The following is a 91146-nucleotide window of genomic DNA, read 5'->3' as shown; positions in this document are numbered from 1 at the left end:
TACATTCTGTTCAAACTCTAAAGAACAAAGAGACGGGAGGTTATATCTTTTACGCAGCATAGTTCTAGACTTGCTTAGGATGCCAACTCACTCTCCCACCTCTTCACTTATTTCTATAAATTTGATGATAAATTATTATTATTCAAACATAGGAGATTGTAATGGAATACTCGTCTCGATTTTGCTTCGGGAGCCCGACCCGAGCGCTTGCAAGAGTGTTGGGAAGGGGAACGCACAAATAATTTAAATAATTATTTTTATGAGCCTATTTTGCCACATTCCGCTATATAAAACAAGAAAGTCAATTGTTGGCAAAACCAAGATTGACTTTCTTACTAAATATGGAATGATTTCTTCTAAAAAAATTAGTCTTCAAATTTCCATCTAACAAATGCTTCCATGGCTTCGTATTCAGCAAGCCCCAATTCATCATATCCTTTCGCCGTTTCTCTATTGCGGTCTTCTGCGCGCTGCCAAAATTCTCTGGAATCATCTCCTGGAAAAACGGCTCTGTCTTTTTGACTTTGATGTTTGAAAATAGCATATTTCTTCCGCTCCAACTCTTTTGGACTTAACGGAACAGCCATTTCTATTTCGTACATATCAAACTCTAACCAAGCTCCCCTGTACAACCACAGCCAACAATTTTGTGCCCAGACCTCTGTTTTTCGAAGACGCGTCAAAGCGTCTAAAATAATATTAAAACAAACAATATGAGTTCCGTGCGGATCTTCGAAATCGCCAGCCGCAAATATTTGCTGCGGTTGGACTTTCTGCATTAATTCCATGGTAAGCTCTACATCTTTTAAAGTTGCAGGATGTTTTTGATTTTTACCCGTTTCGTAGAAAGGCAAAGCTTGAAAATGAATGTGATCGTCATCTAGACCACAATATCGAGCCCCAGCAATTGCCTCCCCTTTACGTATTAACCCTTTAACAGACTGTATTTCAGGGGTGTCTACTTGGTTTGGTTTTTTCTGCTGCATAAACGTGCGCATATTTTGGTAAATATGCGTGAGCTTTTGGTCATCCATGCCCATTTTAGCAGCAAAATCGACGTTAAACTCCACAAATCTCAACGCATCATCGTCCCAAACGGCTGTATTTCCAGAGGTTTGATACGCTACATGCACATTGTGCTTTTGGTCTACTAACCTAATAAAAGTCCCTCCCATAGAAATAACATCATCATCAGGGTGTGGAGAAAATATAAGAACATTTTTCTTCGCCGGCTCGGCACGCTCTGGGCGCTGCGAATCATCAGCATTTGGCTTGCCACCAGGCCAACCCGTTATGGTGTGTTGTAATTTATTAAAAATATGAATGTTGATGTTATACACAGGCCCTTTTTCGGTCGCAAGTTGAGCCATTCCGTTATTGTTATAGTCGTCTTCTGTAAGCTTTAAGATGGGCTTACCGAGTGTCTTTGCCAACCAGATAACAGCTTTACGAATCATTACCTCACTCCACACACAATCTTTTACCAACCAAGGTGTATCAAATCTGGTAAGCTGAGATGCAGCTGGTTCGTCTAGTATAAACTCAACATTTTCTGATAATTGTAAATAGGTTGCAGGAACATCTCCAGAAATCTCGCCTTCTACAGCTTTCTTAATAATTGGTGCCTTTTTACTGTTCCAAGCCATCAAAATAATTTCCCTGGCTTTGAATATGGTGCCGATGCCCATGGTTATGGCTTTAGTTGGCACAAAAGATTTTCCTCCAAAATCTCTGGCAGCATCTCTGCGGGTCAAATCATCTAAAGTGACCAAACGTGTACCAGAGTTTGGCGCAGAACCTGGCTCATTAAATCCGATGTGACCAGTACGACCAATTCCTAAAATTTGAATGTCCAAACCTCCGAGTTCCCCAATCATCTTTTCATACCCAATGCAGAAAAAAGGAATGTCTTCTAACGCTAGCGTGCCGTCTGGGATGTGAATATTTTCTTTTTTTATGTCTATGTGATTAAAAAGGTTTTCGTCCATAAACCGCACATAGCTTTGTGCCGCCCCCGGTTGCATAGGATAATATTCGTCCAAATTGAAAGTGATTACATTCCAAAAACTTAACCCTTCTTCCTTATGGAGTCTAACCAATTCGGCATAAACAGCAATTGGAGTAACCCCTGTTGCCAAGCCTAAAACTGCATTAAGTTTTTGCTCTTGCTTTTTTTGGATAAGCTCACCTATTCGCCGAGCAACGTCGACCGAAGCAGTTTTTTGGTTTTTAAATACGGTAACTGGAAGTTTCTCAAAACGCGTTTCCTCCAGTAGATTTAGTCTAGCCATGTTTTTTTTGATAAATGAGTACGGAGCAGTAAAGATAGAAATAATTAAGATATGCCTATTCGCTAAAGTTGTTTTTTACCGCTAGCTTTAAGGTTTTTAACGATTCATTTGATGAAGCCTACGACAATATGAATGCTCAGATAAAAAACCTGTGTCACCGAGCAGCAAAGGAAGAAAAATTGATTATTGGTTTAATGAGTGGCACCTCGATGGACGGCTTGGATATAGCACTTTGCGCGGTAAAGGGATCAGGTGTGAACACCAACATAAGAGTCATCAAATTTACCACAGAAGCTTATAGCAACAATTTTAGAAAGCAACTAAAAGCCATTTTCTCTAAAAAAAATGCAGATTTAGAATTGGTCTGTTTGATGAATGAACACGTTGCAAACATACATGCGAAATTAATAAATGGCGCGTTGTCAAATTGGGGTTTTAAAGCTGATGACATTGACTTTATTGCAAGCCATGGTCAAACCATTTTTCACGCGCCAAAATCCTTACATCATTTACCGGGTTATCCAAACGCAACCTTGCAAATTGGCGATGGCGACCACATTGCAGTCAAAACTGGCATCATCACCTTATCAGATTTTCGACAAAAGCATGTAGCGGCCGGCGGTGAGGGCGCTCCACTAGCTGTTTATGGCGACTACCTAATCTTTTCCAAAAGCGGTGAAAACAGGATAATGTTAAATATTGGGGGCATTTCAAACTTCACGTATTTGCCTGGCAGCTTGGAAGCGTCCGCGGTCATTTCGACCGATATTGGCCCTGGAAATACGCTAATGGACCAATACATGCAACAGCATTTCGGTAAATTTTACGATAAAGACGCCACAGTTGCGTCTGCAGGAAAGGCAAATCAGAAGCTGTTAAGTGCTTTGCTAAATCATGAATTTTTCACCTTAAATTTTCCAAAAACAACCGGGCCAGAGCGCTTTAATTTAGACTATCTGCTGCAAGCACAAAAGCAATCCTCAACAGAAACTTTAAGACAAGAAGACGTTATGGCAACGCTCTGTGATTTTTCTGCTGAGGCCATTGGAAACGCACTTAACAAATGTATGGATAGCGGCCAAACTGTGCGAATTTTTATAAGTGGAGGAGGGATGCACAACCCGTTGTTGGTAGATAAATTAAAAGAAAAAATTCCTAACACATTGTTCAATACAACGGCAGCACTTGGCATTCATCCCGACGCAAAAGAAGCTGTACTTTTTGCAATATTGGCCAACGAAACGCTTTCCGGAAAAAAGATTGACTTCGGCAATGACGTGCCATCTGTTTTTATGGGAAAGATAAGTTTACCGAAATAAATTAGCCTTAGAAGCGCTTAAATACAATTTATTTTTAGTTATTAGATTTTTTGTTTGTAAAATCGTCAAATCTTTTACGATACAATTTTCTAACGACCAATCGGTTTTATCTTATTATGCAATAAAATAACTTCACTATTTAAGCTCTAAATCCTAAACAAAGCCAATATTTAATTTCTATGAAATGTACAGCGCAGCACTCTTCGTTGATGCGGCAGGTTTTTCTTTCAATTGTATAATTCTCGATCGCAATCAATTGATCGCTCTTAAAAATTGACAGCGTTTGTGCACATTAAGCATAAATTTGGTTTGATTTATACAAATTACAAATGACAGACCTGCCTTGTTAAAACAGAATAACTACAATGCCGCCTTAACTAAAAAAGGCAAAATCTCTTTTTGAAAACTTACAAAGTTCTTTCTTACATCGGCATCGCTCACAGAGGTAAATGCAAAAGAAAACACAATGCTTTTACTTGCCTTTAACAAAAATGCAAGACCTTCTCTTCTAGATGGATTATTTTTAAAGTTGTCTAATTTTAGGTATGCGGCGAGTAAAAGCGCTTCGAGCTGATCTGATAGGTGTTTTAAAAATTCTTGTGAGTTTGCGTTCTCTCTTACAAAATCCCAACCTATAAATTCGTTACAAACCGTAAACGACAGGCGACTGGTGCGCATGACTAACGCTTTTAGGTGTTCTTCTTCGTTTTTATAGGTTACCTTTTGATGCAAAATCTCATTAAGATTTACATCTAGATAGTCCATTAAAATTTGATCCAGTACTTGTTCTTTGCTGTCGAAATATTTATAGATAGTGGCTTTTGCAATACGTGCTTTTTTGGCAATCTCGTTTACGCTGGTTTTATGGTAACCATATTTCCTAAACAGTTCTTTAGCTGCTTTTTTTACGGTTTCCTTAATTTTTTCAGCTTCCATTTTAATTTGTTACGTGTAACACTGTTCCCGATATAGAAACATAATATTGTTTTAAAGACCTAATAGCCGGCGCTTTTGCAGGAGATCCGTCTAATAACGAAAATTTAGCGCCAGAACAGGGATCTGTTACAGTAAATTCTCCTGATTCTAAAACCACTGCGCATTTCTTCTGAGGGTTTACGGTGCTGGTCCTATCGTAAGCTACAAATTCACCAAATGGCGTTTTGCTGATGATAATGCCAGAAATCCCATATCCATTGATAATTACGGCGCCGCCAACGGTATTTAAAGGACTTAACCGCGGATCTGTTAAGGGCGCAGTAAAGTTGACGGGTACATCTGGAATAAAGTCTTGCACTTTCCCGCATCCGAACAACAAAAACACACAAATCAAAAAACCGCAATAGCGCCGCATTATATCAAAGTAGATTTATATTGTTTCAAAAAACGAAGATCGTTTTCTGAAAATAATCGCAAATCTTTAATCTCGAACTTTAAATTTGCAATGCGCTCTACACCCATTCCAAAAGCAAAGCCACTATATTTTTTGGAATCGATGCCGCAATTTTCCAACACATTTGGGTCTACCATTCCGCATCCTAAAATTTCCACCCACCCACTGTATTTACACATTCCGCAACCCTCACCTTTACAAATGGTGCAGGAAATATCCATTTCGGCACTTGGTTCTGTAAATGGGAAGTAGGAAGGACGGAAACGAACTTCTGTCCCTTCGCCATACAATTCTTGGACAAAATAAAACAGGGTCTGCTTTAAATCGGCAAAGGAAACCTGTTCATCTACATACAATCCTTCTATCTGATGAAAGAAACAATGTGCCCTGGCAGAAATGGCTTCATTTCTATACACACGCCCGGGCATAATCGCCCGAAATGGCGGCTGGCCCTGTTCCATCATTCGAACTTGAACACTTGAAGTATGCGTGCGTAAGGCTATATCACCTTTTTCTCCACCTTTTTTTATGAAGAAAGTATCTTGCATATCTCTGGCTGGATGTTCCTCGGGGAAATTTAACGCAGAGAAATTGTGCCAATCATCTTCTATTTCCGGACCTTCGGCAACGGCGAAACCGAGTTTAGCAAAAATTTCTACAATTTCCCTTCTAACAAGTGCAAGTGGATGACGAGATCCAATATCGAAACCTTCGCCAGGTAAACTTAAATCTATGTGTTCAGCTATTACGGTATCTTTATCTGCAATCTCAGCGTCCTTTAAAGCTTGGTATTTATGCTCTGCGACTTGCTTAAAAGCATTTAAAACCTTTCCCAAAGATTTTTTTTCCTCAACGGATGCAGCTTTAAACTCCTCAAAAACCTCTTTAATGATTCCTTTAGAGCCTAAATACTTGATACGAAACTGTTCCAGCTCATCTGCCTTTTCGGTAACAAACTGATTTATTTCTTCTGTATATTTTTGAATTCTCTCCTGTAACATCGCTTCAAATATACAGCTATTTTGACTGTTATTTTTTATTGAGCGGGTTCAAAAACAAGTATTAGCCAATTTATTGCAAGAAAATGAACCGACACACCAGGTTTTACAACAAAGGTCAGAAGTAGCTATTCTACAGCCTCTGTAATTTTTGATCTTTGTCATTGGCAATTGAAATATTCAGACAAATTATTGCCGCTTTATCTTTGCGAGTTGTTCCTTGCTCCCATAGCTTTGCTCTAAATCACTCCCAAGTCTTTCCCAACCTTGGTAAATGCTTGTATCGCTTTATCTAGATGATGACGCTCATGCCCTGCAGAAATCTGCACTCTAATCCTAGCTTTATCTTTTGGCACCACAGGATAAAAGAAACCAACAACGTAAATGCCTTCGCCGAGCATTTTTTCAGCGAAAGTTTGGGCAATCTTTGCATCATACAGCATTACTGGAACAATTGGATGGAAGCCCGGCTTAATGTCGAAACCAGCAGCCGTCATTTTTTCTCTAAAATATTTGGTGTTCATTTCCAATTTATCTCGCAAATCCGTTGTCTCGCTAAGCATATCCAACACTGCAATTGATGCGCCGGCAATGGCAGGTGCCAACGTATTCGAAAATAAATAAGGCCTAGATCGCTGGCGTAACATGGCTACAATTTCTTTTTTCGCCGACGTAAAGCCTCCTGAAGCGCCACCCAACGCTTTGCCCAAAGTCCCGGTAATAATATCTACCCTGTCCATTACGCCAAAATGTTCGTGCGTTCCACGACCGGTTTTACCTATAAAACCACTGCAATGGCATTCATCAATCATAACCAAGGCATCATATTTATCGGCTAGGTCACAAATTTTGTCCAAAGGCGCAACCGAACCATCCATAGAAAAAGCACCATCAGTAACTATAATTCTGGTCCGACAATCTTTGGCCGCAATAAGTTGCTGCTCCAAATCTTCCATATCCGCATTTTTATAGCGAAAACGTTGCGCCTTGCAAAGCCTTACACCATCGATAATCGAAGCATGGTTCAATTCATCAGAAATAATGGCATCATCGGCACCGAATAATGGTTCGAAAACACCACCATTTGCATCAAAAGCTGCTGCATATAAAATGGTATCTTCCATACCTAAAAAGGCAGATAATTTTGCTTCCAGCGCTTTGTGTACATCTTGCGTTCCGCAGATAAATCGCACAGAAGACAGGCCGTAACCATGCTCATCTATAGCTCTTTTTGCTGCTTCTAGTACTTTGGGGTGAGAAGAAAGCCCCAGGTAATTGTTTGCACAAAAGTTGATCACATCACCACCACCTTTCACCTTGATGTCGGCCCCCTGTGGTGTTACAATGATGCGCTCCCTTTTATAAAGACCGGCATTTTCTATTTCCTCTAACTCTTTTTGAAGAATGGGCTGTAGCGATTTGTACATTTTAAACTAATTTGTGTGTAAATACTGGAATTGTTAAGGGCATCTCTCCCGACAAATATAAACGCTTTCTTTAAATCAACAAACCTATAAAAACAACACTTCTCGGTCGTTTTTATAGGTCAAAAAACACTAAGATTTAGTCTTGTGCCAAAAAGGGATAACGGTAATCTGTTGGCGAGTCGAATACCTCTTTAATTGTACGCGGAGATACCCAACGCAATAAATTTATCATAGATCCAGCCTTATCATTTGTACCAGAACCCCGAGCGCCACCAAATGGCTGCTGACCTACAACCGCGCCAGTGCACTTATCATTGATGTAAAAATTACCTGCAGCATTGCGTAGTGCATGGCTAGCTTTCTCAATTGCATATCTATCTTGCGCAATTACGGCACCAGTTAATGCATAAGGCGAAGTGGTATCAATCAGTTCCAAAACCGCATCAAAATCCTTATCCTCATAAACATAGACGGTTAATACCGGACCAAAGAGCTCCTCGCACATGGTCGTATATTTCGGGTCGTCTGCAACTAATACTGTTGGTTCTATAAAATAGCCTTTACTCTTATCGTAATTTCCACCGGCAATCACTTCTACCCCGTTATCTGCTTTGGCTGCATCAATGTATTTAGCCAGTTTGTCAAAAGACCGCTCGTCGATAACAGCGTTTATGAAATTGCTGAAATCTTCAGTCCCGCCCATTTTAAAGCTTGCCAAATCTGAAATCAATTTTTCCTTAATGGCGGGCCACAAGCTTTTGGCAATGTAAACCCTACTCGCAGCAGAGCATTTTTGTCCTTGGTATTCGAATGCTCCACGCACAATTGCCGTACTAGAAACGTCCACCTGCGCAGAAGGATGAATAAGGATAAAATCCTTTCCGCCGGTTTCGCCAACAATGCGTGGATACGATTTATATTTATGGATATTGGTTCCTATAGTCTTCCAAATTTCTTGAAATACCTTGGTAGAACCTGTAAAATGAATGCCAGCGAAATCTTTATGATTAAATATCACCTCGCCAGTTTCTGGTCCGTCTGCATAAACTAGGTTTATAACACCATCCGGAACGCCAGCTTCTATAAAGATTTCCATCAATAAGTTTGCGGCATATATTTGGGTATCTGCCGGTTTCCAAACCACCACATTGCCCATCATCGCTGCTGAAGCCGGTAGATTTGCAGCAATGGCCGTAAAATTAAACGGCGTAAGCGCAAATACAAAACCCTCTAAAGGGCGTTGTTCAACCCTATTCCAAACGCCACGTGGAGAAACCGGTGGCTGTTGTTTGTAAATTTCGGCCATATAGCCAACGTTGAACCGTAAAAAATCAATCAGTTCGCAAGCCGCATCGATTTCTGCCTGATAAGCATTTTTACTTTGTCCGAGCATCGTTGCTGCATTTAACTTATACCGATATTTCCCAGCAATTAAATCTGCTGCCTTCAAAAAAATTGACGCTCTATGTTCCCACGATAAATTTTCCCATGCTGTTTTTGCCCCTAGAGCAGCCTCAATGGCCTTATTGATGTGCGTTTTGTCGCCGATACTATAAGTCCCCAACACATGCTTATGATCGTGTGGTGGCGATAATGTTCCTTTTTTTTCTGTAAAAAACTTTTCCCCTCCAATGTACATTGGAATCTCCAACTCTTGGGCACGCGCCTCGGCAAGTGCACTTTTTAAGAGCTCACGTTCCTTACTGCCCGGCGCGTAATTTAAAATTGGTTCGTTTACAGGCTCCGGCACATTAAAAAATCCTTTTAGCATAATTTTATCTTGTTTTGTCTCGATACAAATATAAAAAAATTGACATAACGCTTTTCTATTGTTCTGTAAAGAATGTTTAGTTTGGGATAAGCAGCAGTTATTTCGATAAAAATTTGGGCGCTTTAACACGCCATCCACTGTATTTTTTAGGCAAAAAAAAAGCCCAAAAAGATGCCGTTTCTGTTGTTAGCGCGCTGAGCAGACGCCAAAAAACAAATGCCAAATTAGCGAAACGAACCGGAACACTTCAATTATTTATTTTTCCGTTCGATTGTATATTCCCTTACCCCCTAATCGGTCGCACAAATCCTATACATCCATATTTTCTATAAACATTCAATCCCTCCGAGTTTTTGTAAGCAAAAACACGCAGGGATGTAATCTGTAAGAGGCTAAATTTTGTGGCTTGTTGCACCTTGGTTAGCGATTGCAGAGGAAATCCTTTTTGTGAGGAACGAACAAAAAGATTGGAACGGAAAGCGCGACCCCTTTTCAGGGTAACGCCCAAAACATTGTAAACCCGTTGAGGAATCAAGGCTATTTCTTGTGACTATACAACCAAGGCAAAAATTTAGGTTCTGCAAAGGCGCTATCCCAACTGTTGTGGCCCGCATCTGGATAGATGGTTAATTTCACTTCATCGCCAAAGCCCTTCAACCGATTAGCTATGGCAATTGAAAACGCAGGATCTACCACATCGTCTTTTGCACCATGGAAAATCCAAAGCGGTACCTGTTTAAATTTTTTAACGTTGGCTAAATTATCTCCACCACAAATGGCAAAAGCCGCCGCAAATGTATGCCGCCTTCTCCTCAATATTTCATAAGTTCCCATACCACCCATGGATAAACCGCCAACGTATACTTGCTTTTTATCTACATAATCCTTAAGAAGAAAATCTTTCACCACAGCCAAAAGCGCATGCATGGACTTTGTGGGTTTCCCTGATTTTTTAAAATTGAAGGTTCGTTTTCCGTTCTCGGTCACGATACCAACGTCGGACCAAGAGTCTTTGGAAGGACATTGCGGAAAAATCACTATGGAAGGAAAAGCATTGCGGACACTATCTTTTAAAAACTGCGCACTTCCATGCACCAATTGACTTCTATTATCGTTGCCACGCTCTCCTGAACCATGCAGGAAGAATAGGATGGGATACTTTTTTGTAGCATCGAAATTCAATGGATAAAGGATGCGGAAAGAAAGTGTGTCTTCATTTTTGGCAAACACTACTTCTTTAAATGAAGTACTGTCTTGTGCAAAACTGTTGAGGCCCGCAGCGGTTAAAAAACATGAGAAAACGAAACCAACTAACTTAATCATTGTGCATTATAAGGATTTATTTGCTTAGTTTAAAATTTGCTTCTTTCACGTCGGCGGAATTGGTACCGATAAAAACTTTAAAATCTCCTGGTTCGGCTAAGTATTTAAGATCAGCATTGTAGAATTTTAAATCGTTCTCAGAAATGTTAAAACTTACTTCTTTCGTCTCACCGGGGTTTAAACTGATTTTCTGAAACCCTTTAAGCTCTTTTACAGGCCTAGTACTGCTACCAACTAAATCTTGGATGTACATTTGTACCACTTCTTTACCAGCCATTTTTCCAGAATTTGTAATGCTAATTGTTGCTGTAATTGGTTTTCCAGCACTTAAATTATTGGCATTTAATTTCACATCACCATAACTAAACGTAGTATAACTTAAACCAAAGCCAAATGGATAGAGCGGTTCGTTGCTTACATCGAGATAATTTGATTTGAACTTTGAAAACCACGCACCCGCAGGCAGTGGTCTGCCAGTATTTTTATGTGCATAATATAGAGGCACCTGACCAACGTTTTGAGGAAAAGTAGCAGGCAGCTTACCAGATGGATTTACATCTCCAAAAAGTACGTCACCTATGGCACTTGTTGCTTCTGTACCTCCAAACCACACATTTAAAATGGCGGGTACGGTTTCACTTTCTTCTTTTATGGCCAATGGTCTGCCAGAAAACAAGACCAACACCACGGGTTTTCCAGTTTTTAGCAATGCAGCCAACAATCTTTTTTGCACGTCTGGAACATCGATATTTGTTCTGCTCGATGCTTCGCCACTCATTTCTGAAGATTCTCCCAAGGCGGCTACAATTACATCTGCTTTGTTTGCCACTTTCAATGCATCCGCTATTACTTCCTGCTCTGGCCTGTTGTCTCGAGGAATGTCACGCCCAAACATAGTACTGTTTTTTTGCAGCACCGAATCAGCAGTTAAATTAGCGCCTAAGGCATAGGTCACTTTTACTTCTTTACCAGCTACGCGCTGAATGCCTTCTACTAAAGTTGAAACCACACTCAAATCGGCGTTTACACTCCAGGTGCCTACCATATTCGGTTTAGTATTTCCAAGTGGACCAATAACGGCTATAGAACCTGTTTTCTTTAATGGTAAAATGTTGTTTTCATTTTTTAGCAACACAAACGTTTCTGCTGCTGCGGCACGAGCCGCTTTCAAGTTTGCGGGTGTTAAAATTTCGGTTTTCGCACGTTCCTCACTGCAATATTTAAACGGGTCTGCGAACAGGCCGAGTTTGTATTTGGCTTCTAAGATTAACCGGCAGGCATTGTCTATTTGCGCCATGGTTACTTTACCTTCATTCAAAGACTTTTTAAGTGTAGTTAAGTAGCCTTCGCCAACCATATCCATATCAGTACCTGCGGTGAGAGATTTGGCGCTCACTTGTTGCAAATTACCTAGCCCATGTGCAGTAAGTTCGTTAACGCCGGTATAGTCTGAAACAACAAACCCTTTAAAACCCCATTCTTTGCGCAATACCTCAGTTAACAACCACTTATTAGCGGTAGCGGGAACGCCGTTGATGTCGTTAAATGAAGCCATTACGCTACCGGCGCCCGCATCAATTGCAGCTTTATACGGCGGGAAATAGTCGTTGTACATTCTGTCTTTGCTCATATCAACCGTATTATACTCTCTTCCGGCTTCCACTGCGCCGTATAAGGCAAAGTGTTTTACACAAGCCATAAGTGTATTGTTTTTAGATAGATCGTCGCCTTGATATCCCTTGACCATTACTTTTGCAATCTCGGAGCCCAAATAAGGATCTTCTCCGCTTCCCTCAGAAATGCGTCCCCAACGCGGATCGCGAGAAATGTCGACCATGGGCGAGAACGTCCAGTTTAATCCATCTGCGCTAGCCTCTTGTGCAGCAATTCTAGCCGTATTTTGAATCATTGGCAAATCCCAACTTGCCGCAAGTGCCAAAGGAATTGGGAAAACAGTTTTATAGCCATGAATAACATCTTGTCCAAAAATCATAGGAATTTTTAACCGACTTTTCAGCGCGGCTTCTTGGGTTCTTCTTATTTTTTCTGGGGTGGTCATGCTAAAAATACCACCCACTTGCCCAGCTGCAATTTTCTGCTCCACATCGGTACTTACTACAGATCCTGTGGTTGCCTCTCCGCCGGTTAATAAATTTAATTGACCAATTTTTTCTTCGACAGTCATTTTAGACATTAAAGATTTTACAAACTGATCCATCTGCGTGGATTTGGTAGCAGACTTTTTCTGTGCAAAAACACACATGTTTCCAATGAGGAGTAATATGGTGATGCATTTTATTGATTTCATTTTGAAGTTTTTTAGGAGTTTATTTTAATAAGAAAGGAGTAATTGCTTTAATCCAAATGTCATAGCCTTTTTGGTTCATGTGTAAATTGTCGTCTAAGAAAATATTAGGCATTGGTTTCCCATCCGCCATAAGCATATTGTTGTAAACGTTAATGAAATCTGTCTTGCTTTGCTTGGCTAAAAAAGTTTTTATTAATGCATTTGCATACAAAAACTCGGGCATAAACTTTTCTCTACTTGGGCTGGGTTTGATAGAAATAAATGCGATCGGAACTTTCGGCATTTTCTTCCTGATGATGTCAAAAAGAATTTCAAATCTATCTTCTGTAATCTCTGCACTTGCACCCTCAGCAATGTCGTTTTCGCCGCTGTATACAATGATTTGCTTAGCTTGATATGGAAAAATAATGTCATCAGCAAAATAAATGGCATTGAGTAAAGTCGAACCTCCAAAACCTCTGTTGATGGCATGGTAATCCGCATAAACTTTTTCTAAATCCGTCCATTTGCGCAGCGAAGAGCTCCCGATAAATAAAATTCCACCTTTAGAAGGCATAGACGATTTATCGGCTGCTTTAAAAGCATTTATCTCCGCCTGAAAAGGAGCGTTAGCTGTTTGCTGGGCATGCAGGCTAAAAGAAAAAAGCAAAGTAAAAATTGCAGTCGCTAATTTTTTCATATTAATTGATTTTAAATGGCTTCACGGCATTGGAAATCCCATTTTCGTTAAAACTTTCGATGGTAAAATAATACTCTTGATGGATGTTTAAACTTCTAAGATCTAGCTTATTCTCCTCATACACGAGCCAAGAGTTGTACAATTTATCCGGGGCAATACCCCATTTTACATTGTAACCTTGAGCTTCTTTAACTTTGTTCCAGGTAATGATTGCATCTCGTTGATCCGCATGTCTGTCAACCTTAAAATTTTTAACCATTTCTGGCTTTTTGCCAATCCCTATTCCGAACACTCGCAAACCCGAAATGGCTAAATTTGTTGTGGGCACATGGATATTTCTATACCTCACAAAGCGCACAGTCTGGGGAGTTTCGAGTTCCACATAATCATTTGGCACATCGCTAAAGCTATTTTTTCTATCTACAATGGTTATCCATTTTTTTGCGTCTAAAGAACCTTCTATAAAATAGCGGTGATGCATATTGGCTGGTCTGCCGTATAAATTAGACTGGTAATCATGGTAATTAATCTGAATGGAATAAACTTTTGAAGCACTGAGTAAATCTATCTGCACCCACTGCTTGTCGTCGTTAGCTTTCGCCAACCAAAAAGATTTAACATTTTCATCTGTTACGTTGCTCACCTTAAAAGTGTCTACTGAAGCGTTCGCTTGAGCCGGTTTTTTATACGACAATAACATCCAGTTGGCAAAGGCACCCTGTTTATCTGGAACAGATGGCGCATAATGCGGATAATCTCCAAAAGACGTGTTTCCATACATAAGACCGTCCTTATCAAACCATGTTGGGAAAACACATAACCTGCGCTCCCAATTTACGTTTACAGAAACAGCCATCGACGCATAATGCCAGTAATGGCCGCCGGGACCAACTACAGTACTTCCATGCCCTGCACCATTGATAAAGCCACCAGGCTTATAAAAAACAGGATTATTGGGTGCATAAGTATACGGCCCCAACGGCTTATCAGCTGTATAAACACCATCTCCATAAACGTTAAATTCTGTTCCGGGAGCAGCATACTGCATGTAATATTTGTTGTTGTGTTTACTAAGCCAAGCACCTTCTATGTACCCCTTTAAGGCAGAAATGTGATTTTCACCAAAACGCTCCCAACCGTGTTTTACTTCATCTAATTTGAAAAGTTCAGTAGGCTTTCCTATCGGGATAAAATTGTTATTTCTATCTAATTCGATTCCTCGGATAGGAAAAACATTGGATGAACCCCAAAACATATAGGCCTTTTCATCATCATCGATAAATAAATCTGGATCCTGTAAATCGGTTAAAATGGAAGGCGTCGCTTTCCAATCTCCTTTTTTTGGATTATCAGTATATAAGAGACTCATAGACCCAGATGGATCTCCTGTTACGTATAAAATAGAATCTTTATAATTATGGGCTGCGGGCGCATTAGAACCTTGAAAATACCATTTTTCTGGTGTGATGAAATCCCAATTGGTTAAATTTATAGAATGCCAATAACCCAAAGATCTGGTAACGAACATATAATATTCGCCTCTAAATTTTACCACGGCCGGATCGGCTCCAGAACGGTAAGAAAGGCCCTTATCAGCATTATAAATCATGTAGGTATAATCCAGATTTATAGGATTGCAATAGGTTTGCTGCTGCGCGTAGGAAACACCGGAGATAGTCAAAAATAGAATAAGCGATACAAATTCTCTAAAGTGCTTCATTTCTACCTCGTCAAGTTAGCACTTTCAAAACCCAATTTTTTTAATCCTTTACGTACATCTTCGCTTTTCATAAATAATTTCCAAAGCAATCCAGACCTATAATTTTCAATCATTACGACCATTGGCCCTTGATCAATTCCCAAATAACGTTTCGGATACCAGTTCGCCGTTTCGGAGAAAGCATCATAAAACCCGTATTTGCCCCAAACTTTGTCGCCTAAATCTTCATAAAGATGCCTGATCACTTTAATAGATTCTTTTGGAGTATAGGGAATGGAGGATATGGCAGCAGTGGGCGAAATTACGCCCAAATCGTTATTGATGGTATGTGCAGAATAGCCATTAACCGAATAACTGGCGGTTAAGCCCCAAGAATTTACCCCGTAACCTTTGTAGCCTTTTGGATTCGCCACGCAATAATCGTGGATGGCTAAAGTTTGATTTACATTGTTTTGCCAATAATTGGCATATCTATCTTTTAAGCCTTTGGGATTGAGACCCAAATAAGAATATTGAGCCCAAAATAATGGTCCAACGTTATTTTTTTCACCCTGATAATCCAAAGTAAAATGGCGTCCATAAACATCAAAACTTGTTCTTATGGCACCATTTCGAGCCCAACCTTCATGGTATACCTTAGCAGGAACGGTATGTGTAGGGGAAGAAGCGGCCAACACATACATAATCAAACATTCGTTATATCCTTTTACGGGGAAATTCATTTGCCAGTTATACTCTGGTGACCAATGCCAAAATAATACATTCTGACCTCCGTTTCTATACCAATCGAAGTCTATAGCTCTCCAAAGAATATCCGCAGTTTTTGCCAGAATTTGTTCTTTTTCCGATCCGTTTTTAAAATATTCGCTTATACAAATGAGCCCTTGTGCCAAGAATGAAGTTTCCACTAAATCTCCACCATTGTCTTTTTGTCCAAATGGAATTACTTTACCTGTTTCGCCATTGAGCCAATGTGGCCAGGCACCGTGAAATCGATCGGCTTTACCCAAGAAATCAAGCATTTTTGTCAGCCGATTTACGCCAACCTCTCGTTTTATATATTTACGATCGATGGCGCTGAGGATGGCCATCACCCCAAAACCGGTTGCGCCAGTTGTTACTGTGCTTTTATCGTTTTGCGGATAGACATTGTCTACATGATATCGCTCTCTGGCTGCACCAGAATTTGGTTCCGCACCATCCCAAAAATATTGAAAAGTTTGCTTTTGAACGACATCAAGAAGTTGCTCATCGGTAAGGTTTTTTTTTATGGAAGGAGCTGCTGAAATGGTTTCAAATTGCTGCGCCTTACATTGCAAAAAAAAACATGCAATGAAAAAAGAGGCAACTAAAACCAGTTTTTTGTTTTTCATAAATTTCCTAAATTATAGGTTAGGACTTGTAAAACCTAGTTTTTGCATGCCCACTTTTACTTCGGGAGCGCTCATAAACAAATTCCAGATGAGCTTGCTGCGATAGTTTTCAATCATAACTATCTGTGGGCCTTGATCTATCGCTAAATACGAATCTGCAAACCAAGGATCTGTAAGCGAAAAAGCATCTTTAAAACCATAATCTCCCCACATTTTGTCGCCAAGTTTATAATAAAAAAACCTGATGGCAGCCATAGACTCTGTTGGCGTGTACGCAATGGAGGAAACTGCGGCAGTTGGCGCAATATATCCTCGATCGTTATCTGGCGCACTTGCCGTGTAGCCGCCATTGATATCACTGGCGGTTAAGCCCCAACAATCTTTAGAATAGCCGACAAAATTCTTCGGATTGGCAACACAATAATTGTAATTGATTTTGGTATGAGCAACCGTTTGCACGCTATAATCTGCATATGCGTCCTTCAATCCGGAAGGATTAATGCATAGAAAGGAATAATGCTCAAAGAAAAGTGGCCCACCGTTTGGAGGTCCTAGTGGCAAAGAAACGCCATAAAATGTGTTTCCATTCTTAATTGCGCCATTTTCCGCCCAACCATTGTCGTACACAGACTTTGGAATGCCGTGCGTGGTCGACGAAGCGGCCAACACGTAAACCATTAATGCTTCATTCCAGCCTTTTACCTGTAAATTAATGTCCCAATTATAAGTTGGGCTCCAATGCCAAAAAAGCTTTTGTTGATCGCCTTGTCTAAACCAGTCCCATTCTACCCTACTGTTTAACGCATTAATATCTGTCCTTAATTGATTTTCTTGCGCACTATTTCCGGCGAAAAACTGTCTCGCAACAATCAAACCCTGCATCAAAAAAGAAGTTTCGACCAAATCTGCACCGTCGTCCTTTGCGCTAAAAGGAACTACCTTTCCGGTGTTTCCATTTAACCAATGCGGAAATGCACCATGAAACGTATCCGAAGTTTTAAGAAATCCCACTATTTTTTGGAGTCTGGCCAATCCATCAGCTCTGCTGATAAAATTTCGATCAATTCCAACTACTATAGACATGATCCCAAAGCCGGAGCCGCCTATCGTTACGACATCTCCAGACGTATTGCGCTCTCTTGCCAATCCACTAATTGGGTGTGCAAATTCCCAAAAATACTTAAAGGTTTGTTTTTGGATGAGGGTTAGCAAATCATCATCGGAGATTTTCGGAAATTTATCTTTGGAGTCCAAACCTGTCTGCAGTTGTATCTCTAGAGGGTTTGAGATTTTACCGCCCGCTTGGGTCATCAAATCGCCAGATACTACTACGAGATAATTTTCGAAAGACGCTAAATCAACGAGTGGGGAAAGCGTGAGTATTTTATTATCGTTGCTAAAACTAGATTGAAAAGAAACTTCTTGGCCTGCAATGGTTTTCCAATTAATTTTAGTTACTGAATTTGCATCTATTGGCTGCGAGAAGTTAATCGAAATTTTTGGCTTTACACTAACGCTTTTGTAGGATAGCGTTCCGTTGTATGTGCCATCAACAGTAAAAGACAGTTGAGCATCCTGCGGCTTTTCCGTAGCAGAACTTCCCTTTTTGCAGCCATTTAGATTACCTAAAATGATCAACACAAACAATGGAAGGCAAAATTTAAAATAACGCTGTAACATCTTAATGTTAATTTTTGAAAATTCGGGCTTAAGAAAGCTTAGCCTGAATTGGATGGTTTATTTCCCAGCTACTCCAAGGGTGTAAAGCGTTTTGATATACGCATCGGGCAGCACGGTGTTGAAAACTCTGATCTCATCAATAGAACCAGTCATAGGTGCAAAACTCGTGTCGGTATTAACAGATTTTCCAGGAATGACATTATAATTGCCACCAATTATGATTTCATTAGGTTCATAAGATTTAAACAGCGCATCACCTGTCCCTCTATCGGGATAATTGCCAATCTTCGCAGCGTTTCCCCAAATATTAAACGTTCCCGCACTTGCATCATAAGTAATAGTAATGTTTATCCACTTATTTGCCCCAATTGCTGGCGACACATTGGTTGCACCATAATTGTTTATATTATCCTGGGTACCGCCACCAACTGTAGAAAAAGTTGGATGGATTTGTAAATAAGTAATATTACTTGCTGGATTGGCCTGAGTTTCTAAGATAAAATTTACGCTTCCGTCAAACATACCAGGTCTCGCAATCTGAAACAGCATTGTCTTTTTGCTACCGTTGTTTAGTATTTGCACCCAAGCACTTATGGTAAAGCTTTGAAAGGTACTTGCCTTCAAGGCATCAAACTGTTTTCCGTAATAGACATATCCATTTGTTAAACTTAATGCCTGACCCTTAATACCTCCTGGTATGAAGGTATCGCCGGCAGAAGATGTAGGCGCAGCACTTGATTTCATTTCATTTTTGCTTCCGTCAAATGGCCAATAAGCAACAAGATTTTTAGAGTAGATTTCATCCGATGATGCAAAGCCATCAATTTTTCCGACATAATCTTGAGGATTTACGCTTGGCAGATTGTTTGGATTATCGCTCTTTTTGCAGGACGAAAAGGTTGCTAACGACATTACTAAACCCAAAAAATAAATTTTATTTTGATTTGAAAGTTTCATTTTCCTTAATTTAAAGATTAATAACCTAAATTTTGAGTGAGTACACCCTTACTTAAATCAATTTGAGTTTGAGGGATTGGCAACAAATTATCTCGAGAAGCAACAAAACCAGCCCTGCCACCGGCGGCCAATGCACTTTGTGATTGTCCCCAACGTACCAAATCAAAAAATCGGTCATATTCCATTGCCAATTCAATTCGTCTTTCATGCTGTATTGCAGTGCGTAATGCAACTTGGCTCGCAGCCGCAACATCTGGTAAAATAGCCAAATTGCCATTTCTTGCTCGAAGCCGTACGCTATTTAATGCGCTAGATGCCAAAGTAATGTTCGCTGCTCCTCCCAGCTCATTTGCCGCTTCTGCATACATTAACACGACGTCGGCATAACGAAGAATGCGAATATTCATCCAATAACCAGACATATCGTTGTAGAGTGATCTGAAAGCAGGATTTGTATAAACTTTTTGGTTATAAATGGGATTGTTCCAAGTGGTAGGAGTAGTTTCACCATAAACAGTTTGGTAAGTCGTTGTGGCAGTACTTCTTCTTAAAAAAGTTCTAGCTTCTCTGGGATCGTTTGGCTCATAAGCTGCTTCCAAATAAGATGTAGGGACGTTCCATCCAAAACCTAAATTCCACACTCCACCATCTCTGACTCCCTGAAACTGGTTAATCTGAACGCCATTAGCTGTTGGTACAGTTGCACTTGCTGTTGCTTGAACTTCAAAAACAGATTCTTTGCTATTTTCGCCAGATTCACCAAAAATCTTATCATATGGAGTTGACAAATCATATTGACCAGAGGTCATTACTGCGTTAGCTGAAGCCATTGCCATTGCCCATTTTTGTTGCGTTAAGTAAACTTTTGCCAAAATACCGTTTGCCATACCACTCGTTGCGCGGCCAACAAATTTCTTATCCCAACTTGCGGGCAAGTTTGCTGCTGCAAATTGTAAATCACTTTCAATAAAGGCATAAATTTGGGCGGGTGAACTCTGCGGAACATTCACGGCAGAAACCGTAAGTACCTTGTCAATTATAGGAACTCTACCAAAAAAGCGAACTAGGTTAAAGTAAGCATAGCCTCTCATAAAGCGCGCTTCTGCCTTTGATTGTATCTTAATTGGCTCGGCTGCAACAATTGCCGGATTGTTATCCACTTGATCTATAACGTTGTTACATTTGGCAATGAAACTCAAATAGCCCACCCACATGCCATTTACAATACCGTTGCTTGGAAGCACAGGGAAAGTATCAAAACTATTCGCGTCTGCGCCACCATCACCAGGAGTACTTCCTTTATCTGCATCATCACTTCTAACATTGGTCGCTAAAAAGAAACCGGTACAATGGACGTCATATGACCTCAAATCATTATATGCACCAAATAGAAACGTGTCATAAGGCCCGGCGCCTGAAGGATAAGGATAATTATCGGTCGTATATGTGCCTTGCTTTTCTGTATCTAAAAATTTTTTGCAGCCTGTTGCTGCGGATAAAATTATAATTGTGGTGACCACAATTCCAATTCGGAATTTAATATTTTTCATTTTCTATGAATTAAATGATTTGTTATAAAGTTACGTTCAAGCCTAGAGAATAAATTGCAGGTACCGGATAAACGCCATTGTCTGCACCACTAGATAAAACATTACCTATTTGTGCTTCGGGGCTATAACCAGTGACTCTACTCCAAGTTTTAACGTTTTGACCACTTACAAATACCCGTAGTTTTTGAATACCTACTTTGCCTAACATATTTTTCGAAAATGTGTAACCTAATTGTAGGTTACGCAAACGAAAGTATGAACCAGATTCTAAGTAATATGAACTAAATAGCAGGTTGTTACCCCGCGAATTATCCAAAATTGGCTCAACATTGGTTGAACCAGGAACAGTCCAAGCATTAAGTCGGTTGGTTTCGTAATTTAAAATTGCAAAGTTGCTAGTACGTCTTTGGGTGTAGATTTTGTTACCTGCAACACCTTGTCCTTCTACCACAGCGTCAAATCCTTTGTATCCCAGAGAAACGCTTAATCCATAGCTGTAAGGCGGAAAAGGAGTTCCTAGATATGTTCTATCTGCAGGGGTAATTACACCGTCTCCGTTAATGTCTTTGTAAGCAATATCTCCCGGCAAGGAATTAGACAAATGCGCTTGTTTATCCAAATCTGCGGTAGTTTGATATATGCCAGTTTGCTTATATCCATAAAAATAGCCGATAGAATTACCTGTTTCGGTAACATTTACACCTCCGTTACCCAACAACTGAAAGTTGGTAAGTCCAAGCGACTTGACGTTATTTTTCACATAGCTAAAATTACCATTAACCCCGTAGCTGAAATCAGATCCAATATTATCATTCCATCCTATACTAGCTTCTACACCTCTGTTAGAGATACTACCTAGGTTAGTAATATACCCTAAGTTTGTGCCTGGCAGAATAATGTTACTAATGATTTTACTTGTTGTTTTATCAAACACTCCTAAATCTAAGCTCAACCGATTATTTAATGCTCTAGCTTCCAAACCTAAGTCGAAGCCTTTCACAACTTCATATTGTAAGTTAGGATCTGCGGTATATGCAGGAGCTACGGCGGTATAAACATTATCGCCAAATACAGCGGTCGCACCGTTGTTTAATCCAACTTGATAAACATTATCTGTCAGTGAGTTTGCATTTCCAAGATATCCGTAAGAGGCTCTAAACTTCAAAAAGTTTATGCCCTTTAAGTTGTTTTCAAAAAAATCTTCATCGCTCGCTACCCAACCTAAACCAACGCTTCCAAAAGTTCCCCATCTGTTTGCAGGCGCAAATCTTGAGTTACCATCTCTCCTGATAGTTGCATTTAGCAAATACTTATTTTTGTAAGCGTAATTAATACGGCCAAATGCACCAAGGTTGGTTTCTGTAGAGCCACTGCCATCGTTAAAAGTCGGATTATTGGCGTTAATGGCACTAATATACCATAGATTGGAGTTAAACGGCACATTCAATGTAGTATCCCGACGAGATCCTTTTAGGTTAGTGATGTTGAAAGAATAAGAAGAAAAACCAACCAGAGCTGTCAATGTATGACCGCCATCAAAAACTTTATTGTAAGTTATAGTATGATCTTGTTGGTATTTTCGATTTTCATTTGCTTCTTGCTCAACTGTTGTTTTTGCGGTCGTGTCGAAATAGGTACTGGTTGCATTTGTGCCTTCACCAAGGTTGATAAAAGTATATGGAAGCGGCGTAAATCTTCTTGCGTTATTAAAACCTAAGTCTGTATTAAAGCTAGATCTTAACGTAAAATCCTTTAAGAACTTAATTTCAGCAAACACGCCCCCTGTAAACCTAAATCCTGCATCAACCGCTGTACCTGCGCCTCTATTTAACCGTGCAACAGGATTAATTACCTGTGCTCTTTGAAAAGAAGGTAAACTATAATAGGTATCGGCACCTGTTTGAATTGGAATAATTGGAGCCGCCCAAAGCGCATTATTTAAATCTGCAGCGGTCGGCGTATTGATGAAGTGATAGCCTGTTAAATCGCCACCCACTTTAATATTATCCGTTATCCTTATTTCCTCGCTTAATCGGGCAACAAATTTTTTGAAATTGTTACTTTTCAAAACTCCGTCTTGGTTGTTGTAGCCAATGTTTAGCAAGGTCGTACTTTTTTCACCACTATTTGAAATGCTTAATGAGTTCGTGTTAATTACCGCATCTCTAAAAATTTGGTTTTGCCAGTTTGTGTTGGCCGTGTAATTTGTGTAATCAAACGGAGCTGCGTTTAAATTTGCAAGCTGGGCAGAATATAATTTTTTAAACCCAGCGGCATCTACTACATCAATAACGTTATCTACATGCTGTATGCCGAATGTACTCTGAAAATTAACAGTAGTTTTCCCTTTAGCCGCGCGTTTTGTAGTAATGGCTATCACCCCGTTCGCACCTTTCAAACCAAAAATAGCAATAGAGGAAGCATCCCTTAACAAATCTATTGTTTCGATATCAGCGGGGTTTAGATAATCTATATTGGTTTGAAAAATACCATCTACAACGTATAGGGGGTCATTTGAAGCACCGGTGCTGTTTATACCGCGAATACGTACTGTCGGACTGGAGCCGGGATTACCGGCATTACTGATGGTTAATCCTGGCACTTTTCCTTGCAATGCCGCAACCGGATTGGTTACCGCAAATTTCTCAATTTCGGTTCCTTTCACGCTAGTAATTGATCCTGTAACATCCCTTTTCTTCTGCGTACCATATCCAATGACAACTACCTGCTGCAGCTCATTAGAGGTAGAAGCTAGTGAAACGTTAACAGTTGTTTGTCCCGCAACTGCAACTTCTTGAGTATTGTAGCCAATGTAAGTGAACACCAGTGTAGCCCCGGCAGGTGCTGCGATGCTGTAGGCTCCATTCGCATCAGTTTGCATGCCTGTCGTTGTTCCTTTTACCAAAACACTCACACTTGGTAGAGAGGTTTTGTCGCCTGCATCTCTCACGACACCCTTAACGGTAACATTTTGTGCAAATGATGCGCTGAATAAGAGTAAGAAAAATGGCGCAAGAACATAAACTTTAGTAAAGATTTTTTTCATGCCTTTTATATTTTAAATTGGTTGAATGGTATAAAACTGAACATAAAAAACACGTTGTGCAAGTAACTCTACCTCTACATTATTACGTCAGCGTTAGAAACTGGTATTTTGAGACACGACAAATTCATTAGAGAATAGTCAAAAAATTAACTTTTATCAATTCAGACCTGTTTTTTTAAGAGAATTACCTTTTGAGAAAGCGAAGCGCTTTGTGGGGTAATTTTTGAATTTTGTGTGGTGATGATGTAGCGCTAGATCTCCATTAAAAACTCAGAAAGATTTTTATCATGTGGCACTTCGAGCTTTTTTCTCAGTCGATAACGGCGTATTTCTACTCCTCGAAGGGAGATATTCAATAAAGAGGACATCTCTTTACTACTCATATTCATATGCAAGTATGCACATAATTTCAAATCATTTGGTACGAGAGCGGGGTGTAGCTTTTTTAGTTTGATAAAAAAACTCTCGTGAGCTTCATTAAAACTATGTTCGAAAAGATGCCAGTCGCGCTCGTCGTTCATCCCATCGTTAATTACCTTTTGGATTTTTCTTGTTTGATCTTCCGGCAATTGCTTGCCATGGCCATCTTTAAGTTTGATGATTTCTTCGCTTAATTTCTGCAACAATTCATTCTTGTAAACCAAGCTCATGGCAGAATTTGCAAGCTCTCTGCTTTTAGAGGATAGTTCTGCTTGCAACTTCTCCGTCTGCAGTTTATGGATGTTACGCTCGCTTGCTTCGGCTTTGTGCTTTATAATCTCTTCTTGCTCTTTTTTTAACTGCAAAGCTATCCGCTCGCTATCCTTACTTAATTTGAGTTCATAGATCTTTTTACCCATAATTAATAGCAAAACAAACAAAAACAAATACGCAACAATCGCCCATAATCTAAAATACCAAGCTTTCAATATGGAAAATCGATAACTTGTTATCTGACTCACCTCTGTGCCATTTACCCTTGCTCTGACTTTAAAAACGTAATTGCCGCTTTGCAAATTGGTAAAATCTTTTTGCGTGTAAGAATTCCACTCACTCCAATCATTAGAATAACCTTCCAAAAAGTATTGAAATTTTATTTTGGCTTGTCTATAATAAGGAAGGGAGAAAGAAATACGAATGTTGTTGCGGCTGTTTTTAAACGAAGCAACGGCGGTGCTGTCGGCATCCTCGGCAATGTTAATGTATTTATTGGTAATGTCGTCTATTCTTCGGATAAGAACCTTGGGCAACGGTGTTTGCCTTTGCTCCAGAGCACCGCCAGCACTATAAATCACAAACCCATCATCTACACTAATTAAATACCGCTGAGCGCCTATTCTACTAATGTTTTCATAAAACTGCACCATTCTGCCATCTAGCTGACTAAATTGGCTAGAATCTATCGTTATCTTTCCTACTTTCGAAAAATTGACCAGTGCTGTTTTTCCATGGTTTATAAACCAGTAAGATTTATTACCTGCGTCGATTATTTTATTTGAAGTGGCAAAAGTTCCTAAACTATTGTTTAGCACAGCATATTTAGAAAACTTATCGCTAAACTCATCATAGGTAAAAAACCCATTATTAGAGGAAAACACAATCTTGTTTTCTAAGTTGAAGATATTGATGTTGAAATTACTGGGAAGGCCATTCTTTTTATCAAAATAATCTATTTTGCTTACATGCCTATAGTCGCTACTCAAGGTAAGTTTATAAAGACCTTTATAAGCTTGGCTTACCCAGATATCACCTTTACTATCTTGCTGTATGTAACGAGAAGGCTCCACAAAACCCGATATTTTTGTAATAAATTTTAGCGGTTTACCCGAAGTTTTCGCAAATAGTGCCAAACCAGTATAAGTTCCTTGAATGAACAAACTTGGATTTGATGTTAAGCGCTGAAGCGTCCAACCACCGCTAACTGAAGATATTTTCTCCAGAGTCGCGTCCGAAATCTTAAAAGTGCCGTCGTTATGTCCGCATATCAGTTCGTCATCAACAACTGATAAATCCCAAACTTGCCCTTGAGATTTAGGGATGAAAGAAAAATTAAAATCTGCCGAATTGCTTTTCGGACTCCATTTGCTAAAAAACAATCCCTGATTGGTACCAAGGTAAATTTTGTCCCTAAAAATAATACTACTGTAAACGGTGCCGAATTGGCCGGTTTTATCGAAATAATAATATAATGGTGAATTTAACTCGATTCTATCTATCCCATTATCTAACCCCGCCCAAAGGTTTTGATTGTCATCTGCATAAATACTTAGCAACGTATTATTCTGTAATCCGCTGGATTTATTAATTTTTTGGACCACGTTCCCCAGAGAATCAATAATAATTAACCCATTTAAAATGGTGCCAAAGGCAAAATATTTATCGTTGAGGACTACGCCATTGTTGAGCTGAAAAGTTCTTAAAAAATTATTGGCAGGGGACGAAAAAGGCAAAAATTGCTTGCCATCATAAACGAAAAGTCCATTTTTACTCGTACCAACTAAGAATTTGTCTTTCTTAAATGGAAGAATACACAACACCCCGTCAATTCCCAACTGTTCGCTATTCGGCAAAAAAACAAGCTTATTTCCAACCAGTTCAAACAAGCCTTTATTTAGAACCTCTACCAAAAACCTGTTGCCTAACTGGTGCAAGAATAAAAACGAAGAGGGCGCTTTAATTACGCTTAATTTATTGTCTTGATAAATAATTATTTTAAAGAAAGATTGAAAAAGCACTCTATCTTTATCGATGTATATTTTCCAAATCTCATCATTAAGCGCCAATCCTTTTGGCAATAATCCAGTCAATGAATGATACGTAAATTTATTGCTTTTTAGTGCCCAATATCCAAATTCGCCAAAACTGCCTACGTAAATTTTCCCATTTTTCCCTGCAGCAACTGCTCGAACAATTTGTCTATTCGGCATCAAATATCGCTGCCAATATGTACCATCATAGGTAAGCAGGCCTTCGGCATTGCCAAAATACATAATCCCTTTGCTGTCTTTTGTTACGCTCCAGTTCTGATTGCCAGAACCGTATAATGATTTTGGAAAATTTTCTATAAAAGGTACGCCAATGCTTTTAATATCATAACCAAAAGCATTTCTTTGAAATAGACAAAGAAAAATGGCAAATATTAATAAACGTATTTTAGGACACATGGGCTGTAAGCTAGCGCTATTTTTACCAAAAATAATTAAATTTTAACGGTTAATCATAGACATCAAGAAGCGGACTATAGCTTGATAAGCGAATCAAAACAAAGTATGACAGATAAATATGCCAATTATATTCCAACAGTTTGCGGAACTTTCACATAATAACCGGTTCCATCGTATGGTCTTAATCTAGGGTTGGTTATGCACGCGGTAGAACAGCAGCCACTTAATTCTATGCCGCAAGCATTGCATTGTGTAATGTGAGCGTTGCATTCTGGATTCGCACAATTAATCATTTTTGGGGTAACCTCGCCGCAATTGTAACAGGTAGATACCACTGTCGGGTTAACATTATTCACATCTACCGAAAGTCTGTTATCAAACACATAACATCGTCCATCAAAATCTGCTCCACCTGTTTCCTTTCCGTACTTTATAATGCCGCCATGTAATTGATAAACGTTTTCAAAGCCATGGTGTAATAATAATGCAGAGGCTTTTTCGCATTTAATTCCACCAGTGCAATAAGTTAATATCTTCTTGTCCTTATACTGCGCCAATTGATTTATTTGCTCCGGAAAATCTCGAAAATTTTCTATGTCTAGCGTTATTGCATTTTTAAATCGCCCCAATTGGTGCTCGTAATTTGAACGCACATCTAAAATCACCACATCTTCCTCATCTTTCATTGCCAGGAAATCTTTGGGCTCTAAATGTTTGCCAGTTCTTTGTGCTGGATTGATGATGGAAGTATCTCTTAAACCAGAATGCACAATTTCTGATTTATACCTACAATGCATTTTAATAAATGTAGGTTGATGGACCTCGTCCACTTTAAATTCAGTTTTTGCAAAGCGTTCATCAGAATGGATGGCAACCATATATTCATTGCAGGCTTCCAAAGTGCCAGATACGGTACCGTTTAATCCTTCTTCGGCAACAATTATGCGCCCAACTAAGTTTAATGATTTACAGAAAGCCAAATGGTCGGCTGCAAATTGCGCTGCTTCTGTTATTGGAGCATAACAGTAATAAAGTAAGGTTAAATATTTTTTCATGTCTGCTGTTGATACCGTTGCAAACGGCGTTTAAAGCGATGCAAATTTAGGAAAAAACGATGAACGAAAAAATAATTGTAGCGATGAGCATTTTATTTCGAATCTGTGTGATGGTTTGGACGCTTTAACACGCCAACCGCTGTATTTTTTGGGCAGAAAAAACCCAAAAAGTTGCCGCTGCTGTCGTGAGTGCAAATGAGGAAAACTTAAAACCCACTTAAATCCGCTCATTCTAAAAAATTCCATATTCGGATGATAATCTCTTTGCGGATTAGTATGAACAGATTATTAATCGAAAGTTAGCAGAATTGGCTTCTTAAATTGTTAATATCTTAAATTTGCCACTATGTTCAAAGTATTTTTATTTCTTCTAATTGTCATCAACTTTGCTTCATCGGCGCAAAAGGTGGCAAAGACGCGCACTACTCTATTAATGGGCGGCCGATTCGACATTACTATTGTAGCCAACAATGCTCAAATTGCGGAAAACAATATTGATACGGTAATTTCAGAAATTAGCCGTATAGAAAATCTAATTTCCGACTGGAAAGCGCGCAGCCAAGTTTCTGCGGTGAATCGAAATGCCGGTATTGCGCCAGTTAAGGTTGATCGAGAATTGATCGCGCTTACGCAAAGAGCTATAAAACTCTCAGAAATTACTAACGGCGCATTCGACATCAGCTTTGCGGCGATGGATAAAATTTGGAAGTTTGATGGAAGCATGAACGAAATGCCAAGCGAAGAGGCAATAAAAAACTCGGTAGAAAAAGTAGGCTATAAGAATATTGTGGTAGACAGCATAAACAGCACTATTTTTTTAAAACGTACAGGAATGAAAATCGGTTTTGGTGCATTGGGCGAAGGATATGCGGCAGATCGATGTAGAGAAATGATGAAAAGAAAAGGTATTGGGGCGGGCATTGTAAATGCAAGCGGAGATATGAGCGTTTGGGGCAAACAACCAAATGGCAAACTTTGGCGCATTGGCATCGCAAATCCATTTAATGAAGACACCATTTTTGAGGTGTTAAAATTGCACCAACAGGCAGCTGTCACATCTGGCAGCTACCGAAAATTCGTTGTGCTAAACGGAAAGCGATATTCGCACATCATAAATCCATCTACAGGCTATCCTGCAACTGGGTTAATTAGTGTTACCGTTTTTGGGAACAGCACGGAAATAGCAAATGGTTTGAGCACTTCCGTTATGGTTTTAGGCTTAAATAAAGGGCTAAAATTGCTGGATGAATTTGTAGGATATTCTTACATCATTATTACCGATGCTGGTAAAGTGATTTCTTCAAAACGATTTAAAAACTTACCGAAAAACCTGCATCATGTAAAAATTTGACGATAAACGCTGATAAATCACCTTTAAAGACAGCTCAATAGCAGTCTGACAGGATTTGTTTGCGGGCTTGATAGTAAGCTAAATCTCTACCGACCGTTTGTTTAGCGGTCTCTTCCAAAGCCCTAAAAACGTCTTTCTGCATTGATAGCGAACCACAAATTAAAATTTTTCCACCTGTTGTAAGCGTTTCATGCAAAAACGCTGCATCCTTTTCTATCAAATCACTTACATACTGCTTGTTGCCTGCTCTAGAAAACGCAACATGTAAACGCATAAGTTTATTTTTTTCTAAATTTCCTTCTAATTGCTGCTTATATGGTTTGAATGAACTCCCATCTTTAAAACCACAATAAAGCCGACAATCAATGTTTTTCAAATTGTCATCTATCATTCCTAAAAATGGTGCAATGCCCGTTCCGTTGGAGATAAGTACGACGGATTTTGCTTGTTTAGGGAAATAAAAATGTGGGTTTTTAATAATTCGTCCGTTTAAAGTAGCACCTATTTTTAAAGCCGCTAAAAATCCCGAACCCAACCCATCGATGTGTAGCCTAACGCTTAGGTTTATCTTACCGTCGATTATTCCGATGGAATAAAGTCTCTCTCGATAATCGTTTGCCGGATAAATAGCAAGCAAATCACCCGATTTGATCTTCAGTTTTTTTAAAGGGCTAACTTTAAGTATAAAATGCTCGTCGACCATATTCGCTGTCCCGTCTTTCTCCAATACCGTAAAACGATGTAATTTATTTGGCATTGCAGTTGACGTTTGCGGCAATTCTTCAAAAGAAATCCCCTGTTTCGGCAACCAAGTTGTTGCCCAAAGGTTAAAATCTGCGCTAGATTTATCATTTACAGTATGAATGTCTAACAATGCTTTTGCCCATTCTTGCTTCACAAGCGCATTATTTACTTCAAAACCAAACTTGCAAAAATCGGGGTAAGCTTTCGATCCAAACCCTAAAACGCTATAAGATATTTCTGCACTTTGCGCAGTCGCCGTTAGTAATTCCAAGAATTTTGAGCCGTTTGCAGGCGGATCGCCTAAACCATAAGTAGATGTAAATACCACTAAGTTTTCGCAATTTGGTAATTTTCCGTAAGCGTCTAGCCCTGCTAAATGAGATTTTATCCCTTTTTTCAGAAGTAATTTGTGCACAGTTTTTCCGAAGCCGTAGGTACTTCCGTTTTCTGACCCAACTAAAATAACTGTTTTTGCGTCAGCTAACTTAAACCTGTTTCTCACCCGCCCAGAAAGTCGTTTATAGGCAATTGAAAACCCAGAAAAAATAAAGAAAACAATCCCCACAGAAGACAATCCTAATAATATAGAAAGTGGCGTACTTCCTCTGCCTGTATGCAGTTTTAACATTATGTCACTAAAAAATAGCTGCCATCGGAAAGCTGCTTTCTGCAAGCTTATCACCTGTAACTTGGTTTATGGCTACTTCTTTCTCATTAGTTTTGATGATGAAATAGTCTTCGACGTCTTCCGAAAAAGGAAATTCCACACTTTGAACATCTGCTAGTTTAGTAGATTTGAAAAATTCGAAATCTTTGCTCAACTTTGACGGAGTAGATTTAATCGCATCAAAATCTACTTTAGCGCTTTTTGTAGCATTATCTATCAGCCGTAAAGTACCCAAAGACAAGAAGGCCCCGGTAATTGCAATCAATAAAATTGGCAATAACAGAATCCTACCAAAAATTACATGCCAATATTTAGAAAAACCATCTTTGTTAATTTTTGCGAAAAATCGTTTAATACTCCTCTGCCGTTGGATGGTTAAGGCAATTCCCGAAACTGCGTAATAAAAAGAAAAAACCTGCCTAACTCATGTAAAAAAAGTGAACGATGGACGGCTGTAATCCATTCAAAAAACTCTTGCTGTTTTTTTACTTTTCCAAGAATTTTTCCTGTTGTAGGATTCACAAAAACGTGAATATTCTTTCCATCGGGGGCAGAAGCATTTATCTTTACAAAGTTATTGGCATCCACTTCCAACTTGCTTATATCAGGATATTGCGCTCTTAATTTTGGTAAAATATCGGAAAGCGTTAATTGGTCAAAATTAGGGACCTGATAGGGTTGCGACTGATTAACAATAGGTTCTACAGCGAGAATAATCCCCGTGAGGGATGAGATGAATAAAAAGAGTGAGGAAACGACAGCTAACGATAAATGGCTGTAACGCCAAAAGGATCTAAGCATAATAAAAAGCAAATGTTCTTTTAATTGGAACTAAAACGTACATACCTAATAAATCCTGTACCATCTGTTTTCGCTGAAAGTGCTTCGGTGGTGAGCGGAATTTCCACATCTTTAACAAAATAGTTTTTATCCTCTACCGCGCTTTCAAATCTTAGCTTAAAACCAGCATTAATCTTAGCAGATTCTATGGCGATATTAGCCACCGTTCGGTCGCCACCGGTTAAAGAAGCACCAGTTATCGCGCTTATATTCTCTTTATTCTTTACCTGGAATTTGTGCCATTCCTTTAAGCTGTTGTACCATTTTTTATTAGAGCCCAACACATATAATGTTTTTACGTATTGATTTTTAGCATCAATTAAAGAAACGATGATATAGGCTCCTTCGCCCATATAGTTCGTCATCTGCACCATACACCGGTATTTTGAAGTAGTTTGAGCAAAAGAATTACTCGGTTTAAAACTTGTAATTGCGAAAAGAAGACAAGCCGTTAGGATAAGTTTTTGCATGTTATTTTAAAAAATTTAGTTCAATATGATTCTTTGTTAACAACTCGTTTTCTTTAGCCAGATCATAGGCTGTTTCATCAAAACTAGTTTTCAAATCTTTTTTAGCTCCGATGGAAATCAAAAATTTCATCATCTCATCGTTGTGAGAAAGCATTGCCGCTCTATGAAGCGCCGTATATCCTTCCTCATTTTTGGCATCAATATCGATGTTAAATGACGGAAGAAATTTTAACAAAGATAAATTTCCCTTCATTACGGCAAAATGATACATGGTATTTCCATTTTTTGATTTCCCTGCTAAGTCAAAACCTTTCGCTTTCAACAAAGCCAATTTTAACTCGAAATTTGCTGCTGCAGATACTTTCCCAGAGTTCTCGCCTCTCTGCTGACGTCTGTAAGCCTCGACCAAATAATAAGTCAAATTGTTTCCTTCAGCATTTACTAACGCCACATCTGCGCTGTTGGCCAGAAGATAATCAACTATTTCCGCACTGTTATTTGCTACCGCTAGCATTAAAGCAGATTCGCCTTTTTTATTCTGCTGATTGATGTTTTGAACTTTTGATTGTAATGTTTTTAAAAGTTCGACGTCGCTATTTGCAGCAGCAGCATTTATAAAAACGGTATTTCCGTTTCCATCAAGTTGATTTACATCGATCCCTTTCTCAAGAAAATAATTGATGACTTCTGTTTGTTTCTGACGCTTCACTAAATTATGAAGGGCATTCGTTCCATCGGCCATTGCAGCTTTTGGGTTCAATTTTAAGCTTTCTAAATATTGATAAACATCTAAACCAGAATTAGCGCTTCTACCTTGGGTTGCAAGCACCATTGATCTAGCATCTGGCAAAACACCCATTTTTAACAAACCCTTCATGTTGGATAAACTTCCCCCTTTTGCTGCATAACCGAATGCATTAATGCCCTCTGCATCTTTGCTTTGGATGCTTAATCCTTTACTAATAAAGTAGTTTGTAAGCGCTAAATCCTTATCATTTGAAATCGCAAGCAGTAGTGCATTTGCACCTTCATCGTTCAAATCCGTTTTTATGTTTTCTCCCTTTGCCAAAAGCAAATCATACACTTTTGTTTCTTGTTGTCCGCTCGATGCAGCAAAATTGAAAGCACTCATCCCATGACTGTCTTTTAAATGGAGGTCTGCTCCTTTTTTTAGCAAAAGGGCAACCACATCAGTATTGCCTCTAACTGATGCCCAATGTAAATAAGTGCGGCCATCGTGGGTTAATTTAAGTGTGGAGTTTCCTGGTTTATCTAGAAGATAAATGATGAGATCAGTTGCTGCATTAGAATTAATGGCGAAAACCACCGGATCAAAACTACGATCATTTAGCGCAGTGGGATCCGCTCCCTTTACTATTTCAGCCTTCACTTGATCTATTGATGGATGCTCTTGCCAAAAGGTTTGCTGCAGTAAAATATTTGTTTGTGCGCTCACATGCAACATTAATCCAACACAGCACGACATTAACAAAAGAAACTTTTTCATATATACTTTTTAATGACTTAAACCAATTCGCTCCAAAGTTAATTAAAATCAGTCTAAATAAAAATAACAAATAGAAATGTTTCTATAACTACCTGTTTACTTTATGGAATTCAGGGCTTTTTAACATCAATACTACTAATTGTAAGCATAATGGGATTTATAAAAAAAAATAAAATGCATCATCGCCAAGTGTCTTTTCTTGCGTTTTTTACTCAATTTGTTAAAAAAAGTTAATCCGTTTTGGAAAACTAATGCATTAGTTTATATTTGAAAACCTGAAAACTAAATCCCGAATGAAGATCTTACTGCGCGCTCGTCCTCACACAATTTTAATTACTTTTGCCACAATATTTCTTTCTTCCTTACTAATGTGTTTGCACGCAAATGCGCAAATCCTACATATTCTTAAAGGAAAAACGATAGATACCACTTCTACCAGCATTTTAGCAGATGCCTCTGTGGCGATATTAAACGCTAAAGATTCTACATTGGTAAAATTTACGCGTGCGTTGCCTAACGGTAATTTTGAGATAGACGGACTTAAAAACGGAAAATTTATTTTATTAATTTCTTATCCAAAATATGCTGATTTTGTGGATCAGTTTACATTAGACTCTGCAAAACAGGTGCTAGATTATGGAAAAGTAAATTTAACTGGTCTCGCAAAATTATTAGCCGATGTCGTAATAACCGGCAATCGGACTGCAATAAAGATCAAGGGCGACACTACTATTTTTGATCCGAAGGCTTACAACATCGAGCCTAACTCTAAGGTAGAAGATTTAATAAAGCAGTTTCCAGGTTTCCAGGTTGATAAAGATGGGAAGATTACCGCACAAGGAAAAAGCGTACCAAAAGTATTGGTAGATGGAGAAGAATTTTTTGGAGATGATCCAACGCTAGTTACAAAAAATATACGTGCCGATATGGTAGAATCTGTACAGTTGTATGATAAGGCAAGTGACCAGGCTTCTTTTACTGGAATTGACGATGGAGAAAAAACCAAAACGCTAAACATCAAACTTAAAGAAGATAAGAAAAACGGGTATTTTGGAAAATTGCAGGGCGGTTATGGAACCGATAATTTTTACACTGGCCAAGCCATGTTTAATAAGTTTTGGGGCAAAAAGAAATTTTCTGCTTACGGCATTTTGGCCAATACCGGAACCGTGGGCCTCGGTTGGGATGATCGGGATAAATATAGTGGCTCGAGCATGACTGTTAGCGATGAAGGTTATTTTTATTACAGCAGTGGCGGAGACGATTTCGATAGTTATAACGGACAGTATAACGGCCAAGGAATTCCGATTGCTAGAACAGGCGGCCTACATTTTGATTCCAAATGGAATAAAGACAAAGAATCACTCAACACCAACTACAAAATTGGTTCATTTAGCGTAACCGGCGATCGGAATACCATCAGCCAGAACAACTTAAGTACGGGCGTTATCAATAATGTTTCTGACCAAACCAACGACAACAGTTTGTTTAGACAAAAAGTTGATGCAACCTACGAAATAAAAATAGATACCACGCTAACGTTAAAAGTAAGTGTAGACGGAACATTAAAGAACGGCAACACGCGCGACAACTTTACTTCATCAAGTAGAAATGGCAACAATGATTTATTGAATACAAGTACGCGCGCACTTACAAATAAAGTTGATGAGCAGCAACTAAATATGAATGCGTTGTTGACAAAGAAGATGAAGAAAAAAGGAAGAACTCTTTCCCTAAATGTACGCGAGTCGCTGAACACAAATAAAAGCAATGGGACTCTTAACAGCGACAATAAATTTTACGATACAGTAAACGGAATTAAGGATAGCCTGATCAATCAGCTGAAGCTAAACGACATTTCCAATTCTGCATTTGTGTCCAATCTGGCTTACACAGAGCCACTTTCTAAAACGGTTACAGTCATTGTAAATTATGGCCTAAGTTTAATGGATGGCCAGTCTGACAGAAAGTCTTTTAACAAAGTTCCGGGCGGGGATTATAGTATTTTAGACACAACATTCAGCAACAATTACCAGCTCAATCAGGTAATTAACGAAGGTGGCGCTATTTTTAACTATAAAAAGGGAAAAACAGTATTCAATTTTGGTTCCAAATTTAGTGGTGTAAACTTCAAACAAAAAGATGTGTATACTGACAAAACCTACGGTAGGAATTTTATAAACTATATGCCTCAAGCGTCTTATCAATATCGGTTTTCTCAGCAAAAATCACTCAGAATCAATTACAATGGGAACAGCAATCAGCCTAGTTTAGATCAACTTCAGCCGGTTAAAGTAAATACAGATCCGCTGAACATTTCAGAAGGAAATCCAGACCTTAAGCCTTCTTTTAGAAGCGGTGTGGGATTAAATTACAATTCTTATAAAGTGCTCACAAATCAATCTATTTATGTCGGTGTTTATGGCAGTTTAACTGCAAACCCCATTGTAAGCAATGTAAAAACAGACCCAACAACGGGAAAAAGCACTTTTAAATCTGTAAACATTCAAGACAAAACTCCGTCAAGTTTCTCTGCCTACAGTGGTTTTGGTAGAAAAATTCAGGCCATAGATCTTAATGTTTACTTCAATTTAAATGCCTCAACAAATTCGTCTTATAATTTTATAAATGACGTATTGAATAATACTCAAAACAATTCCATTTCTGGCTCGCTAAGCTTATCGCAGTATAAAAATAAAAAATACAGTTTTAATGTCTCTTTTGGACCTAGCTATAATGTTTCCAAAACAAGTGTTGGTACTTTTGGAAACAGCGAAGGATGGGGAACAAATGGTGATGCAAATGGAAGTGTACAACTTCCCGGTAAATTTGAGGTCTCTACTGACGCCAGCTATCTATATACTGGAAAAACCCAAACATTTGCCAAAAGTTTCGAAAGGTTTTTGTGGAATGCCGCTTTAACTAAAAAGTTTTTTAAATCTGAGAATTTAAAATTAGAAATGCGTGTAAACGATCTTTTAAATCAAAATGTTGGCTTTGATCGAAGTGCATATAATGGCAACATCACCCAAAGTAGTTATACGACAATCAAGCGTTACTTTCTTTTTTCCATAATGTGGGATTTTAGCAAAATGGGCGGCGGTCTTGAAGTAAAAAAATAAATCTATGAAAACCACCCTAATCTACCTAATCCTTGTTGCCTCTATTTTTGGTGGCAATCAGCTACGCGCTCAAAACATTCACTTTATTAAAAATGGGGTTATAGAGTTTGAAAGAAAGGCCAACATGTATGCGCTGATTAAAAAACAAATTAATGCCGACAACGAATCTTATGCAAATGCAGCTTTTGAGCAATACCAAAAAAACAATCCGCAATTTAAGGTTACAAAAAGCTATTTAAGCTTTACCAAAGACAAAAGTATATACAAGTGGCCGAGCACGGAGGAAACCCCTTCAAATAGCTTTTTTGACACGCCTTTGGCTAATCAAAAAAATATTGTGTTTACAAATTTCGATACCCATAAAAGCACAACAGAAAAGCATGTTTTCGAAGACAAATATATCGTTACAGACAGCGTGCGGAATGTTACGTGGAAAATTACAGACGAAACTAGAGACATTGCTGGTTATCAGTGCCGTAGGGCAAATGCCGTAATTATGGACTCTGTTTATGTGGTAGCTTTTTATACCGATCAAATTGCAGTTTCTGGAGGGCCAGAGTCTTTTACCGGTTTACCCGGCATGATTTTGGGGGTTGCCCTGCCGCACGAAAATGTGAGCTGGTTTGCAACCAAAGTTTCTGAGATAGCTGTGCCCGAAAAAGACTTAGTAGCGCCAAGTAAAGGAAAACCTGTTGACAATAAAGGGTTACTAGCTGTTTTAAAAGGCGCCATGAAAAACTGGGGAAACTACGCGCAATATTATTTACAAGCATTTTCGTTTTAACAAATTTCCCAAATATTTAATAAATTATTTTTTTAGGCACTGATTAGCCAATAATCTAGCTATTAAAATGATTTAGGCCATACAATATCTTTCTGTCTGATAAACGGTGTAACTTTTAGCGTCGTTATTTTACCGTTTTTATAAGTTAACTCTACGGTTGTATTTTTTGGTGCGTGCATTTTAAAATTTACATCCCAGTCTTTTGGCCAAGCTGGTAAAAGATATATTTTATCATCAGTCGTTTGCATCAGCATTTCTTGTAGGCCAATCATCCCAGAACCGCCCCAGTTATGGTCTGGAACCCAATCGTACCCGGGACCCCAAAACGTTGGGAAACGACGCTTGGAATTAGAAAGTTTTTTCAAAGTAATGTGTTTTGCTTCATCTGTTAGGCCCATTCTGGCGCAAAAAATAGCATCTTGGTGCCAGCCGATGTAATTTTTTTGATTTTCGTTATCCACGCCAAACTTCCACGTATTTATGGCTAGCTGCAGGTTAGGCTTGCCAACCCCAAATAATCCCCAAGGAAATACTGGATACAATTGAGGAATTTCTTGATTGATAATTTTATCCCATTGTTCTGCTGGAGCAATTGTTAGGACCCCTTGCATCATTCTTAAGGGTATTTTTGGCAAACGAGAAAGCATTAGCGCACAAAATTTCCTTTCCTCACTTGAAACATATTTCAACGGCAATTTTTGCATTCTTGTTGTAAGTACTGTTAAAGCGGCAATCACGTCAGCAGGATTTTTTACGTGGCCAGTATAAGTTTCCAATGCCATGCATGGATAGAGGTTGTATTTTCCGTCTGGCGTAAACTCGGTGCCAAAATTCTGTACGCTCAGCATCCTATAATGTTGATCGAAAAACTGAATTGCCGATTTAATAAAATGAATGTAAGGCTCAATGTCTATGTTCGAAAAGCGATGATACTCCAACATCATAAAGGAAAACTCGAGCTGGCTTGTAAAATAATATTCGTGATATGGCGTATTTTGAGTACCCATATCTAGCGTGGTTGGCCTAAGCCAGCCATATTCTCTCCCGCTGATAATGCCAGCTTGATTCATTTGATCTGTAAAATAAGCGCCTTTGTGTCCCCAATAAAATTCCGTTCTCAGCTCTGCATTTTTACAGGCCCTTCGATAAAAATCGAACTGTTGCTGCATCGTGGTAAAATCACCGGTTTTTAAAAGTGGCCAGTAAAGTAACCTTTGGTTTTGCGCAGTCATCACGCCTCCGCCCCACGCCCTAAAATCTGGATTATCTTTTCTAAATGCAGTATCTACCAACATAGGGTCCACGGTAAAAAGTCCTCCATTAAACTTGGTAGGATATTCTCCATGGCTGTTGCAAGCCATTTGATATCGAAAAATATTGTAATTTCTTCCTACTTGCCAAACAGAATCTGCACGATTTTTTTGTGAGCTATTCAGCACGATCCAACTCTTGTCCCAAAAGCTCTCCCACCATAGTTGATGCGCTGTAAATTTCTTTTTAAATTCTTCCTCCGTCGAATTTACATGATTCGTAAGCTGCTTTTCCCAAATCTTGGCTTCCTTTGAGTATCCTGAGCGAAGTGACAAATTTATTTGGAAGCTTTTTCTCGGCGTTTTGCTAATTAGGGCTATAGATTTAAATGGTGTATTTAAATAGGTGCCTGTATCTTTTTTAGCGGCGATCATGTGCGTCCCAGACAAGACCCCTCCAAAAATAAAATCTTTTAAAGGATTCCAAAGGGAATCTTTCAAACTAGACAAACCTTGCTGTACAATTTCCTTATCTATTACTAAATTATTGATGTTATTTTGATGGTAGAATACGATCTTATCGCCTGCTTTCTTTAAAGTGTCCGGAAACCAGTACACATCTTTTCCCGGATAATCTATGTACGATGGAACCACCCATCTACTGCTGATAGGCTTTTTTTCAGTTCGCCAATTTTGATACTCTGCCTTTACGCTAATGTTCGAATTTGAAACAACATCTAAGTGGATTTCCGGTGCATCTGGCTCAACCCATAAGCGCGACGTTACTTTTAAACTCCCATCAGTACCAATAATTTCTACATACCCAACTTTCAATTTTAACTCCTGACTAAATTTCTTAAATGGATTTGGAGTGAAGGTAATTTTGATTCTGCCTGACTTTAGTAACGCGTTGTTCTCATCAAAACTATTGCTTCTACCAACATAAAAATAAATGCTGTTCTTCTCCACCCAAACATTACAGCCAATATCGTTTCCACCAACAGGCATAGACTCCAAGGCATTTTTACTCTGGCTTGTCCACCTGACATTATAGCCGTTTAAATTCGGTTGTGCGGAAACTCCCAAGTTTAATACCAAAAAAAATAGTAGCAATGCCCCGTAGATTTTTGGTGTAGATTTTTCCTTCATAATCAAACTTACGAAAAAGAAAAAAGATAGAATCTAATAGAATACTTTATTGAACTTAACTCATCTATAGAATGACCTCTTATAAGTTATAAATTAACTAATTCATTAATAGCTACTTATACAATATAATTGGAAAACATTTCTTTATTACAAAATCATGTTATACTTTAGTGTATTATTTAACTAATACACTAAACAATGATCAAGATTGACGACTTAAGTTTTGAGTATAAAAAAGGTCGAAACTTATTTAATAATATGAGTTTGCAATTAAATGCAGGTCATATTTATGGCTTATTTGGAGAAAATGGCGCAGGCAAATCTACCTTACTCAAAAATATAGTCGGGCTGGTGTTTGCCCAAACTGGAACTATTGATGTGATGGGTTACAATCCAAAACAGCGAAAGCCTGCCTTTTTGCAAGAAATCTGTTTCATTCCAGAAGAGTTCGATTTACCCAACATTAGTATCGATGCTTATGTAAAAAGCATTGCCTGCTTTTATCCAAAATTCGATGAAAGAGAACTACAAAACTTAATAAGAGAATTCGATGTTCCGAAGGATCAGAAATTAAGTGAGATGAGTTATGGCCAAAAGAAAAAATTTATCATCGCGTTTGGTTTGGCTACCAAAGCCAAGCTCATTGTTATGGACGAACCCACTAACGGATTAGACATCCCTTCTAAAACCCAGTTTAGAAAAATTATGTCGTCGGTACTTACCGAAGAACGATGCATTATTATATCTACCCATCAAGTTAGAGATTTAGATAATTTGATCGATACAGTGATTGTATTAAACGAAAATAAGGTTGCATTAAATGCTTCTGTTGAAGAAATTACTCAAAAGCTGCTTTTTAAAAAAGTAAGAGAACTTGATGAAACAGCCATTTATGGCGAACCTTCTTTAATGGGTTATCAAGCCATTTTTAAAAATACTGCAAAACAGGATAGTAAACTAGATATAGAACTATTGTTTAATGCAATGTTGACTTCTAAAGAACAGCTTTATAAAATCTTCAACAAAACCTCTTAAACCATGAACAACACATTTGATATAAATAGATTTGGGCTTCTAATAAGAAAGCAGTGGTTAGAATATGGAAAACTATACCTCATTTCGCTTGGCATTGTGGCCGGTATCCTGATTTCAATTTATGGGCTCACGTATTGGCAGATTACAAACCTCCATGGAAACCCAGACATAAATGATGGCTTGGAATTGAATTTTAGACAGCCTCTTTTCGTCTTTTTGGGTATCTTATTCTTTACACTTGTTGCAAACCATTACTTCGCGCCACTTAGCCAGAAACCGAAAGCAACGTTAGATTTAACATTGCCGGTATCTTCGTTAGAAAAATTCTCAAGTGGAATTCTTTTCTGCACTGTGTTACCAATATTGAGTTACTTGATAATATTCTATTTAATAGATATCGCCTATATCACCAAACTAAAAAGCTTGTTTCCTACGGCTGTTGCGCCTGATTATGACCAAATTTCAGGAATATCAACTAGTCATCAAATCCCAGTAAATTTTTTCGAAAGAGTTGGAGGAATGCCAGATCAGCTATTCGCAGCGGTTGCGGGCGCCACTTTCCTTACCAGTGTATTTCTATTGGGGTCTTTATTTTATAAAAAGTTTCAATACATAAAGACAACTATAACCACTATGGTTTTTCTAGGTTTTTGGATAGTCTCCACTTCCTATTTGGGTAAGTACATCTTTGAGGATAAAATAGCGATAGATATTGGTAACCGATGGAATGCAAATCGATCTGTTGTCGGATTTGGAGCCTTTGGAATTCTATTGGCGTTGACTGTCGTTATTTACATCATCGCCTACATACGATTTAAAGAAAAGGAGGTTTAACTATGGAATTTAACGATAACAAAGCCATTTACCTTCAAATTGCAGAGTATGTTTGCGAACAGATTTTACTTGATAAATGGAAACCCGCAGAAAAGATATCATCGGTAAGAGAATTAGCGATAACCATGGAGGTAAACCCAAACACGGTGATGCGAACATACGAACTCTTGCAACACGAAGGCATCATCACCAATAAACGAGGCATCGGTTTTTTCTTAGATGAAGCGGCAGCAAAAAAAGTAAAAGCTTATCGAAAGAAAAACTTTTTAGAAGAGGAAATGCCTATTGTTTTTAGAACTATGTATTTATTAAATATCGATTTCGATGAACTGAAATCACGTTACGAAACTTTTGTTAACCAAAACTTTAATTCAAACAACAATGAAAACAAGTAATAAATTATTAATAGCATTTGGCATTTTTCTTTTCGTTGTACCACTATTGGGTATGGTGGTTATTTCTAAAGTCTTTTATAAAGATGCGTCTAACATGAATATTGCAGAAATACAAAAGATAAATAATCAACCTTTTCAAATCGTGACAGAAGGTAGAAAAGCAATTTCTGTAAACGAGCCTTTTTCGGCGGTTAACTTTCCAAATGGCAACAATTCTAGTGTCGAGTTACATTTTAATAAGAGCGCAAACTACGGCATTAAAATACCTGAGGAACTTGTAGGGGCTATTAAATTAAATGTGGTCAACGGCGTTTTAAACATCAATTTCGCTAAAGATCTATCTATATCCGACTTCCGCAATAGAATCTTCATTGTAGTATATGCACCGAACTTTCACAAACTAAGCGCATACAATCTCTTCAACTTGAATTGTATAGCTCAAACTGACAGCTTATTTGTAGACCTAGATAAAACTAACTTTTCAATCGGAGAATCTAACGTCACGGAGAAAGAAATCAACAAAAAAGGTGACATAGTAAGCTACAAAGTCTTCAACCATACATTTTTGAAAACGCTGAAACTTGTGGCTAACAATTCAAAGATAGATATTACTGAGTTAAATTTAAATGGTTTGAGTATTGAAGCGAACAACAATTCAGAAATCTATTTAGATGGAAGTCATTTTGATAAAGGTGAGTCGACAATTAGAAATTTAGCAGTAAAAACCGTTGGCCAAAACCAAGTAAACATTAAGCACATAAATCTAGAAAAAGCAAGTTCAGATTTCTCTGACAGCACACAATTAAACATCCCGACACCTATGCTCAAGCTCTTGTTAAAGGATTAAATGTGATTGAATGACAAGACGCTGAATTTTGCAAGAAATGACGGTTGGCCAAAAATAAATCCCTACCACCGCAAGCCAATTAATAAATGCCGCAAGATCCTTCACCATTATGCCGAACTTGTTTCGGCATACTTTACGTTTCCCACATTAAGTAAGCTAATGCCACGATAGGCGTTGAATAATTCTGAGAAAATTTCTTACCAAACTCCCGTAAATATTCCTAATCTAAAACGCTGTTTTTCGATAACTAACGATCTTTTACTATTATAATCGCTTTGGTCACAAATCGAATCTATAGTATGCTTATTGAACGTTTAAGAAAGTATTTTTCAACTGTCGTATTGCTGATTGCATTTGTTTTAAACATTCCAAATGCAAATGCACAATTTAAAAAAGCGGCTTTCGGAAAGGCGGAATTAAAAGTAGGTGTCGCAGGAACTCCTCCATTCGTAATTAACGAGAAAATGGCGAATTTGCTGGTATTGCAGTAGAAATCTGGGAAGACATTGCAAGCAAAGCAGGCTGGAAATTTAAATATGTCCCGTTTAACTCAACGCTCTCTGGTCTCGGAAACAATACAATAACCGCTGCAGAGCAACTTGCTGGAAAGAGAGCGGCCACAATCGCGGGATCGCCTTCCGAAGCGTTTTTGAACGAAAGTTTGTCAAAGGTTGTACTTGAAGAAAACTTAGCAGACCCCTTTTCGCAGCTTAAAAACAAAGCTATTGATGCTGTTGTTTACGATCGACCGCAGTTGATGTATTATCTTAAAAACAATAAAGACAAGAAGTTAAATATCTCTAAAGCAGCATATTACAACCAAGGTTATGGCTTTGCTTTTCCAATGAATACAGAAATTACCCACCATGTTAAGGTAGAGTTACTAGAATTGGCAGAGCGAAAAGAAATTGATAGAATTTTAAGCTATTGGTTGGGAGAAAAAGAATAACTTATAAAAATAGCTCAGATTAAAAAACCTATCCTTCCATATTTAGAAACCATTCTTGAGCTTCTTTAATTGCCAATTTAGTCAAATCTGATTTATCGACATTTTCAAACTGTTCCTTAGGATTGTTCAAAATTTCTATCGCTTTCTCGCGAACCTGAGGATCTAAAGCAGCCATTTCTGCAGGAAAATTATCGAATGTCCATTCCATTACGAAAATATTATTATGAGGTGATTAGATAATGTATTGGGCATAGGGCTAGGAGATATTTTTTTACAATATTGATCACTCAAATATAACCGTTTAGTTTTCCAAAAACCTGTTAAATAGAATTTTCTAATTTTTGTTGCACTTTTAATGCACTTTCCTCGGTCTAAAATTTTTCTGATGGATAATTTGACAGATGTCCACTAATAATTTTTTGAAGAAGTAAGGATGAACGGAAAAAACATTGAAAAAAAAGAGTTGTACTGGCTCTGGCTTTCTGTTCTTTTAAAGATTTAAGCCTTCAGTCTGGCGAGATTCGTTTTCTATCTTTATATAACTTTTATCAAACTCAAATAAAGGTAAAATTTTTATAAAATCATTCTATCCGGTTGCAAATTTATTTCAAATTGGTTAAGGCTAATAAAAAAAACATTCTTAAACAGCGTGTGTTATTGAAAAAACAAAATCCATAAGACATGAAAAAATTAATTTACGGGGCTGCTATAACGTTATCGGTATTTGCATTCCAAGCTTGCAACTCGAACAAAGATTCTAAAGAAACGGCAGACAGTTTAAATAAGACTAAAGACACTACGACCAATGTAATGAATACTGGCGGTATTGCGGTAGATAAGTCTGATGCTGAGTTTGCCACTAAAGCCGCAGCTGGCGGAATGGCAGAAGTACAAATTGCGAAGTTGGCTTTAGATAAAACAACGAACGCTTCTATTAAAGAATTCGCAAAAATGATGGTTGATGATCATAGCAAGGCAGATGATGAGTTGATGAACATTGCGAAAACCAAAAATATCACGCTTCCAACTGCTTTAGACGCAGATCATCAAAAGAAATACGATGAGTTAAACGGTAAAACCGGCGCAGATTTCGATAAAGACTATGTTAGTACAATGGTCGACGGTCATAAATCTACGTTAACGTTAATGCAAGATGAGGCCAAAGATGGTAAAGATACTGATTTGAAGGCTTTTGCAGCAAAGACAGCACCTGTTGTTCAAATGCATTTAGATAAAATAGATGCGATTAAAAAAGCAATGAAATAATTATTTCATTCTCAATTACAGAATTAAATCCCTCGATGCCCAGACGTCGAGGGATTTTCTATGTAACGATCTTAACGCAAATAGTGGGATTTAGTCTTTAACAGGTTTTTCGTCTGTAGGTCTTATTAATCCTCCAACGTTTATATTGTCAGGCAAAGACCTTATATAAAGATCCCTTTGAGGAATGGAAATATCTATTCCTGCCTCATTAAAGGAATTATAAATGGCTTTATAGATGGCTGCCTTAACAAGAAGCCATCCATTTACATTTGTCCAGAAGAAGATGGTCACCGCAACCGCATTATCGGCAAAGCTCTCGATAAAAATGGTTGGTTCGGGAAGTTTGTGCACATTCGGGTGCGCGGCCAATATCCCATTTAAAATTTCCTCTACTTGATCTATATTAGAGCCGTAGCCAACACCAACATTAACCGTTATTCGCTTATTTTGATTGTTTCTTGTCCAATTTATAAGATGTTGGGCCAACAAGTCTCCATTCGGTATGATAATTTCGGATCCTTCAAAAGTATTTAATTTGCTAGACCGTATTCCAACTTCTTTAACATAGCCCGTTCTGGTTCCAACCTCTATTAAATCTCCAATTTGAATTGGTTTCTCGAAAGCGATAATAATTCCTGAAACCAAATTGTTTACAATATTTTGTAAACCAAATCCAATACCAACGCCCAGTGCGCCAATAATAATGGTTATTTTATCCAATGGAATACCAGAAACAATAAAAGCCAAGATAATTCCCAAAGAAAAAATTGCCAATCTAACAAGTAGAACGGTTGATCCTAATTTGCTCTTTTCGGTTTTTATATTGTCATCTAAATTCCCGAATATAAACGAAGTCATTTGAGCCAAAATGGTCGATATCCATATAATTAATATAAAGATGACTACATTTCCAAATGTAAATGTTACGCTTCCAAGCTTTTGCTGGTCGGACAAGAAGGTAACAATATTTCCAAAAATATAATCGTACAGATGTAAATTACTTGTAAATACAACAATCCAAAGAAGTACAGCTAAAAACCCTAAAAATCTTGTCATTTGCTTTTCCATCCCGTTGTACTGAAAATAAGCCGTTAGCCGGGAGGTTGTTTTGCTTGCTTCGAGAGATAGAAAAATGGCATCGATTAGAATTTCTACAAAAATAAAGAGATTAATGGCGGCAATCATACCATAATTTGCGCCAGTATTTAAAACTTTTGCCAACGTTACTCTGCCGATAATATTTAACAACAGAGCTAGTACATTCATTACTAAAAAAAGAAATAACAAGGACTTTAAATATTTCGTTCCAGTAAAATAATTTTCATCTTTCTTGGCAATCATCCAAAAACCTAGGGCAATAGAAATAATGCTAATGGCAACCTGTATCCATCTCTCGGTGTAGGTAGTTTCTATCAGTAAGTTGGAAAAACCAGTAGTGTAAAATAATAAGAGCAAGATAAGCAACTGGATGCGAGAAGTGGCGTTTAGTTTTCTGCGGACAAGAACGCTTAGCGCGATGATTTGCAAACCCCAAAGAGAAAGGGTAAAAGCTTGCGGAGCTGCACCATAAACAAAAGGAACAAGCAAAAGACTAAAGATAATCGTGGATAAAAAAACATGACTTACAATGTGCTTCGTTTTAGTAAAAACTATTTCTGGCGCATCACTCTGCTTCCTAATCCGCCTGATATTTCGCCGCATTGTAAAATAAAACAAAAGCGCCATACAAATCACTATAATCCTAGCAATCCAATTGGTATCTCCGTAAATATCTAAAAGTGTGTTGCTCTCGGCCAAAGATCTTTTTACAACCGTTTTAAAATCCCGCTTATTTTCAGGATTATATTTATGATTCCATAAATAACCAAATTCGTTCTCTAACACCAAACTACTAAATGTGCTAATTTGATAATCTGTTTCACCCAAAAGATCAGAAACCACCAAAAAATTACTTGAAATGGTATTCTGTAACACTCCGAGTTGCTTAAGCTGTATAGTTACTGCAGAATCTGCCACCTGTACCTTTTCTCCAAGCGACCTAAGTTTTTCTACATAAGCAGCAAACAAAACACTGTCTGTGGGCATTAAAACTAATTTCTTATCGGCTCTCGTTTTGTTAATGTTATCTTTTTTATCGTTCAACTGATCGTTAATGAGCGATAGCTCTTTCTGCCATTTGCTTAAATTCTTTTTTTGTTCTAGCAGTAGTGATTTGGTATTGTATAAAATTCTTAAACTAGAATGCCTTCGCAGGCCGCTTAAATTTGTTTTTGCAATACCAATAATGGTATCGTTTATTGGCAATCCCTGATCTATTTCTTTTGTCGAAAACCCACGTTTTAGCTGGCTGTTTATCTTATTAAAATCTAAGCTATATTGTTCTATTTTATTAAGTTGGTAAGCAACTAAGGTGTCAGAACCTGTAAAATATTTCTTTACAGGATCAGAGTTGAATTTAAGCAGTTTGGCAGAGTCTATTCCACCAATAATGGTATCACTCGACTGTTGTGCCCGCACGTTTTTACAAAGTATTAAACAAAACAGCGCAAGCAAAGCGCATTTTAAATAAGGCATAAGAGGAACACCTGCGCATTTCTTTTTCATAAGCCCTTAAAGATAAGGAATCTGTTTAAATTGCCGTAAAATATCCCTCTGGTAAAAGCCAACTGATTTAAAAAAATTTATTGGCAGCTAAGTAAAATGAAAATAGGCCAAATATGTTGGGCATATTTTATAAATTGCCCTTACGTTTTTTAACCAAATCATTATGTCGAAAGATCATTTATACAAAACTAAAGTAACCTGGACCGGCAACAAAGGTTCTGGCACGATGGACTACCGTTCTTATGATAGAGATTATATGATTTCCATTGATGGGAAGATAGATATTCCGGGTTCCTCTGACTCTGTTTTTTTGGGTGATAAATCGAAATACAATCCGGAGGATTTGCTTGTGGCATCTGTTTCGAGCTGCCATATGCTTTGGTATTTACATTTATGCTCTAAAAATGATGTCGTGGTCATGGAGTATAAAGATGAAGCAGTTGGCATGATGGAAGAAATAGAAGACGGCAGTGGAAAGTTTAAACAAATTACACTGTTTCCAAAAGTTACCATCGCCGATAAAGTGCACCTATCTCTGGCGCAAGCGCTGCATAAAGAGGCTAAAAAAATGTGTTTTATAGCCAATTCCCTAAATTTCCCTATCGACCATAAACCAGAAATTAAGGCGGAAAACGCCTAATTCGATTGGTTCAATCGAGTTTACTAATTGCACTTATAATACGATAGAAAACGCTGTCTTTATAAAATTCTATAATCAGTAATGGATATTGCTTTGAGCGTTTTTACATGCGCTTTGCTTTATCATTTTTATACGCTAAGGCGCAGGTAAAAGTTTGCCGCGGCGATCGTTGATGCGTGCCTCACAACAAAACTACGCTTCATCTATACAACCAACAATCCTAAAAATTTTGGAATCATGCTATTTCTTATTCCAAACGTTATTGGCCGGCGTTGCATCCATAAAAATACCTCCATCTAGCTTAATAGATTTTACTGCTTTGCTTGTATTTAGCACAACGATAATGTCTTTATAGTTCGCTTTCCAAACAGCTGGAGATTGATGAATGGTCTCATTTCGTCCGTCTTCATACGCAATGATCATATCAAAAGGGATGGCAAAACCACCTTCATTTTTTATTTCGATATTGGTTTTTCCCTTCGAGACCGTTACGGTTTTTACGGCTATGTCTATGTAGTTATTGGTGAAAAACCAATTGGTGAAAAACCAATTTAAATTTCTCTTCGCACCACTGCTCATCGAATTAAAATAATCCCAAGGAATTGGGTGCTTACCATTCCAATTGCTCATATAAGTGTGTAAAGCGGTTTTAAAAAGATCATCTCCAAGCATGTCTTTTAATGCGAGGTAAGATAGAGAAGCTTTTCCGTAAGAGTTGTTTCCATAACCCGCACCAGATACCTGATCTGACATCGAAATAATCGGTTGATCTTCTTCTGTAGATTTATCGTTGATGTATCTCCTGACTCTAAAATTTTGGTAAAATTTATCTGCAGCTTGTTTTCCATTATGTGCAATGCCGATAAGATATTCAAAAGTCGTTGCCCAACCTTCATCCATATATGCATAACGGGTTTCGTTAATTCCCATGTAAAATGGAAAATACGTATGCGCCACCTCATGATCTTGCACAAGCTGTGCAAATACCGGATCGCCGGTGTTAGAGTCGTTAACCATCATTGTATATTCCATATCTGCAAATCCTTGAAAAGCAGTCATTTTACTAAAAGGATAAGGGATTCCTGGCCAGTTATTGGAAAACCAAGCCAATGTAAATAAGTTATTTTTTACCGAGTTGATAAAATCTGTACCCTTAACATCATAAGCAGCTTGCGCACTTGCCCTACGATTTGTTTTTTGATCTACCACAACGCTAGCCGCATCCCACAAATAATGGTTGCTTAGCCCAAAACATACATCTGTAATGTGGTTTGCAGAGAATTTCCATGTATTCCAATCGTTTTGCAAGGTTACTTTTCCATTTTTTAATTCCTCTTGAGTAGCAATATGCATAACCTCATCGCTAGTGTAAGATTTTTTTAACCTTGCTGCAATACTCGGCATCAGCACTTCATCCGGATTTAAAAAATCGCCGGTTGCGTACACCACATAATTTTTTGGTGCGGTTACAGAGAAAGTATAGTCGTTAAAATCGTTGTAAAATTCTCCCCTATCGGTATGTGGAATTCTATCCCATCCATTATAATCATCATAAACAGAAATCCTAGGATAACTGTAAGCGACGTAAAATGTGGTAGAGTCTATCTGTCCTTCTCTACCACTTTGCTTAGATAGCGGATAATTCCAATCAATTTTTAAGTCTATTTTTCCTCCCGGGATTAATGGTTTTTTCAATTTGACGTTGCCAACCGTACCCCAGTTTTTAGCATCGACATCGTACACTTCACCATCAACAGAAAAGGAGCTAATGGTCAATCCAGCGTCTAAAAAATCTTCGCTTACCGCGCCACCACGGGGTGAAGTTGGCTTATGTAGGTTGTTCACAAATCTAATGGCGAGCGTTTTTAATGTATCCGGACTGTTATTTGAGTAATTAATGTGCTCTTTTCCACTAACAACTTTCGTATCTGCATCCACTTTGATATCCATTTGATAGATGCCATGATTCTGCCAATAGTTTTTACCAGGTTTTCCATCCAAGCTCCGGGTTCCATTGGCGTAAGCGGCCTTTATGTTTCTCGGCATATACAATTCTTGCCCCTGCGCAAAAGGAAGCACAACACAGATCAATAAGGCAATGAGGACTATTTTTTTCATCTACTATTATATTTTAGGCAAAACGGAATTAATGTATACTTGTGATGTATATTTTAACAATTATTGGTTTACTCAGCGTGTTTAATATGTTTGTTGCTGACAAACATATTTAAACTCCGAAACCAAATTTCTTTGGCAATTTAGATATTTTTTAAAAAACATCTAACCTTAGTACCGCAAAAATTTACCAATAGTTATTAATTCCAATCTGTATTTTTAATCTCCTCATAAACCTTAGCAATACCCTCTTTAAGGCTAGTTTTCGCAGCCCACCCAAGCGTGTTCAATCTACTTACATCCATTAGTTTTCTTGGCGTCCCATCTGGTTTCGATAAATCGGTTTCTATTTTACCTTTAAACCCCACAATTTCCTGAACCAATTCGGCAAGTTCCAAGATGGAGATGTCTTCCCCCACTCCAATATTCAAAAATCCCGAATCGTTGTAAGTCTGCATAAGAAATAGACAAGCTTCGGCCAAATCGTCAGCGTGCAAAAACTCCCTTCGTGGCGTTCCAGATCCCCATATAGTTACTTTCTGTTCGTTGTTTTTCTTGGCTGATATGAATTTTCGTAACATCGCCGGCAAAACATGCGAATTTTTTAAATCGTAATTATCGTTGGGACCGTAAAGATTTGTTGGCATAACAGAAATAAAGTTACAACCATACTGTGCGCGGTATGCATCGCACATTTTAATACCGGCAATTTTTGCAATGGCATAAGGCTCGTTTGTTTCTTCTAACACACCTGTTAACAGATATTCTTCTTTTAAAGGCTGTGGCGCCATTTTAGGATAGATGCAAGAAGAACCCAAAAAAAGCAACTTTTTCACACCGTTTTTGTAGGCTTGATGAATAACGTTGTTCTGAATCATCAAGTTTTCGTAGATAAAATCTGCACGGTAAGTGTTGTTGGCTACAATTCCACCGACTTTTGCTGCCGCTAAAAATACATATTGGGGTTTTTCCGTTTCAAAAAACTGTTTCACAGCCGCAGGATCTCTCAAATCTAACTCAATTGAAGTTCTAACCACCAAGTTGGTAAATCCGTTCGCTTCTAGGTTTCGCTTAAGCGAAGAACCTACCATTCCACGATGCCCAGCAATAAAAATTTTATCTTCTTTTAACATGTATTTTGATATTCTTTGAAAACTGATTTGCAACTCTATCTCGCTCCATCAATTTCTGTTGATGAAATTAAACATAAAAAAATTTACCGAAAATAAGTGCTTAGTCTTAAATTGTCGTAAAACTAGCTATTTTATTCAGAAATATGATTGCTGCTCCTCGCTTGACCTCCAATTTCACGCTTTTAAATATTAATAATATAAATAGCTCATTTTTAATTTGCTTTTACAATTCCATCAATTTATCTTCGTTATAAATACCGCAAGACTATGTAGCAAGAAGCTATGTAGTCTTGTTTGCTTTTTATAGGAACTTAAAACACATTGAGCGATGACAGACGTTATATATTATACCCAAGAGGGATTGGACAAATTGAAGGAAGAGGTAAAGTATTTAACTACAACCGGCCGTCAACTTATCTCAAAAGCAATAGCTGAAGCGAGAGACAAGGGAGATTTATCTGAAAATGCAGAATACGATGCTGCGAAAGAAGCGCAGGGATTGCATGAAGCGAGAATTTCGAAATTGAAAAACGTTTTATCTAATGCCAGATTGATTGATGAATCTAAACTAGACCTTACCAAGGTTTTGGCATTATCTATCGTTAAAATTAAGAACTTAAAAAACTCAGCAACGATGAGCTATCAATTGGTTGCAGAAACGGAAGCAGACTTAAAGACCGGAAAAATTTCTGTAAAATCGCCCATAGCGCAAGGACTTTTGGGGAAATCTGTTGGTGATGTGGTTGAAATAGAAGTTCCGGCGGGAAAAATGCAGTTTGAGGTACTGGAAATAACGAGATAAAAAAATCCACTGCGTTTTTAGCGTGTTTATTAAAACAGAAATTCGAACCGACTGTTAACTGTTTTAACAGTAAATATTTATATAAATAAAATGAGTGTATTTTCTAAAATTGTTTCAGGCGATGTAAAGGCGCACGTGGTAGCCGAAACGGTTCAGTTCTTGGCTTTTTTAGACGTTAACCCGCTAACAGAAGGTCATGTTTTGGTGATTCCAAAAATCGAAGTGGATTATATCTTCGATATGGATGAGGATCTATATGTAGGTTTATGGATGTTTGCAAAAATTGTTGCCGGAGGAATTAAAACAGCTTTCCTGTGCGAAAAAGTGGGCATTTCAGTTATAGGGTTAGAAGTTCTTCATACGCATATCCACTTAATGCCAATCAACAGTGTAGGAGATATGAATTTTAGCAAAGAAAAGTTAAGGTTCACTGAGGAAGAGTTAGAAGCAACTGCGCACAAGATTAGAGAAGCATTACTACAAAATTAGTTCTTAAAACTGTTGAGATAAGCGCTCCGAATCTGTTTCTAGCATTTAATTAGGTCTGATAAAGCTGATTTTTCAGAATTGGTGTTCGGTCAACTCTTTAGGCAGTAATGTTTGTTAATTTTTAGGAGCTTTTTATTCCTCTTCATTGATGCTCAGTCGAACCTGTCAAAGTCCTGCATAATAGTCATATCCTCGCTCAAACCAATAATCTGGAGGACGGGAGTTGCTAAAAGACAAATCACCAATTCTTTTTAAGCTTTTTATTCCATATTTAACCGGAATAATCAACCTTAAAGGATATCCCTGATTTACAGGAAGCGGCACACCATTCATTTCATAACATAAAAGCGTTTGAGGTTGCATCGCGCTTTCCATATCGATACCTACATAATATTGACCATCAGGTGTAATTAATCCAATGTATTCTTTTCCAGCTTGCTTTTCCAAGTGATATGCTTTTATAAAATCAGAAAACTTAACGCCGCCCCAATGAGAGACTTGGCTCCAACCTTCTATGCATTTGAAATTAAAAATAACTTCTGTCTTTGGTAACTTCTGAATGTCTGCCAACGTAAGTTTGAGGGTATCGCCGGCAGATCTTATTACATTTAGACGCCAATTTTTATTATTGAAAGATGGATTTAGTCCAACATTCCCATTTACCCGAACAATTTTAGCAGCTTCAGATTTTGGAAATTCCTTTGCGAGATTTCTCTTGCTAAACGCTTTATTAAAAACTTGCTCGTTTGCATTTAACCCCTTTCTTAAAGGAATTTGCACACCGCCTCGAATTCCCCTATCTGTACTTGCATTTTTAACCTTAAACCATAAAAAAGTGGCTCCTACAATAAAAACTGCAAATGCTGCAAAGGATAGCGAAGTGCGTAAAACAATTTGTCGTTGGCTGTTTTTTTTTGCTTTCATTTCCATATCAATCTTCTTCGCTTTTGTTTTTTACCACTTCAAAACCCGCTACCATACCTCTAAAATTGTTCCATCCAGCAATAATTACCTGAATAATATGGATTAAAAAAAACAAACAATAGCCAATGGTCAATATAAAATGAATGAGTCTGCAGCTTGTGTATCCACCAAAAATATTGCAAATAAACTGAAACTGTACGGGCTTATAAATGGCTAAACCTGTTAATAGAGAGCCCAAACCCATTACAATAATTGCCGAATAAGCAATTTTTTGGGCTGCGTTGTACTTTCTTTGAAAAGGTAAAGGTTTTTTGCTTAAGTGTAAATCATGCAACAAAACAGTCCACGCTTCTTTAAATGAACTCCTATCAGGCAACAAATAACGCCACTCGCCAGAGATCCAAGTATAGAATACGTAGAAAAATCCATTCAAAAAGAAAAGCCACATAAACACAAAATGAAAAGCCATGCCTTCTGCCAAGCGCTGCTTTAGGTGAAGTGTTTTATAAAAAGATTGAGGAAAAAACTTGAAGATCAGCTGGTCGAAAATTCGAATAGAATAGGCATCGTTCGCCCAATATATTAGCAATCCACTCCAAATCATGATGGCCAAAATTGGAAAATTCACCCAATGGAACCACCTTATCGCAAGCGGATGTTTTTCTATTATCGTTTTCATGCAATTTTATAAAGCCCGTTATAAATGTAAGAATTTTGTTGGAAAGCTTCCCCCTAAAAAATAATTTTTGACTGAATAAAAAGAAAAGGTAAGACTTACAACTTCAGGCTCTTAACTATTTCTTTAACTTTTACTTTCGCAAATTTTGTTGACAATACCTCCCGAACTTAAACGCCTCCTTAAATTGACAAATTACAACATCAAGAATCGTTGCACAGCCCTAAACAATTTTGTACATTCGTTGAAACATTCTAACCAAATGTATAGCCACAGTAATTTTACCGATAAAGAACTTTTTAAACTTAGCCAAAAAGGCGACCAATCTGCTTTTGAAGAAATTTATATCAGATTTAGTGGCTTGCTGTATATCTATGCAAAAAAACTAATCAAAAACAAGGAAGAAGCGCAAGACATTGTTCAAGAAGTTTTTGTCTATCTATGGAATAATAAGAACATAAATATAACTGCGGAACTCTCTGCTTACTTATATACAGCTGTCCGTTATAAAATTTTCGATTGGATAGACAAAAACAAGGTTCGAAATAACTATTCAGTCAGTTTTAGAGCATTTGCAGAGCGAGGCGAGTGTACTACAGACAATTATTTGAGAGAAAGAGAACTTATTGTGATTATAGAAAAAGAGGTAACCAAGTTGCCTAGTAAAATGCGTCAGATTTTTGAAATGAGTAGAAACCTGCACTTGTCTCAAAAAGAAATTGCACTACAATTGCATATATCTGATAAAACAGTTAAAAAACAAATGGGAAATGCGCTAAAAATACTTCGGCTAAAATTGGCATCGTTTTTAACGTTGGTTACACTTCTGATAGGGTTAACGAAGTTTTAAGAAAACGTTTAATATTTTTGCACAGCTACGCATTTCTGTTCAATAACAATTCCTATCCGCCCAAACATCAAGCCCTGATTTAAAAAAAAATCTTTTTTCTACTACCTAGCTTGGTGTTAACCTACATGTCTTTGTAATCCAAATATAACAACATAATGAGCAAACCAGAAGTAGAAAAACTTCTCCGCAAATATACCGATGGTCTTTGTACCGACCCGGAGAAGGCTTTGGTTGAATCATGGCATCTGGATGAACTCAAAAAGTCTGTTGAAACTATTTCTGAACAAGAAATTATAAGTGCAAGCAACAATATTTGGTCTTCTATACAACAGGAAACAGCAATGAAACCGAAGCGCACTAAAATTGCGCTTTACATTAAAGTGGCAAGTGCTGCTGTTCTTTGCGTGGCTATTGCTTATTTAATTAGAAGCAACCTCGCGACATCAAAACTGGGAGGAAAACTGGCAAAGTCTGCTAAATTAACGCCTATAAAGCCGGGTGAAATCAAAGCAACTTTAACACTCGGAGATGGATCTAAGATTTCACTTACCGGAAAGAAAACTGGCTTAGTTGCTCATCAACAAGGTATAAAAATTGATAAGACAAGTGAAGGTGCTTTGGTTTATACAGTTGTCTCCACAAAAACCGATAAAATAAATGAATTCAATACGCTGCAAACTCCCACTGGCGGGCAATTTCAGGTTATGTTACCAGATGAAACCAAAGTATGGCTAAACGCTGATTCGAAATTGACTTACCCAGCAATCTTCAATAAAGAGGATAGACAGGTTACGTTGATTGGCGAAGCATATTTTGAAGTCACAAAAAAAACGGATAAGGCGGGAAAAAGGATTCCCTTTAGAGTGAAAAGCGTGCTTGCAGATGGGCGAAGCCAACTGGTTGAAGTCTTAGGGACGCATTTTAATATTAACGCTTACAACAACGAGCCTAAAATAAGAACCACTTTGCTTGAGGGTAGCGTACGCGTAGCGAATATAGATGGAGATAATGCGCGCATTATTAAGCCCGGGCAACAGGCGGTTTGGGCGGATAATAAAACGCCCATCATGATAAAGAATGTTTATGCAGCGGATGCGGTAAGTTGGAAAGATGGCTTCTTCAGTTTCAACGATGAAGATTTACAAACCATTATGAATAAAATTAGCAGATGGTACAGCGTAGACGTTGACTACGTTGGCCCTAAAATTAACAAAGTTTTTGGCGGCCGAATTTCTAGATTTAATAGTGTAAACGAGGTGCTTGATCTTTTACAAACTACGGGAGCTGTAAAATTTAAGATTACAGGAAGGAGGATTTTAGTTATGCCGTAACAACTACTAAGACAACAACGAATACCTTTAACTGGAAAAAAACCGGACGCGCTGATACGCGCCGGCTCTTAAAATCAGGTTAAACCTCCGTTGAATGCTGAGCTAACAAAATATTAAACCTAACTACCAAATATATGAATTTTTACAATGAAAGGTTCCCTAAACCCAAGGGCTATCTATTTAAACTTTTGTTGATTATGAAACTGACTGCCGTGCTACTCATCACCGCATTACTCCAAATTGGCTATGCTGCAAAAGCGCAGAAAGTGAGCTTATTAGAGAAAAATATAGAGCTAATCAAAATTTTTAGAAAGTTGAACAGAACAACAGGTTACAATTTTTTATACGACCTTGATCTTTTAAAAGAAGCGCAACCTGTTACAGTAGACTTTAGAGATTTAGAATTCGACGATGCGTTAAAACAGATCTTTAAAGATCAGCCGTTCGGCTACACAATAAAAAATAATACCATCATCATCCGACAAAAACGGGCTGATGGAACTTTATTGTCAGAACGCTTATTTTTAAACATTAGAGGAACTGTTTTAGACGAAACAGGAGTGCCATTGGCTGGCGCAAGTGTAAAGGTAAAAAACAGCAATCAAGGTACTGTTACAGATGCAAAGGGAAATTTCTCTCTCACTAGTGTATCAAAAGGTGAAACACTTCAGATAACATTTCTTGGCTACGAATCAATAGAAGTATTAATTACCGACGAAAAGTTGTTAACCATTAAGCTTATCCCACAAGCAGGTGTGCTGGCGGATGTGGTAGCCATTGGCTACGGCACTCAGAAAAAAAGTGTAAACACCGGAGCTATTTCTCAGGTTAAGGCATCTGATTTAACCAATATGCCAGTTACAAGAATAGAGCAGTCTTTACAAGGACGTGTATCAGGCGTTACCATCACTACCTCATCTGGCCAGCCGGGCGACGGTGCCACCTTAAGAATTAGAGGAACAACATCTATCAACAACAGTGAGCCGTTGTACATTGTAGATGGCGTACAAGTTGGTGGCGGCATAGATTATTTGAACCAAGCAGATATCGAATCGATAGAAGTGTTGAAAGACGCAGCTTCTGCAGCCATTTATGGTGCACGAGCAGCAAACGGTGTAATCATTGTAACTACTAAAAAAGGCAAAATAAATGGCACAATGCAGGTAAATTACAACATGTATGTAGGCACGCAAGCACCAGATCGAAAATTAGACCTGCTAAATGCGACCCAGTATGCAGCATTATACAACGAAGCGGAATATGCGAAGACACCTAATTTAACTACCCCTAGATTTCCAAATCCATCACAATACGGAGTGGGCACAGACTGGCAATCTGCAGTTTTTAACAACAATGCAAAGGTACAGAATTACGAACTGAGCATGTCTGGCGGAAGTGAGCTGTCTAGTTATTACGGTTCATTTGGCTATTTTGACCAAGATGGAATTGTGGCCACAAGCAACTCAAAATATAAGAGGTTTACAGCGCGATTTAATTCAGAGCATCAACTTACAAAAGCAATTAAATTCGGACAGACAATTGGTTATACCCGTACAAATTCAGTTGGTGTAAGCACCAATACAGAATACGGTTCTCCATTAAACAGAGCGATAAACATCGATCCCTTGACGCCAATTATAGAAACAGATCCTGCAAAATATGGTGCTGCACCTTATATCGGCAACCCTGTGGTAAGAGATGCAGATGGTTTTCCTTATGGTATTTCGCCATATGCGCAAGTAGAAATTCTAAATCCGATAGCTGCACTACAGGTTGCACAAGGTAATGGCTGGTCGGATAAATTGGTTGGAAATGCATTTTTAGAAGCAGAAATTATAAAGGGATTAAAAGTGCGATCGCAGGGAGGGGTAGATTTGGCTTTTTGGGGAAACGATGCATTTACACCAATCTATTATTTGAATTCCATTAACCAAACCACCATCACGTCGTACAATAGAAATTCCAACCGAGGTTTATTCTACTCTTTAGAAAATACCATCAGCTACGCGAAGCAAATTAATAAACATGATTTTACTGCGTTGGTGGGTTACTCTTTTCAAAAAAATAAAGGAGAAACACAGGGAGGATCGAAGGATGGAATACCCGTAACTAACATTTCAGACGCCTCTTTGCAATTTCCAGTATCTAGATTAAATGATGTTTTTTATGGTGGTGAGTATCTAAACACGCTAAACTCAGCTTTTGCTAGGGGTATTTATAGCTTCGACGATAAATATTTGTTTACCGGCATTATTAGAAGAGACGGATCTTCTAGATTTGGGACTAATAACAAATTTGGCTATTTCCCATCAGGATCTGTAGGATGGGTGGCTACTAGAGAAGACTTTTTCCCGAAAAATCAATACGTTAACTTTTTAAAGTTTAGGGCCTCCTATGGTGTCACAGGAAATGACAATATTGGGGATTTTAGATACCTCTCTACCGTTAGTGGGGGCAGGAACTACACACTCGGCACTTCTGCAGGATTAATGAACGGCGTGAGTCCAGATGCACTTTCAAACCCAGATTTGAAGTGGGAAGAAACCTCTTCAACAGATATCGGTTTAGATGCCATTTTGCTTAGAAATTTTACATTAACCGCAGACTGGTATAATAAAAAAACAAAAGGGATGCTGTTGCAAATTGCTGTCCCAGGGTATGTGGGCAACTCAGGCCCAATTGGCAATATAGCAGATTTAACCAATAGTGGTTTTGAATTGGAACTTGGTTATAGCAAAACATTTGGCAATCTTGCCATGAAGATTTCGGCAAACGGCTCATTTGTAAAAAACCGTATCGACTACTTAGGCGCAGACAAAACATATCTTGGAGGTCAAACCGTAACGCCCCAAAATTTAGAAGTTACGCGTACCAAAGTGGGCTACGCAATAGGCTCCTTTTATGGTTATAAAAGCGATGGTTTGTTCCAAAACCAAGCGCAAATTAACGACTATAAAGCAAGTAGCGGCGTTCTAATCCAGCCAAACGCCAAACCGGGCGACATAAAATTTATCGATCTAAATGGTGATGGCGTAATCAATAACGACGACCGAGAAATCATTGGCGACCCTACACCAAATTTTACTTATGGCTTTAATCTAAATCTCGCTTATAAAAATTTCGATATGGTTTTACTTGGCCAAGGCGTTACAGGAAACCAAATTTTTAATGCTTTAAGACGTTTCGATTTACCAACTTCCAATTATACCACGGCAATATTAAACCGTTGGACAGGCGAAGGAACGAGCAATACCATACCGAGATTAACTTTAGACGATACGAACCAAAATTACAGTAGGGTGTCTAGCTTATTTTTAGAAAGCGGTGCCTATTTTAGAGTGAAGGTTTTGCAAGTAGGATACAGTTTGCCAATAAACGTGGTTAGAAAAATAGCATTGGATAAAGTTCGGTTCTATGTGATGGCGAACAACCTGTTTACCCTCACAAAATATAATGGTTACGACCCAGAAATTGGTGGCGGAAGTTATGGCGTTGATAGAGGCTTCTATCCCCAAGCTCGAACTTTCTACGCTGGCATTAATGTTGGATTTTAATTGATGAAAAATAATGAGAAATAAAATTAAATTATACGTTATGGCAACAGTTGTCATAATAATCAGTTTAGCGGGATGTAAAAAGTCTTACTTAGAGCTTACTCCTCGAGGAACTGCATTAGAAGATAATTTTTACAAGAATGAGAAGGAAGTAATGCAAGGGGTTATTGCTGTTTATGATGTAACGCAATGGGGCACAACTGGAGGTTATACCATGAAGATGCCGCTACTTTCTGCAGCCTCTGATGATTGCTTTGCCGGTGGAAGTAACGCCAGCGATCAACCAAATTGGGTCGCTTTTGATAACTTTAATATGAATTCAACAGTTGGACCTCAAAGTGGATTGTGGACTAAAAATTTTACCGGTATTAATAGGGCAAACCTCATACTAAGTAAAATAGATGGTGCGCAAGGATTAAGCGATGAATTTAAAACAAGAGTAGTTGCAGAAACTAAATTTCTGAGGGCATATTTCTATTTCGATTTGGTAAGACTCTTTGGCAACGTGCCACTTATTCTCACTGTTTTGCCGACCAACGATCTTTACACGCAGGTACAGGTTGGACCAAAAGACATTTATGCTCAAATAGAAAAGGATTTAAGAGAAGCCATACCGGGTTTACCTTCAATTATCGACGCTTCAGAAAAAGGTAGAATTTCTCAAGGTGCCGCTAAAGCGCAGTTAGCGAAGGTGTTATTATATCAAAACGACAATACCAAAATTGCAGAGGCAGCGACCTTATTTGAAGATGTAAATAAAGTTGGTAATGCTTACGGCTATTCCCTTCTCCCTAATTATGCAGATATATTTAGGCCTGATAATAAATTCAATTCAGAATCTATTTTGGAAATTCCGCATTCTAATAATGCAGCTTGGTCTGATTGGGGATATATAAATGGTGGCGAAGGAAATGTAGGAACTCAATTTATAGGAATGGATAGCTACAATGGCCCCACCTATTCTAGTGGTTGGGGCTTTTGTCCGGTGACGTTAGATCTCGTAAACGTACTCAAGAATGATCCAAGATTCGATGCTTCAATCATCGATGGTCAAGCACTAAAGGCAGCCGGCGCAACTTATAATGGCCGTTATCAAAATACCGATTATTTCATTAAAAAGTATGCCCCTTTAAAAGCATTTAGATCTGCTAGTGGAGTGGCAGAGCAAAACTGGCCGATGGATGAAATCGAAATTAGGTTGGCCGATACCTATTTAATGGAAGCTGAAGCACTGGTTAGGTCTTCTGGAAATGCCACAAGAGCCCAAGAATTACTCGATGCAGTGAGGGCACGCGTTGGTTTGCCGTCTATTCCAGCAACCCTCGATAATATTTACACCGAACGAAGGTTAGAGTTGGCTTTTGAAGGACATCGGTTTTTCGACCTAGTGCGGACTGGAAAAGCCGTTGCCGTACTTGGCGCATCAGGCTTTAAAGCCAATAAGAGCGAATACTTACCAATTCCACTTACAGAAATTGAAGTGACTAAAGGTATCATCAAACAAAATCCTGGCTACAATTAATCAATTGATTATTATGAAGATATTAAATAAATTAACCACAAGCGTTATCCTCGCGATAGGATTTATGCTGTGCATATTGATTTCCTGTAAAAAGGGCGAAATCACAAAGAGCGTTGGCACGCCACCAACTGCAGACCAGATTCAGTTTTCAGTAACTCCAAATGCTTCCAATCCGAATATTATCACTTTTAAGAATAACTACAATGGTATAAATGCTTATTGGGATTTTGGAAATGGAACTACCATAAATGGCAACGAAGTTACAGGCTCCTATCCAATCGCGGGCACATATACTGTGGAACTAATCGTTTTGGCGGATGGCGGCTCCGTATCGACAACCAAAACAATAACAATTGCCAAAACCAACCCGAGCATGCTGAGCGACCCTGCTTTTGCAATGTTGTCTGGCGGCCTTTCAAATTCTGCAGGCAAAACCTGGGAAATAGATAAAACCCAACCAGGGCATTTAGGAGTTGGCCCTGTTGATTTGCAAGTGCCGAGCTGGTATCAGGCCGGCCCAAATGAAAAGGCAAATGCAGGTTTTTATGATGACGAAATGACCTTCTACATGGATGCCAATGGGTTAAAATATACCTATGCCAATAATGGAGATACCTTTGCAAATGCGGCGAATGCAGCAGGAATTGGCGGCCCAACCAATGGCGGAGATCCAACTGTTAATTACACACCTGCCAAAAATCTTAGCTGGATTGTGAACCAAGTTAACGGGGTGAACTACCTAAACATTAGCAATAACGGTTTTATTGCATATTACTTAGGCGTCTCTTCTTACCAGATCTTATCCCTAACAGATGATGAAATGTGGTTGCGCTGTCTCGATAAAGCAAACGCTGCAAATGCCTGGTATTTAAAACTTATTAGAAAAGGATATGTAAGACCTGTGGTTCCGCCTGTGTTAAAGCCATTAAAGGCTGCAAACGTTTTTGATGATTTCGACGCCAATGCAAACGTAACTTGGACAGCAGAAAATGTAGATTATACGAGACCGTATGACAACCCCGGCAAATTTGGCATCAATACATCCGGTAAAGTTGGGTATTACGGAAAAAGAACTGGAGACGACGGCCAATACGGAAACCTAAATGTTACCTTACCTTACCGATTCGACCTAACTGCAAAGAATAAAATTTTGTTAAAGGTATTTTTACCGGGTCAGAACGACTTCACGAAGGTTAAATCAACAGTATCTGTTAAATTACAAAACTCCTTGCTTGGCGGCAATGCATACACCACGCAGTTAGAAATCGTAAAAACAATTGCGCCTACCGACTATAATAAGTGGATTCAGTTAGAGTTTGATTATTCGGGTTCTTCTTCGCAAGCACTTTATGATAAAATTGTCATTCAACTTGGTGGAGAGGGACATCCAAACCCAGGGATATTTTACATAGATGATTTCGAATTTAAATAGATTCACAATTAAAATGGCCTGATCTAAGGATCGGCCTTTTTAATTTTATCAAAAAATACCATGAAAAACTACAGAAAACAAGTTAATATTTTTTTAGGTGTGCTGCTTGTTTGCGCCACCGCATGCTCTAAAAATGCTGCGCAAGAAAAGCCGGTTTACGTTCCACCAAAGGAAACAAAACCGACGGATCAAAACTGGACTTTCGAGAGCACCGCAACTTGGAGCGACGAGTTTACAAATGCAGGAGCGCCACGCTCTACCAACTGGGATTATGACACAGGGGGCAGTGGCTGGGGAAACAACGAATTAGAATACTATACCAATAACATAAATAATGCAAGCGTAGGGAATGGCGTTTTGTCCATTACCGCTAAAAAAGAAAATTTAGAAGGAAAAAACTATACTTCGGCCCGTATGGTTACACGTGGTAAGTTAGATGTGCTTTACGGCAGGTTTGAAATTAAAGCAAAGTTACCTATTGGTAAGGGCACTTGGCCGGCCATTTGGATGCTTCCAACAGATAGAGCTTACGGCGATTGGCCAAAATCTGGTGAGATTGACATTATGGAACATGTGGGTTACGATCAGAACGTTGTTCACTTTACAACACACACAGAAGCGTATAATTTTAAAATAAACACTCAAAAATCGGCTACCAAAACCATCGAGACTGCAAGTACAGCGTTTCACGTTTACAGGGTAGATTGGACACCATTTGCAATACGTGGTTATTACGATGATGAAAAGGTTTTTGAATTTACAAATGATGGACAAGGATCAAAAACTTGGCCGTTTGATAAACGTTTTCATTTGTTGTTAAATTTGGCAATTGGTGGCGATTGGGGCGGAACACAGGGCGTAGATGACAGCATTTTCCCCCAAACAATGCAGGTGGATTATGTAAGATACTATAAGATGGTAGAAAAGTAATTTTCCTTAATCGGCAACCTGGTGAAAATATAAGATAAAGAATCGGGGATGAATCATACCGACTCATCCCCGAAATCTAAATTAACGCTCTCATTTATATAGACGAAGAATAGTTGGGTTTATTGTAGCTATCCAAAAAAATTTGATTTTTGCAGAGATTAGGGGGACCTACTGTAATTATTTGGGTGCTTTTTCTCGCTTTGCACGGTAATTTTTCTAAAAGAAAAGACTAAACGCTGGTTGCTAGAGTCATGAGCGAAAATTCTCTAAAAAATAAACGGGGATGAATCATACCGACTCATCCCCGAAATCTAAATTAACGCTCTCATTTATATATACGAAGAACGGTCGTGTTTATTGTAGCTGTCCAAAAAAAAATTTGATTTTTGCAGAGATCAGGGGAACCTACTGTAACTATTCGGGTGCTTTTTCTTGCTTTGCACGGCAATCTTTCTAAAAGAAAAGCTCAAACGTTGGTTGCTAGAATCATGAGCGAAAGCTCTATAAAAAATAAACGGGGATGAATCATACCGACTCATCCCCGAAATCTAAATTAACGCTCTCAGTTATATATACGAAAGAAGTTGACGGATATTGTGTTGAGTCTCATCTTTTTTATAATTAAGTGCAGTAAGAGGAGGTAATAAACGTTCGTTTACCCAAAATACTCCTAATTAGAATAAAAAAACTATTTTACCACCTTAGATTTCTTTTCTGTTGCAGCTTTTTTCGGCTTTTCCAAGATAGTTTTTTGCTTTTTTGGAGTTTCGGCGTTTTCCTTTTCTTCAGATATTACTTTGGGAACAACTTTTTGGGGTAAATCTGCCTTTTGCTCCTCTACTTTAACAAGCTCAACATCTTTTGGGGCGATTGTTTTCTCTTCATCTCGGCGAAGATAATTTTTGAGCAATTGCTTCAGATACAAATCCGGCTTTGGCATATTGATGATACTGCCTTTTTCTTTATCCTGAGATTGTTTGATGTAAGCAGATTTTATTTTTCCCCATTCTTTAGAAAAAAGTTTTATAAACTGCTCTACAAACTGATCTTCTGAATATTTCTTGGGCAATTTTTCAATTACCGAAGCTATTTTAAATTCTTTATTATGCAAAATTGCCATAGTTGTAATTTTATCGGTGTAAAGATACAACTATCTACCCCTTATTCTTCGAACGCTAAATTTCTAAAAATAGGATATCCACTTCTGCCATAGGCAAGATCTACCGAACGAAAGCAACGGAATACGGAGAATAATTAATTCGAGCAATTGCCTTTCTTGAGAAATTCTTACTTAATAAGAACGGAAAACTGCGTTGACGATAGTCCCGAGATCCTTTTTTTTGTGCTGCCTTAGCCGAGATGAGAATGCGCAAGGAACCGAGATGAAAATGCGCAAGGAAAGTGTTAGAACGCCAAATCATTCAACATACACCATCGTAAGCAATTTTCATTTGATTGATTACAGATTTAAGTACAAAAAAACATTGTTAAAATTTACAAGTTTTTAATTTTTCTACAAGCACTTCAGAGATTTTTCGATAGCTTTCAAACGTCCAACCAGCAACATGCGGCGTTAGTAGCACATTTTCTTTTTTTCGCAGTTCATCAAACCACGCTGTATCTTTTAAAGCTGGAAATTTTTCGGTTTCTAACACATCTAATCCTGCCGCCAAAATCTTACCATTTTTCAGATTGCTCAAAATCGATTTTGTATTGGCAATTTCACCTCGGGCGGTATTCAAAAAAAATATGGATTTTTTAAAATGGTAGAAATACTCGTCGTCAACCATTTGTCTCGTCTCTGTAGTTAAAGGAATGTGTAAGCTCAAAACATCACAATGTTTCACGATTTCTTCCATGCTGACTTCGCGTGCGTATGCGTCAGAAAAGTTAGTTTTATATTTGTCGTAAGCCAAAACATTTACCTCAAAACCGGCTAATTTCTTTGCAAAACTCTGCCCCATAAATCCGTAACCAATTATGCCAACAGTTTTACCTTTAAGTTCATGCCCTCTATTTCCCTCTCTATCCCATTTTAATTCTTTTACCTGTTGGTCGGCTATATTTAGCCTATTCATCAGCGAGAGCAACAAACCTATTGTATGTTCGCCAACGGCATCTCTATTTCCCTCTGGGGCATTTATAAGCTTAATGTTTAGCTTTTTTGCCAGAGCTATATCTATATTGTCTAAACCTGCACCGGCACGTGCGATGAACTTTAAGTTTTTTGCGGCGCTCAAGATCTCTTCATCAATCTTAAATTTTGTCCTGACAGCAATGCCGAAGTATTCGCCAATTTTCGCAAGTGTTTGTGCTCTTGTGATGAGCGGTTCATCATCGACAAGATATCCCAAAGCAACTGCTTGTTCTCTAAAAGCGGGATGCAGATCGTCAACAATTAATATTTTGTTATTCATAATTAAGCAAATTTAATCATTTTCCTGCTCAGCTAAAATAATCGAAAGGTAAAGCTATTTCTGATTTTAGAGAGGGAAAATCATATTTCATCTATCTAAAATATTACTTCTAAATGCTGTAATAAAATAGTTACCACAGTTGTTCCTAAACTTTGTTGCCGTTTCTTTGTCAATCCTATAAAAGATAAAAAAACTAAATAACTTTACTTCATTGAAAACTAACTTACTTACCATCACGCTCTTATTGTTTGCGCTATGTTCATCTGCTCAGAAAAGCAATCTAGGAAAAATTACCGGGGTTTTAAAAGACGCCAAAACGCAAGAAACCATCCCTTTTGCTACCGCCGTATTGCTTAATCCAACTACTCAAGCGAAAGTAAAAATCGTACAAACTGATGTAAATGGTGCTTTTACCATCACCAATATCCCGCTTGGGAAATATACATTTAAAATTAGCTATGTTGGTTATCAAACTATGGTGAGAAGTAATGTTGAGTTTACTTCTACCATACAAACCTTAAGCTTTGGAAACATACAAATGACTAGCGGAAAAGGGAATGTGCTCAGCGAAGTACAGGTAAATGGAAAAAAAGCCGCTATTCAGCTTGGCATTGATAAAAAGATTTTTGCGGTTGATCAAAGTTTGGTAAGTGAAGGAGGCTCGGCATCAGATGTGTTGCAAAATGTTCCTTCTATTCAAACTGATATAGATGGAAATGTAAGCTTGCGAGGCTCTACTGGCGTTAAGGTTTTGATAGACGGTAAACAATCGCTTATTGCTGGTGGAGACATTACTCAAATTCTGCAGTCTATTCCGGCAAGTTCTATAGAAAGTGTTGAGGTGATTACAAATCCAAGCTCTAAATATGATGCAGAAGGACAATCTGGGATTATAAATATCGTACTGAAAAAGAATACCAAACTAGGTTTTAATGGATCAGTTGCACTAACTGCTGGCAATAAAGACAATTACAACGCAGGCACCAATTTGAGTTTTCAAAACAGCAAAGTAAACCTGTATGCAAATTACAGCTATCGCTATGGAAATCGGTATTTCGGTGGATTTCAAAACATCGATTATTTCAAATCCGTGCAGGGAATCAGCTTTGCAGATCAACTTACCAATTCTAGATCTACAGATAAAGGAAATAACGTAAAAGCAGGTATAGATTATTACATTACGGATAAAAGCGTTGTTAGTTTTTCTGGCGGCTTTAACAGCCGAGACAACAATAGGAACGAATTGATAGATATAAGTCAATTAGACAGTATTTTACAACCCGTTAAATTTAGCAACAGAAACAACCGAACCGATGGCACTGGAAACAGCTACGATTTAAATTTAGATTATAGTCAGAAATTTAATAAACCAAAAGAAGAGTTGACCTTTAATTTCGGTTATAGTAACGGTATAAACGATAACAATCAATCTTACGACACACAAATTACCAATCTAAATGGCACGGCTACCGATTTAGAAGCGGCGTTACAGAACATCTATAATTTAGGAAATAACAGCAACTATAATATCCAGGCAGATTATACGGTGCCGATTGGCAAAAATGGCAAAATAGAGGCAGGTTATCGCAGCCAAATCAAGTTGGCAGACAATACGCAAATGGCAGATTCCTTATTGACGGGAAGCTCAGTGAATATTAGCAATAACCTACTAAATAATTTCTTCAAAAGTAAAGATCAGGTTCACGCAGTGTACTTAAACTATCAAAATCAAATCAATAATTTTGGTTATCAACTAGGTTTACGTGGAGAAGATGCCCAGTTGGATACTTATTTACAAGGCTTTAGCAACAATTTAGCCTATTCTACGCCTGGCAAAATTAAATATAACCGACTTTATCCAAGTGTATTTTTAACAGAAAAACTTAAAGGCGACCAACAAATACAATTAAGTTATACGCGTCGGGTAAACAGACCACGCGCTTGGGATACAAACCCGTTTCTTGATGTTTCTGATCCCTTAAACTATCGACAAGGAAATCCGAATCTTTTGCCAGAAGATGTACATTCGTTTGAGTTAGGCTATAGTAAATATTGGCAAAATCTTACTTTCACCTCGAGTATTTATTTGAGAAAAACAAACGATGTTGTAGAACGCGTGCGAAGCGAACCTGATGCAAACGGAATTATCATAACCACGCCTCAAAATCTAAGTAGCGAAGTGAATACCGGTTTGGAGCTTATTGGGCAATATACCGCATCTAAAAAGTTAAATTTTACAGGAAATGTAAACCTTTATCAAAGTGATTTAAAAGGTGCGCCCGCGTTTGGTATTGCGCCAAACAGCGGCTTTAGTTACAATGGCAATTTAACTGCAAATCTAAGCTATGTTAAAAACTTAACTATTCAACTTAGAGGGGAATATCGTGGTGCTGAGGTACAGCCTCAAGGAAAACGAAATGCAATCTATAACATAGATGCAGGGGCTAAATATGATTTACTAAATGGTAGAGCATCTTTGAGTTTTAATGTGAGAGACGTTTTTAACACTAGAAAATACAGTTTTACTAATATTGGACAGTATTCTAGTACCGCATTCGAGCGTCAGATGAACGGTACTATGGGCAATTTAACTTTCTCTTACCGATTTGGAAAGAGTACTTTTAAAATGAATAAACAAAAGAAAGCCGACCAACAACAAGAAGGTAGGCCAGATGAAACTTCATTTTAAAGCCAACCATAGAGTTGATCAAAATCTTATCTTTGGTGATGGAACAAAAAAATCCTTGGCAAACGTTAAGCAGCGAAAACAAATATGATAACAACTGGATTAGCCTAACGGAGCACCAAGTTATTAATCCCTCTGGCGGAAGCGGAATTTACGGCGTTGTACATTTTAAAAACATTGCCATTGGGATATTGCCTATAGATCATCACCAAAACACTTGGTTAGTTGGACAGTTTCGCTATGCAACAAATACTTACAGTTGGGAAATTCCAGAGGGTGGTGGCCCTTTTAGTGAAAGACCTTTAGAGAGTGCTAAGCGAGAACTGCTAGAAGAGACAGGTTTAAGTGCTTCAAATTATCAAGAAATTTTGCGTATGCATCTGTCTAACTCTGTAAGTGATGAACTTTGCATTGTTTATTTGGCAACAAATTTAATTGAGGGAATTAATATGCCTGAAGAAACGGAACAGTTGCAGATAAAAAAATTACCTTTCTCTGAGGCCTATAAGATGGTTTTAGATGGAGATATAACGGATTCTGTAAGTGTTGCTTCCATTTTAAAAGCCAAAATTATTTTAGGTTAATTTTCCAAAAAACTACTTCGCTTTTTGAACACAACTTGCGCCAAGGACTTTAAAAAGTTCAGTGATTAACTGCGCTTAAGGAGAAATCTTCGCCTCGGTCTTTCAGCTTTAATCTTACCTCAGCCTTCTAGCTTTTCAAAAAAGTCTATAATCAACTTAAATAAATTTTTACATGCAGTTAATGGCAAATCCTTCGGTACATCATAAATGTCGTGATAAGCTGTAGGACCGCCTTGGGTATATATGAAAAATGCAGGAACACCCATTTGGCTGAAGAAATAATGATCGCTGTTTGCAGCCTTTCCTCTCGAATGAATACCAGCTATCAACTGTCTTGAGTTGTTTATCTTATTCAATAATTGGAATGCTTTTGGATATTCGGTCGCATTTACAACTGTCAATCCTTCAGAACCTGTGCCGACTAAGTCTAGATTGATGAGAAACTTAATGTTCGCCAATGCAAATGGAGGATGTTCGATAAAGAATCCGGAGCCAATCAACCCTGCTTCCTCTCCTGCGAAGCAAACAAACACCACTGTATAAGACTGCGGATTTTTTATATAATACTTTGCTAAACTAAGCAAAGTAGCAACACCAGCTGCATTGTCATTAGCGCCTGGAAAATAAGTATCCGCACCCATTCCCCCTAGATGATCGTAATGTGCGGTGACCATTAAGATAGAATCTGGACTACTTTTACCTCGCACAAACCCGCAAATATTAGAGGCTCGAAACGCAGAATCGAATTTATTTTCAATAGATACTTCTACCCTCTTTGGTACTTGCTTTACTGTATTTGCATTAAGCTCTATAGTTGTAATGCTGTCCAAACTTGTGGCAACAGACCAGGTAAGTTTATTTTTAAAAGTTAACATTAAACTACCTGAAGTAAAAGTTACACTGTCTATTTTTTTAAGCTTTGTACTTTCTTTCATTCCCGGACTTCCATTTCCAACAATAAAATCTTGACCAGGAATTAAATGTTTACCATCCAAAATTACGTCCATTTTGCCTGGGAAAGTATTAACCGGGTATTCAAAACGCTGATGGAAATCTTTCTCTAAAGGAGCTAAACCAATTTCTTTAAACTGATCGGCCAAATAATCTCCAGCCAATTTCATTCCGTTTTTGGTATAACCCCTTCCCCAATATTTCGATGAAGTTAGGGTATCAATCACATTTTTTATATAGTTGATGTCTTGCGCTTTTGCTGAAAAAGCTGTCAGAATTGTAAATAAGAAAATAAATACTCTCTTTATCAATTTTCGATTTATTAGAAACTTCCTGAGAAATTTGCGTGGAATTAAAGGTAATACTTTGAAATCAAAAAACTAAACACAAGCCATTGCGCGATAGAAATTGGGTGCTTAAACCAACAGAAAATTGTATTTTGATGGCTGAGCCAGCTGAGTTAATTTTATCGTGCTGCTTTCTTTTAAAAACATTTTCTTCATGACCCCGTAAATTTTTATAAGGCGCTCAAATGCGAGCTTTCAAAATTTAGCGTTATATTAGATTAAATGCAGGTGAGATGAATCCAAAAGTTAATTTTTACTTCGACAAGTCTAAAAAATGGCGTCTAGAACTGGGCCGATTAAGAACCATGATTTTAGGTTGTGGGTTGGAAGAGGAATTGAAATGGGGCGTCCCGTGTTATACGGTTGCTAGTAATTCGAAATCAAATAAGCCTGGCAATGTTGTATTGATTCATACTTTTAAAGCGTACTGCGCAGTCTTGTTTTTTAAGGGAGCGTTGATGAAAGATGAGGCAGGGATCTTAATTCAGCAGACAAAGAATGTACAGGCCGCAAGGCAGATTCGTTTCACCAACGTCAATCAAATCAAAACATTGGAAGCGGACATAAAAGCTTATGTTTTTGAAGCCATTGAAATTGAGAAAGCCGGTTTAAAAATAGTATTAAATAAAAGCGTAGATCTAAACTTAACCGAAGAACTACAACAAGAATTTCAGCACGATTCTAATTTTGAAAAAGCTTTTTCAGCCTTGACACCGGGCCGGCAACGCGCGTACAATCTTCATTTTTCTGGTGCTAAACAAGCTGCAACTCGATTGGCTAGAATAGAAAAAGCCAGAGAGAAAATCTTTTTGGGTAAAGGACCAACAGATAGATGAGAGGCGGATTTTTTTAATTCTGAAACTCAATTTTTTCAACTAAATAAGCCGAATCGAATTTTGCAGAGTCATGTTTTGCGGTAGCTTTAACGGCTCTCCATTTTAGTTGTTGGTTATTAGGCCAATTGCTTCTAATTTCTTGCGCATGTTGCCAAATTTCTTCTAATTGTTTTCTCACCTCCTCATCTTTATACGTGAGTTGTATTTTGTCAGATAGGTAGAAGAAGTTATCGTCACTTTTGTTAAGCTGAATTACGGGGCCGCCGGGAACATAAGATACAATTAACGGAATTGTGAAGCTTTCGTTTCCGGCATATCTCTCTTTACTAATAACATTTATGAACTCAAAATAATATGCTGGGCCATCTTGCAAATCTTTTGGTGCTACAACAAATTTAGCCTTTACTTTGTATGTAAAGCCTGGTCTTCTCTCAGTAAAAGAATAAAGTGATGCTTCTGCAGCATTTCTAGCCGGCAATATTAATAATTCATCTTGGTCTGAACCATATTTATCACCAACTAATAATTCAACCACTTGACCGTCTTTCAAATTTAGTGGACCGAATTTTTCTTTCGAGCATGAACACAAGCATATGGCGAAACACAGTAAGAGTACATTTTTCATATCTAATTATTTTTTACGCTTTTAATCAATACGAATGAAGTCTGCTAAACGCTACAGCAAAAACATTTATATTTAGAAAAGTAGTTAGTGACCTATTAACACAAAAACCCCGATTCAAATGAGTTGAATCGGGGTTTTCTTAGTAAGTTTCACTATCAGGCGGTATTCCATAATCTATGCGCTTTTTCTCTAACTTGTCGGGAATCTTTTCGGCAACCCAATGCTTTGCAGAATTAAATAACATAGTAAGTTTTTTCGCATTCAGCGACTGTCCAATTTTTTTAGAAGCCAAGCCAACAATTGCTTTAGTAATAAATCCTGATCCTCTAAACAAAGTCTTTCTCATAACCATAGGAAGCAAAAAAGACATCGCATTTCCAATCAGGTTAAATTGCTTGTTTACATCCAACATATTGTCCTTCGAAGTTAACTTCTTAAACAAAGCTGAAGGAGTAAATTGCATCAGGTAATTCTTACCATTCTGCTTTATCTGATCTTCCAACAGCAGGTAATCAATCCTAAGCTCTATGCGCTTATTCTGCAGTTCCTCAAGGTTATTGATGTTATACTTTCTCATTTTCCTCCTCTTCCTGTAGCTTACTAAAATAACGTTTAATTGCAAAATTTGTAATGGCTTTTTCCAAAAATGTATCCTTTGTAAGGAATACAGCAATGGCCAAAAGCACATAAATTATAGCAACACATCCAAAACCACCAGTGTAACTTCCCAAAACAGTCGATAAATAAAGCGCCAGAGTTACACTACCGAAAAGAAAAGCTAAAATAAAACTGATGGCGACAGTTAAATTTGTCACCAAATCGGCAACAATCTTCGCTGCCTTTTCTACCGCGTACAACCTAAGATACTCGAGGCGAACAGTTACATAACCCTTCGCATCGGCAACTAGGTCCTCAATAGATTTTTCTTTGCCTTCTTTTTTAGTTTCTTGCATTTTCTAAATTTGTTTTTGCGTAAAGTAATGTCTAAGCGTGTTCGGCCTCATCATTGTATTCTTCTTCTACACCCCTAAGTTTGGTTTTAATAGAACCCACTACCTTTTCTTTAAACTGATTCAATGCATCAATTTCCTCTGCAGCTTTATCCTTGATAGTATCTGACAGGTCTTTCAATGACTGGCTTAATTTGTCGCGCGTTTCATCGCCCCGCTCTGGCGCAAATAGAAGTCCCAAGGCAGCTCCGGCTGCCAAACCCGCCAATAAAGCAACTACGGTTTTTGAATTATCATTCATGATTTTTTAATTTAAGGTTTAACAATGTTTAATACTATACAAAAGTCAAATGACGGTCTTGATTGATTAAATAACCATTTTTAGCACTTATTGTTTGCTAAAAAATACCCGATTTATTTCGAAATCACCTAAGACTACATCACTTTTATAAACCAAAATTAGGCCAAAAGCTTAGAAAAGTTATTTTTTTGTAAATTTTGGCTTGCGCTTTTCAAGGAAAGCAGATACGCCTTCCTTAAAATCCGCTGTGTTAAAGCAACCGGCAAAACCCTCAATTTCGGCTTCGAAATTCAAAGAAAGATTCGCGCCAGCTTGTACAGATTTTAACGCTGCGGCCACTGCTAAAGGCGCGCGCTGCGTAATTGCTCCAAATAATTCCTCTGCTTTATTGATAAGTTCTTCCTGCGAAACCACATAATTTAAAAGACCTATCCTTTCCCCCTCGGCGGCACTGATTATGTTGGCCGTTGTGATCATTTCTATCGCTTTTCCCTTCCCAACCAGTTGCGTTAAACGCTGAGTGCCACCGTAACCTGGAATTAACCCAAGGGTAACTTCTGGCAAACCGAGTTTTGCATTTTCTGATGCAATTCTTATGTGGCAAGCCATTGCAAGTTCCAGTCCTCCGCCAAGGGCAAAACCATTAATCGCAGCAATGTAAACCTTACTGGCATTTTCTATTGCATTAAAAACCTCATTTTGGCCATTTATGGCCAGCTGCTTTCCTCCCTCTAAATCGAAATTTGCAAATTCTTTAATATCTGCACCTGCAACAAATGCTTTTTCCCCTGCACCGGTGACTATAACACCCAGAATTTCGTCATTCTCTTCTACGTGTTTTACCACAAGAGCCAATTCTTCAAGCGTAAGCTGATTTAGCGCATTTAGCGCTTTTTCTCTATTAATGACTATGTGTAAAATGTGGTCTTTTAAGGTAATTAGTAAATTCTGATATTCCATGACTTAAAAATTTCTATGTTCGGTAACCCAATCTTTAATATAACTTGCGATGCTAGCCATTGTTGTGCCTGGAGGAAAAAGCTCGCCTACACCCATTTCTTTTAATTTTATCCGATCCAATTCAGGAATAATCCCGCCACCAGTAACGAGCACGTCATCCATTTTTTTTTCTTTCATACATTGAATAATTTTTGGAAAAACGGTCATATGTGCGCCCGACAGAATTGAAATTCCAATGGCATCAACATCTTCTTGTAAAGCAGTGTTCACAACCATTTCCGCCGTTTGCCTTAGCCCAGTATAAATCACTTCCATTCCGGCATCTCTAAGTGAGGTAGCAATAACTTTTGCACCTCTATCGTGTCCATCCAAGCCAACTTTTGCCACAAGCACTCTAATGGGACGGTTTAATATTTTGCTCATCAATAAGTTTAAGTTATTGTAATGTATCGAATTTAGCAATTTTATTTAATCGTTTGGTCAATAGCTCCTAAATACGAGCAATGTTTTTAACTTTGCTATTTAATTTTTGTGAGTTAGGTATGAATGAGGAAAAATCTCTAAACTTTATTGAAGAAATAATTGAGGGCGATTTACACAGTGGAAAGTCGAAACAACTGGTAACCAGATTTCCTCCAGAACCCAACGGCTACTTGCACATTGGACACGCAAAAGCCATTTGTCTAAATTTTGGCCTCACCCAAAAATATGGTGGCTACACCAATCTGAGGTTTGATGATACCAATCCAATTACCGAAAAAACGGAATATGTAGACAGTCAACAAGAGGACATTAAGTGGTTAGGTTTTACTTGGAAAAACGAATTGTATACGTCAGATTATTTTGAAGAACTGTATCAATTTGCAATAGATTTAATTAATAAGGGCCTGGCTTATGTTGACGATAGTTCAGCTGACGAAATTGCTAGTTTAAAGGGAACTCCTACCGAGTTGGGGAAAGATAGTCCTTTCAGAAATCGATCGATCGAGGAAAATTTAGCGCTTTTTCTTCGTATGAAAAATGGTGAATTTCCAGATGGTGCTTCCATTTTACGAGCCAAAATAGACATGGCAAGTACAAACATGTTGATGCGCGATCCGATTATTTATCGCATAAAGCATGCAGCGCATCATCGCACAGGAAACAATTGGTGTATTTATCCAATGTATGACTTTGCGCACGGACAGAGTGATAGTATTGAACACATTACACATTCTATTTGCACACTAGAATATGTTTCCCATCGCGAATTGTACGATTGGTTTATAGAAAAATTAGAGATATTTCCATCTAAACAATATGAGTTTGCCAGACTAAATTTAACAAGCACAGTGATGAGCAAACGCAAGCTGCTGCAATTGGTTAATGAGAATTTGGTGAGTGGATGGAACGATCCTCGGATGCCAACCATTAGCGGTTTGCGAAGGCGCGGATATACGCCAAAAAGCATTCGCGAATTTTGCGATCGCATTGGAATTGCCAAAAGAGAAAATTTAATAGAACTTAGTTTGCTTGAGTTTTGTATAAGAGAAGATCTAAATAAAACTGCTCACCGCGTAATGGCCGTTCTGGATCCCATAAAGATGTTTATTACAAATTATGAGGATGGTAAAACCGAAAGTTTAATCGGCGAAAACAATCCAGAAGCAGAAGATGGTGGAGGCACGCGCGAAATTCCTTTTAGCAATCAACTCTGGATTGAGCGCGAAGATTTTATGGAAGAACCGGCCAAAAAATGGTTTAGGCTGGCTCCCGGAGCGTCGGTACGCTTAAAGTCAGCCTATATAGTAAGGTGCGATGATTTTAAAAAAGATGCCGTAGGTAACGTAACTGAAATCTATTGTACCTATTTTCCAGATTCTAAAAGTGGCAGCGATACAAGTGGAATAAATGTAAAAGGGACCATTCATTGGGTAAGCGCAGCACATGCCATAACTGCCGAGGTTAGGCTTTACGATCGCTTATTTACTTCTGAAACACCCGACGACGAAGAAGGGGATTTTAAAGATTACCTAAATCTAAATAGTTTAACCGTATTGCCTAATGTATATATGGAACCAGCTTTGGCAGAAGCTCAAATGGATAGCCGCTATCAGTTTATAAGAAAAGGCTATTTCTGTTTGGACACAACCTCTACCCCAGAAAAATTGATCTTTAATAGAACAGTTTCGCTGAAAGACACGTATAAGAAAAAGTAGACCTTATAGTTAGATTTGAGCAGAAAATAAAGAACAAAGATCACACGTAGCAAAATCTCGAAACGATACTATTTTGCTGACAGCTCTATCGAGACACATTTTTTTTAAATTCGACGCCTTAAATACAATCACATAATGAAAAATTTTCTTTTACTTCTTCTCACTATTATTTCTGTACAACAAATCCAGGCTCAAGAAAGCTATGAATTAAACACTGGCTGGCTTTGCAAAAACATTAAAGAAGTGAAAGAAGGCGGCATTCAACTTTCTAACCCGAATTTGGTGACTACCGATTGGATGAGTGCAACCGTTCCTGGAACGGTACTAACTACCTTATTAAACAATAAGAAAGTTCCAGATCCATTTTATGGGATGAATAATGAGAAGATTCCAGATGTTTACAACACCGGCAACGATGTCTATACCTACTGGTTTGTAAAAGATTTTAAAGAAAAAGCCAGTGGTAACGAACAAGTTTGGTTAAATTTTAGAGGGATAAATTATAAGGCAGAAATATTTCTAAATGGGAAAAAATTAACTGATGCACCAATAGAAGGCATGTTTTTGCGATCGGAATTTAATGTAACCAAATTGCTCGGAAAAGATGGTAAAAATAGATTGGCCGTAATTGTTTATCCGCCAGATTTTCCTGGAAATCCAAACGGTGGACAAGGTGGAGACGGCACAATTGCAAAAAATTTGACTACACAATATACTGCCGGATGGGATTGGATTCAGCCAATGAGAGACCGCAACACAGGCATTTGGGATAAAGTTACCATTGAAAAAACGCAAGGAATAAACCTAAAAAACCCACATGTTATTACGTTAGTTCCTGGCAAACGTTTGCCAAACGAAAAGCAAGCGCCCATAACGCTACAGGTTTCAGTAGAGGCAGAAAATCCAACCGATAAGTCAATTACAGGAACGCTGAAATATGAAATCGGTGGCGTTACGCTAACTCAAACCACTACGATAGCAGCGCACAGCACTAAAGAAGTTAAATTTACAGACTTTATTTTCTCTAATCCAAAACTTTGGTGGCCAAATGGTTATGGTCCTCAAAACTTGTACGATATGAGTATTAACTTTGTTTCGGATAAAAAAATACAAGACGTCGAAAAACTAAAAATTGGGATTAGGCAAATAGACAATGTGTGGAATCCCCAGACCAAAAGTATGGAAGCGATGGTTAACGGGCAAAAAATTTTTATCAAAGGAGGAAATTGGATCATTTCTGATGCCATGCTGAGGTTGAGCGATGCGCGTTACGATGCAGAGATGCGTTACCACAAAGACATGAACCTAAATTTGATTAGAATTTGGGGCGGCGCGTTGCTAGAACGACCAGAGTTTTACAATGCCTGCGATAAATATGGCTCACTTGTTTTTCAGGACTTTTGGTTTAGCGGTGACTGTAATGGACGGTGGGTAGATCCTATGAAAAAAGACGATCAATGGACACGTCGTAAATATCCAGATAACCACCAATTGGTCTTATCCGCGATGGAAGATCAAATTAAGATGATTAGAAACCATGCCTCACTTGCGTTTTGGTGCGGAGGAAATGAAATTACGCCACCAGATGATATTTTGAATCCGTTAAAAAACGATATTCTACCACGACTCGACGGCACACGTATTTTGTTCGATTTTTCTAATAGCGATAAAATGTCTTATAGCAGCATCGGCGGTAATGGAGATGGACCATACGGCATTCAAGATCCCAAGAGTTTTTGGGGAACGAAAACCTATCCCTACAACTCTGAAGTTGGTTCGGTTGGCGTTGGTGACTATGTGTCCTTAAAACGTTTTATGGATGACAAAAATTTAATTCCACCCGAGGGTAAAAGGCTAGACTCTGTCTGGGAATACCATAAATACATCGCTTACGATAACCATATAGATGCTTATGGAAAGCCAAAAGATGCCAAGGATTTTGCCATGAAAGCTCAAATGGTTAACTATGATCAATATCGAGCCTTGATGGAAGGTTTTTCTAACGAGATGTGGAACTGGTACACAGGTTCTATTATTTGGAAAACCCAAAACCCTTGGACAGCCTTACGCGGTCAGATGTACGATTATTACCTCGATCCAAACGCCTGTTTATACGGACTTAGAAAAGGTGCGGAGCCACTACATGTAATGATGAATCCTTTAGACAGCATGGTTACCGTGGTAAACAACGGCTTTAAAACGGAGAATAGCTTAATGGTGCAAGCAAAAGCTTACGATATGGAGGGTAAAAGTTATTTCAATTCGCAGGTATTTAACTCGTTTGAACCCTCCTCGGTAAGACGGCTATTTTCTATGAGCGAATTTCTAAAAAAGCTCGATAAAAAGGAAGGCGTGTTTGTATCTCTAAAGATTTTGAAAGACAAAGATAGTGTGCTTAGTGAGAATATTTATTGGTTATCTGACAAGAATGGCAATTATGAAGGTTTACAGAAAATGAAACCTTCCGCACTAAAAACGGAGGCCCGAATAATTGCAGATGGCAAAGTTGCCATTACGATGACCAATGCTAAAGAGAATCCGATTGCTTTTTTTAATCGGGTTGCTTTGATCAATTCGATTACTGGTAAGCGAATTTTGCCTACGTTTTTTAATGACAATTATGTAAGCGTTTTACCGGGAGAAAGTAAGACGATTACGGCAGAGTATACCGGGAAACCTGAAAATATTGCTGTAGAAATTTATGGCTGGAATGTAGCGGAGGAGAAAATTGAGGTTACCAAATAGATTGTCTCTGGCACAGCGATAGAAGCTCTAAAAAAATCGTCAAGATTGGTGGGTCTACTATTTTTTTTAGTTGGTCTTTAATCTTCGCGACTGTTTTTTGCGCTCAAAAATGACTTAAATTTCTTTTGCCATCACAAAATCGTCCATAAAAAAGCCGGCGCCTATATCAACTTTTACGTCTTCAATAATTGCAAAGCCTAATTTCTTATAGAAAAGCTTTGCTTTATTTCCCTTATTTACGTTTAGTATGATGGATCTGCCTTGTTCAGCAGAAATCATTCTAATTATTTCATCAATAAGTTTTTTCCCCAAACCGAAACCCTGAATTTCCGGTAACACATACAATTTGTGCAACTTGTAGGTATGTGTGTTTGGAGTTATTAAGGAAAATCCGGCGAAGCCGACTGCCTGACCATTTTGTTCTGCAATCAAAAAAATATGGCCGTCTTCCATTTGATTGGAAAGCTCAATTTCGCTATACATTTTATCAAGCATGTAATCGATTTGCGCTTGACCTATAATTTCTAAATACGCACTTGGCCAAGTCTTTTTGGCAAGGTCGGAGATTAAAAGGATATCTTGCTGCGTCGCTTTTCTAATGTCAATCATAGTTCTTCACCAATAAAAATGGTCAAACCCGAAAATCCAAATTTCACAAACCCATCATCTACCACCTCGTATTCGCTGTTTTGCAGTCTTCTCAAATTAGTGGGTTCTAAATGGTTGCTGCCAAACACTTTAAATATCGTTCCAGCAGGTTTCCAAACCGAGAAACCAGGACTGATCACATAATATTTATGAGTGCTGGTAAATACAACAACATTTATTTTGTCATACCAACCATAAAACCGACCAGATTCAAAGACATCAGTTATTACGTTTACGTTCGGGTATTGTTCTCGCTGAAGATAAGAGAGTGCTGTGGATAAGGAATCTGCAGAAGAATTGATGAGTTTTGTATGTTCTTGCACCTCTTCTTTCTTTCCATTTACCAATACGTCAACTTTTATATTCCAAGAAGAAATTTTATCGTATGATTTAAAATTCACCAATAACGTCGGGCTCCATTCTAACAACTGACCTAGTAATTCCTCGTCAAAGTCACCTATCTCATCTATGTATAAAGCTGGTTCTTGTTTTTCTCGTACAATGTGGTGTGAAGACATGTTGTAAAGTTAGGAAATAAAAAATTCCTACTATACCTTAGTCTCGTAGGAATTTACAGGTAAAGCGGCAAGCTTTACGATTTTATTGCACTAAAAAATTCCTCATAACGTTCTGCAAAATTATCTGCAAAATTTAACGCATGTGAAACCGCGATTCCGTAAATTCCAGTTTCCATCAGCTCCGGAACATCTGTAAGCGTTACGCCACCCACAGCAAAAATAGGAAGGTCGAGATTTAATTCTTTGAACTTTTCGACCGCATTTTTATACCCCGGCAACGCAATAAAGGGGTGATGGGTTGGCTTCGTTTTAGTTTGTGCAAACGGGCCCAGCCCTACGTAATCTACGCCAGTTTTTGCCAATCGAAGTAAGTTTTCCAGCGTATTTGCAAAACCTCCAAGGGTTAAATCATTTCCAAGTTTTTTCCTCAAAGCGATAAAATCTGCATGCACATCTTGAATATAAAACCCTTGGATGTCGGCTTTTCCAGCGAAATGAACGTGATCTGTGACAATCAACGTGCTCCCCCAATCATCGCAGATTTCTGCGATGGCATTAATATCTTCTAGTAACTCATCATCGGCTTTGGTTAAACACCGGTATTGTATCCATTTAGCGCCAGCTTCGCAGGCTATTTGCGCCTGTTCAACATGGCTTCTATGCGCAATATCATGAGTGATAAAATGGAATTTTTCTACGTATTTCGTCATCGCGTTAAAATATCCGATTAATGGTCGATTCTTTAAATTTTAATATTCAAATTTAATAGAAAATTGGTTCCCGCTTGAGGATAGTAGAAATTTTCTGTCACTACGCCATTGTATAAATAGTTGTAGGTGTACCCGTTGCTTGCATATTTTCTATCAAAAATGTTATTTACTAACAGACCCAAATTTAAATTTTTTAATCCGAATGCTTTAAAGTTATAGCCTAAACGCACATTATTTACCCAATATCCATCCAGTTTTCTGGCATTGTTTTGTGTGTTGTCTAAATACTGCTTACTCACATATTTACTCTGAATCGCGACAGCAAAACCTTTTAGAGATTTATAAACCAATTCGCCAAAAAGTACCGCATTTGGCGAGTAAGAAATATCGGGCGAAGCATAGTTATTAATTATTTGCGCGGGATCATTATCCTCTCCAATATACTCGATGAAATTTTCAATTTTATTCCGACTAATCGCAGCATTTGCGTTTAGGGCAAATTGATTACTAATTTGGTAAGAACCATCTAATTCTATTCCTATACGATAACTTTTATCCACATTTTGTCGATAGGCTGAACCTACATCATTAATTTTTCCAGTAAGCACCAATTGGTTTTTATAGAACATGCCATATACATTTGCACCAACATGCAGGTTTTCTGCTTTATATCGATAGCCAATTTCTAGATCATTCAAATGTTCTGATTTCGGAAAAATCTTTAAACCCCCATCTACATAATCATCACGCGTCGGCTCTTTATTGGCTACACTAAACGAACCATATAGATTCTGCTCAGCGTTGATGAAATACGTGGCTCCAACTTTCGGATTAAAGAAGTTTAAATTGTCGTTAATATTCAGACTATTCAATTTATTTTCAGTTCCCCGGATTGTATAATTTATCCTACGGTATTGTAAATCAACAAATAAATTTAGCGCGTCAAGAGGACTATAATTAGCCTTTAAAAAGGTGTTAAAGTCATTTTTATTTCCTTGGTTATCATAATAATGCCTGTCAATGCTTCCGTTGCTTGCATATTCTGCCCAAATTACTTGACCATAATGTGCGCCCGAATATTGATTATAAGCACCGCCTAGCGTAAAATTTACCGCTTTTTTTGGCGCATAATTAAATGCGTAAGTCAACCCGTAAAAATCGTTATCAAGCCATCTTCTGCGAACCAGATTTGTAGTATTTATGGTGTCTTTTCCGACGATAACTGGTTTTAAGCCATAATTGGCTAGCGCGTCGTCGGGGCGAAATTCTTCATAATATCCTGCACCTTTTGTATAATGTAAAGCACCATTAAAAGAAAACTGATTAGAAATTTGTCTTGCATACAACAATTGATAATGGTTTTGAGTGTAATTATCTGTTTGATTGTTATAGGTAAAACTGTTGTATTTAATGCCAGAGTTCAACAGGTTGGCGGCATCTTCCGCATTTAATCCATTTCTGTCAATGTAGGCTTTCATACCCACCACATCATTGTTATACCTTGATTCTGGAATTCCGTTCCACGATTGATAAGTTTTTTCTTGGCCCGAAAAAATATTTATTCGAAGTAAATCTTTATTTCCTTTGTAGGCTCCAGTTACAAAATAAGATTTCAATAAAGAGGCTCCTCGATCTACGAAGCCATCGCTGGTAATTCTAGACAGCCGACCATCAAAACTAAATTTATCATTTATTAATCCCGTACCCAGCTTAACCGTATTTTTCCAAGTGTTAAAACTTCCGTAAGTGTTGTTCACTTCTGCATAAGCATTTTGCTGTCCGGTGTTGGTTTGGATGTTTAAACTCCCACCAAAAGCTCCCGCGCCATTAGTAGAAGTGCCAACGCCTCGTTGAATTTGGATATTGTCTACAGAGGAAGCGAAATCGGGCATATTTACATAAAAAGTTCCCTGGCTTTCGCTATCATTTATCGGTATACCGTTTACTGTTACGTTCGTTCTGCTGTTATCGCTTCCGCGGATGCGAATACCGGTATAACCCACTCCTGCGCCTGCATCAGAAGTGACTACCACTCCTGGAGTATTCTGCAAAATGAATGGCAGATCTTGTCCAAAGTTATTCTCCTCAATTTCTTTCTTGCTGATGTTTTTATAAGTAGTTGCCGATTTATCATTTGCTCGTGTTGCGCTAACGATTACATCTTCCGCAAGAAAAACGCTTTCCTTTAAACTGAAGTTTTGAATGATATTCGAATTTATATTGATCGTTTTTGAGATGGTCTCATAACCTACGAAGCTTACTCTAAGTATTTTAGGACCACTTTCTACGCTTTCGAAGCGGTAATTTCCTTCAGCATTTGTAGCGGTGGAAAAGTTTCCAAGTTTTACAGTAGCGCCGGTGATGGGTTTGTTTCTGTCTGTAATTTTTCCGTTTACCACAAACTGTGCGCATGCGAAGCAAGGCAGCAACGCGACCAATAAAGCCGCCAAATTAAACTTTTTCAATGTGTTGATTTTTTAGTAAAACTCCTCGAACATAGGGGTACGCCCGATTCTAGTTAAACTCCATAACTCCAATCCCTACGCCGGCATTATCCGGATCAGGTGCATTTGAGGTTTAGGGTTTAGAGGTTTAGGGTTTAGGGATTTGCATACGCATTACCTTTTACCTTTCACCTTTTACCTTACACCTCAAAATGGGTATGTTCTCAGCCTGTTTTTGTGTTTTACAAACAAGGCACCCCTAATGATGGGGCAAATGTATAAAATATTGCGAGATAAAATAAAAGAAATATTTTTGTGTGATATTGCGGTTAACTATTAAAGCTATTTATAGATATGGAAAGACGAAATTTTTTAAAATCGAGTGCAGCCTCAATTGCTTTAAGTGCGCTACCTACTATTGTAAATGCAGATCCAATAGAAGATGTTAAACTTTCTTTTGCTTTACTAACCGATGTACATTTAGAACAAACAGATGTTGCCATCGCTGGATTTACTCGAGCGCTGAGAGCAATTAACAACCAGAAAATAAAACCGAGTTTTATCATTAACGGCGGAGACTCTATTTTCGATAGTTTAGAGCGCCCGGAAAAAGAAATCAATGCACAATGGGAAATTTGGCATAAAATTAACCTAGAACAAAACAAACTACCAATATTTCATTGCATTGGAAACCACGATGTGTATGGCTGGATGAATCCAGATCCTGCAATTAAAAACTCCCCTGATTATGGAAAAGCCCGTGTATTAAAGGAGCTTAAAATGAGCAGGAGCTATTACAAATTTAAAAAGGAAGATTGGAATTTTATTGTACTCGATAGCGTCCACAAACATCCAAAAGGGTACGAAGCGAGATTAGATGAAGAACAGTTTAATTGGTTGAAAACTCAGCTGCAAGATATCCCGAGACAAGAGCCAATCGTAATTATCTCGCACATTCCTTTATTTTCTGCTGTTTACAATTATGTTTTTGAGGGAAAGATGGATGAATTATTCGCCGATTTAACAAATAGAATTTTAGTTCATAGAGATGGTTGGGAAATTAAAGAGTTAATCAAAAATTATCCAAATGTTAAACTTTGCCTTTCCGGCCATTTACATCTGCAAGAAGAAATAAATTATCTCCATACAAGTTATGTAAATTGTGGTGCTGTCTGTGGCAATTGGTGGAAAGGAAAATTACAAGAATTCGAGCCTGCTTATTTTAATTTTCATCTTTTTAAAGATGGCAGTTTTAAATATGAGGTGGTAACTTATTAAACTAATTTTGATCCAAAAAACTATCTAGAGCTGTGATGGCATTTTCTACCCGCTCTTTACCCAGTCCGCCTACAACTCTATAATTTGCATTTAGCGCTTTTAATTCCTTGTGCCAAACTTCCATAAAGTATTCCCGTTGGTTAGGGAAATCTCTCAATGGATCGTCTTGCCAAGGTAAGTCTATATCCATTAGTAAATATAAATCATAAAGCCTTTTTGGAAGCGCCTCTAACACTACTTTTGGAGTTTCTCCTAGTGTTTCATCACTCCAAATTTTTACAGTCACAAAGGTTGTGTCACAAATAATAAAATCTTTCTTTGTAGTGGCGAGCACTGCATCCTCCAATGCCAATTGTCCAAAGAACATATTCTCTTCGTCTTGCAAAGTACAGGGATGAGTTAGCGCTTCACAATAATAGCGGGCATACTCTGGCACCCAGTCTACCTCGTAATGCTTTGCGAGCTGTATTGAAATGGTAGACTTCCCAGTACTCTCTGGACCTACAATGGCAATTTTCTTAATTTGTCTGTTCACGATATGTTTTTTTCCATTCTAAATAACCCATCGCGGCGATGTATGTGTATATGGCATACATTAGGGATGTCGCATACAAGCCTTTGTAAATATATAATCCGATGTAGATTAAATCTACAAAAACCCACATCAACCAATTTTGTAACACTTTTCTTGCTAAGAAAACCTGTGCAATTAAGCTTATTGTCGTACAAAAACTATCTAAATATGGAGAAGCGGCATCGGTTTTATGATGAAGATAGAATCCTAAGCCCAAAGTGAAAAAAATTACGCAAAGCAAAGAAATCAAGAGTTCTTTAGGTTTGATGGAGCTTATTGTTCTAGGCTGAACGGTATGTTTTCTTTCCTTACTCCAATAATACCAGCCGTAAATATTCATCGCCAGAAAATAAAACTGTAAACCAGTATCCGCGTAAAGCTTTGCCTCAAAAAATATAAAAATATAGATGGTAACGCTAATAATGGCAAACGGCCAATTCCATATAACGTTTTTTGCCGCTAGATAAACGCACAAAATTCCCGTAAAAACGCCGCACCATTCTAATGCGCTGGTTTTTAGAAAATAACTTGTAATTTGATCCATAAAAGCTTTGCCAAATGTATAAAAAAGATGCAAAAAAAACCGGTCGTAGCGGGGAGCTGCGACCGGAATTTAAACCAAACAAACTATTTATGAAGACCTCTATGCGCGGTTAACTACTCCGCAGAGGTACTTTAGAATGACCTAAAGTACAAACAAAACGCTCGGGAGGTTTACTTATTACACAACAGTAGACAACATTTTCGTTACAATGATTTGGAGTGAGATTAAAGCTACTATAAAAGATAAATCGTCGAAAGAAGGCGAGGTTTAATGCGGTCTTTATACACAAAGAAGCGGTAAGTTTCTCGCATTTCTTGAGTAATCTTCATGCCAAACTCATAAATAACCCATTGCCAGTAGTTAAAATTTAGCTCGCGACGCTTAGAGCTGTGGATTTTATGCTATTATTGAAACAGAGCCAAAGTAGTTTAAAATGTCAGTACAATAAAAAATATGGAACGCAAGATTTATTTTTAAGTAATAAGTTACGTTGAGGACTGCAATGACTTAGTTCTTGGGGACCACGGGCGAAATAAGACATAATATAGAGCCTGCTAAAGCACCTAAATCAAATTTCAACTTTTTTTTAAGACCCAAAAATCTTTCTGCCAATAAACTTGGGATTCAAAACACCAAATTTCAATTCTTGTCGTTATGTCGACAAACTTGAGTATTTTAGAAGCTTATGAAAAACTACAGTAAATTGATTATCGGAATCTTAAGCGTTACCATAGTCTCCTTTGGCTTTTCAAAAATTAAAATGGGTGCAATCAAAGGTCAAGTTACACCTGTTGGCGCTGTTGGTTCTATTTACTTGATACGAGGCATAGATACTTTAACAAAAAATACAACGACACAAGTTTTTAATTTTAACAACTTAAAAGAAGGCGTTTTTTCGATTTTAATTAAAGGAAAAAATGATTACCGAGACAGTCTGATTAAAAATGTTGCAGTAAAAGACAGTTCCACTACCAATGTGGGGCTTATTCGTCTTCAACTTTAGTGATTGATGTCTTTAAAATTTTACAGCTTTAAAAATAGATTAATTTTCTAAAAAAACTTAGAAAATATCTTCAAAAAACTTACCTTTGCATCCCGACAGAACAGTTGGGATTTTTCTTTGAAAAAGCAAAAAACCTTCTTGCTTTCACGGCTTTCAAAAGTCGAATTACTAAAGTTTAATTTTACTGCTAAAACTTCATCATGCCTAAAGACACCTCCATACGCTCGATTTTAATTATTGGTTCAGGACCTATCATCATTGGTCAAGCTTGTGAATTTGATTACGCCGGCTCTCAAGCTGCGCTATCGTTAAAAGAAGAGGGAATCTCAGTCGCCATTATCAACTCAAATCCGGCAACAATAATGACGGATAAAGTGATTGGCGACCATGTTTATTTAAAGCCTTTAACGGTAGATTCTATTGAGGAAATATTAATTGCTCATGCAGCGTCTGCAGATTTGCCAACTATTGATGCTGTGTTGCCAACTATGGGCGGACAAACTGCTTTAAATCTTTGTATAGAAGCAGATGAGCGTGGCATTTGGGAAAAATACAACGTTAGAGTTGTTGGAGTTGATGTTGCGGCGATAGAAAAGACAGAAAACAGAGAAGCTTTCCGCCAGTTGATGGTAGATATAGGTATTGGCGTTGCCGAGTCTAAAATTGCTAACTCCTTTTTAGAAGGAAAAGAGGCGGCGCAAAGCATTGGTTATCCATTAGTTATACGCCCATCTTACACTCTCGGAGGTTATGGAGGCGGTTTTGTACATAAAAAAGAGGAATTTGACGCATTTTTAAAGCGTGGCTTAGAAGCCTCGCCAACCCATGAGGTTTTGGTAGAAAAGGCGGTGTTAGGTTGGAAAGAATATGAGTTAGAATTGCTTAGAGACAGTGCAGATAACGTAATTATTATTTGCTCTATCGAAAACTTCGATCCGATGGGAATCCACACTGGCGACTCAATTACTGTTGCCCCTGCGATGACTTTGAGTGATCGTTGCTACCAAGACATGCGCAACCAGGCCATAAAAATGATGCGTGCCATTGGAACTTTTGCAGGCGGCTGTAACGTTCAGTTTTCGGTTAACCCAGATAACGATGAAATTATCGCGATAGAAATTAACCCAAGGGTTTCTCGCTCATCCGCTTTGGCAAGTAAAGCAACTGGTTATCCAATTGCAAAAATTGCGGCTAAATTGGCCATTGGTTATAATTTAGATGAGATAGAAAATCAAATAACAAAGACTACCTCTGCTTATTTCGAGCCAACGTTAGATTACGTAATTGTAAAGATTCCCCGTTGGAATTTCGACAAATTTAAAGGCGCAAATAAAGAGCTTGGTTTGCAAATGAAGTCGGTAGGAGAGGTAATGGCAATTGGCCGTACTTTTATCGAAGCACTTCAAAAAGCTTGTCAGAGTTTAGAGATTGGCCGTGCAGGTTTGGGTGCCGATGGCAAACAAGAGCGCAACATAAACGAGATTATGGATGGTTTAGAGCATGCCTCTTGGAACCGCTTATTTTTAATAAAAGACGCCATGCGCATGGGCGTTCCACTAGAATCTATCCGTAAAGTAACAAAAATAGATAAGTGGTTTTTAAATCAAATACAAGAATTGGTTGCCCTAGAGGTAGAGGTAAAAAGATATTCACTTCATAATATTCCTTACGATTTCTTCGTCAACTTAAAGCAAAAAGGATTTTCTGATATTCAGATTGCTTGGATGCTTGGCAACGTTACCGAAGACGAGGTTTTTGATAAGAGAACTGAATTGGGAATTAGACGTGTATATAAAATGGTAGATACCTGTGCTGCCGAGTTTCCTGCAAAAACACCTTATTTCTATTCTACATTTGAGGAAAAATCTATCGGCGATACGGTGGAAGATGCAAATGAATCTATTCCTAGCAACAATAAAAAAGTTATCGTTCTTGGCTCGGGGCCTAATAGAATCGGCCAGGGCATTGAATTCGATTACTCTTGCGTACACGGATTGTTGGCTGCAAAAGAATCTGGTATCGAAGCAATTATGATCAATTGCAACCCCGAAACGGTAAGTACCGATTTTAATATGGCAGATAAGTTATATTTCGAGCCGGTATTTTGGGAACATGTAAGAGAGATTATCGAGTTAGAAAAGCCAATGGGTGTAATTGTTCAGCTTGGCGGACAAACGGCTTTAAAGATGGCCGAAAAGTTAAAAGAACACAATATTCCAATTATAGGTACGGCTTTCGATGATATGGATACTGCAGAAGATCGCGGTCGGTTCTCCGATTTGCTGAAAGAATTAGGAATTCCCTATCCAAAATACGGAGTGGCAGAAAACGCCGAGGAAGCTATTTTAGTCGCACATGAGGTGGGTTATCCCGTGTTGGTTAGACCAAGTTATGTGCTTGGCGGACAAGGAATGAGCATCGTAATAAACGATGAGGATTTAGAAAAAGCGGTAGTTAAATTGCTTGGCGATTTGCCGGGAAATCGAGTGTTGATTGATCACTTTTTAGATCGTGCAGAAGAAGCAGAATCAGATTCTATTAGTGATGGCGATGACGTACACATTATTGGTATGATGGAGCATATTGAGCCTGCAGGAATACATTCAGGAGATTCTTTTGCCGTATTACCAACCTTTAGTTTAAGCGAAAAAGTGACCAATGCAATGGAAGAGTATTCTATAAAGATTGCAAAAGCCTTAAACGTAATTGGTCTTTTAAACATTCAATTTGCGATTAAAGACGAAAAGGTTTACGTGATTGAGGCAAATCCTCGGGCATCTAGAACCGTTCCATTTATTGCCAAAGCGTATGATGTGCCTTACATTAACATCGCCGCAAAAGTGATGTTGGGTGTAGCGAAATTGAAAGATTTTACCATTGAGCGTAAGCTAACAGGTTACGCCATTAAAGAACCAGTATTTAGTTACAACAAGTTTCCGGAAGTTACTAAAGAGCTCGGTCCAGAAATGAAATCTACGGGAGAATCCATACGATTTATAAAAGATTTAGAAGATCCATACTTCCGTAAGCTGTACTTAGATAAGTCGATGTATTTGAGTAAGTAGGAATTGAGGTTGAGGTTGATTCTGAAATTTTCAGTCATACAAAATCCAATGGGTTTTTAAATAATTTGGGCGTTACCCTGAAGAGGGTCGCGCTTTACGTTGCAATCTTTTCACGCTCGTACCTCGCAAAAAAGGATTTCCAAGCAATTGCTAACGCGAAATAAATAGTACGCCCAAGCGCTAACGATGGAAATGACATCCTTTAATTGGCACGTTAAAGCCAATTAAAGATACAATGGACAGCGTGTAAAAGCACCCAAATAATCAGAAATAGAATAAGCCGAGTTAGAATAAAAGTCCTATTTGGATATTTTGGGCGTTACCATGAAGAGGGTCGCGCTTTACGTTGCAATCTTTTTAAGCTCGTACCTCGCAAAAGGAGGATTTCCTCTGCAATTGCTAACGCGAAATAAATAGTACGCCCAAGCGCTAACGATGGGAATGGCATCCTCCTATGTTTGAATAATAATAATTTATCATCAAATTTATAGAAATAAGTGAAGAGGCGAGAGAGTGAGTT

The 91146-nt window shown here is 38.1% G+C and carries 74 protein-coding genes; 29 read left to right on the top strand and 45 right to left on the bottom strand.

What is annotated here, in order from left to right; genetic code table 11:
* On the top strand, nucleotides 1–247 hold a 247-nt coding region (locus ACVWYG_RS15255), incomplete at its 5' end, for a hypothetical protein (protein ID WP_457271215.1).
* A gap of 118 nt (nucleotides 248–365) precedes the next feature.
* Here ACVWYG_RS15255 and ACVWYG_RS15250 read toward each other — a convergent pair.
* Nucleotides 366–2291: a glucosamine-6-phosphate deaminase gene (locus ACVWYG_RS15250; protein WP_457271213.1), complete on the bottom strand. Its 1926-nt coding sequence runs from the start codon at nucleotides 2289–2291 to the stop codon at nucleotides 366–368.
* Between the two features lie 128 nt (nucleotides 2292–2419).
* Here ACVWYG_RS15250 and ACVWYG_RS15245 point away from each other — a divergent pair, with 128 nt between their 5' ends.
* A complete protein-coding gene (locus tag ACVWYG_RS15245) occupies nucleotides 2420–3610 on the top strand; it encodes an anhydro-N-acetylmuramic acid kinase (RefSeq protein WP_457271212.1) in 1191 nt (396 codons plus the stop codon).
* Nucleotides 3611–3970: 360 nt separating this feature from the next.
* Here the strand turns inward: ACVWYG_RS15245 and ACVWYG_RS15240 are convergent, their stop codons facing one another.
* The 16 genes from ACVWYG_RS15240 to trhO form a co-directional block, all read right to left on the bottom strand.
* Nucleotides 3971–4546: a TetR/AcrR family transcriptional regulator gene (locus tag ACVWYG_RS15240; RefSeq protein ID WP_457271210.1), complete on the bottom strand. Its 576-nt coding sequence runs from the start codon at nucleotides 4544–4546 to the stop codon at nucleotides 3971–3973.
* 1 nt (nucleotide 4547) lies between these two features.
* Nucleotides 4548–4961 (bottom strand): hypothetical protein, encoded by a 414-nt coding sequence (locus ACVWYG_RS15235; RefSeq protein WP_457271209.1) that lies wholly within the window; start codon nucleotides 4959–4961, stop codon nucleotides 4548–4550.
* Nucleotides 4961–6001: a phenylalanine--tRNA ligase subunit alpha gene (gene pheS / locus ACVWYG_RS15230; protein ID WP_457271207.1), complete on the bottom strand. Its 1041-nt coding sequence runs from the start codon at nucleotides 5999–6001 to the stop codon at nucleotides 4961–4963. Before pheS ends, ACVWYG_RS15235 begins: the two co-directional genes overlap by 1 nt.
* A 236-nt stretch (nucleotides 6002–6237) precedes the next feature.
* Complete coding sequence (gene kbl, locus ACVWYG_RS15225) at nucleotides 6238–7425, bottom strand: glycine C-acetyltransferase (RefSeq protein ID WP_457271205.1); 1188 nt, start codon at nucleotides 7423–7425, stop codon at nucleotides 6238–6240.
* Nucleotides 7426–7561: 136 nt separating this feature from the next.
* Nucleotides 7562–9196, bottom strand: a complete 1635-nt coding sequence (gene pruA / locus ACVWYG_RS15220; RefSeq protein ID WP_457271204.1) for an L-glutamate gamma-semialdehyde dehydrogenase — start codon at nucleotides 9194–9196, stop codon at nucleotides 7562–7564.
* A gap of 537 nt (nucleotides 9197–9733) precedes the next feature.
* Complete coding sequence (locus ACVWYG_RS15215; RefSeq protein WP_457271203.1) at nucleotides 9734–10519, bottom strand: carboxylesterase family protein; 786 nt, start codon at nucleotides 10517–10519, stop codon at nucleotides 9734–9736.
* A 16-nt stretch (nucleotides 10520–10535) separates the two neighbouring features.
* On the bottom strand, nucleotides 10536–12827 hold the full coding sequence (gene bglX, locus ACVWYG_RS15210) for a beta-glucosidase BglX (protein ID WP_457271201.1): 2292 nt from the start codon (nucleotides 12825–12827) through the stop codon (nucleotides 10536–10538).
* A 19-nt stretch (nucleotides 12828–12846) separates the two neighbouring features.
* Nucleotides 12847–13506: a GDSL-type esterase/lipase family protein gene (locus ACVWYG_RS15205; protein ID WP_457271199.1), complete on the bottom strand. Its 660-nt coding sequence runs from the start codon at nucleotides 13504–13506 to the stop codon at nucleotides 12847–12849.
* A gap of 1 nt (nucleotide 13507) precedes the next feature.
* On the bottom strand, nucleotides 13508–15226 hold the full coding sequence (locus ACVWYG_RS15200; RefSeq protein ID WP_457271197.1) for a family 43 glycosylhydrolase: 1719 nt from the start codon (nucleotides 15224–15226) through the stop codon (nucleotides 13508–13510).
* A gap of 2 nt (nucleotides 15227–15228) precedes the next feature.
* A complete protein-coding gene (locus ACVWYG_RS15195; RefSeq protein ID WP_457271195.1) occupies nucleotides 15229–16599 on the bottom strand; it encodes a glucoamylase family protein in 1371 nt (456 codons plus the stop codon).
* 12 nt (nucleotides 16600–16611) lie between these two features.
* Nucleotides 16612–18279: a glucoamylase family protein gene (locus tag ACVWYG_RS15190; protein WP_457271193.1), complete on the bottom strand. Its 1668-nt coding sequence runs from the start codon at nucleotides 18277–18279 to the stop codon at nucleotides 16612–16614.
* A gap of 57 nt (nucleotides 18280–18336) precedes the next feature.
* On the bottom strand, nucleotides 18337–19236 hold the full coding sequence (locus tag ACVWYG_RS15185; RefSeq protein ID WP_457271192.1) for a LamG-like jellyroll fold domain-containing protein: 900 nt from the start codon (nucleotides 19234–19236) through the stop codon (nucleotides 18337–18339).
* 17 nt (nucleotides 19237–19253) lie between these two features.
* Nucleotides 19254–20786: a RagB/SusD family nutrient uptake outer membrane protein gene (locus tag ACVWYG_RS15180; RefSeq protein WP_457271191.1), complete on the bottom strand. Its 1533-nt coding sequence runs from the start codon at nucleotides 20784–20786 to the stop codon at nucleotides 19254–19256.
* Nucleotides 20787–20808: 22 nt separating this feature from the next.
* Nucleotides 20809–23832: a SusC/RagA family TonB-linked outer membrane protein gene (locus ACVWYG_RS15175; RefSeq protein ID WP_457271189.1), complete on the bottom strand. Its 3024-nt coding sequence runs from the start codon at nucleotides 23830–23832 to the stop codon at nucleotides 20809–20811.
* Nucleotides 23833–24083: 251 nt separating this feature from the next.
* The gene (locus ACVWYG_RS15170; RefSeq protein WP_457271187.1) at nucleotides 24084–26975 is read right to left on the bottom strand and encodes a ligand-binding sensor domain-containing protein; all 2892 of its coding nucleotides are present in this window, start codon (nucleotides 26973–26975) and stop codon (nucleotides 24084–24086) included.
* A 125-nt stretch (nucleotides 26976–27100) separates the two neighbouring features.
* Nucleotides 27101–28030 carry an oxygen-dependent tRNA uridine(34) hydroxylase TrhO gene (trhO, locus tag ACVWYG_RS15165; RefSeq protein ID WP_457271186.1) on the bottom strand — a complete coding sequence of 310 codons (930 nt, stop codon included), beginning with the start codon at nucleotides 28028–28030 and terminating at the stop codon, nucleotides 27101–27103.
* 346 nt (nucleotides 28031–28376) lie between these two features.
* Between trhO and ACVWYG_RS15160 the strand changes: the two genes are divergently transcribed.
* A complete protein-coding gene (locus tag ACVWYG_RS15160) occupies nucleotides 28377–29381 on the top strand; it encodes an FAD:protein FMN transferase (protein ID WP_457271184.1) in 1005 nt (334 codons plus the stop codon).
* 34 nt (nucleotides 29382–29415) lie between these two features.
* Here ACVWYG_RS15160 and ACVWYG_RS15155 read toward each other — a convergent pair whose 3' ends face one another.
* Genes ACVWYG_RS15155 through ACVWYG_RS15135 form a run of 5 tightly spaced genes read right to left on the bottom strand, consistent with a single transcriptional unit; the run spans nucleotide 29416 to nucleotide 33609 of the window.
* Nucleotides 29416–30753 (bottom strand): flavodoxin domain-containing protein, encoded by a 1338-nt coding sequence (locus ACVWYG_RS15155; RefSeq protein ID WP_457271182.1) that lies wholly within the window; start codon nucleotides 30751–30753, stop codon nucleotides 29416–29418.
* A 7-nt stretch (nucleotides 30754–30760) separates the two neighbouring features.
* Nucleotides 30761–31147 (bottom strand): hypothetical protein, encoded by a 387-nt coding sequence (locus ACVWYG_RS15150; protein WP_457271218.1) that lies wholly within the window; start codon nucleotides 31145–31147, stop codon nucleotides 30761–30763.
* Nucleotides 31148–31167: 20 nt separating this feature from the next.
* Complete coding sequence (locus ACVWYG_RS15145) at nucleotides 31168–31593, bottom strand: PepSY-associated TM helix domain-containing protein (RefSeq protein ID WP_457271180.1); 426 nt, start codon at nucleotides 31591–31593, stop codon at nucleotides 31168–31170.
* Nucleotides 31594–31613: 20 nt separating this feature from the next.
* Complete coding sequence (locus tag ACVWYG_RS15140) at nucleotides 31614–32102, bottom strand: DUF2271 domain-containing protein (protein ID WP_457271178.1); 489 nt, start codon at nucleotides 32100–32102, stop codon at nucleotides 31614–31616.
* 1 nt (nucleotide 32103) lies between these two features.
* On the bottom strand, nucleotides 32104–33609 hold the full coding sequence (locus ACVWYG_RS15135; protein ID WP_457271176.1) for an ankyrin repeat domain-containing protein: 1506 nt from the start codon (nucleotides 33607–33609) through the stop codon (nucleotides 32104–32106).
* A 293-nt stretch (nucleotides 33610–33902) separates the two neighbouring features.
* Here ACVWYG_RS15135 and ACVWYG_RS15130 point away from each other — a divergent pair, with 293 nt between their 5' ends.
* Complete coding sequence (locus ACVWYG_RS15130; protein ID WP_457271174.1) at nucleotides 33903–36731, top strand: outer membrane beta-barrel protein; 2829 nt, start codon at nucleotides 33903–33905, stop codon at nucleotides 36729–36731.
* A gap of 4 nt (nucleotides 36732–36735) precedes the next feature.
* Nucleotides 36736–37515 carry a GLPGLI family protein gene (locus tag ACVWYG_RS15125; RefSeq protein WP_457271172.1) on the top strand — a complete coding sequence of 260 codons (780 nt, stop codon included), beginning with the start codon at nucleotides 36736–36738 and terminating at the stop codon, nucleotides 37513–37515.
* Between the two features lie 62 nt (nucleotides 37516–37577).
* Here ACVWYG_RS15125 and ACVWYG_RS15120 read toward each other — a convergent pair whose 3' ends face one another.
* The gene (locus ACVWYG_RS15120) at nucleotides 37578–39914 is read right to left on the bottom strand and encodes a DUF5703 domain-containing protein (protein ID WP_457271170.1); all 2337 of its coding nucleotides are present in this window, start codon (nucleotides 39912–39914) and stop codon (nucleotides 37578–37580) included.
* A gap of 198 nt (nucleotides 39915–40112) precedes the next feature.
* Here ACVWYG_RS15120 and ACVWYG_RS15115 point away from each other — a divergent pair, with 198 nt between their 5' ends.
* The 6 genes from ACVWYG_RS15115 (at nucleotide 40113) to ACVWYG_RS15090 (ending at nucleotide 43974) form a co-directional block, all read left to right on the top strand.
* Nucleotides 40113–40949, top strand: coding sequence for an ABC transporter ATP-binding protein (locus ACVWYG_RS15115; protein WP_457271168.1), 837 nt, complete (start codon nucleotides 40113–40115; stop codon nucleotides 40947–40949).
* A 3-nt stretch (nucleotides 40950–40952) separates the two neighbouring features.
* Entirely contained in the window at nucleotides 40953–41783 is an 831-nt protein-coding gene (locus ACVWYG_RS15110; protein ID WP_457271166.1) for a hypothetical protein, read from the top strand.
* Between the two features lie 2 nt (nucleotides 41784–41785).
* The gene (locus ACVWYG_RS15105; protein ID WP_457271165.1) at nucleotides 41786–42178 is read left to right on the top strand and encodes a GntR family transcriptional regulator; all 393 of its coding nucleotides are present in this window, start codon (nucleotides 41786–41788) and stop codon (nucleotides 42176–42178) included.
* Nucleotides 42165–43025, top strand: coding sequence for a hypothetical protein (locus ACVWYG_RS15100; protein ID WP_457271163.1), 861 nt, complete (start codon nucleotides 42165–42167; stop codon nucleotides 43023–43025). Before ACVWYG_RS15105 ends, ACVWYG_RS15100 begins: the two co-directional genes overlap by 14 nt.
* Nucleotides 43026–43324: 299 nt before the next feature.
* Nucleotides 43325–43516 (top strand): hypothetical protein, encoded by a 192-nt coding sequence (locus ACVWYG_RS15095; protein ID WP_457271161.1) that lies wholly within the window; start codon nucleotides 43325–43327, stop codon nucleotides 43514–43516.
* 170 nt (nucleotides 43517–43686) lie between these two features.
* Complete coding sequence (locus ACVWYG_RS15090; protein WP_457271159.1) at nucleotides 43687–43974, top strand: hypothetical protein; 288 nt, start codon at nucleotides 43687–43689, stop codon at nucleotides 43972–43974.
* 28 nt (nucleotides 43975–44002) lie between these two features.
* Here the strand turns inward: ACVWYG_RS15090 and ACVWYG_RS15085 are convergent, their stop codons facing one another.
* Nucleotides 44003–44182 (bottom strand): hypothetical protein, encoded by a 180-nt coding sequence (locus ACVWYG_RS15085; RefSeq protein WP_457271157.1) that lies wholly within the window; start codon nucleotides 44180–44182, stop codon nucleotides 44003–44005.
* A 473-nt stretch (nucleotides 44183–44655) separates the two neighbouring features.
* On the opposite strand from ACVWYG_RS15085, the gene ACVWYG_RS15080 reads away from it, so the two are divergent.
* A complete protein-coding gene (locus ACVWYG_RS15080) occupies nucleotides 44656–45240 on the top strand; it encodes a DUF4142 domain-containing protein (protein WP_457271155.1) in 585 nt (194 codons plus the stop codon).
* A gap of 90 nt (nucleotides 45241–45330) precedes the next feature.
* Here ACVWYG_RS15080 and ACVWYG_RS15075 read toward each other — a convergent pair whose 3' ends face one another.
* Nucleotides 45331–47844 carry a mechanosensitive ion channel family protein gene (locus tag ACVWYG_RS15075; protein ID WP_457271153.1) on the bottom strand — a complete coding sequence of 838 codons (2514 nt, stop codon included), beginning with the start codon at nucleotides 47842–47844 and terminating at the stop codon, nucleotides 45331–45333.
* A gap of 163 nt (nucleotides 47845–48007) precedes the next feature.
* Here ACVWYG_RS15075 and ACVWYG_RS15070 point away from each other — a divergent pair, with 163 nt between their 5' ends.
* On the top strand, nucleotides 48008–48484 hold the full coding sequence (locus ACVWYG_RS15070) for an OsmC family protein (protein WP_457271151.1): 477 nt from the start codon (nucleotides 48008–48010) through the stop codon (nucleotides 48482–48484).
* A 240-nt stretch (nucleotides 48485–48724) separates the two neighbouring features.
* On the opposite strand, the gene ACVWYG_RS15065 is transcribed toward ACVWYG_RS15070, so the two are convergent.
* Both ACVWYG_RS15065 and ACVWYG_RS15060 read right to left on the bottom strand, forming a co-directional pair.
* Nucleotides 48725–50602: a M1 family metallopeptidase gene (locus tag ACVWYG_RS15065; RefSeq protein WP_457271149.1), complete on the bottom strand. Its 1878-nt coding sequence runs from the start codon at nucleotides 50600–50602 to the stop codon at nucleotides 48725–48727.
* 197 nt (nucleotides 50603–50799) lie between these two features.
* The gene (locus ACVWYG_RS15060; protein WP_457271148.1) at nucleotides 50800–51732 is read right to left on the bottom strand and encodes a GDP-L-fucose synthase family protein; all 933 of its coding nucleotides are present in this window, start codon (nucleotides 51730–51732) and stop codon (nucleotides 50800–50802) included.
* A gap of 328 nt (nucleotides 51733–52060) precedes the next feature.
* On the opposite strand from ACVWYG_RS15060, the gene greA reads away from it, so the two are divergent.
* Both greA and ACVWYG_RS15050 read left to right on the top strand, forming a co-directional pair.
* Nucleotides 52061–52534 (top strand): transcription elongation factor GreA, encoded by a 474-nt coding sequence (gene greA / locus ACVWYG_RS15055; protein WP_457271146.1) that lies wholly within the window; start codon nucleotides 52061–52063, stop codon nucleotides 52532–52534.
* A gap of 90 nt (nucleotides 52535–52624) precedes the next feature.
* Nucleotides 52625–53023 (top strand): HIT family protein, encoded by a 399-nt coding sequence (locus ACVWYG_RS15050; RefSeq protein ID WP_457271144.1) that lies wholly within the window; start codon nucleotides 52625–52627, stop codon nucleotides 53021–53023.
* 165 nt (nucleotides 53024–53188) lie between these two features.
* Here ACVWYG_RS15050 and ACVWYG_RS15045 read toward each other — a convergent pair whose 3' ends face one another.
* The gene (locus ACVWYG_RS15045) at nucleotides 53189–53947 is read right to left on the bottom strand and encodes a molybdopterin-dependent oxidoreductase (RefSeq protein WP_457271142.1); all 759 of its coding nucleotides are present in this window, start codon (nucleotides 53945–53947) and stop codon (nucleotides 53189–53191) included.
* Between the two features lie 7 nt (nucleotides 53948–53954).
* The gene (locus tag ACVWYG_RS15040) at nucleotides 53955–54626 is read right to left on the bottom strand and encodes a cytochrome b/b6 domain-containing protein (protein WP_457271140.1); all 672 of its coding nucleotides are present in this window, start codon (nucleotides 54624–54626) and stop codon (nucleotides 53955–53957) included.
* Between the two features lie 259 nt (nucleotides 54627–54885).
* Between ACVWYG_RS15040 and ACVWYG_RS15035 the strand changes: the two genes are divergently transcribed.
* The 6 genes from ACVWYG_RS15035 (at nucleotide 54886) to ACVWYG_RS15010 (ending at nucleotide 64242) form a co-directional block, all read left to right on the top strand.
* Nucleotides 54886–55473, top strand: a complete 588-nt coding sequence (locus ACVWYG_RS15035; protein ID WP_457271138.1) for an RNA polymerase sigma-70 factor — start codon at nucleotides 54886–54888, stop codon at nucleotides 55471–55473.
* Between the two features lie 155 nt (nucleotides 55474–55628).
* Entirely contained in the window at nucleotides 55629–56804 is a 1176-nt protein-coding gene (locus tag ACVWYG_RS15030; protein ID WP_457271136.1) for a FecR family protein, read from the top strand.
* A 197-nt stretch (nucleotides 56805–57001) separates the two neighbouring features.
* A complete protein-coding gene (locus tag ACVWYG_RS15025; RefSeq protein WP_457271134.1) occupies nucleotides 57002–60358 on the top strand; it encodes a TonB-dependent receptor in 3357 nt (1118 codons plus the stop codon).
* Nucleotides 60359–60371: 13 nt separating this feature from the next.
* The gene (locus ACVWYG_RS15020) at nucleotides 60372–61880 is read left to right on the top strand and encodes a RagB/SusD family nutrient uptake outer membrane protein (RefSeq protein ID WP_457271132.1); all 1509 of its coding nucleotides are present in this window, start codon (nucleotides 60372–60374) and stop codon (nucleotides 61878–61880) included.
* Between the two features lie 13 nt (nucleotides 61881–61893).
* Nucleotides 61894–63312 carry a PKD domain-containing protein gene (locus ACVWYG_RS15015; protein ID WP_457271131.1) on the top strand — a complete coding sequence of 473 codons (1419 nt, stop codon included), beginning with the start codon at nucleotides 61894–61896 and terminating at the stop codon, nucleotides 63310–63312.
* Between the two features lie 60 nt (nucleotides 63313–63372).
* Complete coding sequence (locus ACVWYG_RS15010) at nucleotides 63373–64242, top strand: glycoside hydrolase family 16 protein (protein ID WP_457271129.1); 870 nt, start codon at nucleotides 63373–63375, stop codon at nucleotides 64240–64242.
* A 688-nt stretch (nucleotides 64243–64930) separates the two neighbouring features.
* Here ACVWYG_RS15010 and ACVWYG_RS15005 read toward each other — a convergent pair.
* Nucleotides 64931–65362: a hypothetical protein gene (locus tag ACVWYG_RS15005; protein ID WP_457271127.1), complete on the bottom strand. Its 432-nt coding sequence runs from the start codon at nucleotides 65360–65362 to the stop codon at nucleotides 64931–64933.
* A 367-nt stretch (nucleotides 65363–65729) separates the two neighbouring features.
* Nucleotides 65730–66659 carry an NAD(P)-dependent oxidoreductase gene (locus ACVWYG_RS15000; protein WP_457271126.1) on the bottom strand — a complete coding sequence of 310 codons (930 nt, stop codon included), beginning with the start codon at nucleotides 66657–66659 and terminating at the stop codon, nucleotides 65730–65732.
* Between the two features lie 211 nt (nucleotides 66660–66870).
* Between ACVWYG_RS15000 and ACVWYG_RS14995 the strand changes: the two genes are divergently transcribed.
* The gene (locus ACVWYG_RS14995) at nucleotides 66871–69348 is read left to right on the top strand and encodes a TonB-dependent receptor domain-containing protein (protein WP_457271124.1); all 2478 of its coding nucleotides are present in this window, start codon (nucleotides 66871–66873) and stop codon (nucleotides 69346–69348) included.
* Nucleotides 69349–69386: 38 nt separating this feature from the next.
* Nucleotides 69387–69929, top strand: coding sequence for an NUDIX domain-containing protein (locus tag ACVWYG_RS14990; RefSeq protein ID WP_457271122.1), 543 nt, complete (start codon nucleotides 69387–69389; stop codon nucleotides 69927–69929).
* A gap of 119 nt (nucleotides 69930–70048) precedes the next feature.
* Here ACVWYG_RS14990 and ACVWYG_RS14985 read toward each other — a convergent pair whose 3' ends face one another.
* Entirely contained in the window at nucleotides 70049–71191 is a 1143-nt protein-coding gene (locus ACVWYG_RS14985) for a M28 family metallopeptidase (protein WP_457271120.1), read from the bottom strand.
* Nucleotides 71192–71460: 269 nt separating this feature from the next.
* On the opposite strand from ACVWYG_RS14985, the gene ACVWYG_RS14980 reads away from it, so the two are divergent.
* Nucleotides 71461–72063 (top strand): YdeI/OmpD-associated family protein, encoded by a 603-nt coding sequence (locus ACVWYG_RS14980; protein ID WP_457271118.1) that lies wholly within the window; start codon nucleotides 71461–71463, stop codon nucleotides 72061–72063.
* 13 nt (nucleotides 72064–72076) lie between these two features.
* On the opposite strand, the gene ACVWYG_RS14975 is transcribed toward ACVWYG_RS14980, so the two are convergent.
* From ACVWYG_RS14975 to ACVWYG_RS14950, 6 genes are all read right to left on the bottom strand, one after another.
* Nucleotides 72077–72688: a hypothetical protein gene (locus ACVWYG_RS14975; RefSeq protein WP_457271116.1), complete on the bottom strand. Its 612-nt coding sequence runs from the start codon at nucleotides 72686–72688 to the stop codon at nucleotides 72077–72079.
* A 139-nt stretch (nucleotides 72689–72827) separates the two neighbouring features.
* Entirely contained in the window at nucleotides 72828–73265 is a 438-nt protein-coding gene (locus ACVWYG_RS14970; RefSeq protein ID WP_457271114.1) for a hypothetical protein, read from the bottom strand.
* Nucleotides 73252–73641 carry a phage holin family protein gene (locus tag ACVWYG_RS14965; protein WP_457271112.1) on the bottom strand — a complete coding sequence of 130 codons (390 nt, stop codon included), beginning with the start codon at nucleotides 73639–73641 and terminating at the stop codon, nucleotides 73252–73254. Before ACVWYG_RS14965 ends, ACVWYG_RS14970 begins: the two co-directional genes overlap by 14 nt.
* A gap of 31 nt (nucleotides 73642–73672) precedes the next feature.
* On the bottom strand, nucleotides 73673–73939 hold the full coding sequence (locus ACVWYG_RS14960) for a YtxH domain-containing protein (RefSeq protein ID WP_457271111.1): 267 nt from the start codon (nucleotides 73937–73939) through the stop codon (nucleotides 73673–73675).
* Nucleotides 73940–74119: 180 nt separating this feature from the next.
* Nucleotides 74120–74899, bottom strand: a complete 780-nt coding sequence (locus ACVWYG_RS14955; protein ID WP_457271109.1) for an enoyl-CoA hydratase/isomerase family protein — start codon at nucleotides 74897–74899, stop codon at nucleotides 74120–74122.
* Nucleotides 74900–74902: 3 nt separating this feature from the next.
* Nucleotides 74903–75322, bottom strand: a complete 420-nt coding sequence (locus tag ACVWYG_RS14950; protein WP_457271107.1) for a cobalamin B12-binding domain-containing protein — start codon at nucleotides 75320–75322, stop codon at nucleotides 74903–74905.
* Between the two features lie 119 nt (nucleotides 75323–75441).
* On the opposite strand from ACVWYG_RS14950, the gene ACVWYG_RS14945 reads away from it, so the two are divergent.
* Complete coding sequence (locus ACVWYG_RS14945; RefSeq protein ID WP_457271217.1) at nucleotides 75442–77097, top strand: glutamine--tRNA ligase/YqeY domain fusion protein; 1656 nt, start codon at nucleotides 75442–75444, stop codon at nucleotides 77095–77097.
* Between the two features lie 135 nt (nucleotides 77098–77232).
* Nucleotides 77233–79842: a glycoside hydrolase family 2 protein gene (locus ACVWYG_RS14940; RefSeq protein WP_457271105.1), complete on the top strand. Its 2610-nt coding sequence runs from the start codon at nucleotides 77233–77235 to the stop codon at nucleotides 79840–79842.
* A 114-nt stretch (nucleotides 79843–79956) separates the two neighbouring features.
* Here the strand turns inward: ACVWYG_RS14940 and ACVWYG_RS14935 are convergent, their stop codons facing one another.
* The 4 genes from ACVWYG_RS14935 to ACVWYG_RS14920 form a co-directional block, all read right to left on the bottom strand.
* Nucleotides 79957–80451 (bottom strand): N-acetyltransferase family protein, encoded by a 495-nt coding sequence (locus tag ACVWYG_RS14935; RefSeq protein WP_457271103.1) that lies wholly within the window; start codon nucleotides 80449–80451, stop codon nucleotides 79957–79959.
* Nucleotides 80448–81008, bottom strand: coding sequence for a thiamine pyrophosphokinase (locus ACVWYG_RS14930; protein WP_457271102.1), 561 nt, complete (start codon nucleotides 81006–81008; stop codon nucleotides 80448–80450). The genes ACVWYG_RS14935 and ACVWYG_RS14930 overlap by 4 nt, the downstream gene beginning before the upstream one ends.
* Nucleotides 81009–81082: 74 nt before the next feature.
* A complete protein-coding gene (locus ACVWYG_RS14925; protein ID WP_457271100.1) occupies nucleotides 81083–81718 on the bottom strand; it encodes a thiamine phosphate synthase in 636 nt (211 codons plus the stop codon).
* Between the two features lie 32 nt (nucleotides 81719–81750).
* The gene (locus ACVWYG_RS14920; protein WP_457271098.1) at nucleotides 81751–84183 is read right to left on the bottom strand and encodes a TonB-dependent receptor; all 2433 of its coding nucleotides are present in this window, start codon (nucleotides 84181–84183) and stop codon (nucleotides 81751–81753) included.
* A 333-nt stretch (nucleotides 84184–84516) separates the two neighbouring features.
* Here ACVWYG_RS14920 and ACVWYG_RS14915 point away from each other — a divergent pair, with 333 nt between their 5' ends.
* Entirely contained in the window at nucleotides 84517–85440 is a 924-nt protein-coding gene (locus ACVWYG_RS14915) for a metallophosphoesterase family protein (protein ID WP_457271097.1), read from the top strand.
* Between the two features lies 1 nt (nucleotide 85441).
* On the opposite strand, the gene ACVWYG_RS14910 is transcribed toward ACVWYG_RS14915, so the two are convergent.
* Together ACVWYG_RS14910 and pnuC are read right to left on the bottom strand one after the other, a co-directional pair.
* Complete coding sequence (locus ACVWYG_RS14910) at nucleotides 85442–85975, bottom strand: AAA family ATPase (RefSeq protein WP_457271096.1); 534 nt, start codon at nucleotides 85973–85975, stop codon at nucleotides 85442–85444.
* Nucleotides 85959–86558, bottom strand: a complete 600-nt coding sequence (gene pnuC / locus ACVWYG_RS14905; RefSeq protein WP_457271094.1) for a nicotinamide riboside transporter PnuC — start codon at nucleotides 86556–86558, stop codon at nucleotides 85959–85961. Before pnuC ends, ACVWYG_RS14910 begins: the two co-directional genes overlap by 17 nt.
* A gap of 685 nt (nucleotides 86559–87243) precedes the next feature.
* On the opposite strand from pnuC, the gene ACVWYG_RS14900 reads away from it, so the two are divergent.
* Entirely contained in the window at nucleotides 87244–87561 is a 318-nt protein-coding gene (locus ACVWYG_RS14900) for a carboxypeptidase regulatory-like domain-containing protein (RefSeq protein ID WP_457271092.1), read from the top strand.
* 200 nt (nucleotides 87562–87761) lie between these two features.
* A complete protein-coding gene (carB, locus tag ACVWYG_RS14895) occupies nucleotides 87762–90626 on the top strand; it encodes a carbamoyl-phosphate synthase large subunit (RefSeq protein WP_457271090.1) in 2865 nt (954 codons plus the stop codon).
* 319 nt (nucleotides 90627–90945) lie between these two features.
* Here carB and ACVWYG_RS14890 read toward each other — a convergent pair.
* A partial coding sequence (locus tag ACVWYG_RS14890; RefSeq protein ID WP_457271088.1) for a hypothetical protein occupies nucleotides 90946–91146 on the bottom strand: 201 nt, incomplete at its 5' end.

This window comes from Pedobacter sp. UYEF25, from assembly GCF_054061655.1.
This window is presented reverse-complemented; position numbering and strand designations above follow the sequence as displayed.

Coding starts and splice junctions, on each gene's coding strand:
- ACVWYG_RS15250 (WP_457271213.1), bottom strand. CDS start 2,291: ATGGCTAGACTAAATCTACTGGAGGAAACGCGTTTTGAGAAACTTCCA.
- ACVWYG_RS15245 (WP_457271212.1), top strand. CDS start 2,420: ATGAATGCTCAGATAAAAAACCTGTGTCACCGAGCAGCAAAGGAAGAA.
- ACVWYG_RS15240 (WP_457271210.1), bottom strand. CDS start 4,546: ATGGAAGCTGAAAAAATTAAGGAAACCGTAAAAAAAGCAGCTAAAGAA.
- ACVWYG_RS15235 (WP_457271209.1), bottom strand. CDS start 4,961: ATGCGGCGCTATTGCGGTTTTTTGATTTGTGTGTTTTTGTTGTTCGGA.
- pheS (WP_457271207.1), bottom strand. CDS start 6,001: ATGTTACAGGAGAGAATTCAAAAATATACAGAAGAAATAAATCAGTTT.
- kbl (WP_457271205.1), bottom strand. CDS start 7,425: ATGTACAAATCGCTACAGCCCATTCTTCAAAAAGAGTTAGAGGAAATA.
- pruA (WP_457271204.1), bottom strand. CDS start 9,196: ATGCTAAAAGGATTTTTTAATGTGCCGGAGCCTGTAAACGAACCAATT.
- ACVWYG_RS15215 (WP_457271203.1), bottom strand. CDS start 10,519: ATGATTAAGTTAGTTGGTTTCGTTTTCTCATGTTTTTTAACCGCTGCG.
- bglX (WP_457271201.1), bottom strand. CDS start 12,827: ATGAAATCAATAAAATGCATCACCATATTACTCCTCATTGGAAACATG.
- ACVWYG_RS15205 (WP_457271199.1), bottom strand. CDS start 13,506: ATGAAAAAATTAGCGACTGCAATTTTTACTTTGCTTTTTTCTTTTAGC.
- ACVWYG_RS15200 (WP_457271197.1), bottom strand. CDS start 15,226: ATGAAGCACTTTAGAGAATTTGTATCGCTTATTCTATTTTTGACTATC.
- ACVWYG_RS15195 (WP_457271195.1), bottom strand. CDS start 16,599: ATGAAAAACAAAAAACTGGTTTTAGTTGCCTCTTTTTTCATTGCATGT.
- ACVWYG_RS15190 (WP_457271193.1), bottom strand. CDS start 18,279: ATGTTACAGCGTTATTTTAAATTTTGCCTTCCATTGTTTGTGTTGATC.
- ACVWYG_RS15185 (WP_457271192.1), bottom strand. CDS start 19,236: ATGAAACTTTCAAATCAAAATAAAATTTATTTTTTGGGTTTAGTAATG.
- ACVWYG_RS15180 (WP_457271191.1), bottom strand. CDS start 20,786: ATGAAAAATATTAAATTCCGAATTGGAATTGTGGTCACCACAATTATA.
- ACVWYG_RS15175 (WP_457271189.1), bottom strand. CDS start 23,832: ATGAAAAAAATCTTTACTAAAGTTTATGTTCTTGCGCCATTTTTCTTA.
- ACVWYG_RS15170 (WP_457271187.1), bottom strand. CDS start 26,975: ATGTGTCCTAAAATACGTTTATTAATATTTGCCATTTTTCTTTGTCTA.
- trhO (WP_457271186.1), bottom strand. CDS start 28,030: ATGAAAAAATATTTAACCTTACTTTATTACTGTTATGCTCCAATAACA.
- ACVWYG_RS15160 (WP_457271184.1), top strand. CDS start 28,377: ATGTTCAAAGTATTTTTATTTCTTCTAATTGTCATCAACTTTGCTTCA.
- ACVWYG_RS15155 (WP_457271182.1), bottom strand. CDS start 30,753: ATGTTAAAACTGCATACAGGCAGAGGAAGTACGCCACTTTCTATATTA.
- ACVWYG_RS15145 (WP_457271180.1), bottom strand. CDS start 31,593: ATGCTTAGATCCTTTTGGCGTTACAGCCATTTATCGTTAGCTGTCGTT.
- ACVWYG_RS15140 (WP_457271178.1), bottom strand. CDS start 32,102: ATGCAAAAACTTATCCTAACGGCTTGTCTTCTTTTCGCAATTACAAGT.
- ACVWYG_RS15135 (WP_457271176.1), bottom strand. CDS start 33,609: ATGAAAAAGTTTCTTTTGTTAATGTCGTGCTGTGTTGGATTAATGTTG.
- ACVWYG_RS15130 (WP_457271174.1), top strand. CDS start 33,903: ATGAAGATCTTACTGCGCGCTCGTCCTCACACAATTTTAATTACTTTT.
- ACVWYG_RS15125 (WP_457271172.1), top strand. CDS start 36,736: ATGAAAACCACCCTAATCTACCTAATCCTTGTTGCCTCTATTTTTGGT.
- ACVWYG_RS15120 (WP_457271170.1), bottom strand. CDS start 39,914: ATGAAGGAAAAATCTACACCAAAAATCTACGGGGCATTGCTACTATTT.
- ACVWYG_RS15115 (WP_457271168.1), top strand. CDS start 40,113: ATGATCAAGATTGACGACTTAAGTTTTGAGTATAAAAAAGGTCGAAAC.
- ACVWYG_RS15110 (WP_457271166.1), top strand. CDS start 40,953: ATGAACAACACATTTGATATAAATAGATTTGGGCTTCTAATAAGAAAG.
- ACVWYG_RS15105 (WP_457271165.1), top strand. CDS start 41,786: ATGGAATTTAACGATAACAAAGCCATTTACCTTCAAATTGCAGAGTAT.
- ACVWYG_RS15100 (WP_457271163.1), top strand. CDS start 42,165: ATGAAAACAAGTAATAAATTATTAATAGCATTTGGCATTTTTCTTTTC.
- ACVWYG_RS15095 (WP_457271161.1), top strand. CDS start 43,325: ATGCTTATTGAACGTTTAAGAAAGTATTTTTCAACTGTCGTATTGCTG.
- ACVWYG_RS15085 (WP_457271157.1), bottom strand. CDS start 44,182: ATGGAATGGACATTCGATAATTTTCCTGCAGAAATGGCTGCTTTAGAT.
- ACVWYG_RS15080 (WP_457271155.1), top strand. CDS start 44,656: ATGAAAAAATTAATTTACGGGGCTGCTATAACGTTATCGGTATTTGCA.
- ACVWYG_RS15075 (WP_457271153.1), bottom strand. CDS start 47,844: ATGAAAAAGAAATGCGCAGGTGTTCCTCTTATGCCTTATTTAAAATGC.
- ACVWYG_RS15070 (WP_457271151.1), top strand. CDS start 48,008: ATGTCGAAAGATCATTTATACAAAACTAAAGTAACCTGGACCGGCAAC.
- ACVWYG_RS15065 (WP_457271149.1), bottom strand. CDS start 50,602: ATGAAAAAAATAGTCCTCATTGCCTTATTGATCTGTGTTGTGCTTCCT.
- ACVWYG_RS15060 (WP_457271148.1), bottom strand. CDS start 51,732: ATGTTAAAAGAAGATAAAATTTTTATTGCTGGGCATCGTGGAATGGTA.
- greA (WP_457271146.1), top strand. CDS start 52,061: ATGACAGACGTTATATATTATACCCAAGAGGGATTGGACAAATTGAAG.
- ACVWYG_RS15050 (WP_457271144.1), top strand. CDS start 52,625: ATGAGTGTATTTTCTAAAATTGTTTCAGGCGATGTAAAGGCGCACGTG.
- ACVWYG_RS15045 (WP_457271142.1), bottom strand. CDS start 53,947: ATGAAAGCAAAAAAAAACAGCCAACGACAAATTGTTTTACGCACTTCG.
- ACVWYG_RS15040 (WP_457271140.1), bottom strand. CDS start 54,626: ATGAAAACGATAATAGAAAAACATCCGCTTGCGATAAGGTGGTTCCAT.
- ACVWYG_RS15035 (WP_457271138.1), top strand. CDS start 54,886: ATGTATAGCCACAGTAATTTTACCGATAAAGAACTTTTTAAACTTAGC.
- ACVWYG_RS15030 (WP_457271136.1), top strand. CDS start 55,629: ATGAGCAAACCAGAAGTAGAAAAACTTCTCCGCAAATATACCGATGGT.
- ACVWYG_RS15025 (WP_457271134.1), top strand. CDS start 57,002: ATGAAACTGACTGCCGTGCTACTCATCACCGCATTACTCCAAATTGGC.
- ACVWYG_RS15020 (WP_457271132.1), top strand. CDS start 60,372: ATGAGAAATAAAATTAAATTATACGTTATGGCAACAGTTGTCATAATA.
- ACVWYG_RS15015 (WP_457271131.1), top strand. CDS start 61,894: ATGAAGATATTAAATAAATTAACCACAAGCGTTATCCTCGCGATAGGA.
- ACVWYG_RS15010 (WP_457271129.1), top strand. CDS start 63,373: ATGAAAAACTACAGAAAACAAGTTAATATTTTTTTAGGTGTGCTGCTT.
- ACVWYG_RS15005 (WP_457271127.1), bottom strand. CDS start 65,362: ATGGCAATTTTGCATAATAAAGAATTTAAAATAGCTTCGGTAATTGAA.
- ACVWYG_RS15000 (WP_457271126.1), bottom strand. CDS start 66,659: ATGAATAACAAAATATTAATTGTTGACGATCTGCATCCCGCTTTTAGA.
- ACVWYG_RS14990 (WP_457271122.1), top strand. CDS start 69,387: ATGGAACAAAAAAATCCTTGGCAAACGTTAAGCAGCGAAAACAAATAT.
- ACVWYG_RS14980 (WP_457271118.1), top strand. CDS start 71,461: ATGAATCCAAAAGTTAATTTTTACTTCGACAAGTCTAAAAAATGGCGT.
- ACVWYG_RS14975 (WP_457271116.1), bottom strand. CDS start 72,688: ATGAAAAATGTACTCTTACTGTGTTTCGCCATATGCTTGTGTTCATGC.
- ACVWYG_RS14970 (WP_457271114.1), bottom strand. CDS start 73,265: ATGAGAAAGTATAACATCAATAACCTTGAGGAACTGCAGAATAAGCGC.
- ACVWYG_RS14965 (WP_457271112.1), bottom strand. CDS start 73,641: ATGCAAGAAACTAAAAAAGAAGGCAAAGAAAAATCTATTGAGGACCTA.
- ACVWYG_RS14960 (WP_457271111.1), bottom strand. CDS start 73,939: ATGAATGATAATTCAAAAACCGTAGTTGCTTTATTGGCGGGTTTGGCA.
- ACVWYG_RS14955 (WP_457271109.1), bottom strand. CDS start 74,899: ATGGAATATCAGAATTTACTAATTACCTTAAAAGACCACATTTTACAC.
- ACVWYG_RS14950 (WP_457271107.1), bottom strand. CDS start 75,322: ATGAGCAAAATATTAAACCGTCCCATTAGAGTGCTTGTGGCAAAAGTT.
- ACVWYG_RS14945 (WP_457271217.1), top strand. CDS start 75,442: ATGAATGAGGAAAAATCTCTAAACTTTATTGAAGAAATAATTGAGGGC.
- ACVWYG_RS14940 (WP_457271105.1), top strand. CDS start 77,233: ATGAAAAATTTTCTTTTACTTCTTCTCACTATTATTTCTGTACAACAA.
- ACVWYG_RS14935 (WP_457271103.1), bottom strand. CDS start 80,451: ATGATTGACATTAGAAAAGCGACGCAGCAAGATATCCTTTTAATCTCC.
- ACVWYG_RS14930 (WP_457271102.1), bottom strand. CDS start 81,008: ATGTCTTCACACCACATTGTACGAGAAAAACAAGAACCAGCTTTATAC.
- ACVWYG_RS14925 (WP_457271100.1), bottom strand. CDS start 81,718: ATGACGAAATACGTAGAAAAATTCCATTTTATCACTCATGATATTGCG.
- ACVWYG_RS14915 (WP_457271097.1), top strand. CDS start 84,517: ATGGAAAGACGAAATTTTTTAAAATCGAGTGCAGCCTCAATTGCTTTA.
- pnuC (WP_457271094.1), bottom strand. CDS start 86,558: ATGGATCAAATTACAAGTTATTTTCTAAAAACCAGCGCATTAGAATGG.
- ACVWYG_RS14900 (WP_457271092.1), top strand. CDS start 87,244: ATGAAAAACTACAGTAAATTGATTATCGGAATCTTAAGCGTTACCATA.
- carB (WP_457271090.1), top strand. CDS start 87,762: ATGCCTAAAGACACCTCCATACGCTCGATTTTAATTATTGGTTCAGGA.